General features: G+C 52.5%; 104 protein-coding genes, 2 tRNA genes and 3 pseudogenes (1 of these 109 running past the window's edge). 46 read left to right on the plus strand and 63 right to left on the minus strand.

Annotated features, from left to right (window positions below):
* Nucleotides 1-352 precede the first annotated feature (352 nt).
* The 4 genes from purT to KO508_RS10750 form a co-directional block, all read right to left on the minus strand.
* Nucleotides 353-1,528, minus strand: a complete 1,176-nt coding sequence (gene purT, locus KO508_RS10735) for a formate-dependent phosphoribosylglycinamide formyltransferase (protein ID WP_216008839.1) — start codon at nucleotides 1,526-1,528, stop codon at nucleotides 353-355.
* 72 nt (nucleotides 1,529-1,600) lie between these two features.
* Nucleotides 1,601-1,783: a DUF1289 domain-containing protein gene (locus KO508_RS10740; RefSeq protein ID WP_216008320.1), complete on the minus strand. Its 183-nt coding sequence runs from the start codon at nucleotides 1,781-1,783 to the stop codon at nucleotides 1,601-1,603.
* Between the two features lie 11 nt (nucleotides 1,784-1,794).
* Nucleotides 1,795-2,322, minus strand: coding sequence for a gamma carbonic anhydrase family protein (locus tag KO508_RS10745; protein ID WP_216008321.1), 528 nt, complete (start codon nucleotides 2,320-2,322; stop codon nucleotides 1,795-1,797).
* Between the two features lie 14 nt (nucleotides 2,323-2,336).
* The gene (locus KO508_RS10750; protein WP_216008322.1) at nucleotides 2,337-2,918 is read right to left on the minus strand and encodes an NUDIX hydrolase; all 582 of its coding nucleotides are present in this window, start codon (nucleotides 2,916-2,918) and stop codon (nucleotides 2,337-2,339) included.
* A 96-nt stretch (nucleotides 2,919-3,014) separates the two neighbouring features.
* Here KO508_RS10750 and KO508_RS10755 point away from each other — a divergent pair, with 96 nt between their 5' ends.
* Nucleotides 3,015-3,578, plus strand: a complete 564-nt coding sequence (locus KO508_RS10755; protein WP_216008323.1) for an NUDIX hydrolase — start codon at nucleotides 3,015-3,017, stop codon at nucleotides 3,576-3,578.
* Here KO508_RS10755 and KO508_RS10760 read toward each other — a convergent pair.
* Together KO508_RS10760 and purL are read right to left on the minus strand one after the other, a co-directional pair.
* Nucleotides 3,573-3,884 carry a Nif3-like dinuclear metal center hexameric protein gene (locus tag KO508_RS10760; protein WP_216008324.1) on the minus strand — a complete coding sequence of 104 codons (312 nt, stop codon included), beginning with the start codon at nucleotides 3,882-3,884 and terminating at the stop codon, nucleotides 3,573-3,575. The two genes, KO508_RS10755 and KO508_RS10760, sit on opposite strands and share 6 nt — an antisense overlap.
* Before the next feature lie 417 nt (nucleotides 3,885-4,301).
* Nucleotides 4,302-8,207, minus strand: a complete 3,906-nt coding sequence (purL, locus tag KO508_RS10765; RefSeq protein ID WP_216008325.1) for a phosphoribosylformylglycinamidine synthase — start codon at nucleotides 8,205-8,207, stop codon at nucleotides 4,302-4,304.
* A gap of 349 nt (nucleotides 8,208-8,556) precedes the next feature.
* On the opposite strand from purL, the gene mltF reads away from it, so the two are divergent.
* On the plus strand, nucleotides 8,557-10,014 hold the full coding sequence (gene mltF, locus KO508_RS10770; RefSeq protein ID WP_216008840.1) for a membrane-bound lytic murein transglycosylase MltF: 1,458 nt from the start codon (nucleotides 8,557-8,559) through the stop codon (nucleotides 10,012-10,014).
* Nucleotides 10,015-10,022: 8 nt separating this feature from the next.
* Here mltF and KO508_RS10775 read toward each other — a convergent pair whose 3' ends face one another.
* Nucleotides 10,023-10,508 carry a regulatory protein RecX gene (locus KO508_RS10775; RefSeq protein WP_216008326.1) on the minus strand — a complete coding sequence of 162 codons (486 nt, stop codon included), beginning with the start codon at nucleotides 10,506-10,508 and terminating at the stop codon, nucleotides 10,023-10,025.
* A 207-nt stretch (nucleotides 10,509-10,715) separates the two neighbouring features.
* Between KO508_RS10775 and KO508_RS10780 the strand changes: the two genes are divergently transcribed.
* Nucleotides 10,716-13,175 (plus strand): DUF349 domain-containing protein, encoded by a 2,460-nt coding sequence (locus KO508_RS10780; protein ID WP_216008327.1) that lies wholly within the window; start codon nucleotides 10,716-10,718, stop codon nucleotides 13,173-13,175.
* Between the two features lie 12 nt (nucleotides 13,176-13,187).
* On the opposite strand, the gene KO508_RS10785 is transcribed toward KO508_RS10780, so the two are convergent.
* A complete protein-coding gene (locus KO508_RS10785) occupies nucleotides 13,188-13,451 on the minus strand; it encodes a late competence development ComFB family protein (protein WP_216008328.1) in 264 nt (87 codons plus the stop codon).
* Between the two features lie 212 nt (nucleotides 13,452-13,663).
* Between KO508_RS10785 and KO508_RS10790 the strand changes: the two genes are divergently transcribed.
* From KO508_RS10790 to KO508_RS10805, 4 genes are all read left to right on the plus strand, one after another.
* Entirely contained in the window at nucleotides 13,664-14,872 is a 1,209-nt protein-coding gene (locus KO508_RS10790; RefSeq protein ID WP_216008329.1) for an acetyl-CoA C-acetyltransferase, read from the plus strand.
* Nucleotides 14,873-14,904: 32 nt separating this feature from the next.
* On the plus strand, nucleotides 14,905-17,055 hold the full coding sequence (locus KO508_RS10795; RefSeq protein WP_216008330.1) for a 3-hydroxyacyl-CoA dehydrogenase NAD-binding domain-containing protein: 2,151 nt from the start codon (nucleotides 14,905-14,907) through the stop codon (nucleotides 17,053-17,055).
* Nucleotides 17,056-17,333: 278 nt separating this feature from the next.
* Nucleotides 17,334-19,505 (plus strand): carboxy terminal-processing peptidase, encoded by a 2,172-nt coding sequence (locus tag KO508_RS10800; RefSeq protein WP_216008331.1) that lies wholly within the window; start codon nucleotides 17,334-17,336, stop codon nucleotides 19,503-19,505.
* A complete protein-coding gene (locus KO508_RS10805) occupies nucleotides 19,505-20,293 on the plus strand; it encodes a helix-turn-helix domain-containing protein (protein WP_252738067.1) in 789 nt (262 codons plus the stop codon). The genes KO508_RS10800 and KO508_RS10805 overlap by 1 nt, the downstream gene beginning before the upstream one ends.
* Here KO508_RS10805 and mtnA read toward each other — a convergent pair.
* Entirely contained in the window at nucleotides 20,282-21,385 is a 1,104-nt protein-coding gene (gene mtnA, locus KO508_RS10810; RefSeq protein ID WP_216008332.1) for an S-methyl-5-thioribose-1-phosphate isomerase, read from the minus strand. The two genes, KO508_RS10805 and mtnA, sit on opposite strands and share 12 nt — an antisense overlap.
* 138 nt (nucleotides 21,386-21,523) lie before the next feature.
* On the opposite strand from mtnA, the gene KO508_RS10815 reads away from it, so the two are divergent.
* The 8 genes from KO508_RS10815 to rdgC all read left to right on the plus strand — a co-directional run bounded on the left by KO508_RS10815 (nucleotide 21,524) and on the right by rdgC (nucleotide 27,288).
* Complete coding sequence (locus KO508_RS10815) at nucleotides 21,524-22,864, plus strand: TRZ/ATZ family hydrolase (RefSeq protein ID WP_216008333.1); 1,341 nt, start codon at nucleotides 21,524-21,526, stop codon at nucleotides 22,862-22,864.
* Between the two features lie 35 nt (nucleotides 22,865-22,899).
* Nucleotides 22,900-23,616 (plus strand): bifunctional 2-polyprenyl-6-hydroxyphenol methylase/3-demethylubiquinol 3-O-methyltransferase UbiG, encoded by a 717-nt coding sequence (gene ubiG, locus KO508_RS10820; protein WP_216008334.1) that lies wholly within the window; start codon nucleotides 22,900-22,902, stop codon nucleotides 23,614-23,616.
* Nucleotides 23,606-24,268, plus strand: coding sequence for an HAD family hydrolase (locus KO508_RS10825; protein ID WP_216008335.1), 663 nt, complete (start codon nucleotides 23,606-23,608; stop codon nucleotides 24,266-24,268). The genes ubiG and KO508_RS10825 overlap by 11 nt, the downstream gene beginning before the upstream one ends.
* A gap of 65 nt (nucleotides 24,269-24,333) precedes the next feature.
* Nucleotides 24,334-25,083: a YciK family oxidoreductase gene (locus KO508_RS10830; protein ID WP_216008336.1), complete on the plus strand. Its 750-nt coding sequence runs from the start codon at nucleotides 24,334-24,336 to the stop codon at nucleotides 25,081-25,083.
* Nucleotides 25,083-25,316: a glutaredoxin family protein gene (locus tag KO508_RS10835; RefSeq protein ID WP_216008337.1), complete on the plus strand. Its 234-nt coding sequence runs from the start codon at nucleotides 25,083-25,085 to the stop codon at nucleotides 25,314-25,316. Before KO508_RS10830 ends, KO508_RS10835 begins: the two co-directional genes overlap by 1 nt.
* A gap of 13 nt (nucleotides 25,317-25,329) precedes the next feature.
* The gene (gene yaaA / locus KO508_RS10840) at nucleotides 25,330-26,100 is read left to right on the plus strand and encodes a peroxide stress protein YaaA (protein WP_216008338.1); all 771 of its coding nucleotides are present in this window, start codon (nucleotides 25,330-25,332) and stop codon (nucleotides 26,098-26,100) included.
* A 41-nt stretch (nucleotides 26,101-26,141) separates the two neighbouring features.
* On the plus strand, nucleotides 26,142-26,342 hold the full coding sequence (locus KO508_RS10845; RefSeq protein WP_200365522.1) for a DUF2788 domain-containing protein: 201 nt from the start codon (nucleotides 26,142-26,144) through the stop codon (nucleotides 26,340-26,342).
* 19 nt (nucleotides 26,343-26,361) lie between these two features.
* Complete coding sequence (rdgC, locus tag KO508_RS10850) at nucleotides 26,362-27,288, plus strand: recombination-associated protein RdgC (protein WP_216008339.1); 927 nt, start codon at nucleotides 26,362-26,364, stop codon at nucleotides 27,286-27,288.
* Between the two features lie 44 nt (nucleotides 27,289-27,332).
* Here rdgC and KO508_RS10855 read toward each other — a convergent pair whose 3' ends face one another.
* Nucleotides 27,333-30,077 carry a bifunctional acetate--CoA ligase family protein/GNAT family N-acetyltransferase gene (locus KO508_RS10855; protein ID WP_216008340.1) on the minus strand — a complete coding sequence of 915 codons (2,745 nt, stop codon included), beginning with the start codon at nucleotides 30,075-30,077 and terminating at the stop codon, nucleotides 27,333-27,335.
* A 158-nt stretch (nucleotides 30,078-30,235) separates the two neighbouring features.
* Between KO508_RS10855 and KO508_RS10860 the strand changes: the two genes are divergently transcribed.
* Nucleotides 30,236-31,162 carry a histone deacetylase family protein gene (locus KO508_RS10860; RefSeq protein ID WP_216008341.1) on the plus strand — a complete coding sequence of 309 codons (927 nt, stop codon included), beginning with the start codon at nucleotides 30,236-30,238 and terminating at the stop codon, nucleotides 31,160-31,162.
* Nucleotides 31,163-31,194: 32 nt separating this feature from the next.
* On the opposite strand, the gene KO508_RS10865 is transcribed toward KO508_RS10860, so the two are convergent.
* Nucleotides 31,195-32,121, minus strand: coding sequence for a flagellar protein MotY (locus KO508_RS10865; protein WP_216008342.1), 927 nt, complete (start codon nucleotides 32,119-32,121; stop codon nucleotides 31,195-31,197).
* A 200-nt stretch (nucleotides 32,122-32,321) separates the two neighbouring features.
* Here KO508_RS10865 and pyrC point away from each other — a divergent pair, with 200 nt between their 5' ends.
* Both pyrC and rnt read left to right on the plus strand, forming a co-directional pair.
* Nucleotides 32,322-33,353: a dihydroorotase gene (gene pyrC / locus KO508_RS10870; protein WP_216008343.1), complete on the plus strand. Its 1,032-nt coding sequence runs from the start codon at nucleotides 32,322-32,324 to the stop codon at nucleotides 33,351-33,353.
* 41 nt (nucleotides 33,354-33,394) lie between these two features.
* Nucleotides 33,395-34,054 (plus strand): ribonuclease T, encoded by a 660-nt coding sequence (gene rnt / locus KO508_RS10875; protein WP_216008344.1) that lies wholly within the window; start codon nucleotides 33,395-33,397, stop codon nucleotides 34,052-34,054.
* A 70-nt stretch (nucleotides 34,055-34,124) separates the two neighbouring features.
* Here the strand turns inward: rnt and KO508_RS10880 are convergent, their stop codons facing one another.
* Nucleotides 34,125-36,110 (minus strand): SDR family oxidoreductase, encoded by a 1,986-nt coding sequence (locus KO508_RS10880; protein WP_216008345.1) that lies wholly within the window; start codon nucleotides 36,108-36,110, stop codon nucleotides 34,125-34,127.
* 373 nt (nucleotides 36,111-36,483) lie between these two features.
* Between KO508_RS10880 and KO508_RS10885 the strand changes: the two genes are divergently transcribed.
* A complete protein-coding gene (locus tag KO508_RS10885) occupies nucleotides 36,484-36,783 on the plus strand; it encodes a hypothetical protein (protein WP_216008346.1) in 300 nt (99 codons plus the stop codon).
* 58 nt (nucleotides 36,784-36,841) lie between these two features.
* Complete coding sequence (locus KO508_RS10890) at nucleotides 36,842-39,694, plus strand: insulinase family protein (RefSeq protein WP_216008347.1); 2,853 nt, start codon at nucleotides 36,842-36,844, stop codon at nucleotides 39,692-39,694.
* Here KO508_RS10890 and KO508_RS10895 read toward each other — a convergent pair.
* Both KO508_RS10895 and KO508_RS10900 read right to left on the minus strand, forming a co-directional pair.
* Complete coding sequence (locus tag KO508_RS10895; protein ID WP_216008348.1) at nucleotides 39,681-40,316, minus strand: TIGR04282 family arsenosugar biosynthesis glycosyltransferase; 636 nt, start codon at nucleotides 40,314-40,316, stop codon at nucleotides 39,681-39,683. The two genes, KO508_RS10890 and KO508_RS10895, sit on opposite strands and share 14 nt — an antisense overlap.
* A complete protein-coding gene (locus tag KO508_RS10900; protein WP_216008349.1) occupies nucleotides 40,303-41,022 on the minus strand; it encodes a TIGR04283 family arsenosugar biosynthesis glycosyltransferase in 720 nt (239 codons plus the stop codon). The genes KO508_RS10895 and KO508_RS10900 overlap by 14 nt, the downstream gene beginning before the upstream one ends.
* Nucleotides 41,023-41,108: 86 nt before the next feature.
* Here KO508_RS10900 and KO508_RS10905 point away from each other — a divergent pair.
* A tRNA-Arg gene (locus KO508_RS10905) sits at nucleotides 41,109-41,185 on the plus strand.
* A gap of 238 nt (nucleotides 41,186-41,423) precedes the next feature.
* Here KO508_RS10905 and KO508_RS10910 read toward each other — a convergent pair.
* Together KO508_RS10910 and KO508_RS10915 are read right to left on the minus strand one after the other, a co-directional pair.
* Nucleotides 41,424-43,394: a methyl-accepting chemotaxis protein gene (locus tag KO508_RS10910; RefSeq protein ID WP_216008350.1), complete on the minus strand. Its 1,971-nt coding sequence runs from the start codon at nucleotides 43,392-43,394 to the stop codon at nucleotides 41,424-41,426.
* Nucleotides 43,395-43,574: 180 nt separating this feature from the next.
* Nucleotides 43,575-44,465, minus strand: a complete 891-nt coding sequence (locus KO508_RS10915; protein WP_216008351.1) for a LysR family transcriptional regulator — start codon at nucleotides 44,463-44,465, stop codon at nucleotides 43,575-43,577.
* A 117-nt stretch (nucleotides 44,466-44,582) separates the two neighbouring features.
* On the opposite strand from KO508_RS10915, the gene KO508_RS10920 reads away from it, so the two are divergent.
* Entirely contained in the window at nucleotides 44,583-45,020 is a 438-nt protein-coding gene (locus tag KO508_RS10920; protein ID WP_216008352.1) for a DoxX family protein, read from the plus strand.
* Between the two features lie 15 nt (nucleotides 45,021-45,035).
* The gene (locus KO508_RS10925) at nucleotides 45,036-45,809 is read left to right on the plus strand and encodes a DODA-type extradiol aromatic ring-opening family dioxygenase (RefSeq protein WP_216008353.1); all 774 of its coding nucleotides are present in this window, start codon (nucleotides 45,036-45,038) and stop codon (nucleotides 45,807-45,809) included.
* 144 nt (nucleotides 45,810-45,953) lie between these two features.
* Here the strand turns inward: KO508_RS10925 and KO508_RS10930 are convergent, their stop codons facing one another.
* Nucleotides 45,954-46,901 (minus strand): helix-turn-helix transcriptional regulator, encoded by a 948-nt coding sequence (locus KO508_RS10930; RefSeq protein WP_216008354.1) that lies wholly within the window; start codon nucleotides 46,899-46,901, stop codon nucleotides 45,954-45,956.
* A 151-nt stretch (nucleotides 46,902-47,052) separates the two neighbouring features.
* On the opposite strand from KO508_RS10930, the gene KO508_RS10935 reads away from it, so the two are divergent.
* The gene (locus tag KO508_RS10935) at nucleotides 47,053-47,688 is read left to right on the plus strand and encodes a glutathione S-transferase family protein (RefSeq protein WP_216008355.1); all 636 of its coding nucleotides are present in this window, start codon (nucleotides 47,053-47,055) and stop codon (nucleotides 47,686-47,688) included.
* Between the two features lie 7 nt (nucleotides 47,689-47,695).
* On the opposite strand, the pseudogene KO508_RS10940 reads toward KO508_RS10935, so the two are convergent.
* Nucleotides 47,696-48,028, minus strand: a pseudogene (locus KO508_RS10940) (LysR substrate-binding domain-containing protein); the annotation flags it as partial.
* A 19-nt stretch (nucleotides 48,029-48,047) separates the two neighbouring features.
* Here KO508_RS10940 and KO508_RS18850 point away from each other — a divergent pair.
* A pseudogene (locus KO508_RS18850) lies at nucleotides 48,048-48,393 on the plus strand (DDE-type integrase/transposase/recombinase); the annotation flags it as partial.
* Nucleotides 48,394-48,400: 7 nt separating this feature from the next.
* Here the strand turns inward: KO508_RS18850 and KO508_RS10945 are convergent.
* Entirely contained in the window at nucleotides 48,401-49,456 is a 1,056-nt protein-coding gene (locus KO508_RS10945; protein ID WP_216008357.1) for an SDR family oxidoreductase, read from the minus strand.
* A gap of 81 nt (nucleotides 49,457-49,537) precedes the next feature.
* Here KO508_RS10945 and KO508_RS10950 point away from each other — a divergent pair, with 81 nt between their 5' ends.
* Entirely contained in the window at nucleotides 49,538-49,912 is a 375-nt protein-coding gene (locus tag KO508_RS10950; protein ID WP_216008358.1) for a MerR family transcriptional regulator, read from the plus strand.
* A gap of 143 nt (nucleotides 49,913-50,055) precedes the next feature.
* Entirely contained in the window at nucleotides 50,056-50,685 is a 630-nt protein-coding gene (locus KO508_RS10955) for a PEP-CTERM sorting domain-containing protein (RefSeq protein WP_216008359.1), read from the plus strand.
* Between the two features lie 155 nt (nucleotides 50,686-50,840).
* Here KO508_RS10955 and KO508_RS10960 read toward each other — a convergent pair whose 3' ends face one another.
* The 5 genes from KO508_RS10960 to KO508_RS10980 all read right to left on the minus strand — a co-directional run bounded on the left by KO508_RS10960 (nucleotide 50,841) and on the right by KO508_RS10980 (nucleotide 55,944).
* Nucleotides 50,841-51,587 (minus strand): ABC transporter permease, encoded by a 747-nt coding sequence (locus KO508_RS10960; RefSeq protein ID WP_216008360.1) that lies wholly within the window; start codon nucleotides 51,585-51,587, stop codon nucleotides 50,841-50,843.
* Nucleotides 51,587-52,534 (minus strand): ABC transporter ATP-binding protein, encoded by a 948-nt coding sequence (locus tag KO508_RS10965; protein WP_216008361.1) that lies wholly within the window; start codon nucleotides 52,532-52,534, stop codon nucleotides 51,587-51,589. The genes KO508_RS10960 and KO508_RS10965 overlap by 1 nt, the downstream gene beginning before the upstream one ends.
* The gene (locus tag KO508_RS10970; protein ID WP_216008362.1) at nucleotides 52,531-53,691 is read right to left on the minus strand and encodes an ABC transporter permease; all 1,161 of its coding nucleotides are present in this window, start codon (nucleotides 53,689-53,691) and stop codon (nucleotides 52,531-52,533) included. The genes KO508_RS10965 and KO508_RS10970 overlap by 4 nt, the downstream gene beginning before the upstream one ends.
* A gap of 3 nt (nucleotides 53,692-53,694) precedes the next feature.
* Nucleotides 53,695-54,567: a glycine betaine ABC transporter substrate-binding protein OsmF gene (osmF, locus tag KO508_RS10975; RefSeq protein WP_216008363.1), complete on the minus strand. Its 873-nt coding sequence runs from the start codon at nucleotides 54,565-54,567 to the stop codon at nucleotides 53,695-53,697.
* A 246-nt stretch (nucleotides 54,568-54,813) separates the two neighbouring features.
* Nucleotides 54,814-55,944, minus strand: coding sequence for an aminotransferase class V-fold PLP-dependent enzyme (locus KO508_RS10980; protein ID WP_216008364.1), 1,131 nt, complete (start codon nucleotides 55,942-55,944; stop codon nucleotides 54,814-54,816).
* 377 nt (nucleotides 55,945-56,321) lie between these two features.
* Here KO508_RS10980 and rnk point away from each other — a divergent pair, with 377 nt between their 5' ends.
* Nucleotides 56,322-56,705: a nucleoside diphosphate kinase regulator gene (rnk, locus tag KO508_RS10985; protein ID WP_216008365.1), complete on the plus strand. Its 384-nt coding sequence runs from the start codon at nucleotides 56,322-56,324 to the stop codon at nucleotides 56,703-56,705.
* Nucleotides 56,706-56,749: 44 nt separating this feature from the next.
* Here the strand turns inward: rnk and KO508_RS10990 are convergent, their stop codons facing one another.
* A complete protein-coding gene (locus KO508_RS10990) occupies nucleotides 56,750-58,372 on the minus strand; it encodes a methyl-accepting chemotaxis protein (protein WP_216008366.1) in 1,623 nt (540 codons plus the stop codon).
* Between the two features lie 226 nt (nucleotides 58,373-58,598).
* Between KO508_RS10990 and KO508_RS10995 the strand changes: the two genes are divergently transcribed.
* The gene (locus KO508_RS10995; RefSeq protein WP_216008367.1) at nucleotides 58,599-59,264 is read left to right on the plus strand and encodes a hypothetical protein; all 666 of its coding nucleotides are present in this window, start codon (nucleotides 58,599-58,601) and stop codon (nucleotides 59,262-59,264) included.
* Nucleotides 59,265-59,270: 6 nt separating this feature from the next.
* On the opposite strand, the gene KO508_RS11000 is transcribed toward KO508_RS10995, so the two are convergent.
* Nucleotides 59,271-59,891, minus strand: a complete 621-nt coding sequence (locus tag KO508_RS11000; protein WP_216008368.1) for an L-threonylcarbamoyladenylate synthase — start codon at nucleotides 59,889-59,891, stop codon at nucleotides 59,271-59,273.
* Nucleotides 59,892-59,933: 42 nt separating this feature from the next.
* Nucleotides 59,934-60,260 carry a BolA family protein gene (locus KO508_RS11005; RefSeq protein ID WP_216008369.1) on the minus strand — a complete coding sequence of 109 codons (327 nt, stop codon included), beginning with the start codon at nucleotides 60,258-60,260 and terminating at the stop codon, nucleotides 59,934-59,936.
* A 283-nt stretch (nucleotides 60,261-60,543) separates the two neighbouring features.
* On the opposite strand from KO508_RS11005, the gene KO508_RS11010 reads away from it, so the two are divergent.
* From KO508_RS11010 to KO508_RS11025, 4 genes are all read left to right on the plus strand, one after another.
* The gene (locus tag KO508_RS11010; protein ID WP_216008370.1) at nucleotides 60,544-62,706 is read left to right on the plus strand and encodes a DNA topoisomerase III; all 2,163 of its coding nucleotides are present in this window, start codon (nucleotides 60,544-60,546) and stop codon (nucleotides 62,704-62,706) included.
* A 116-nt stretch (nucleotides 62,707-62,822) separates the two neighbouring features.
* Nucleotides 62,823-63,527 carry a response regulator transcription factor gene (locus KO508_RS11015; protein WP_216008371.1) on the plus strand — a complete coding sequence of 235 codons (705 nt, stop codon included), beginning with the start codon at nucleotides 62,823-62,825 and terminating at the stop codon, nucleotides 63,525-63,527.
* Nucleotides 63,524-65,161, plus strand: coding sequence for a FecR family protein (locus tag KO508_RS11020; RefSeq protein WP_216008372.1), 1,638 nt, complete (start codon nucleotides 63,524-63,526; stop codon nucleotides 65,159-65,161). Before KO508_RS11015 ends, KO508_RS11020 begins: the two co-directional genes overlap by 4 nt.
* A 30-nt stretch (nucleotides 65,162-65,191) precedes the next feature.
* On the plus strand, nucleotides 65,192-67,759 hold the full coding sequence (locus KO508_RS11025; protein ID WP_216008373.1) for a CHASE2 domain-containing protein: 2,568 nt from the start codon (nucleotides 65,192-65,194) through the stop codon (nucleotides 67,757-67,759).
* Nucleotides 67,760-67,802: 43 nt separating this feature from the next.
* Here KO508_RS11025 and KO508_RS18855 read toward each other — a convergent pair whose 3' ends face one another.
* The 8 genes from KO508_RS18855 to KO508_RS11065 form a co-directional block, all read right to left on the minus strand.
* Complete coding sequence (locus KO508_RS18855) at nucleotides 67,803-68,192, minus strand: fibronectin type III domain-containing protein (protein ID WP_252738068.1); 390 nt, start codon at nucleotides 68,190-68,192, stop codon at nucleotides 67,803-67,805.
* 100 nt (nucleotides 68,193-68,292) lie between these two features.
* On the minus strand, nucleotides 68,293-69,135 hold the full coding sequence (locus tag KO508_RS11035) for a DUF7281 domain-containing protein (RefSeq protein WP_216008374.1): 843 nt from the start codon (nucleotides 69,133-69,135) through the stop codon (nucleotides 68,293-68,295).
* Entirely contained in the window at nucleotides 69,125-70,369 is a 1,245-nt protein-coding gene (locus KO508_RS11040) for a hypothetical protein (protein ID WP_216008375.1), read from the minus strand. The genes KO508_RS11035 and KO508_RS11040 overlap by 11 nt, the downstream gene beginning before the upstream one ends.
* Complete coding sequence (locus KO508_RS11045) at nucleotides 70,369-71,004, minus strand: condensin complex protein MksE (RefSeq protein ID WP_216008376.1); 636 nt, start codon at nucleotides 71,002-71,004, stop codon at nucleotides 70,369-70,371. The genes KO508_RS11040 and KO508_RS11045 overlap by 1 nt, the downstream gene beginning before the upstream one ends.
* Nucleotides 70,997-74,722, minus strand: coding sequence for an ATP-binding protein (locus tag KO508_RS11050; protein WP_216008377.1), 3,726 nt, complete (start codon nucleotides 74,720-74,722; stop codon nucleotides 70,997-70,999). Before KO508_RS11050 ends, KO508_RS11045 begins: the two co-directional genes overlap by 8 nt.
* Before the next feature lie 143 nt (nucleotides 74,723-74,865).
* Entirely contained in the window at nucleotides 74,866-75,465 is a 600-nt protein-coding gene (wrbA, locus tag KO508_RS11055) for an NAD(P)H:quinone oxidoreductase (RefSeq protein WP_216008378.1), read from the minus strand.
* Nucleotides 75,466-75,581: 116 nt separating this feature from the next.
* A complete protein-coding gene (locus tag KO508_RS11060; protein WP_216008379.1) occupies nucleotides 75,582-76,280 on the minus strand; it encodes a pirin family protein in 699 nt (232 codons plus the stop codon).
* A gap of 49 nt (nucleotides 76,281-76,329) precedes the next feature.
* Entirely contained in the window at nucleotides 76,330-77,289 is a 960-nt protein-coding gene (locus KO508_RS11065; protein WP_216008380.1) for a quinone oxidoreductase family protein, read from the minus strand.
* A gap of 195 nt (nucleotides 77,290-77,484) precedes the next feature.
* Here KO508_RS11065 and KO508_RS11070 point away from each other — a divergent pair, with 195 nt between their 5' ends.
* Nucleotides 77,485-78,384 carry a LysR family transcriptional regulator gene (locus KO508_RS11070; RefSeq protein ID WP_216008381.1) on the plus strand — a complete coding sequence of 300 codons (900 nt, stop codon included), beginning with the start codon at nucleotides 77,485-77,487 and terminating at the stop codon, nucleotides 78,382-78,384.
* A 13-nt stretch (nucleotides 78,385-78,397) separates the two neighbouring features.
* Here the strand turns inward: KO508_RS11070 and KO508_RS11075 are convergent, their stop codons facing one another.
* Nucleotides 78,398-78,646, minus strand: a complete 249-nt coding sequence (locus tag KO508_RS11075) for a hypothetical protein (protein ID WP_216008382.1) — start codon at nucleotides 78,644-78,646, stop codon at nucleotides 78,398-78,400.
* On the minus strand, nucleotides 78,647-78,859 hold the full coding sequence (locus KO508_RS11080) for a sterol desaturase family protein (protein WP_354668033.1): 213 nt from the start codon (nucleotides 78,857-78,859) through the stop codon (nucleotides 78,647-78,649).
* Between the two features lie 99 nt (nucleotides 78,860-78,958).
* On the opposite strand from KO508_RS11080, the pseudogene KO508_RS19070 reads away from it, so the two are divergent.
* Nucleotides 78,959-79,117, plus strand: a pseudogene (locus tag KO508_RS19070) (hypothetical protein); the annotation flags it as partial.
* Nucleotides 79,118-79,177: 60 nt separating this feature from the next.
* Here KO508_RS19070 and KO508_RS11085 read toward each other — a convergent pair.
* On the minus strand, nucleotides 79,178-80,182 hold the full coding sequence (locus tag KO508_RS11085) for a hypothetical protein (RefSeq protein WP_216008384.1): 1,005 nt from the start codon (nucleotides 80,180-80,182) through the stop codon (nucleotides 79,178-79,180).
* 264 nt (nucleotides 80,183-80,446) lie between these two features.
* Here KO508_RS11085 and KO508_RS11090 point away from each other — a divergent pair, with 264 nt between their 5' ends.
* The gene (locus tag KO508_RS11090; protein ID WP_216008385.1) at nucleotides 80,447-81,028 is read left to right on the plus strand and encodes a DUF2799 domain-containing protein; all 582 of its coding nucleotides are present in this window, start codon (nucleotides 80,447-80,449) and stop codon (nucleotides 81,026-81,028) included.
* A 205-nt stretch (nucleotides 81,029-81,233) separates the two neighbouring features.
* Entirely contained in the window at nucleotides 81,234-82,571 is a 1,338-nt protein-coding gene (locus KO508_RS11095) for a peptidoglycan DD-metalloendopeptidase family protein (protein WP_252738069.1), read from the plus strand.
* Between the two features lie 85 nt (nucleotides 82,572-82,656).
* Here the strand turns inward: KO508_RS11095 and KO508_RS11100 are convergent, their stop codons facing one another.
* Nucleotides 82,657-83,292, minus strand: coding sequence for a DUF1826 domain-containing protein (locus tag KO508_RS11100; protein WP_216008386.1), 636 nt, complete (start codon nucleotides 83,290-83,292; stop codon nucleotides 82,657-82,659).
* Between the two features lie 137 nt (nucleotides 83,293-83,429).
* On the opposite strand from KO508_RS11100, the gene zigA reads away from it, so the two are divergent.
* Both zigA and KO508_RS11110 read left to right on the plus strand, forming a co-directional pair.
* Entirely contained in the window at nucleotides 83,430-84,623 is a 1,194-nt protein-coding gene (gene zigA, locus KO508_RS11105) for a zinc metallochaperone GTPase ZigA (RefSeq protein ID WP_289851854.1), read from the plus strand.
* A 6-nt stretch (nucleotides 84,624-84,629) separates the two neighbouring features.
* Complete coding sequence (locus KO508_RS11110; protein ID WP_252738070.1) at nucleotides 84,630-85,037, plus strand: TraR/DksA C4-type zinc finger protein; 408 nt, start codon at nucleotides 84,630-84,632, stop codon at nucleotides 85,035-85,037.
* Nucleotides 85,038-85,049: 12 nt separating this feature from the next.
* Here the strand turns inward: KO508_RS11110 and hisI are convergent, their stop codons facing one another.
* Genes hisI through KO508_RS11145 form a run of 7 tightly spaced genes read right to left on the minus strand, consistent with a single transcriptional unit; the run spans nucleotide 85,050 to nucleotide 91,337 of the window.
* Nucleotides 85,050-85,565 carry a phosphoribosyl-AMP cyclohydrolase gene (gene hisI, locus KO508_RS11115; protein ID WP_216008389.1) on the minus strand — a complete coding sequence of 172 codons (516 nt, stop codon included), beginning with the start codon at nucleotides 85,563-85,565 and terminating at the stop codon, nucleotides 85,050-85,052.
* Nucleotides 85,566-85,594: 29 nt separating this feature from the next.
* Nucleotides 85,595-86,983 carry a dihydroorotase gene (locus KO508_RS11120; protein ID WP_252738071.1) on the minus strand — a complete coding sequence of 463 codons (1,389 nt, stop codon included), beginning with the start codon at nucleotides 86,981-86,983 and terminating at the stop codon, nucleotides 85,595-85,597.
* Complete coding sequence (locus KO508_RS11125; RefSeq protein ID WP_216008390.1) at nucleotides 86,984-87,544, minus strand: hypothetical protein; 561 nt, start codon at nucleotides 87,542-87,544, stop codon at nucleotides 86,984-86,986.
* A 23-nt stretch (nucleotides 87,545-87,567) separates the two neighbouring features.
* Entirely contained in the window at nucleotides 87,568-88,983 is a 1,416-nt protein-coding gene (gene cysS / locus KO508_RS11130) for a cysteine--tRNA ligase (RefSeq protein WP_216008391.1), read from the minus strand.
* Complete coding sequence (gene folE2 / locus KO508_RS11135; protein ID WP_216008392.1) at nucleotides 88,973-89,896, minus strand: GTP cyclohydrolase FolE2; 924 nt, start codon at nucleotides 89,894-89,896, stop codon at nucleotides 88,973-88,975. Before folE2 ends, cysS begins: the two co-directional genes overlap by 11 nt.
* Nucleotide 89,897: 1 nt before the next feature.
* Entirely contained in the window at nucleotides 89,898-90,320 is a 423-nt protein-coding gene (locus KO508_RS11140) for a Fur family transcriptional regulator (protein ID WP_216008393.1), read from the minus strand.
* Nucleotides 90,321-90,371: 51 nt separating this feature from the next.
* Entirely contained in the window at nucleotides 90,372-91,337 is a 966-nt protein-coding gene (locus KO508_RS11145) for a zinc ABC transporter substrate-binding protein (RefSeq protein ID WP_216008394.1), read from the minus strand.
* Nucleotides 91,338-91,435: 98 nt separating this feature from the next.
* On the opposite strand from KO508_RS11145, the gene KO508_RS11150 reads away from it, so the two are divergent.
* The 3 genes from KO508_RS11150 (at nucleotide 91,436) to KO508_RS11160 (ending at nucleotide 93,475) form a co-directional block, all read left to right on the plus strand.
* Nucleotides 91,436-92,230, plus strand: a complete 795-nt coding sequence (locus KO508_RS11150) for an ATP-binding cassette domain-containing protein (RefSeq protein WP_252738072.1) — start codon at nucleotides 91,436-91,438, stop codon at nucleotides 92,228-92,230.
* Nucleotides 92,230-93,054: a metal ABC transporter permease gene (locus KO508_RS11155; RefSeq protein ID WP_216008395.1), complete on the plus strand. Its 825-nt coding sequence runs from the start codon at nucleotides 92,230-92,232 to the stop codon at nucleotides 93,052-93,054. Before KO508_RS11150 ends, KO508_RS11155 begins: the two co-directional genes overlap by 1 nt.
* Nucleotides 93,055-93,142: 88 nt before the next feature.
* Entirely contained in the window at nucleotides 93,143-93,475 is a 333-nt protein-coding gene (locus tag KO508_RS11160) for a hypothetical protein (protein WP_216008396.1), read from the plus strand.
* A 42-nt stretch (nucleotides 93,476-93,517) separates the two neighbouring features.
* Here KO508_RS11160 and KO508_RS11165 read toward each other — a convergent pair whose 3' ends face one another.
* Nucleotides 93,518-95,665 carry an autotransporter domain-containing protein gene (locus tag KO508_RS11165; protein WP_216008397.1) on the minus strand — a complete coding sequence of 716 codons (2,148 nt, stop codon included), beginning with the start codon at nucleotides 95,663-95,665 and terminating at the stop codon, nucleotides 93,518-93,520.
* A gap of 385 nt (nucleotides 95,666-96,050) precedes the next feature.
* Here KO508_RS11165 and KO508_RS11170 point away from each other — a divergent pair, with 385 nt between their 5' ends.
* Nucleotides 96,051-96,209 carry a hypothetical protein gene (locus tag KO508_RS11170; protein ID WP_216008398.1) on the plus strand — a complete coding sequence of 53 codons (159 nt, stop codon included), beginning with the start codon at nucleotides 96,051-96,053 and terminating at the stop codon, nucleotides 96,207-96,209.
* A 140-nt stretch (nucleotides 96,210-96,349) separates the two neighbouring features.
* On the opposite strand, the gene KO508_RS11175 is transcribed toward KO508_RS11170, so the two are convergent.
* The 16 genes from KO508_RS11175 to rpsB all read right to left on the minus strand — a co-directional run bounded on the left by KO508_RS11175 (nucleotide 96,350) and on the right by rpsB (nucleotide 111,127).
* Nucleotides 96,350-96,426 (minus strand) — tRNA-Met (locus KO508_RS11175).
* Between the two features lie 67 nt (nucleotides 96,427-96,493).
* Nucleotides 96,494-97,183: a ribonuclease HII gene (rnhB, locus tag KO508_RS11180; protein WP_216008399.1), complete on the minus strand. Its 690-nt coding sequence runs from the start codon at nucleotides 97,181-97,183 to the stop codon at nucleotides 96,494-96,496.
* Nucleotides 97,184-98,365, minus strand: a complete 1,182-nt coding sequence (gene lpxB, locus KO508_RS11185; RefSeq protein WP_216008400.1) for a lipid-A-disaccharide synthase — start codon at nucleotides 98,363-98,365, stop codon at nucleotides 97,184-97,186.
* A 20-nt stretch (nucleotides 98,366-98,385) separates the two neighbouring features.
* Nucleotides 98,386-99,177: an acyl-ACP--UDP-N-acetylglucosamine O-acyltransferase gene (lpxA, locus tag KO508_RS11190; protein ID WP_216008401.1), complete on the minus strand. Its 792-nt coding sequence runs from the start codon at nucleotides 99,175-99,177 to the stop codon at nucleotides 98,386-98,388.
* A complete protein-coding gene (gene fabZ / locus KO508_RS11195) occupies nucleotides 99,177-99,614 on the minus strand; it encodes a 3-hydroxyacyl-ACP dehydratase FabZ (protein WP_216008402.1) in 438 nt (145 codons plus the stop codon). Before fabZ ends, lpxA begins: the two co-directional genes overlap by 1 nt.
* An 11-nt stretch (nucleotides 99,615-99,625) precedes the next feature.
* On the minus strand, nucleotides 99,626-100,651 hold the full coding sequence (lpxD, locus tag KO508_RS11200) for a UDP-3-O-(3-hydroxymyristoyl)glucosamine N-acyltransferase (RefSeq protein WP_216008403.1): 1,026 nt from the start codon (nucleotides 100,649-100,651) through the stop codon (nucleotides 99,626-99,628).
* Nucleotides 100,652-100,700: 49 nt separating this feature from the next.
* Nucleotides 100,701-101,195, minus strand: coding sequence for an OmpH family outer membrane protein (locus tag KO508_RS11205; RefSeq protein ID WP_216008404.1), 495 nt, complete (start codon nucleotides 101,193-101,195; stop codon nucleotides 100,701-100,703).
* Nucleotides 101,196-101,258: 63 nt separating this feature from the next.
* Nucleotides 101,259-103,577 carry an outer membrane protein assembly factor BamA gene (gene bamA / locus KO508_RS11210; RefSeq protein WP_216008405.1) on the minus strand — a complete coding sequence of 773 codons (2,319 nt, stop codon included), beginning with the start codon at nucleotides 103,575-103,577 and terminating at the stop codon, nucleotides 101,259-101,261.
* A gap of 44 nt (nucleotides 103,578-103,621) precedes the next feature.
* Nucleotides 103,622-104,971, minus strand: a complete 1,350-nt coding sequence (gene rseP, locus KO508_RS11215; protein ID WP_216008406.1) for an RIP metalloprotease RseP — start codon at nucleotides 104,969-104,971, stop codon at nucleotides 103,622-103,624.
* 47 nt (nucleotides 104,972-105,018) lie between these two features.
* Nucleotides 105,019-106,203 carry a 1-deoxy-D-xylulose-5-phosphate reductoisomerase gene (gene ispC, locus KO508_RS11220; protein ID WP_216008845.1) on the minus strand — a complete coding sequence of 395 codons (1,185 nt, stop codon included), beginning with the start codon at nucleotides 106,201-106,203 and terminating at the stop codon, nucleotides 105,019-105,021.
* Between the two features lie 2 nt (nucleotides 106,204-106,205).
* Nucleotides 106,206-107,045, minus strand: a complete 840-nt coding sequence (locus tag KO508_RS11225; RefSeq protein WP_216008407.1) for a phosphatidate cytidylyltransferase — start codon at nucleotides 107,043-107,045, stop codon at nucleotides 106,206-106,208.
* A 21-nt stretch (nucleotides 107,046-107,066) separates the two neighbouring features.
* A complete protein-coding gene (gene uppS, locus KO508_RS11230) occupies nucleotides 107,067-107,837 on the minus strand; it encodes a polyprenyl diphosphate synthase (RefSeq protein ID WP_216008408.1) in 771 nt (256 codons plus the stop codon).
* A 70-nt stretch (nucleotides 107,838-107,907) separates the two neighbouring features.
* On the minus strand, nucleotides 107,908-108,465 hold the full coding sequence (gene frr / locus KO508_RS11235; RefSeq protein WP_216008409.1) for a ribosome recycling factor: 558 nt from the start codon (nucleotides 108,463-108,465) through the stop codon (nucleotides 107,908-107,910).
* Nucleotides 108,466-108,507: 42 nt separating this feature from the next.
* Nucleotides 108,508-109,236 carry a UMP kinase gene (gene pyrH, locus KO508_RS11240; protein WP_200365636.1) on the minus strand — a complete coding sequence of 243 codons (729 nt, stop codon included), beginning with the start codon at nucleotides 109,234-109,236 and terminating at the stop codon, nucleotides 108,508-108,510.
* A gap of 181 nt (nucleotides 109,237-109,417) precedes the next feature.
* Nucleotides 109,418-110,287, minus strand: a complete 870-nt coding sequence (gene tsf / locus KO508_RS11245; protein WP_216008410.1) for a translation elongation factor Ts — start codon at nucleotides 110,285-110,287, stop codon at nucleotides 109,418-109,420.
* A gap of 93 nt (nucleotides 110,288-110,380) precedes the next feature.
* Complete coding sequence (rpsB, locus tag KO508_RS11250; protein WP_216008411.1) at nucleotides 110,381-111,127, minus strand: 30S ribosomal protein S2; 747 nt, start codon at nucleotides 111,125-111,127, stop codon at nucleotides 110,381-110,383.
* A 263-nt stretch (nucleotides 111,128-111,390) separates the two neighbouring features.
* On the opposite strand from rpsB, the gene map reads away from it, so the two are divergent.
* The 3 genes in view from map to dapC are tightly spaced (each overlapping or abutting the next) and all read left to right on the plus strand, a layout consistent with a single transcriptional unit that may run on beyond the window.
* Nucleotides 111,391-112,161: a type I methionyl aminopeptidase gene (map, locus tag KO508_RS11255; protein ID WP_200365642.1), complete on the plus strand. Its 771-nt coding sequence runs from the start codon at nucleotides 111,391-111,393 to the stop codon at nucleotides 112,159-112,161.
* On the plus strand, nucleotides 112,162-114,807 hold the full coding sequence (locus tag KO508_RS11260) for a [protein-PII] uridylyltransferase (RefSeq protein ID WP_216008412.1): 2,646 nt from the start codon (nucleotides 112,162-112,164) through the stop codon (nucleotides 114,805-114,807). It abuts the gene before it with no gap.
* On the plus strand, nucleotides 114,804-115,343 hold the 5' portion of the coding sequence (gene dapC, locus KO508_RS11265) for a succinyldiaminopimelate transaminase (protein WP_216008413.1). It continues 657 nt past the right edge of the window; 540 of the gene's 1,197 nt are visible here — the first part of the coding sequence; its start codon is at nucleotides 114,804-114,806; its stop codon lies off the right edge, out of view. Before KO508_RS11260 ends, dapC begins: the two co-directional genes overlap by 4 nt.

Consider the following 115,343-nt stretch of genomic DNA (forward strand, 5'->3'; position numbering starts at 1 on the left):
TGGTCAATTTGTTAAAGAGCGCTTGAGCCGTTGCTCAATCAAGGTGGCGTATTCTACATCGTCTCGCCGCCTTGTCAACCGTTTTTTTCGAGTCGTTTCAGAAGCTTCCCTTCCAAAACCACCGATACTTACCGGCTGCTTCATACTTGATTTCGAGGGGCGTATTCTACATCGAATCCCAACCCTGTCAACTGTTATTTCGAAGAATCTTAAAAGCTTTTTCTTCAATACTTTCAAACAGTTAACTCTCTCAAAACACTCCGCTGTTCCGGTGTGTCCCTCAAGCGAGATGCGCATTCTACAGAGCTGGCTGGAGGTGTCAACCATGTCACGAAATTATTTTAAAATTGATCTACAACTTAACCTCTATCGCTTCAGCGGCAACCACCGCTTTGGCTTTTGCTTCCTCAATTGTAGACCCTATAGCCAGAGCGACCCCCATTCTGCGACGACCTGAAAGCTCGGGCTTTCCAAACAGCCTTAGTTGTACACCCTTTTCAGACAACGCCTCATCCAACCCAGAGTAGGATATCTCTTTGGATTCCCCTTCCGACAGGATTGCTGCTGAAGCAGAGGGCCCGTACTGGCGAATCGACGGGATAGGCAAGCCAAGTATAGCTCGCGCATGGAGAGCAAACTCTGATAAGTCCTGCGACACCAATGTGACGAGTCCTGTGTCGTGAGGCCTAGGCGATACCTCCGAGAAGTAGACCTCATCCCCATGAATAAATAGTTCCACTCCATAAACTCCGTAACCGCCAAGGTTTTCGGTGACTTTCAAAGCCACTTCTTGAGATCGCTCCAGTGCCTTAGCGCTCATTGTTTGCGGCTGCCAAGATTCCCTATAGTCGCCGTCCTCCTGTCGGTGCCCTATGGGGTCGCAAAAGCTCACCCCCCCAGAATGCCTTACAGTAAGCAGGGTTATTTCATAATCAAATGTCACAAAACCTTCAACGATAATGCGACCCTTACCTGCGCGCCCCCCTGTTTGTGCATAATCCCAAGCAGCATCAATTTGGCTATTTTTAGTTACCGTACTCTGGCCCTTGCCAGATGAACTCATAACAGGCTTAACTACAACCGGCAGACCTATGGCAGATACCGCCTCTATAAAGTCTTCCTTTGTATCAACGAATCGATATGGGGATGTATTCAACCCCAACTCTTCTGCGGCAAGTCGACGGATGCCTTCTCTATTCATTGTGAGATTGGCAGCTCTTGCCGATGGGATTACGCTGTAGCCCTCGCACTCAAGTTTGAGTAGTTCGGCAGTCGCAATCGCTTCGATTTCCGGAACAATGAGGTCAGGCTTTTCAACATCGACAACATTACGTAGCGCTTCGCCATCCAACATATCGATTACATGGCTTCGGTGAGCTACCTGCATCGCGGGTGCATTCGGATAACGGTCTACTGCTATTACTTCCACCCCAAACCTTTGCAACTCGATTGCAACCTCTTTGCCAAGCTCCCCAGAGCCACACAACAACACTCTGTAGGCATTTGCTTTTAGCGGTGTACCCAGCATTACCTTACTAACATGGTTCAAAGCCAATCCTCCAGAGAACACATCAATCCGGTTAGATATCTTCGTGTTCAGTTAAAGACTTATTTTCCGCTCCCGTTCAGCGACTTTCAAAAGCACTGCTTTACGCTCACAGTTAGTCATTGAGGTCCAACGCAAAATTTCATCTCCGGTGCGCTGGCACCCGATACATATATCGCGCTCATCTAGAGCACATATGCTCACACAAGGCGAGCGGACCCTCTCTTTCCGTTCCATAAAGATTGAACTCAATCGCTCTTGGGCTTTAGGCCACTCACATAGCGGCTTGCATTGTGTACGTAATGGGCGGCACTGAGTTCGAGCATCTTCCTTTGCTGCTCTGTGAGCTCCCGCTTAACTTTGCCCGGCGCTCCAATTACTAGCGAGCCGTCAGGAACCACCATGCCCTCAGGGACAAGCGTGTTTGCGCCAATGAGGCAGTGTTTGCCAATTTTTGCACCATTCAAAACAACGGCGTTAATACCGATCAATGAATAATCCCCAACTTCACACCCATGGAGCATGGCCTTATGGCCAACAGTCACACCTCTACCCAAAGTCAACGGGTTTCCCGGGTCTGTATGCAAAACAGAGGCATCCTGAACATTCGTCTCCGGACCAATCGTGATCAGCTCATTGTCCCCCCGAATCACCACGTTGAACCAAATACTGCTCTTTTCGTGAAGGGCAACGCTGCCGATTACAGTTGCGTTGCTGGCAATAAATTGGCCATCGCCGTGCAGTTCCGGCGCACGGTCTTCGAGCTCATATAGCATTATAGTTTTCCTCATTAGGTTCGGGGCTCAAGCAAATCTATGCCTGTATCGTACACAGCATTCAAAAAGTCGACCAGAACCACTGCCGACAACCCCCATATCTGATAGCGCTCCCAGCGGTAACAAGGCACGTGAATGGTGTGGTTTTGAAAGTGCAATGCATCTGTGCGCTCGCGCCGGTCTTCGAGAAAAAACGAAAGAGGAACACGAAAAACACTTTCGATCTCGTCCGGGTTAGGATCTAAAGGGTGGCTCTTGGGAACAACACCAACATAAGGAGAAACGATAATTCCATAACGTGACATCACCTGACTCAAGGGTGCAATAATTTCCACTTGGTCAGGCGGCAGCCCGATTTCTTCATGGGTCTCGCGTAACGCTGTAGCAGCTAGGGATGAATCTTCCGGATCACGTTTCCCACCTGGGTAGGCAACCTGCCCTCGATGAGTGCTCAAGTTTTCAGAGCGTAACGTAAATATCATTTCGGGGTTATCGGGGTCATCTGTAATCGGAACGAGTATGCCCGCCTCCGGGTAGTCCAGATCGAGTTTCCGGGGTGCATAATCTGTTAAGCGCTGAACAAGTAAATCACGCAAATCAGAACTCCTGCGCAAATCTGGTGTTGGGTGAGACAGCGGCGATCAAGATCATTAAACTGAACGCTCTACCAATTTAAGTATACGGGGAAAAACATGAAGTACTGCAGCACATGCGGCCATCTGGTTAAACAAAGTATCCCTGAGGGCGACAACCGATACCGCTACGTGTGCGTTAGCTGCAGCACCATTCATTATCAGAACCCCAAAATTGTCGCAGGCACCGTGCCCGTTTGGGACGGAAAAATTCTGCTTTGCCGCCGGGCAATCGAACCTCGCTACGGTTACTGGACGCTGCCCGCCGGCTATATGGAGAATGCCGAAACGACAGTAGAAGCAGCAGAGCGTGAAACATTAGAGGAAGCCCTTGCCGAGGTCCATATTGATGGACTCTATTCCATTATTGATGTTCCCCATATAAATCAGGTTCACATGTTTTATCGGGCGACCCTCAAAAACGGGCATTTCGGCGCGGGCGAAGAGTCTTTGGAAAGCCAGCTGTTTGCTGTTGATGAGATTCCATGGGAAGACATTTCATTCCCGACCGTTCGCAAGACACTGGAACTGTTTCTGGAGGACCTAAAAAAAGACGCCTTTGGCGTTCACATAAGTGACATTCGGCATCCAATGACTGCCACTCGCACCAAAGACGATCTATAACACCTCAAGACGATAGACCTCATAAGCAGGCTCTTCATAAGGATGAGCCTGCTTGAGGGCGGCAAGCGCCTCTTTGATCAAGTGATCGCGGCAAACAAGCTCAACCTTGAACTCCCCCACAGTCTCCAGCGCCCCACTCGATCCCAAATACGGATTGCTTCCCTGAAGTGGGCGGAACTGACCCTGTCCGTAGCATTGCCACGCACAAGAATCGTAATCCCCAATACGCCCCGCTCCCGCTTCAAAGAGCGCCTGTTTGGTTTTCTCCAAGTGTGTTTCAGGTACGAAATAGCAAATTTTGTACATGATACCGGCCCATCTCAGGATATTTTTTGTACAGATTAATAGCTTAGCCACTTACCCACAGATTCTGTGGATAACTCTGGGGAAAGATTTGGGGAACACCGCTATAAACCCCGTATTTACTGCACTTAGGTTAAATTGGTGACAATTTCACCCGATTAATTTAAGTCATATATTTCAATGCGTTACAACTTTTCACTCAAAACTGCAGCCCTATCCACCGCATTGCGCACAGAATGCACAGAGCACCGCCCGCAATGTGCATAAAGATACTGAGTCAAGCGGTATTTTTCCAATATAGTGACTTTTTTAGCTTGAAAAACTATAAAACTACCGAATCCCATACACAAAAAAACCGACTCCAGAAAGTTACCCTAACGGGGCTTACTAAAGTCGGTTTTTTGAAGCTTCGTTCTCTATTTAACCGAACCAGCGCCTCGCGTTCCGGAACATGCGAACCCAGGAGCCATCTTCCTGCCAGTCAGTGGGCCTCCACGAGTGCTGAACCGCACGGAATACACGCTCAGGATGGGGCATCATAATTGTGATACGGCCGTCCCGGGTAGTAGCACCTGCGATACCATCTTGTGAACCATTGGGATTGTATGGATAGCGCATTGTTGCCTGGCCCCGGTTATCCACGAAGCGCAGCGCTACTCGCTCACTTTCCGCAAGATCTGCAGCGGATGCACTTCCTGAAAACTCTACTCTCCCCTCGCCATGAGCAACCGCGATTGGCATGCGTGAACCAGCCATCCCGTCCAGAAAGGCAGAAGGTGACTGCATCACTTCAACCATCGCCAGTCGCGCTTCAAACTGTTCGGACTGGTTACGAACAAAGCGAGGCCAGGCTTCACTGCCCGGGATCAGCTCGTGCAAATTGGAAAGCATCTGGCAGCCATTGCAAACACCGAGCGCGAGGGTATCCTGCCGATTAAAGAACGCCGCAAATTGATCACGGACGCGATCGTTGAACAGGATGGACTTTGCCCAGCCTTCGCCAGCACCCAAGACGTCTCCATACGAGAACCCACCACAAGCGACGAGACTGTTAAACGCCTCCAAGTTCGAGCGCCCCGAGAGAAGGTCGCTCATATGAACATCAACAGACTCAAAGCCAGCTCGATCAAATGCTGCGGCCATCTCAACCTGCCCGTTCACGCCCTGCTCTCGCAAAACGGCTACTTTGGGTCGAGCACCTTTGTTGATGTAAGGCGCAGCTATATCATCGTTTACATTGTACGTGAGCTCTACATGCAGCCCCGGGTCATCCGCATCCAAGAGATTATCAAACTCCTCCAGAGCGCAGTCCGCATTATCCCGCATCGACTGAATTCGGTAGCTTGTCTCAGACCACAGACGCTGCAGTTCTGTTCGCGAGTTATCAACAACCGCTGTGCCTTCAAACGTCAGGCGCAAACGGTCTTCATCATTCAATGTGCCAATGACATTAATATGATCGCCCAGACCGGCTGCAGAAAACTGCTGTAAAACGAAGTCAGTGTCTTCCCTGCGCACCTGAATAACGGCACCCAGCTCCTCATTGAACAACTCGCGGGCAAACTGGCTGGGGTCATCTGCTAATCCGTCCAGTTTTATATCTACACCGGTGCGGCCAGCAAAACACATCTCTGCAAGTGTCACAAACAAGCCGCCGTCAGAACGGTCGTGATAGGCGAGAAGCTTGCTGTCTGTGTTCAACCCCTGAATGACAGCAAAAAAGGCCTTGATGTCTTCTGGATCGTCGAGATCGGGCGCCACCGCCCCGACATGTCGATAGACTTGAGCCAATGCCGACCCACCGAGACGGTTTTGCCCTGCGGCCAGATCAATAAGAATCAGGTCGGTCTCACCCCCATCTTTTATCAATTGGGGCGTCAAAGTGCGCGAAACATCGGTGACCGGCGCAAAACCACTGACAATCAAAGAAAGTGGCGCAGTAACGCTTTTATGTTCGCCGTTATCCTCTTCCCAAACCGTCTTCATGGACATGGAGTCTTTACCAACGGGAATGGTGATTCCCAGCTCCGGACATAATTCCATACCAACGGCGCGAACTGTCTCGTAAAGGTTTTCGTCCTCCCCGGGGTGGCCAGCAGCTGACATCCAGTTCGCCGACAAACGAATATCCGAAAGCTTACCAATAGCAGCGGCCGCCATATTAGTAATAGCCTCACCTACCGCCATGCGGCCAGAAGCAGGGGCATCAATGGTTGCTATGGGCGTACGTTCGCCCATGGCCATAGCTTCGCCAGTCAGCACATCGAAGGAGCTTGCAGTAACCGCTACATCGCTAACAGGCACCTGCCAGGGGCCAACCATTTGATCTCGAGCAACCAGCCCGGTAATCGTACGGTCACCAATGGTTATCAGGAAATTCTTAGAGCCGACTGAAGGCAACCTCAACACTCTGCGTATCGCATCGTTCAGGTCGACTTGTGTAGAGTCAAATATCGGTTTGCTGAAAGATGTTCGCTTAATGCTGCGATGCATACGAGGCGGCTTACCGAACAGCACATCCATCGGCAGGTCAACCGGCTTGTCATTAAAATAAGAGTCGCTCAGCTCTAGGTGGTGGGCTTCCGTTGCTTCACCAATTACTGCGTATGGGCAGCGCTCCCGACGACACAGCGCGTCGAAAAGCTCCAGATTCTCAGGAGCCACCGCCATAACATAGCGCTCCTGCGACTCGTTGCACCAAATTTCCAACGGAGACATACCGGGCTCGTCGCTAGGAATATCCCGCAGTTCGAACTTTCCACCGCGACCGCCGTCTTTGACCAGTTCCGGCATAGCGTTAGATAGGCCCCCAGCGCCAACATCATGGATAAAGCACAAGGGGTTTTTCTCGCCCATCTGCCAGCAACGATCAATCACTTCCTGGCAGCGGCGCTCCATTTCAGGGTTATCACGCTGTACGGAGGCAAAGTCGAGATTCTCATTACTGGAGCCAGAATCCATGGATGATGCCGCGCTGCCACCTAGACCAATAAGCATGGACGGACCACCCAACACTATAAGCTTGGCGCCTACTGGTATCTCGCCTTTTTCCACATGCTCCGCGCGGATATTACCTAGTCCGCCAGCGATCATGATGGGTTTGTGGTAGCCACGCACTTCATCGCCTGCAGGACCTGCCACTTTTGCTTCGAATGTCCGGAAGTAGCCCGCTATGTTAGGACGGCCAAACTCGTTATTGAATGCAGCCCCGCCAATAGGGCCTTCAATCATGATATCCAGAGCGGATGCGATTCTGTCTGGCTTGCCGTAATTGATCTCCCATGGTTGGGGATCGTCTGGCAAATTAAGATTGGAGACGGTAAACCCTGTAAGCCCGGCTTTCGGTTTGGAGCCACGGCCCGTTGCACCTTCATCACGAATTTCACCACCAGAGCCGGTTGCCGAGCCTGCTGCTGGGGCAATAGCTGTCGGGTGGTTATGGGTTTCCACTTTCATAAGAATGTGGATGTCTTCTTGGTTATAGCTATAAACACCGGTCACCAGATCGGGGTAGAAACGGCCACCCCGGCTGCCCTGAATAACCGACGCATTATCTTTATAGGCAGACAGTACGCCTTCGCTGTTCATTTCGAAGGTGTTACGGATCATGGCAAAGAGGGATTTTTCCTGCCCTTCTCCATCAATGTCCCAAGAAGCATTGAATATTTTATGACGACAATGCTCGGAGTTTGCCTGCGCAAACATCATAAGCTCAACGTCGGTTGGGTCTCGCTCAAGACCAATAAATGATTTCACCAAATAATCAATTTCGTCATCTGCCAGCGCAAGCCCGAGGCGCTTATTTGCCTCCACCAGTGCTGATCGACCTCCGGCCAAAACTGAAATACGTTCCAGCGGACGCGGCTCTTCATGGCTGAACAATAGTTGAGCGCCCCCCATTTCATGGAAGACTTTTTGAGTCATGCGATCGTGAAGCAGAGCTGCTACCTTCTCGCGCTGGTCTAAGCCCAGCTTTTTGTTCGATTTAATATAAAAAGCCGTGCCACGTTCGATACGCTGGATCTGGCGCAAGCCGCAGTTACGAGCAATATCGGTTGCCTTACTGGACCAGGGAGACAAAGTTCCCGGGCGAGGTACAACGAGAAATAGCACGCCGTCCGGCTCTTCAACCGGTACGCTGGGGCCGTATGTAAGCAGCCTATCAAGGATGGCCTGCTCGGAATCAGAAAGCGTGCCCTCCAGATCTACGAAGTGCATGAATTCAGCATAAACATGCTCAACCTCGGGCACGATGGCCTGAATTCTGGCGTACAGTTTATGAGAGCGGAATGGCGAAAGCGCGGGAGCGCCGCGAAGTTCAAGCATGATATCAACCTGTATCGCGCGAAACGGGGAAGTCCGGGTGCATTCTGAGAAGGCGCATATGATACTTGAAAGCTTTGCCAGGATACAGCGCCTGAAAAGTTATTCCTCTAATGTGCATTTGACATTATTTTGCACGGTTTTTGATCAACTTTATTGACCGCTCTTCCCGCAGCAGGGATCATTAGGTTGTGGACATGGAGACCACACGCTAAAAGACACCGGATGCTGCCAATAAGCTTGTGCGCATCCCGATGACCCAGCGGTAACGGAGAACAGGGACTTGGCAAGAAACCTAACTGCACGTATTGCAGCGGCGGTAAATAAATCATTCCTCGCCTGCACGCTAACAATGATCCTGCTCAGCCTTAATGGGTGCAGCCAGCCCAGCACGCTGCAGGAGATTCGCAATGAGGGCGTACTGCACGTCATCACCCGGGTAGCACCTTCTATTTATTATGAAGGGCGCGGTGGGCCCACAGGTTACGACTATGAGTTGGCCAAACTCTTTGCTGAGGAGCTGGGTGTAAAGCTTCGCCTCAGAGTTGCCGATGACAATACCGAAGTGCTTTCCGTAATATCCAGAGACTTCGCGCACATCGGTATGGCGGGGTTGTCTGCACAACCCTTGTTCGACAATCAATACAAATCGCTTCCTACCGGCATTGAAGCCCAATCAATCGTTGTATACAACAGGGATGTCGAACGCCCCGAGTCTTTGTCAGATCTAGCCGGCGAGCGCCTCCACTTGGTGTCCGACAGCAATCATGAGTATCAACTGCAAGCTATTACGAACACGGCCTCCGGTGTTTCGTGGCAAGTGCACCCCGGACTGGATGCTGCAGGCATTTTGGCGCGCCTCGAAACTGGCGAACTATCCTACGCTGTAGTTTCTTCGAACGAACTTGAGCTTAACCACGTTTTTTTCCCTCAGGTTAAACAGGCCTTTGCGCTTGGCGATGCCATGCAACTGGCATGGCTGTTTCCCATCAATCAGGACGACTCGCTGGTGAACGCAGCAAAAGCGTTTATGGAAAAAATGCGGGAAAACGGCACCATCGCCCAGCTTGCTGAACGCTTTTACGGGCACTTGGATCACCTGAACTACGTGGGTGCGCGCACGTTCATGCACCACGTGGAAAACCGCCTTCCGAAATACGAAGGGCTGTTCAGAGAAAATGCTTCCGTTTTCAATATGGACTGGCGCTTACTTGCTGCCATTGGCTATCAAGAGTCGCACTGGCGACCCAATGCGGTTTCTCCGACAGGAGTCCGTGGGCTAATGATGCTCACACGGAACACGGCAAACTACATTGGTATCAATAACCGGCTGGACGCTGAAGAAAGCATTCAAGGCGGCGCAAAGTACTTCCGCATAGTGCACGAAAAAATCCCCGATCGCATCGCAGAGCCTGATCGCACCTGGTTCGCCTTAGCGTCTTATAACGTAGGCTTTGGGCATCTGGAGGATGCCCGCAGGCTTACCACGAGTGCCGGAAAAAATCCGGACCGGTGGATGGATGTGAAAGAGTTTTTACCTTTGCTCGCACAAAAAGAGTGGTATAAAAAAACCCGCTATGGCTACGCCCGCGGCCACGAGCCCGTTCTCTACGTTCAGAATATCCGCCGCTACTACGATGTACTCGCTCGAGTCATGAAGCCAACGGAGCGCGTAGCTGCTGCACCCTCTTCCTTCGTTGGGTTGGAGCAAAGCGCGGATGGACGCTCCAATATGGACAGTCCAGAGGAAGATGCGGAACACCGTGCTAGCCTGCCACCGGAACTCGGGATGGTCCCTCCGACACTTTAGAACCCAAGTTAGACTTCAGGATCGTCCGGCTTGCTCACTTCAAGCACCCGCTCCACTTGATTGCGGGTGAATCCCCTACGAGAAAAAAAACGGGCCTGACGCGCCTTTTCGTCCCACTCGTTACTCAAATCGGTTAAGCCAAACCTCTTTTCCCTCAACAAAAGTGCGTTCCGGACCCAATCGGCATCATCCAGCCCACCAACACAGTCCGGCAAAGAGTGAATACCACGCTGTTGTAACTCTGCAATAACTTTTAGCGGACCGTAACCCAAATCAATTCGTTGGCGTGAATAAACATCGGCAAAGCGATTGTCATTCAACCAGTCCTCATTTTCGTAATCATCCAGAACTCTGGAAATAACCGAGTCATCAAGCTGACGCTGTCTCAGCTTGAGTGTCAGCTCTTGGCGACTATGCTCGCGCCGGGCAAGCAGTCTAAGGGCCACCGAGCGTGCTTTGTATTCTTGATCCTCGCTATTTTCCTGTTTTGCCATTCAGCTCTTCCCGCAAACGCTCACAAAACGCTAGACTAGCCCCGATTTAACTCTGTCGGCGCAGATTCCAAACGCCGACACACAAATTTCCAACAGTAGTGACAATAGTGTCCGGCGCTCTGAGCTTGCATTGCAGAGAGCTGATGGCCGGTGCTGGCTTACTTTGCCCGACACCGCAGACTGGTTTCAATCCCTAAGGATATCTTCATGGCTGCATTTCTCCAGAAACTGTTCAGATCCCGTAAACCCTCCGCCTCGGATCGCAAGGCACAGGCTCGCATTCAGCCGCCGACAGAGCCGGTGGAAGATAAGCGCGCCCAATTAAGGGAAGATCAGTTGCAGGTGTTACAAGCCGGCCCAACTCAGAAGGTTGCGGCGAGCCTCGCCATTGAAGGTTTAACGGCAGACACACGGCTCAAGGCCGCCGGCTTGCTGCAAGACGCAGAACTGTTGCAGCAGGTACAAAAACAGGCAAAAAACCGCGACAAAAGCGTATACCAAGTAGTTCGGCAGAAATTACAGGTAATCCGGGATGAGCAGGCTCATAAGGAAGCCGTTTCAGCCACCCTTTCCGCACTGATCCGCAATGCCAAGGATCAAGCTAAGAGTGACGACACCAAGCTTTATGAGGCCCGTCTGGAGACACTTTTAAGCCAATGGGCAAAAGTGGAGCCTGAGGCAACACCAGACCAACTAAGCGAGTTTCTTGAGTCGGTTCACCTTTGCCGCGAGCGCTTATCCGACTTGAAAGCAGCTCAGGCGGCGGAAGAGCAGCAACGAGAACAACAACTTCAACGAGAGGAAACCTTAGCGTTGATTGCCCGAACACTGGATGACTTGCGAAGCCAGCCAGCAGAAGCACTTGCATCTTTGGCATCTCTGGATGCTCTTCAGAAAACCCAAGAAAACAGATGGTTAGAAGCAACGCGGGACACTCAGGTAGAAAGACAGCAGCAAAAAGCCTATGAAACATCGATGATGGCGTTGCGTAACTATATGAGTGCAGTGCGCCACATCAGTCAGGCAAAAGAGACACTTCAGGCACTCTCGGCTATTGCTGATGACGACGCAAGCCTGGAGGACCGCGACCAAGCCTCCACGATGATCAAAGAAATCAATTGGCCGGAGGGCTTCCCTGCTCCGGATCTACTGACGCCTCTGTACAAGCTGGCCAAAAAACCGAAAGCGCCGGTCAAAAAGAATGATGATCAAAAGCAGCAACAAGCTGCGACAGAGAACTTAAAAGCAACGCTAAACCAGCTTGAAGAGACTCTGGAAGCCAAACAGCTCAAGGAATCCCGTCACCTGCTGAAAACCGCCCAGCAGTATCTAAAAAATCTTGACCACCGCAACAGCAAGACTTTTCAGGCCCGAGTTCAGCTTCTCACAGGTCAACTAAGAGAACTGACGGACTGGCAAGGATTTGCGACCGAACCCAAGCAGATCGCCCTTTGTGAGCAGATGGAATATCTGGCAGAACAGTCCATGGAGCCGGAAGCAAAATCCGAGCGCATAAAGGAGCTCCAAAAAGAATGGCGAGAACTTGGTGGCTCGTCAGACCGCACTATGTGGGCACGCTTCAAACAAGCGTCGGATAAGGCCTATGAGCCCTGCAAAACCTACTTTAAGGCAAAGTCGGGCTTGAAGCAGGCAAATTTGGAAAAACGCAAAACAATTTGTGCCGAGCTGGAACATTTTGTTAGCGGAGCGGACTGGAGCACCATCGATTGGAAAGCTGTTGAGCATATTCTGCAAACCGCCCGTCAAGAGTGGAAATCTGCCTGGCCTGTGGAGTTTAGGGATAATCGGCAGGTACAGAAGCAGTTTGACGAGCTGCTTAAAAAGCTAGAAGCCCCTATTGATGATGAGCGCCGCAAAAACGAAGCATTGAAGTTGGCAATCGTTGAACAAGCGCAAGCGCTAATCTCTCACGAACCACTTCAGGAAGCCATGAGCAAGGCAAAATCCCTGCAAACAGACTGGAAGGCAATCGGCATTACCCGCCACAGGGAAGACCGAAAATTATGGCAAGCATTCCGCAAAGCTTGTGACGATATTTTTGCACGCCGAGATACCGAGCGCTCAGAACAACAACGCGCGACACAGGAAGCCGATACCGCTGCCGAGGCAATGCTTGAGCAGGCTATGAGCATGGATTCCAGTCAGGATGAACATGCTCTGGAACAAGCATTAACCTCATTACGCAGCCTTGACGCCATGCAAACATCTGCAGCAGTAACTGAGAAAATCCAAAAAGAAAAACAACGCTTGAATCAGGCGATTGCAGCACAAAGACTCAAAGCAGGTATTGCAGAGTGGCAAACGCTTGTATTGGCACGCGCTGGAGATGAAGCAGCTCCGGACACCCTACCAGCCAAGTGGCCTCAGTTCGCCGAAAGCTTGCCCGAACTTGACGATCAAGAAATCGTCATCCGTGCAGAAATTCTTGCAGGCATACCATCGCCAGAGGCTGAGCAGAAAAGGCGTATGGAAATACAGGTTCAGCGTCTAGCTGAAGGTATGGGTTCCTCCGAAAAAGCCTACAGTGCTTTAAAGAGTGTGGAGAGCCTAGTTGCTAGCTGGTGTCTCAAAGCACCCGACAAGGTCGCAGACCCTGCGCTGGCCGAGCGCTTGAATAAGGCGCTGGATGCGCTAATTACAAGCTAAACATTCAGCGCTCTACTCGCGCTGATGTTCTCTGACAAAATCCCTGGCGTTTTTTACAGCGCTCAGGGATTTGTCTCTCATGCCCTTGAGCTCCTCGTCTGCTAGATAAAACATCATGTCAACGGTGTGTCTGTAGTATCGTGGCGGCAGCCTGTTAAGCGCCACACACATAACGTCCGCCAGATAATCTGGCGTATCCTCCGGCTTTCTTGTTGCCTCTATTGCGTCTATCACCAAACGTTCGTAAAAATTCTCGACCGCATCTCTAAAAGACATGTAGCTGTGCCTCCGGAATCCAAGTGGGCGCACTTCAAAAGTCGGCGCCTTCTTCTATAAACAATAGAAGTTGAATCTCAGCCTGTCATGCCCACTGAGCAATTTTGTCAATCCGATTGGCAGGCGGCGTCATTACACACAATGGTGCTAAGGGGCTATGGTGACAAGCCTGATAAATAAAACACAAAGCAACAATCACCAAAGGAAAAGCAATGACCACCGAGGCGTATATCTTCGACGCGGTCCGCACGCCCAGAGGGCGCGGTAAAAAAGACGGCTCACTTCACAGCGTCAAACCCATTACATTACTGACGACTGTGCTCAATGCGCTACAGCAGAGAAATAACCTGGACACTGCTCAGGTAGACGATATAGTGCTTGGTTGCGTCTCCGCCGTTGGCGATCAAGGTGCCGACATTGCTAAAACAGCGGCACTTGCCGCAGATTGGGATGAAAAAGTAGCCGGCGTTACCCTCAACCGATTCTGCGCTTCCGGCCTTGAGGCCGTTAATCTGGCAGCCATGAAAGTCCGCTCTGGCTGGGAAGATTTGGTTGTTGCCGGTGGCGTCGAGTCTATGTCCCGCGTGCCTATGGGCTCGGATGGTGGAGCCTGGGCTATGGACCCGCATACCAACATGCATACCGGCTTCATGCCTCAGGGTATTGGCGCTGACCTTATTGCCACGCTTGAAGGGTTCAGCCGGGAAGATGTTGACGGATTCGCTGTAAAGTCCCAGCAAAAAGCCGCTAACGCTTGGAAGAACGGTTACTTCGCCAAGTCTATTGTTCCTGTTACCGATCAAAGTGGCGTTGTCATTCTCGACCGTGATGAGCATGTGCGCGGCGACACTACGATTGACTCCCTTGCGGGCCTCAAGCCTTCTTTCCAGATGATGGGAGAAATGGGCTTTAACAGCGTGGCTCGGGAAAAGTATCACTATGTTGAAACGATTAACCACGTACACCACGCTGGCAATTCCTCTGGCATGGTGGACGGTGCTACAGGCATTTTGATTGGCAGTGAGGCCAAAGGCAAAGCAATGGGCCTTAAGCCCCGCGCTCGCATCGTGGCCACTGCGGTTACGAGCACGGATCCAACCATTATGCTCACCGGCCCTGCGCCTGCCTCGCTAAAGGCATTGGAAAAAGCGGGCATGACGGTAGATCAGGTTGACCTATTTGAAGTAAACGAAGCCTTTGCCTCCGTGGTAATGCGCTTTCAAAAAGAACTCTCGATTCCTGATGAAAAAGTGAATGTTAACGGCGGTGCGATCGCCATGGGCCACCCCCTCGGCGCCACCGGCGCAATGATTCTCGGCACCCTGCTGGATGAACTGGAGCGCCGGGAACTGCGTTTTGGTCTGGCGACGCTTTGCGTCGGCGGCGGCATGGGCATTGCCACGATCATTGAGCGGGTCTGAGCCCCATACTTTTTCAAATAGGAGAACCGATTATGAGTGCCATCCGTTATGAACTGGGGTCAGATCAAATTCTGACCCTCACCATCGATATGCCGGGCCAGTCCGCAAACACAATGAACACGGCGTTTCGTGAAGCTCTTGATGAAACTGTCAGCAAGGTTCAGGGCGATCTGGAAAATATTCGCGGCATTATTGTTACCTCGGCCAAAAAAACATTTTTTGCCGGTGGCGACCTGAACGAAATTCATAAAGTCACCCGCGACGATGGCCAAGCCTTTGAGGACATGGTCAATAGCATGAAAGCTCATATGCGGGCACTAGAAACCTGCGGCAAGCCGGTAGTTGCAGCCATCAACGGCACGGCATTGGGGGGCGGATTTGAAATCGCCCTAGCCTGCCACCATCGCATCGTCCTGAACAACAACAGCCTTCAGTTGGGGCTTCCGGAAGTCACTCTTGGACTACTTCCAGGTGGCGGGGGTACTCAGCGCTTGCCCAGAATGATTGGCCTGGAGGCGGCGTTCCCGCTGCTGATGGAGGGCAAAAAGCTACGCCCTTCTGCCGCACTGAAGGCTGGCATCATTGACGAAATTGCAGACTCCCCTGAAGACATGATGGCCAAGGCACGGGCGTTTATCGATGCCAATCCCAAGTGCCAACAGCCATGGGACAAAAAAGGCTTCAAGCTTCCAGGTGGCGCTCCCCACCATCCTGCGATGGCACAAAAATTGGTAATTGCACCTGCAATGCTGAAGCAGAAGACCAAAGGCTGTTACCCAGCGCCCGAACGCATTATGGCGGCAGCAGTTGAAGGTGCTCAGGTGGACTTCGATAATGGCAGCCTGATTGAAACCCGCTACTTTGCAGAACTGGTTATTGGCCAGGTTGCCAAGAATATGACGGGCACCTTCTGGTTCCAGCTAAACGATATCAATGCGGGTGGAAGCCGCCCTGAAGGCGTGGAGAAAGAGACCTTTAAGAAAGTAGGGGTACTTGGCGCCGGAATGATGGGGGCAGGCATTGCCTATTCCACAGCTAACCGCGGTATCGAGGTTGTGCTTAAAGACGTTTCACTCGAAAGTGCCGAAAAAGGCAAAAGCTATTCGGAAACTCTGCTAGCGAAAAAAGTTAGCCGCCGCCACATGACCGAAGAAAAGAAGGCGGAAATTCTTAGCCGTATCAAGGCAACAGACTCTACTGCTGACTTAGAAGGCTGTGATCTGGTTATTGAAGCCGTATTCGAGGACAGCGAACTGAAAGCCAAGGTTACCGCCGAGGCTGAGCCCAAGTTGGTCAACAACGGCATTTTTGCCTCCAATACTTCAACCATTCCCATTACCCAGCTAGCAGAGGCCTCCGCCAAGCCCGAGAACTTTATCGGGCTGCACTTTTTCTCACCTGTAGACAAAATGATGCTGGTGGAAATCATTGTGGGCGAAAAAACCTCCGATGAAACATTGGCTCGGGCATTCGATTACGTTCAGCAGATTGGCAAGATTCCTGTAGTTGTTAACGATAGCCGAGGTTTTTTCACATCTCGCGTGTTCGGAACCTTTGTCAACGAAGGCATCACTATGCTGGGTGAAGGTGTTCACCCCTCCAGTATAGAGAATGCTGGCTTGTTAGCGGGCATGCCCGTCGGCCCGTTGACGATCTCCGATGAAGTCAGCATGACACTAATGCAGCACGTTCGCAGCCAGAGTAAAAAGGATGTGGAAGCAGCGGGAGGAACATGGAATCCGCACCCGGCCGAGGCAATCATCGACCAAATGGTTATTGAGCACGGGCGCAAAGGCAAAGCTGCCGGCGCCGGTTTCTACGAATACCCCACCAAGGGAAAAAAGTACCTGTGGCCTGAGCTTGAAACTCTCTTTGTGGACAATGAGAAAGCTCGCGATGTAAAGCTACAGGAACTGAAGGATCGGATTTTGTTCATTCAAGCCATTGAGACAGTTCGTTGCTTAGAGGAAGGCGTATTGCGCACTGTTGAAGACGCCAACATAGGCAGCATCTTTGGTATCGGGTACGCGCCCTGGACGGGTGGAGCGATACAGTTTGTTAACCAGTATGGAGTGAGAGCCTTTACTGAAAGGGCTCAGGAGCTCGCAAACATCTACGGCGAACGCTTTACCCCGCCCGCGCTGCTGCTTGCGCATGCGGAACAGGAAAAGCCCTTTACCTGAAGTGCCTGAAAGGCGGGGGGCCAAGCTCCCCGCCGTACATTCTTTTTCCCCTTCCCACACAGTCCCCCTTAAACTCTTAGTCTGTTTCGCTTGTTAATCCATTCAGATCTGTTTTCTTTTTAACGAGAAAACGGCAAGTTATGGACAGATTGTCACGAACCGATACGTCATGCCTATAGCAACGGGTGTAGCCCTTGCCTACAATAAATCTATCAGCCCACGGGTTAACCGAGTCCAGTTCTGTCTGGCGGGTACCCAGCATCGTCAGGTATGTTTTTATGACCATCGCGAAAAAATCATCTGTTCGTCACGTGCCGTACAAAGCTGGCAGGGTGGGTGTATGTAAAGCGCTTACCATCGCCCTGCTTCTGTCGGCACCTTTCGGAGCCCAAGCAAAAGCAGAAGAACCGGAGGTCTATACGCCGGTTGCGCCAACGATTGATCAGGCGCGAGCCAACATTCTTATTGCCCGGCAACTGCAGTTCACCCATTTTCGCGACTTGGGCATTAGTGACAAACTTTCAGGTGACGTGTTTGACTCTTATCTGGATTACCTAGATGGGCAGCGGGTCTATCTTACTGGAAGCGATGTTGAGGTACTGTCCAAAGTCAGAAACCGCCTAGGTTCGGCCCTTAAAACTGGCCAACTACAGCCGGGCTTTGATATCTACAACCTGATTCAGCAGCGTATTATAGAACGCCTACAATTCGCGCTGAACATTCTTGATGAGGGCATCGAAAATCTGGACTTCACCGCTAATGAAAGCATTTTGCTTGACCGCTCTGAAGCTGAGTGGGAGCCAGACAAAAAAGCGCTAGATGCCTTGTGGGTGAAACGCATCAAAAACGCTGTACTGGCTCAACGCCTCAACGGCAGCGATGACGAAGCGATTAAAGATACGCTTAAACGACGGTACGAGGGCCAGCTAAAGCGCGCTTATCAAGCCCGCAGCGAAGATGCGTTTCAGGCTTACATGAATGCATTTGCTGGCATGTGGGACCCGCATACTTCATATTTTTCACCGCGAACCTCTGAAAATTTCAACATTAATATGAGTCTCTCTCTTGAGGGCATAGGCGCGGTTCTGCAAGCGGACAACGAATATACAAAAGTTGTCCGTCTGGTTCCCGGGGGGCCTGCTTCCAAGCAAGGCCAGCTTAAACCGGCAGACAGAATCGTCTCGGTTGCACAGGAAGACGAGCAACCGGTTAACGTGATTGGGTGGCGCTTGGATGAAGTGGTCGATCTTATCCGCGGCCCCCGCAACTCCGTAGTTACACTTGAAGTTGTGCCAGCTAGCACAACCGACGAAACCCTAACCAAGTCCATTTCTATCAACCGGGATGAGGTTAAGCTGGAAGAACAAAGCGCTAGCAAAGACACGATTGAGTTTGACCGCGATAGCGAAAAATACACCGTTGGAGTAATCACCATTCCCACCTTCTACGCTGACTTCCGGGCTATGCAGGCTGGCGACCCAAACTACAAGAGCACAACCCGTGACGTGCGAAAATTGATCGGAGAGCTGCAACAAGATGGTGTAGATGGGCTAGTTATGGATTTGCGCAATAACGGCGGTGGTGCTTTGCACGAGGCCAATGACCTAGTCGGCTTATTTATCGACACTGGCCCCACCGTACAAATTCGCAACTCGAGTAACGAAGTTCAAGTTCTCAGTGACGACGATGCTTCAGTTGCCTACGACGGGCCTTTGGTGGTGCTCACCAACCGTATGAGCGCATCGGCCTCCGAGATATTTGCAGGTGCCATTCAGGATTACGGTCGCGGTCTGGTAGTCGGCTCGCAAACCTTCGGCAAAGGTACCGTACAGGCCGTTCGTCCCCTCAATCATGGCCAACTCAAGATTACCCAATCCAAGTTCTACCGAGTATCTGGTGGTTCAACCCAGCATAAAGGTGTGATTCCGGATATCGAGATCCCTACACGTATTGATAAAACCCGAATCGGCGAAGACGCGCTAGATCACGCCCTGCCTTGGGATCAAATTGATGCGGTTCCACATACCCGGTATTTTGACTTCAGTGGCATTATTGAGGAGCTCCGCCAACGCCATGACGACCGTTTTGCCAAGAGCCCGGATTTCAGGCTCCTTCAAAAGGAAATCGATTTCCTCAAAGATCAGCGCCAAAGGGATACGGTAAGCCTTAATCTGGACGAGCGCACTGTCCAGCAGGAACAGATCGAACGTACAAGACTGACCATTGCAAATGCTCGCAGAGAACTGCGGGGTGAAGAGCCTTTCGAGTCTCTCGATGAACTCGAAGACTGGCAAGATCAGCAAGCTGCCGATCTCGGGTCTGGAAATGAAGAGCTAGATTTTGTTATTCGCGAAGGCGGCGACATTATGGCGGATATGCTCGAGCTGGATAAACGCATGGCTTCCATCCTCACCCCGCAACAATTCGCAGCTCAGGCGGACGCGCTGTAATGAGCCAAAAGTCAGACAAGCCTGTAACCAACGAGCAGGAGCATCAGAACAAAGCTCGAGCTTTACAGGACATGCTGCTGGATGCCTTGCACGCTATGCGCTCGCAAGAAGAGGTGGACGTACTGCGCAAACCGACTGCATCGGAAAAAGCGCCAGACAGCATTATCGACCGTCTTGCCAGCCTTACAGGTTCAGCATTCCGATTCGGAGCGCGCGCCACCGATAAGTCTTTGCGCGTAGGTCGGGCTCTGATCAACTCTCAAGATCAGCTCCGCGCCATGCTTGCAGCTGGCCAATCGCTGAAAGATATCCGAGAAGTGGCCGGGCTTACGCTGTCAGAAATGAGCGAAGCCCTCGATCTCCGCGATAAGTCTGTACTTGAGGCCATCGAGAACGGCACAGCCACACTATCGTTTGAGTTGATCCTTCGCTTAACCGCCCTGATAGCAAGAAATGACCCTATCCCCTTTATTATGCGTACCACCCGAAACTATAACCCGGAGGTTTGGCAGATTCTCAACGATTGGGGTGTGGCTAGAGTTCCGTTACAGTTTGAGCGAGAACGGGAGTTTATCAACATTTTCCGCCGCCATGACTCGGCAAGAACCCTATCGGATGAAGGCTTTCGTAAGGTTCTAGATTTTACGCGGCAAAGCTTCGAGATGTCGCTGCACTTTGCAGAGGATCAAGAAAAGCAGGTTGCTGAGCTCCGCGAAAGCTTCGCAAGCCAGCAAGGTGCGTTTACAGAGAAAAGCACCGCTACTGGCAAAAAGCCATTATCCAAATAGGTTACGCATCCCGATTATATCCGGGTTTCGCACTACACCTTTTTCTGTAACGATCACATCAATCAAGCTCGCTGGCGTCACATCAAATACTGGATTGAACACCGACACCTCCTCTGGTGCCAGCGGTATGCCTCTTATCTCACGAACCTCAATGCCATCTCGCTCTTCAATAGGAATATCTGCACCAGACTGCAAATCCATATCCACGGTGGTGGAAGGCGCAACAACCATAAACCCAACTTTGTGGTGTCTTGCCAAAACAGCAAGGCTATAAGTGCCAATTTTGTTCGCCACATCGCCGTTGGCGGTAATCCGGTCGGCACCCACAATAATCCATCGAACCTCGCCCGCGGCAAGAATGGCTGCTGCAGCGCCATCGGCATTCAGCGTTACCGGAATACCATCACGCATCAACTCCCAAGCAGTAAGGCGGCTACCCTGGAGCCAAGGCCGGGTCTCATCTGCATACACCTGCTTCAGCAGGTTTTTCTCATGCAGCCGACGAATAACACCCAGCGCCGTACCATAGCCACCGGTTGCGAGCGCCCCTGTATTGCAGTGAGTCAGCACCGAAACTTGAGCAGCGCCCTCCGCGCCGGCGGAAAACCCCATCGCTTCAAGTGCGTAATCCGCCATGGTTAGGTTTGCCGCAAGATCCTCCTGATGAATGGCAACCGCTTCATTCTCCAATCGCGCCAGCGCTTCACTGGGTGTGCCGCAACCGACAAACACTCGCTCCATGCGCTGCAAGGCCCAGAACAAGTTAACGGCTGTCGGCCTCGACGCAGCCAAATCACGGATAGCCTCTTGTATTTGAGCGCGCCAGTCGCTCGCTGTTGCCTGCCGCGCAGCCAGAGCGACACCATAAGCCGCGCTGATACCAATGGCAGGGGCACCACGAACAACCATATCGCGAATGCACTGCGAAACGCCGGATGCGGTCGCCAGCGTTAGCCACTGTTCCTGAGCGGGAAGCAAACGTTGATCCAGTAATTCTAAGCTAGCACCAAGCCACCGTAGTGCTACGGTGCCAGTAGATTGCGTGCCAGAAGAAGGCGTGGGTGAAAACTGGGATTCTTTGGAATTATTCATCGTCTGGCTCCGCTTTCATAACGCTGAAAACGGCCAGTATAACGGTTATACTTCCGGGCTACATTTTATCGTCCGGCGGCCTCGTGCTCTGTTTATATGCTCTATAGCATTCGTCGCCGGCACCGCAAGGCAGGGTTAATGACGGCAGATACTATCACCGCAGCCGATATTCGCATCAATGCTCGCTGGCTGATTCCGATTGAACCATACGGGGTGGTGCTTGAGCATCAAGCCGTGATCATACAGGGTACCAAGATTGCTGCCGTTATACCTGTGGCGCAAGCAGATCGCGAGTTTCGTACCAGAAAGACTATTAACCTGCCCCACCATGTGGTTATGCCAGGATTGATCAACATGCATGGCCATGCGGCTATGTCACTGTTTCGCGGCATGGCAGACGACTTACCGCTAATGACCTGGTTAAACGATCATATCTGGCCTGCTGAAGGCCGCTTTGTGAGTGAACAATTCATTGCAGACGGCACGCAGCTCGCCATGGCCGAAATGCTGAGAACCGGCACGACTACTTTCTCAGACATGTATTTTTTCCCGGAAATTGTCGCCCAAATGGCACATGACACGGGCATGCGTGCGCAAGTTTGCTTTCCTTTGCTGGACTTCCCAACTGTGTGGGGTTCGGGGCCTGACGAATACCTGAGCAAGGGTGAGGCGCTAATCGATGAGTGGCGAGGCGATGATTACATTATGCCCGCGATTGGCCCGCATGCGCCCTACACTGTGTCGGATGGACCGCTAAGCAAGGCTATAGCGCTTTCCGAGAAAACCGGCGCGCGTATTCAGATCCATTTGCATGAAACCGCATTCGAAGTAGCAGAAGCTACAGAGAACGAAGGTAAACGCCCTATCGAAAGGCTTGCGGAACTTGGTGCTCTTAGTGACCGAACCCAATGCGTTCACATGACCCAACTTACCGATTCTGACATTGCACTTGTTGCGGGCACAGGCGCGCACATCGTTCACTGCCCGGAGTCCAACTTAAAGCTCGCTAGCGGCTTATGTCCTACCCACAAGTTAATGGAAAGCGGTGTTAACCTCACCATCGGAACAGACGGTGCCGCCAGCAACAATGATCTGGACCTGTTTGGTGAGACCCGCACGGCCGCAATGGTCGCGAAAGTGGTTGCCAATGATGCTGCCGCACTTTCAGCCCATCAGGCTTTGAATATGGCTACCCTTAATGGAGCCAAAGCTCTGGGGCGAGAACATGAGTTGGGATCGCTACTAGCCGGGAAACTCGCCGACATCATCGCCATTGACCTAAGTGATCCATTTATACAGCCAGTTTATGACCCAGCCTCCCATCTTGTTTATAGCAACCATGGGCGCGCTGTAAGCCATAGCTGGATTAACGGCGTACCTCAAGTACAGGATGGCAAGCTAACGCGTATAGATGTACCGGATCTAATGCTTCGTGTTGCAGGCTGGGCGGAAAAAATTCGCAAGCAACAGGCTGACTAACCGAGTTTCGACAGATTGACCAGGCAGAAGATAAGATGACAAACCAGAACGTTGACCGTAACGAAATTGCGAAGTTTGAAGCCCTTGCTAGCCGCTGGTGGGACCCCTCCAGCGAGTTCAAACCGCTACACGATATTAACCCCTTGCGCCTTAACTATATTGATGAGCGCGTATCGCTTGCCGGCAAACGAGTAGCAGACATTGGCTGTGGCGGCGGCCTGCTCTCCGAAGGCATGGCCCTGCGCGGCGCCCATGTAACCGGTATAGATATGGGGGAGGCGCCTTTGGCGGTGGCGCGGTTGCACGGTCTGGAAAGCGGAATCAAGGTGGACTACCGGCAAATCACCGTTGAAGAACTGGCACGGGACCCCGAGCACGCTGGCCAGTACGATGCCGTTACCTGTCTGGAGATGCTAGAGCATGTGCCCGACCCCGCCTCGGTTATCAAAGCATGCTCTACCCTACTCAAGCCGGGCGGGCACATGTTTGTATCAACCATTAATCGCAATCCGAAATCTTTTCTGTTTGCGATTGTAGGTGCCGAATACGTTCTAAACATGCTCCCCAAAGGCACCCACGAATGGAAGAAGTTCATCCGGCCATCTGAAATGTCAGACCACCTGCGCCATGCGGGACTGGACGTGCACGAACTCACAGGCATGACCTATAACCCCCTCACCCGCACCTACAAGATTGGCCGTGATGTAGACGTTAACTACCTAATGCACGCCCGGGATACTCGTGAAGACTGACCAACCTTCCACCATTCTGTTCGATCTGGATGGCACCTTAATTGATACAGCGCCGGACTTTATCCGCTGCCTAAATGAGATGCGTCAGCAGCACGGGCTTCCGGCGCTTCCGGCAGACCACATACGCAGGTCCGTTTCCAATGGTGCCCGGGCTATGGTGCGTGTGGGATTTGGGCTAGAGCCAGACCATCCGGATTATCTTAACAAGCACACAGCGTTTCTAGATTTGTATGAAGCGGGTGTTGCCGTTGAAACCCGGCTTTTTGAAGGTATGGACACACTGCTCCAATCGCTAGAGCAGCGGGGGATCCCCTGGGGAATTGTTACTAACAAACCGGTACGCTTTGCGGAGCCGCTGGTTCAGGCTCTTGGCTTGGCAGAGCGTTGCGCATCACTGGTGTGCCCAGACCATGTCACCGACCGTAAACCGCACCCGGAAGCCTTATTTCTCGCCTGTAAACAAATCGGTGTAGATCCAGAGCATGCGGTGTATGTGGGCGACCACGAACGTGACATCGAGGCCGGCCGTAATGCGCGCATGAGAACCATTGCGGTCCGCTACGGCTACATTGAAGAACCAGAAACCGTTGACCTATGGCAAGCAGACTTTATTGCCGACACCGTGAACCATCTCGCAAAGCTGTTACAATAGCGTGCTTCTGAAACGGACCATTTTGACAGACTTTGATAAGCCCCAGTCTGCTACGGAGACAGGTTATGCAAGATTACAAGGCACCCGCTGATCTGCTGAAAGACCGCATCATCATGGTGACCGGCGCGGGCAGCGGCATTGGCCGTACCGCCGCAAAAACCTATGCCGCCCATGGTGCCACAGTGATTCTTGTAGGCAGAACTGTGGGCAAGTTGGAAACGGTTTATGACGAGATCGAAGCTGCCGGGCACCCGAAACCTGCCATAGTGCCGATGAATTTCGAAGGCGCTGCGGTAAAGGATTACGAAGAATTGGCCATGACTCTCGAAGACAACTTCGGAAAACTCGACGGCCTACTGCACAACGCCGGTATTCTTGGCGACCGAAGCCCGGTGGAAATGTACGATCCGGAAACCTGGAACAAGGTCATGCAGGTAAACGCCACAGCGCCATTCTTGCTGAGCCGGGCGATGATCCCGCTGCTGCGCTTGTCCGACGCGGCCTCGGTTATCTTCACATCTTCTGGTGTTGGTCGACAGGCAAGAGCCTACTGGGGCGCCTATGCGGTTTCCAAGTTTGCGGTTGAAGGCCTGAGCCAGCTTCTGGCTGATGAACTGGACGATGAGCGACATAACATTCGGGTAAACAGCCTGAATCCAGGCGCCACCAGAACCAACATGCGAGCCCACGCCTACCCGGCAGAAAACCCGCAGCAAAACCCGGCGCCGGAAGAGTTGATGCCCATTTATCTCTACCTGATGGGTAAAGACAGTGAAGGCGTGAACGGCCAGAAATTGGATGCCCAGCCAAAGTAATGGAACTACTTTTTTACACGACATCCCAATGCCATCTGTGTGAACTGGCAGAAGCCCTGCTAGTGAGCACACCTATGCCCATGCCGATACCGGTGGACGTAGTGGACATCGCACAATCTGAAGAGCTTGTAGAGCGCTACGGCACACGAATCCCCGTTCTTCGCCGCAACGACACCGCGGAAGAACTCAACTGGCCATTTACCCGGGAACAGCTACTTACGTTTCTGCAATGAGGAATTATCTGACATGTTGATGGTTATCTCACCGGCTAAAACTCTCGATTACGAGAGCCCATTGGCAACGGAAACCTATACCCAGCCAGACTTTCTGGATGACGCCTGCGAACTGATTGACCAACTCAAAGAGCTGGAGCCCCATCAGGTCAGCAATCTGATGAGCGTCAGCGCCAAACTAGGCCAGTTGAATGCCGAGCGCTTTCAAAACTGGCACACGCCCTTCTCGCCCGAAAACGCCCGTCAGGCTGTGCTTGCGTTTAAAGGCGATGTTTACACTGGGCTAGACGCGGAAAGCTTCAGCGAACAAGACTTCAACTTTGCCCAAAAGCACCTGCGCATGCTGTCCGGGCTTTATGGCATTCTCAAACCTCTCGACCTGATGCAGCCATACCGTTTGGAGATGGGCACCAAATTCGAGAACAACCGGGGCAAAGATCTTTACGCATTTTGGGGTGACCGCCTCACGCAAGAGATAAACCGTTTACTAGAAAGCGACGACGAAGTGTTAGTTAATCTGGCTTCGAACGAATACTTCAAAAGTATTAAAAAGAAAGACCTTGAAGGGCAGCTAATTACTCCCCACTTCAAGGATTGGAAGAATGGCCAGTACAAGATAATCAGCTTTTACGCTAAGAAAGCCCGAGGCCTAATGTGTCGGTACGCCATCCTGAACCGTATTACCAATGTAAACGACCTCAAGGGATTCGACCTTGACGGTTACTATTTCAGCGAAGACCAATCCGATAAAAATAACTGGGTTTTCCTACGGGATGAGCATTAAACAGAAGAGACACCTAACCCAGAGTTAAATCGGAGTAAATCATGAATGAAGCAGTATTTTCCCAGATCGCCATGATGGTGCTTCTGACAGGTCTTATTGGTTGGATGGGTTTTATCGTTTGGGATTTGGCTAAGAAATCACAGGCCGGAAAGTTTGGTACCATCGCCCTGTTTACAGTGCTGGGGGCGGGTGTTTTCGGCTTTATCGTTAAAACAGTGCTCGTAGAAGTTATCCAAATATGAAAGACAAGGATCAAGCCTGATGTGGTTTCGCAACGCCCGCGTTTTCCGTTTTACCAAGCCGTTTGATATTTCTTCTGAAGCGCTGGAAGAAAAGCTCAGCGCCGATGCGTTCAAACCCTGTGGCCCACAAGAAACCGCTCGTCAAGGATGGGTTCCGCCACTGGGCAAACACGGTGAACTACTGGTTCATAGTGCCAATGGCTATCATCTGATTGCCTTGCGCAAAGAAGAGAAAATTCTACCCGGCCCAGTAATAAAAGATGCGGTTGAAGAAAAAGCCGAAGCCATAGAGCATGAACAAGGCCGCAAAGTTCGCCGCAAAGAAAAGGAAGAAATTAAAGAGCAGGTGATGCTTGAAATGCTGCCTCAGGCATTTTCCCGCAACCGTCGCAGCTTTGCGTATCTAGCGCCTAAAGACGGTATTCTAGTGGTTGATGCAGGCTCCGCAAAGCAGGCGGAGGATATGGCCTCAACGTTACGCAAAAGTCTGGGTTCTCTACCGGTGCGCCCTCCTGTACTGGAGCAATCGCCTATATTCACCTTTACCGGCTGGTTGAACGAATCCATTGACCTGCCAAATAGTGTGGTACTTGGGGATGAGTGTGAGCTAAAAGACCCGTCGGAAGATGGCGGCGTGGTCCGTTGTAAAGGGCTGGATTTGAAAGCGGATGAAATCCGCAATCACTTGGAAGCCGGGATGGAAGTAACCAAGCTTGCCTTAACCTGGGATGACAATGTGTCATTCGTTCTTGATGAAGAAATGGGCATTCGCCGACTGAAGTTTGGTGAAACACTTCAAGAGCAGCTCGACGACGTGGATGTGGACGACGCCGTTGCGAAGTTTGACGCAGCCTTCACACTCATGACGCTGGAACTGTCCAAACTGATTCCGGGCTTACTAGAGGCAATGGGCGGCGAAGACCGTTCGGCCATTGTTGAAGAGTAATACCTTTAGCCTATGGGTAACGCTGGGGCCTTTCTAAGAAGGCCTCAGTGGGCGCTTTTCCCTAACCGCTCTTTCTGCCAGTCATTTTCCGGCTCGTTCAGCACCAGCCGCAAATCCATAACCTCTTCCTCAACGTTGTATTTCACTTCAAACCCCATGTGCTCCGCCAACTGCAGCATCGGCCGGTTGTCTGCTAGCACATTCCCTACCATTTCTACCGTTCCACGGGCGCGGCAGTAATCAATCATCTTCTGCATTAGGGCAACACCAAGCCCCTCGCCCTTCATTTTATCGTGAACCATTACGGCAAACTCACACTGGAGGTTGTCTGCATCTGTCCAGGTTCGCACAGTGCCCAGAGTTTCATCCCCTTCCCCGTCTTCTCTTGGCGCGTTGGCGATGAAAACCATTTCTCGGTCGTAGTCGATCTGTACCATCTGAGCGACATCTTCCCGAGTGAAGTGTTTACGATACTGAAAAAACCGATAGCGAATGGATTCGGGTGACTGAAGCTCATGGAAGACCCGGTGGGAGGGCTCATCCTCGGCCAGAACCGGGCGGATAATCACCCTTCGACCGGATTTGGGCAACACCAACCATTCCTCAAGTTCTCTCGGGTAAGGCTGGATAATCGGCTGGCCTCGCGTTTCCGACAGGTTAATGGTCACGTTCACCGCTACAGCACCTTGTTCATTGAACAACAAGGGTGAAATCTCCAGCCCCTGAATTTCGGGTATATCAATAACAATCTGGGACAGGGTGACCAAGGTTTCTGCCACCGCGCGGATATCCGACTCCGGCTTCAAGCTGTGCTCACGAAGCAATTTAAACATATAGGTCCGACGCAGTAGCTCTCTTGCAAGGACCATGTTCAACGGCGGGAGTGCTATCTGGCGATCTGTCATTACATTGATATGGGCGCCAGACGCACCGCAAACCACCAAAGGCCCAAACTGGGCATCTCTGGTAATCCCTACACTGAATTCAATACCGCCAATGTGCTGATAGGAGCGCTGCATGGCAAACCCAAGAAAACCACTGTTCGGGAAGTGCTCCTGATACTCTTCCATCAGAAACTGGCAGGCATCAATAATCGCAGCCTCGCTGCTCAGCTTCTGAACCTTACCCTTGTAGCGGCGCTGGGCAACCGTCAAGGTAAAAAAAGGGTGACAGGCTTGCTCGTGCACAAGGGTTACGTCCACGGGGCGGCGCTCTATGGAAAAAGCTTCGAGAACTTCTTCTACGTCTTCGCAATAAATAGTCTCTATGGTATTGATACCATAATCGCAGATCACTTCCCGGGCTTCACGGCTCGACAAGTGCTTTCGGCCTGAGCGCAACGCATTCATTACCAATCGACGTGGTTTTGTGTAATCCGAGAAATGATCCGTAAACGACTCGGGGGTTTCCGTCAGCAAGCGCTGGATACGCTGGTGCCGAACATGCTGCATAAAAGCAACAACCGCTTTTTCCGGGTTAAAAAACGAAGGCACCCCGGCGCGATAAAACTCATCACGGGCTTCCATGACCGTACTCTGCCCCAGCCAGCAGGTGAAAATATTAAGTCGCGTGCCCTTTGCCGCTTGCACCACGGCATCAGCAATCTGCAAACTGTCTTCGGTCAAACTGGGCGCGTACATTACCAGCACGTTGGCCACTTCTGGATCTTTGGCCAGAATCTTGATGGCATTGCCATATAGCTCGGGAGACGCATCGTAGTTGAGGTCGATGGGGTTCTTGCGTGTCCAATATGATGGTAGAAGTTCCGCGAGAGACGTAATGCTAGACTCGGACAAATCTGCAAGCTCGCCTCCCAGATCCGCCAGCCGATCCACTGCTAAAACGCCCGGCCCCACGCCATTGGCTAAAATAGCAAGGGTCTCTCTGCGCAAAGGCCGCATACGGGTAAGTGTTTCCAGAGCGTCGAACATCTGCCCCAGACCATCAACCCGCAGCACACCGGCACGCTGGAGCATGGCGTCATATATGGGGTCGCTCCGCCTTATGCCATCCGGTAACTCATGGGGTAGCCACTCAGATTCTGGCACTCTGCCAGATTTAACGGCGATAACTGGTTTAGTTCTAGAGGCCACTCGCACGGCGGACATAAAGCGACGTGCATTTGGAATATGTTCAATGTGCAGGAGAATAGCTCGGGTTTGGGAGTCTTGGGCGAGGTAATCAATCAGATCGTCATGATCTATGTCCATGCCGTCGCCGAGGGTGAGAAAATAGGAAAAACCAACCCCCCGTGCAAAGGCCCAATCGATTACTGAACTGGCAATGGTGCCAGACTGGCCCACGAACGCTACGCGGCCGGGAAGCACCCCCATGTGCGCATAGGTGGCATTCAAGCTTCTGGCCGGGACCATCAAACCAATGGTGTTGGGACCCAGGACTCTAATGCCCGTTTCCTTCGCCGCATCTCTCACCGAGTACATCAAAGGCTGGCCGGTTTTACTGTGGGTACGGGACATGCCGCCGGTCATCACGATCGCTGTACGCACGCCCGCCTCACCCAAGCGCCGGATGGTTTTGGCAACTGTATCAGGTGGCGTACAGACAATGGCTAGGTCTGGCGTAAATTCCATTTTGGAAATATTCTTGACACAGGGTACGCCATGGACATTTTCGTAACCCCTCTGGTTAACCACCAGAAGCTTGCCCGGATAGCCGCCACTCATCAGGTTTCGCAACACCATACCGCCAAGGTTGCCCGTCCGCTCCGATGCTCCGACCAACGCAATGGAGTCAGGGTTAAATAGACTTTCCAGATACCGGGTGCTCACGCTGACTCTCCTTGGGACGTTGTTTTAGCTATCTTATGCATTGAACAACCAATGTGAAATGCCGATTACCACTATACGACCAAAGAAACTCGGCGCCATCAGATTTTCCCTGATAAGATTGAAGAAAATACAAGTATAGCCGGGACGTTTCGAGATTTATGACCACAGCATTTTTTTCTCACGATGACTGCATGAAACACGACATGGGGCCGGAGCATCCAGAAAGTCCCGCTCGTTTGGCGGCCATCATCAGCTATATAGCCGACACCGGTATTGCAGAAAAACTCGACTGGGTGCGCCCAGAAGAAATTACCCGCGACCAACTATTAAGCGTGCACCCAGAAAGCTACCTGCAACAGCTCGACATGATGCAGCCCACTAGAGGGCGGGTGTTCACCGATCCGGATACCGCCATGATGCCCGACACCCTACGCGCTGCAAGATTGTCTGCCGGCGCTAACATCCAAGCGGTGGATATGGTCATGAGCAGTCAAGTTACCAACGCCTTCATCTGCGCACGACCTCCAGGCCACCATGCCGAACGCACCAAATCGATGGGCTTTTGTTTTTATAACAACATAGCTCTTGCAGCCATGCGCGCGCTCAATTTTCATCATCTTGACCGAGTGGCCATTATTGATTTTGATGTGCATCAAGGGAACGGCACTGTGGATATTGTGAGCGGAGATGAACGCATCTTGATGTGTTCAACCTTCCAGCACCCTTTATTTCCATACTCCCATGTACACCGGCAAGCCGATAATATCGTGAACATTCCCATTGAAGCCGGATGCTCTTCCGCAGAATACCGCAAGCAGGTAGAAGCCGGATGGATAAAACGCCTGAACGCTTTTAAGCCTCAGGTAATTTTGATATCCGCCGGATTTGACGCCCACCGATTGGATCCGATGGCTGAAGTGAATCTGGAAACAGAGGATTACCGCTGGCTAACGGAGATGATGGCAGGCGTGGCGAATGAGCACAGCAACGACCGAATCATTTCCACTCTGGAAGGCGGCTATCATTTAAAAGCGCTTGCCGAAAGCGTGAATGCCCACTTGGAAGTGCTGAGTTCGGTTTACTGAGGTTTTGGGTTTAGAGCTCTCGCGCCCAAAACTTAACCCGAAGTAAAGCCACCGTAGCCGTTAGCCTGCTGCATTCCGGGGCGATCACTCTCACGCTGCAAACGGATGGTAGTTCGCCGGTTGTCGGCAGGACGTCTAGATACAGGGTACCGGTCGCCGTGGGCCCTTACGGTGATTAGATCTGAATCTATCCCACGGCTTTTCAGATAGTCGGCAACCACATTGGCTCGTTCCTCAGACAAGGCCCGGTTATCGATGCGGCTTCCAATTCTGTCGCTATGCCCGTCAACAAACACACGCTCCACCGTGGAATCCGCCATCAGGTAGGCCACAATGTTATCAAGCAACTCCATATCGGCTGCAGACAAGCGCTTGCTGCCACTGGCAAACGCCACTCTCGAACGACTTATCTGATCGATATTCACCGGCAATAAATTCGCAGCGCACGCGCGATAGCGCTGGTATTGGCCGTTGAAATTAACATTAGACACCTGCACCCGAACGGGGCTGCCGTCGTACCAAGAGGCGCGGGTAACGGTAGGGCGCATGCCCTCCAACAGGCTTTGTGCAAGAATCACTGACTGCCGGGCTTTCAGAGACACCTGTCGACGCCCATCCGATACATCAACCACACCCACAGACCTTGGAGCCACGCCTGGCCGCCATGCCGGTGCCTCAACAACTAGAGAACCTTGCCCAGGGCGCATCAAATTAAATTCGGACTCCAGGAAAAATGACAAATCCTCACCTGCCCTGTGCCGGAACACGGCTCGCCCGAAGCCCGGAACCTCATGCACCAATGAGCACTCGAAAACGGATTCAGCAATATACCACTGGCTATTTGTGATTCCGGCGCCATAGCTTCCCGCCCAGCTTGCACTGGGCAAAAAGAGGCCTAATGCCAGCGTCCCTAGTCGGTACCGCATTTGCTTAGTGAAAACCTGTGTCATAACAGTCATACCGTTGTTTCACGGATGTTTCGTGGTTTCCATGCTTAACGGCACAGACCCGGCGTTCTTTAATCAAACACGGGAAAAACAATCACCGGCACCTTCTGCTATAATCTGCCAAATTTTTAAGAGCCAAAGCACCTTCCAAAGTGAAGGCGCCTTCAACGCCTCTTATCCCAGTTATTAGAAAGTAATGCGGAATCCAGCCCATGAACGAACAACTTACCCTTGTGCGCCCCGACGACTGGCACCTCCACGTTCGTGACGGCGAAGTGTTAGAAGACGTCGTGCCCGCAACGGCGGCCTGTTTTGGACGCGCGATCATCATGCCTAATCTTGTCCCACCCGTAACTAACGCCGCTGAAGCCTCAGCGTACCGGGATCGAATCCTAGCAGCGGCCAAAGGCACGGGTTTCCGGCCCTTGATGGCACTCTATCTAACAGAATCTACAACCCGTCAGGACATTCTTGAGGCAAGCGCCGACGGTGTTGTGGCGGCTAAGCTTTACCCGGCAGGCGCTACCACTAACTCTGCATCGGGTGTGCAAGACATCCGCAATATCTATCCTGTACTTGAAACCATGGCAGAGTGCGGCATGCTGCTGCTTGTTCATGGCGAGGTGACCGATGCGGATATCGATATTTTTGACCGGGAGAAGGTCTTTCTCGAGCGAGTGCTTGCCCCCACACTGAAAGCCTTTCCCAGCCTTAAGGTTGTTCTTGAGCATATAACGACCGCTGATTCCGCAGAGTTTGTGCGGCATTATCAAGGCAACAACCTTGCTGCAACGCTTACCCCCCAGCACCTGATGTATAACCGCAACCACATGTTAGTCGGTGGTATACGCCCCCACTTGTATTGCCTACCGATCCTCAAACGTAATCGACATCAACAAGCGTTAAGGGATGCGGTTGCAAGTGGCGATAAGAGATTCTTTCTAGGGACGGACTCCGCACCTCACTCGAAAGACAAAAAAGAGGCGGCATGCGGCTGTGCAGGCTGCTATTCCGCATACGGCGCGATTGGCTTGTACGCAGATATATTCGAAGAGCTGGGAATTATTGACCAACTGGAAGCTTTCGCCAGTTTTAACGGTGCGGATTTCTATGGTCTTCCGCGAAATACCGATACCATTACGCTGGTGAGAGAACCCTGGACCATGCCGGACGAATTACCACTGGCCGGTGGTACCATTGTTCCACTAAAAGCTGGCGAAACCATTAACTGGCGCCAAGCGTAACTCACCCCGACTTATTGAAAACGGCCAAGACCGGAGCTTTAGTGACTGAAGAAAACCGACAATCGCACCCCATGTCCCGCAGATTTCGCGGCTTTTTACCCGTCGTTGTTGATGTAGAAACAGGCGGGTTTAATCCGGAACGTGATGCTCTGCTGGAAATAGCTGCGGTGATGCTCACCATGGACGAGGACGGTCGCTTACACCGCGCCGAAACGCATTTGCAACAGATTGACCCGTTCGAAGGCGCCAATCTTGAGCAATCCGCACTGGACTTCACGGGCATTGACCCGTGGAATCCGGAACGGGAGGCCGTTCCTGAGCGAGAAGGCCTTAGCGAGATCTTTCGCCCAATCCGCAAAGCGGTCAAAGCACACGATTGCAAACGTGCCGTGCTGGTGGGACACAACGCAACTTTCGACCACAATTTTGTATTTGCTGCGGCACAACGAGCAGAGATTAACCGCAACCCGTTTCACCCCTTCTCTACCTTCGATACAGCAACCCTTGCTGGTCTGGCCTACGGCCATACAGTGCTCGCACAAGCCTGCAAGTTGGCTGGCATTCCGTTCAGCAATAAAGAAGCTCATTCAGCAGCTTATGATGCGGAAAAAACAGCCGACTTGTTTTGCGGCATTGTTAATCGCTGGTTGGATTTGGGCGGATTTCCGCCACCTTTTATGGTGGACGAGAGCGACCAATAACCTCACTTAGTACCCACAAAAAAACCCGCTGTGCGGGTTTTTTTGTTTCATTGCTCTAACAGTACTTCGCTTACCAGTGGATGCCTCGCATCACTGCTGCGAATGCCACCTGCTCTGTAGACACCTTAGGCTTATCAGTAGGCTTGCCACCAGCAGCCTGAGCCGAGTCAGGGAACATGCGGTAGCCCGTGTTCATAACAATCTCGCCCACCTTCGGTGCCAGAGCGTGCAGCACCTGTGCTGTAATACCAAGACGCGTAGCAACGCGCTTGGGGCGATCAATGATTGAGTTAGTCACCAAGTCGGCGGCCTCTTCCGGCGAAAGAGTTGGCACGGAATCGTAGATCTTGGTGGGTGCAATCATCGGAGTTTTCACCAACGGCATATTGATGGTGGTAAAGGTTACGTTCCGATCCGACCACTCAGACGCAGCACACCGGCTAAACGCATCCAACGCCGATTTAGACGCCACATAGGCCGAGAACCGGGGCGCGTTGGTCAGTACACCAATGGATGAAATATTAACCACATGCCCACGCCGACGCTCCAACATAGAAGGCGCAAAGCCCATGATTAGGCGCACTGAACCGAAGTAGTTGAGCTGCATAGTGCGCTCAAAATCGTGGAAGCGATCAAAAGACAATGACAGTGAACGGCGGATTGAGCGGCCTGCATTATTCACCAACACGTCTACATGCCCGTGATTATCCAGAACGGTTTTCACAAACCGGTCGCAATCGTCCATATCGGAGAAGTCGCACTGATAGGCGTGCACATTACCGCCTCTTGCTTCCAAAGATGCACTCACCTCATCTAACGTTTCTTTTGTGCGAGCACCAATCACCAATATTGCGCCAGCGTCTGCAAGCTTTTCAGCCGTTGCCAGGCCAATACCAGAAGTAGCACCGGTTATTACACACACCTTGCCGCTAACTGTTCCCTTTAACGTGCGATCTTTGAACAGATCTGGGTCAAGATTGCGCTCCCAGAAATCCCAAATCACCGGCGCATAACGCTCAAGGCGGGGCACCTCAATACCCGTTCCTTTGAGCGCCCTCTCGGTTTCACGGGCATCAAAGCGCGTGGGGTAATTAATAAAGGACATCACGGAGCGTGGAATACCCAGATCATCGAGCACTGCACTGGTGATCTGCTTAACTGGTGGCAGGTTTTTCAAACTTTGACGGATAAATGGGGGAATAAACCCAAACATGCGGGAATCAATACGCATACCCATTTTGGGTGCATGACCCGCCTCGCAGAAAATATTGAGAATCTCGCCAACTTTATATGGGTCGGTATCCACAAGGTGGAAGCAATTTCCGTCTTCGCCTTCAAGGTGAGCAATGTGATCCATTGCATTCACCACAAAATCGACAGGAACAACGTTCAGCCGACCGCCTTCAACACCAATTGTCGGCACCCACTGAGGCAGAGTACGACGAATTTTCTGAATCAACTTGAAGAAATAGTAAGGACCGTCAATCTTGTCCATTTCTCCGGTTTCTGAATGGCCAATCACCATGCCCGGCCGATAGATACGGAAGGGCACCTTGCACTCTTCACGCACTACCTTCTCGGATTCGTGCTTGGTCATTAAGTACGGGTGATCCAGCTTCTCCGCTTCTTCAAACATGTCTTCGCGGAAAATACCCTTAAACAGACCTGCTGCAGCGATAGAAGAAACATGGTGGAAATGTTTTGCTTTCATGGCTGCAGCAGCATTCACTGCAGACCGGGTGCCTTCGATGTTCGTGGCCTGCTGCGCTTCTTCATCGACGCCCATGTCGTAGACAGCCGCGAGATGGAAAAAGTGGTCCACTTTTCCTGCCAAGGCTTTAAGGGTTTTGGCATCAATGCCCAGGTTCTTGCTCGTGAGGTCGCCAATAACAGCCTTTACACGAGACTCATCGACACCCCAGCTTTCTCTGAGCGCATCAAGCTTACCTTGAGACTGCTCTCTTACAAGCAGATGCACGGTACCGCCACGCGCCAGCAGTTTTTCCACTAGAAAACGACCAATAAAACCAGTACCACCGGTCAGGAAATAATTCATTGATAATCCACCCTGCTTGTTGCTCTATTGTTGTCTATCCATGCCGACCACCTTAGACCAAAGTCTTACGGCAACCCATAACGGACGGCATTGTACTTAATTGCAACCTTCATGTATCGGAATTAGTTAGAACTTTCGCCCTGCAACCCATTGTTTTTGTTAGAGCTATTACTCTAAAATCGTTTTGGGCGACTGTATTTTTACCCGACACAACGCAATTTAGACTAGCACAGTAATTCGCCCGTGCCTCACCTCAAATGTGAATTACGGCAAAGCAATGAAACAACCCGCCAGCAATGCGATAATCCGGAACTTGTAGCCTATTCAGGCGTCAAAACGTCCTCCAGTTCAAACGATACCCGGAAAACCTAGAATGCAGAAAGATAACCCGAACACTGATCGCTATATCACCATTGCCCGCGCCTGCTTGAAAGCTATCAACGACACAGCATCAGATTCCGGAAGCAGGGAACAGAAAATTCAAGCGGTTTATCAAGCCATAGACAGCGCCTTTCAATCTGAGTTTGCGGATTACCGCCAGTCTGTCGCTATTATGGCGTCTGTACTTGAGCGCATTGCCTCTGGCGAACTTGATGCTGAAAAAGCGGCAGATCTCGCCCGAAAAACCCTCGATCAACAGCCGAAAGAAACACGCAATTCAAAGGCGCACTGAGCATTAGCCAGTGTCGCACCTCAACTTTTCAGGCTCCCAAACGGATACGAGAGGCCCTATGTCTATAAGTTCGCCCAAGAACCTTGTTACACAGTTGCTAGCCACAAAAGTGTTTGCGCTACTGGTATTGTTCCTCGCCAGCACTTTTTCCGTGGCGGCACAGACTCCAGATAAGAGCCCGAACGACAACAACGAATACAGGTTCATAGAACTGAATAATGGCTTGCGCGCTATTCTCGTATCGGATAAAAGCGCGGACAAAGCTGCAGCTTCCATGAATGTGGCCGTTGGCAGTGGTGATGACCCGAAAGAGCGGGAAGGCATCTCGCACTTTCTGGAACACATGTTGTTTTTGGGCACTGAAAAGTATCCTGAGCCCGGAGAGTACCAGCAGTTCATCAAAAGCCACGGCGGCAGCCACAATGCCTTCACAGCGTTTCGAAACACTAACTACTTCTTTGATATTCAGGCTAACTATCTCGAAGCAGCACTGGACCGCTTTGCCCAGCAGTTTGCCGCACCACTGTTTACCGCCGAACTGGTAGACCGGGAACGTAATGCTGTTCATTCAGAGTTCAGTGCGAAACAAAAAGAGGATGGCCGTCGTTTTTATTCAGTCAAAAAAGCCACTAGCAACCCTGAACACGCGTTTCATCAGTTTGCTGTAGGCAACCTAACTACATTGGAAAATACCGAAGCGAATCCACTTCGGCCCGACCTGATCGAGTTCTGGAAAACCCATTATTCCGCCAACCTGATGACGCTAGCCGTTTATGGCCCCCAGACGCTGAACACACTTGAATCGATGGTACGCGCGCGTTTTGAGGCCATAGAGAACCGTAATCTAAAACCCAGGGTTCACAGCGCGAGCCTACTTGAAGACCATAAACTGCCTGCAAAGGTAACTGCTGAAGCCATCAAAGATGTTCGCAGTTTGTCACTGTCGTTTCCCATTCCATCCCAGAAGGAAAACTACCGCACGAAACCTGCCAGCTACCTAGCAAACCTGCTTGGTCATGAGGGGCCGGGAAGCCTATTCGATGTGCTCAAAAGAAACGGTTTGGCTGATAGCCTCTCTGCAGGCCTTGGAATGGATACCGGCGAAAACGCCACATTGGACATCAGCATTGCGCTCACCCCAGAGGGCCTCGACAGGCATGAGGAGATTCTGCCTCTGGTGTTCCAATACATCGGCATTATCCGTGAACAGGGCATCAGCCAACAGCGCTTTAAGGAAATGCAGCAGTTGGCGCAAATTGACTTTCGCTTTCGTGAGCAAAGTGAACCTATGCACGAGGCCATGCGGCTATCCAGCCAGCTTCAGGATTATCCCGCTGACGACATTCTCAGCGCGCCTTGGTTGATGGAGCGCTATGCGCCAGAACAGTACAAGGCCATTCTTTCCCGGTTAACGCCGGATAATCTAATGGCCTACTTACTGGCGCCACAGCCTGAACTGACAAACCCAGAATATACTCAATGGTATGAAACGCCCTGGCAACTTGAACCCTTGAACGCAGAGCTACTCCAAAACAATGCGTCCAGCGCATTGAGTGAAGCGCTTCGGCTTCCACTACCCAACCCGTTTGTGCCTGAAAACCTTGCTATGGTTTCAGGCAAAACCATGAGCAAACCCGAGCGTTTGGGCAACCAGGACGGCATTGCGATTTGGTTTGCCCGGGATACCCGTTTCAATACGCCCAAGGCCAACGTGTTCTTCAGCTTACGCACCCCAGCTGTCCAGGTTTCCGCCCGCAGCCACGTGCTCACACGTCTACTGGTGGACAACATCAACAACAACCTGAATGCCTGGGCTTATTCAGCCCGCCTAGCCGGGCTGGATTACAGCATTTATCCTCACCTGCGTGGCATCACCGTGCGTGTAGGCGGATACAGCGACAAACTCCACACGCTGATGAACCGTATTCTTATGCAGGTAGCAACGCCGGAGGTTAGCCAGCAGCGGTTTGATATTGCTCGGCAGAATCTTATAGACAGCCTGCAAAACAAAGCGAAAGATCGCCCAGTGGCTCAGACCTCGGAATTCATTCAGTCGGCCTTGTTGGAAGACACCTGGAGTACCGAAGAAAAGCTTCAAGCAGCCAAAGAAGTGACCTTCGAAGAGCTTATGTCTTTTGCGGATGCGTTACTTTCAGAAGTAGACCCGGTGCTGTTGGCCCACGGCAATATTACAGAAGCCTACGCCCTCAATCTTGCCCAACAAGTTGACGCAATCGTATTGGGCAAGAGTGAAATTGTAGAGGTTGAACGCAGCCGCATGCGGAAGCTACCAGCCAACGAGACGCTGGTATCCTTGGATGTAGAGCACCCGGATACCGGTTACACGCTCTACACCCAAGGTAAAGACACCGGCTTTGACGAACGCGCCCGCTTCCGCCTACTGGCCCAAATAATAAGTAGCCCGTTTTACGAAGAGATCAGAACCACCCGCCAGCTTGGCTACATTGTTTACGCCACACCGTTTGAAATGCTGGAGACTCCGGCACTGGGCTTTGTAGTGCAATCACCGACCGCAAGCCAGAACGACATTGACCAAGCGGTTCGAGAGTTCTCAGAAGGTTTTGATAAAACTCTCAGTACCCTAGACGAAAAACGGCTGAATCGTGAAAAACAGGCGGTAATCAGCAAAATTCTGGAGCAAGACCGCCAGTTGGGCGAGATATCAGGGCGCTACTGGCGCGAGATTGACCGTGGCTCTGATAACTTTGATTCCCGCGAGCAACTCGCAAAAGCTGTTAAAACCGTCAGCTTGGAAGAACTAAAAGCCACCTTTGAAAGCGCTGTGGTAAACAGAGATAGAGCTCTGCGCGTAGTAACCGGAGGCGATGGGTTGAGTGCGTATGAAGCTCGCGCTCTAACCCTTCAACAGCCCCCCGTTACTTCAAGGTAAGCTGAAAACGCGCCCAATCCTCCGGCTCATCCACATCCCAACGGGGCTCCAGCAAACCAACGCTGAGCCCCATTTTTTTGATTTGCTCGCAGGTTTGTTCCAGAGCGCTACCGGTACCCCATTCAACACCATCGAGCATATGCGGAACCACCCGGCGAGCGCCAATGAGCACATAACCACCGTCGTCTGACGGGCCCAACACCACATCATAGTCTTCCAGACAACCCACGGCCTGCCGAACATAGCCCGGATCAACGGAAGGGCAATCACTACCTACAATCAGCGCCAAACGGTGTGACGCCAACCCAACTGCAAGGGCATTGAACATGCGATCACCCAGATTCATACCTTGCTGAACCCGCTGCTCTACGCCTCGCTGTTCAATGGCCTGCACAACCTCTTGTGCAACTTCCGGAACGGGCTCTAATTCCCTGTCCCACCAGAATTGCACAGCAAAGCCAGAATCATCCAAGTTTTCCAGCACTGCAAACGTGAGTGCCACGTGCGCACGCAGAGCGCCTGAAACACCCAGAGCTGGGATAAGGCGGGTTTTCACCCGGCCTGCTTCCGGCCACTTAGCGAATTGCATCACCACTGCATCAGCGGACTTATTCTTTGCCATTGCGAACATCCGAACGGTAAGCGTGGACGAGATTTTCTGGCGAGTCACCGCGCCAATAGCGCCAGCGCAAACGCCACATTAAAAAGATGGTGCGCCAAGTGCCTCCCTGCTCCCAACGGCGGCTATCCGTTGTAACCGGTTCTCGAATACAAAAGGGGCGGGATATCAACCCGAGCCTGCGAGTAAATTCAATGTCTTCCATAATAGGCAAAGGCTCAAACCCACCCAAAGCCTCAAACACTTCTCTGCGCACAAACAGCGCTTGATCGCCCGTGCATATACCCGTTAACCGCGAACGCTGATTCATAAACCAAGCAATCACACGGAACATCACACCCCGACCGCTCAGGCGCACATCAAAACGCCCCCAAGCGTTGTCGCTGTGAACAAACTTACTCAGCTCGCTCAATGCACTTGAGGGAAGACGGGTATCCGCGTGTAAAAACAGCAGCAGGTTGCCTTTCACTGCTGGCCGGGCAACAGACGCGCCAGCATTCATCTGAACGGCCCTACCCTTCCCCGATTGAACCACCCGGTCCGCAAGAGGCTGCGCCAGTTTGGCCGTGCCATCGGTGCTTCCAGCATCCACAACGATAAGCTCATGGCCAGCAGTACGTAACGGCTGCAGCGCTTCAAGCGTTGCCACAATACTGGCTGACTCCATCCATACAGGCACGACAATACTTAGTGAAAAGAGTTCAGACAAACGCCACTCCCAAACAAACAGAAAACTCGGTAACACCTTGAGCCATAAGCTTCAGGCCGTTATCATACCGACCTTCTCAAAGAAGCGCCTTCGTAGCTCATCTGGATAGAGCGTCCCCCTCCTAAGGGGAAGGTAGCAGGTTCGAGTCCTGCCGAGGGCACCAGTTCCCCCTTCCGCACCAACCCACAAGCCACGACAAACCTCTGTTTTTAAACACACTTCCCCCCTCCTTATCGTTCCAAAACATTCCACCCCAACCTACACATCCTGAGGGTACGTTTGGGGTGCACACTGAAATGCACCCCGTTAAAGCAGATTTTATACCCCCAAAAAGAGTTTAAGCTCCGCCATGGCTCCCTGTGGGGTCATAGGGTTTGACATACCATCACGACCAGATACCCTTATTGCTTGCTAATATCCTGTAACCGCTGAGCCAACTCGGTTGAGACAGAGCTCATATTTTTTAGCTCGGTAGCATCCTGAGCATTTTGTTCCGATATGCCACGGATGCGCTCAGCCAGTTGGCTAATTTCGTCCGTGACATTGGCTTGTTGTTCCGATGCAGCGGCGATGCTGACGGTACGTTCTTTGATATTATCAAAGGCGGTAACGATCCCTTCAAAGCTCGCCTGAACCTGCTGAGCTCTTTTGAGGGATGCCTCAGAGAGATGGCGGCTAGATTCAATAACCTGAACACCCTGACGAGCAGCATCCTGAAGCTGGTGAATCATGCCATCGATTTCGTTCGCCGACTCCTGTGATTTTGCCGCCAATGAGCGAACCTCATCGGCGACTACGGCAAAGCCGCGCCCTTGCTCCCCGGCACGGGCAGCTTCAATGGCCGCGTTAAGCGCCAGCAGGTTGGTCTGTTCTGAGATGGTTTTTATCACGTCCAGTACCGATCCCACCTGTTGTGAATCGGCGGCCAGCTTATCGATTACCGATGAAGCTTTGCTGAGCGCTTCGGCCAGTTGGTTGATGGCCTCACTATTTTCACTAACGACACTGTGCCCGTCCTTAACCAGTTGAGAGGCTTCTTCTGCAGTGTCGGCGGCTGTATTGGTGTTATTTGCTACTTCTGATGCACTGGCAGACATTTGATTGATCGCAGAGGCCAGCGTCAGGTTTTCATTCATCTGGTCATTAGCCCGATCATTCAGGGTATTACTCAGTGCTTGAAGGTTGTCGGCGCCAGCTTTCACACTGTTTGCCTCTGCTGCAATGTGGTCAAGAGTAGCTTCCAGATGATCTCCGTACTCGTTAACAGCTTTTCGTAGAGCACCAACCTCATCGGCACGTGCGATGGTGAGTTTGCTGCCTCGCTGCCCTTCGCTGAGGCTGTTCACCTGATGGGTCGTTTCCTGAATGCTCCTCAAAAAACTGCGGCCCAGCAAAACAACCGCTGCCGCAAACAGCACTACCAGAGGCAGCAGTGTGAAGTAAAGGCCTGAACTGACCCGGTTCAGTGCTGACAGGGCGGTAGACTCCGGAAGAATCATTGCAACGGTCCACTTTTGTTCCTCCAGAGGTACCTGCACAAGTAGAGATCTGTCCCCATCAACAACACCCTCAGGCAGGTAGGTTTGCTGCGTAGTATTCAATGCTGTTTTTAACGGAGTCAGGTCTGAGTATTCGCCGACCGCATCATCCAGAGTTTTCATGTTGAGGTTTTTTGAACGTATATCGGGAAAAGAGACAATCCGTCCAGTTTGGTCGATGACCAGACTGTATCCACCGGTCACTTTGTTCTGACTCTCCAGTCGGTCGTTCAGACCAGCCAGCATCAAATCAATCGTCGCAACACCCCAGAACTGACCACCACGTCGGATTGATACGGTGCAGGTTACCATTGGCATGCCGGATACAGCATCTTGGTAGGCTTCAGACCAGACACACTTTCCAGAGGAGAGATTCCGGCCCGTCGTATACCAGCCTTCATTGTGATAGCCCGAGCCACCGGGGTCGTTGTAATCATCCAGTAACTCCAGCTCACCTTCAGTATTGCGGGCCCAGAACAACGAATCTCTATCTTTACCCAGTGTCAGCTTGCCCGGCTCTGGCCATATGCCGCCGCCGGCAATCAAAGCATTACCATAATGGTCAACAACTGGGGCCAACTCCTTGATAAACAGATCTTTCTCCAATGGCAGAGTTTCTGACAGAGCTGCCAGTGTGCTTGTCAGCACAGCCGCCTCTTGGAGGGTTGTTTCAATTTTGCTCTTGGTATTGTTTACCGTTTGGTTGGCACTGGCTATGGCCTGCGCCTCAAGCTCCGGATGGGCTATAAGAGTCATAACCAGATAGATTGTAATAAAAGCCGCCACAAGAAGGCTTACACCTAACAGCTGTATCTTTCGGTTCAGGGTTAACATAGGAGTCCTCAAGGCGATTACGTTGGCGCTGCTTACAATCAACAGTCTAGGCGGGCTACCAGTATTTTGAAAATATAAACTATCCGATAAGAATCGATATTATTCTTATATAACAACCCTTAAGGAGGTGCCCCCCCGGAGCTGAACGCAAGGCACTGCGCAAAAGCTCCGTCCCTGCCCCTACACTCCCACCGGAAGCGCCGACACGAGAAAGTCCACCAACGCCCTCACCTTAGGCGTAACAAACTTGCGGGTGGGATAGACCGCGTAAACGCCCAATACAACTGAGCAGTATTCCGGCATCAACTCGACCAGTCGACCGGCATCCAGATCGTCCTGCACAAGGAAGCTAGGCTGATGGATCACGCCTTGGTGTGCCACGGCCGCGGCACAGCAGGTTTCGCCGTTGTTGGCCTGCATCCAGGGGCGTACGCGCGTGCTCACTCGCCCGTCTGGAGTTTCAAAGTGCCAGTCGTTGCCGGTGGCCAGATTGCTGTAGGCAATGATCTTGTGATGGCTCAGGTCCTCGGGATGTTCTGGCGCACCGTGAACGCTGAGGTACTCAGGGGATGCACAAACAACAAGCCGCGTGGTGGTGAGGCGCCGGCTAACCAGGGTGGAATTTCTCAGGCTGGCGATGCGAATGGCCAAGTCGAAGCCTTCTTCAACGATATCCACAATGCGGTCGGACAAGTCGATGTTGAGCTCCACATCCGGGTATTTGCCATGGAACTGCCCCCACAGGGGCGCCAGATGGCGAATGCCGAAACTCACTGGGGCGTTGATACGCAACACACCTTTGGCGACGCCGCTGCGTGAGGTCAGTTCTGCCTCTGCCTCTTCCACCCCCGCCAGCAACTCACGACAACGCACGTAGAACACTTCCCCTTCCGCAGTTAGCGACAGTCGCCGGGTAGTGCGGTGCAGTAGTCGCACCCCAAGCCGGGATTCGAGTTCACCGATGTATCGGGATACAGCGGCTTTCGACATACCCATTGTCTCTGATGCGGCAACAAAGCTGTTTTCGTTCACCACGGCACAGAAGGTCTGCATCTCAAGCAATCGATCCATTTAATTGTTCCATTTATTGAAACAGTAAATTCGGCAAATGCATGTTTATCCCAAAATTCGATACTCGTAAAGTATCCCCATGCTCAAAGCACGCCTCACACACAAGGAAACCCGATCATGAACAACGCATTCGTCAACAAACTGCTCGACACCAACGCGGGCTGGGGCGCTCTTGCCCTGCGCATCCCTGTCGGCATTATCTTCGCCGCCCACGGCGCCCAGAAGCTGTTCGGCTGGTTCGGCGGCTACGGTCTTGAAGGCACCGGGCAATGGATGGACTCCATCGGCCTGAGCCCAGGTTACCACATGGCCCTTCTGGCTGGTGGCACCGAATTTCTGGGTGGCCTGACACTGATCATCGGCCTGCTGGTTCGCCCTGCCAGTGCAGCGCTGGCCTTTGCGATGTTAATTGCCATCGTCAGCGTGCATTTCCAAAACGGCCTGTTTATGAGCAACAACGGCTATGAATTCGCGCTGGTATTACTGGCGGCTTCTGTTTCGATGCTGTTCAGCTGCGCCGGGCGCGCTTCCGTTGATCGCTTGGTAAGGAAATAACAGGAGTAACACGCCATGACCAGCCTGTTTGTATCCCACGGCGCTCCCACCTTCGCACTTGAACCGGGTCTGGCAGGCCCAGCCCTCTCGCAGCTTGGAAAGGAACTGCCCCGACCGAACGCAGTACTGGTGGTGTCTCCACACTGGATGACGCCTGAGGTGCGGGTGGGTCTGGCGCAAACGCCGGGCACTATCCACGACTTCCGGGGCTTTGAACCCGCCTTGTACAAACTGGAATACCCTGCGCATGGTCATCCAATGCTCGCGAAGAGGGCGCTGTCGCTGCTGGATAAAGCCGGATGGCAGCCGATGGCGGACGTTCATCGCGGCTTGGACCACGGCGCCTGGGTGCCAATGACGTACCTCTATCCCGATGCCTCCGTGCCGGTGTTTCAGGTGTCACTGCCAGCAAACCTTGATAGTCACTCTGCGTACCAAATGGGCCAGATTCTGGCGCCACTGCAAGAGGAAGGTGTATTGGTCGTCGGCTCGGGCAGTCTGACTCATAACCTGTACGAAGTGCGCTGGAAAGACAACAGCGGTGCAGAGTATGCAAAGGCGTTTAGCCAGTGGATTCGTGAAGCCGTTCTGGAAAACGATCAGGCAAGCCTGATAAACGCCATGGCCCTCGCACCATATGCAAAGCGAGCGCACCCCACCAGTGAGCATTTCCTGCCCCTGCTGTTTGCATTGGGTGCCGCCGGCCCCAATGCGCGGGGCTCAGTTATTGAAGGCGGCATTGAGCACGGCGTACTGTCGATGGATTCTTTTATATTTCAGAAGGGATAGAAGGCTGTATCAGGATTCCGGCACTCACAGGCGGAGGATATCGGCCCGTTCAAATTGAGTGACCTCGTGGTCCTGCCGGGCCAACAGGATGGTGGAGGCGAGCCCGGCGTTATCCTAGCCGTGGTGGCGAACCTTGCGGCGCACTCATTCACAACAGGCAAGCAACCGCGTGGCGTGCGCCCGCAAGGCATCTTTCAAGCCATCGGGCTTCAGAACAGTAAACTGGAACGGGAGGTGCATCACACGCCAGGCAAACCACTCGAGACTGTCGGTTTGTGTCGTAAACAGCAGGCCATCATCGCACTGTTCGAACCCCTCCGCACAAAAACCAAATACTGCTGCGGCAGACTCATGGTTCGTATGCAGCACCAGAGCAACCTCGTGGGTTCCGCTCCAGGACATGAAGCTCTCGCTCAGGAAATCCGCCGCGTCAAAACCCGATGGTCGCTGGAAGGTTGGCGTTAAGAGGCGAACATTACTGATTCGATCCAGCCGGAACGACCGCATGGCCTGCCTGAGATGACAAAAGCCTGTGAGATACCAGCGACCCTGTCGAAACACTAGCCCATACGGATCAACGCTGCGGTCAATCCCGCCCTGCTTCGGGGAATGGTAGGTAAACCCGACCGAACGCATCGCTTCAGTGGCTACGGTCAGCGTTTGCAAGGCACGGTCGTCCAGACTGGGCTCGCCACGGGGCAGGATTACCCGGGTAGTCTCGCTAACACCGCGTACCCGCTTTTTCAGGTTGGCCGGCATCACCCGTTCCAGTTTCGCCTGCACACTGGCAATCGCTGGCGCCGCGTCCGTCAGCCCAAGTTGCCGTGCCGCCAGCAAACCCAGCGACACCGCCAACGTTTCTTCCTCTGTGAACATCATCGGCGGTAATTTGAAGCCGGCGACCAACCGGTAGCCCCCATAGCGCCCTTGCTCCGTCATGACCGGAATACCCAGGTCTTCGAGAACGGTGATGTAGCGCCGGATCGTCCGGCGATCCACGCCCAACCGTTCAGCTAGCTCGGCACCGCCGATTTGGCCATGGGTCTGCAACAACTCCAGCACGGTTAATACGCGGGTAGTGGGACCAGACATTGTCGCCTTCCTCTTAGCAGTCTTTTCCGATGGGTGACATTAAATATGCATAGTCCCATTTATTTAGGACAGATATTCGCCTATTTGCACATTAATCTGCCCCCGCAGTATCCAAAACCACTATAAACACTGGCTTGAAAAGGAGATCAACATGTCAGAACTCACGTTTTACTCTCACCCCATGTCACGCGGTCGCGTTGTTCGCTGGATGCTTGAAGAGGTTGGAGTTTCGTACGCGGTAGAGACGATGAATTTCGGTCGGGATATGAAAGCCCCAGAATATCTGGCCATCAACCCCATGGGCAAGGTGCCAGCCATCAAACACGGCAATACCGTGGTGACCGAAGTGGCGGCCATCTGCGCCTATCTGGCGGACCAGTTTCCGGACAAGGGTCTGGCGCCAAGGCCACAATCCCTAGAACGCGGGCCCTATTACCGCTGGATGTTTTTCATCGCTGGTCCCTTCGAGATGGCCACCAGTGCCTTGGCCTACGGCTGGAAAATCGATAGCAGTAACGCCCAGTCCGTCGGCTGCGGCCTTATGGAGGACAGCATCAATACTCTAGAGAAAGAGCTAGGCCAGAGACCCTATATCTGTGGTGATCAGTTTACCGCTGCGGATGTACTGGTCAGCAGCTACCTCCGCTGGGCAATGGTGCAGAAGAATATTCCGCCGAACGACGTCTTTCAGGACTACATCAATCGCACCGAAGGTCGGCCTGCAGCGAAACGTGCTAATGAATTGGATAATGCTCTGGCTGAGACGATAAAGGCGGTCGAAACCTGAGGTTCAGTCAGACTGAGGCAGCCGGCGATAGCGAACACAATCCGCCGGGTACATTCCGTACCCAATCGCGGATGGCCAGTATCGTCGGATTCTGCTGGCGGCTTTCCGGGTACACCAAGTAGAAGGGTTTGCCTTCCAGTTCTGGGCCGAACGGCTGCATCAGGCACCCTTCGGCCAACTCATCCACAATCAACGTCCGGCTCATCAACGCTACGCCCTGACCACCCACGGCGGTGGAGATGGCGTGGGTTTCGTCCGAAACCACCAACCCGGCACTGACATCCAGCCCATCTATTCCCGTCTGTTTCTGCCAACCAATCCAATCTATCGGGTCGGCTATGGTCTGGTGAACAGGACGCCGGTTTGGTCGAAGCCAAGAAGAGCATAAACTCAAGGCATATAAGAGGCTATAAAGCGCCGAGGATGATAGCCGGAAGACCGTCAATTCTGGCCCCAAAAAAACTCCAACGTGCATTCACCGTGAGTCGAGCCGATAAAGCCGGGGTAGCCGACATCACCTCCATTCGTACCTGACAAGGCTGGCTGTATCTCGCGGTGGTGGTCGATCTGTTCTCCCGCCGTGTGGCGGGTGGGTCCATGAAACAAACGCTGCACCGGAGCATCGTAGTGGATGCACTGCTGATGGCTATCTGGCATCAACGCCCGAAGGACAAGGTATTGATTCACTCGGATCAAGGCAACCGACAAACCCTCAGGCTCTGCGCTTGTCAAGTGCACTTTGTTGATACCACCGAGCGCTCGCCTCAATAGCCAAACCTATCTCGGGCCGGAGTAGCTCCTGATGCTCAAGAAACTGATCCGTAATGGAGGTATCGAAGCGCTTTGTTTGAATGAAATTCAACGCTTCGGGATAGGTATTCATAAGTTTAGGGATTCCGGGAATAGACAACAGCGCTCGCAGCACGGGTATGGGAACATATCGACGTGGCGGCTTAACGCCTATCGAACCACCAACCAACGCTAGCATTTGCTGAAGTGTCGGTGTATCCGAGTCCAAGCACAACAATCGCTCCGGCACATTCTTCGCGATCGCGGCTGCGGTGATCAAAGCCACCAGATGATCCACAGTGGTAAGCGGTAGCCAATGCTCACTCGTACCTGGAACCAGTGCAAGGCGCCCTCGGGACAAGTTGTCGATTAGTTGGAATAGCGGTTGTGCAGCATCCAACTCGCCGGTATGGCTGTGGCCTGCAACTGTCGCGGGCTGAACTTCCACCATATCAAGCGCTGTTTTTGCTGCAAATGATCGAACCTTCAACGCGGCTTCTAGCTTGCTAGCTTCATAGGCACCAGCATGCCGGTACACCTTCCGCCAGTTCGTCCTCTCTGGTTGGGCAGGGTTAATGCCCAATTGATTCAAATGCTGCAAATTTTCAAGCATAAACCCGCTAATGAATACCAGTCGGCAACCAAGCTCCCTAGCCAGTTCTGCAATGGCCAGACTACCTTCTACGTTTGTTGTGTAGGCGCTTTCATACTCAAGCTGCCAGGCAAAGCGAGCACCAAGATGAATGATGGCATCCACTTCAGCTAATGATTCAGTAATGCCTAACTTGGGCTTCGCCAAATCTCCAGATATCGCTTTTATTAACGTTCCTCTTCCGCCTAGGCTATATACGCTTGCCTGAAGGTTTGGGAGTTCATGAGGCCGGCGCATCAGCGCAACAACGGTATGGTGTTGAGCGGTCAAGTGAGCGCACAGATGACGGCCAATAAAGCCTGTCGCACCAGTGATTAACAGATTCATAGTAAGTTCCATTTGGTTGAGTTCGCGACAACTCTAAGGTATAGAGTGAACTCTAAGGTCAATAGTCAGGACGACTTATTTATGAAAATATCCGAGCTTGAGCAGCGCACCGGCGTTAACCGTCATACGTTGCGTTACTACGAAAAACAGGGCTTGTTGCTGGAGGTAAGCCGGCAAGGCAACAACTACAGAGACTACCCAGAGCAGGCAGTTAAAAGGGTCAACATGGTGCGACAACTGAAAGATCTGGGATTCTCTCTCAGGGAGATCTTTGATGTGCTCGACGCGCTTAGAAAAGACACTATGGATTGTGCACAAGGCGCTGTGTTGATGGCACAGAAACGTGCCGTTGTAGACGCAAAAATTGCAGAATTGGAAGCCCTCAGGCTACTGCTAACCGAAGAGCAGCAGCAACTGGAACGCAGTGCCAAGGAGCGAGACTTACAACATAAATAAATATGTCGGGTAACTTTACACTCCACTCCTATAAGCCGCGACCAGAATCCCCAGGACATTGAAATAAAAAGACAAAAAATTATTGGCACGTATATTGCTTAAATTTAAGCATTCTAGCAAAAAACCCAGTGAAGGAAAATTTCATGTCTTTACGCAACCGCATAGCCGCTTTCAGTGCTTTAAGCCTATCGCTTGCCATTGCAACCCCTGTCAGCGCCAATCTTATTCAGAATGGCAGTTTTGAAGATGACGTTATCTCAGGAAATAGCTGGCAATCGTTCTCTGACATAGCCGGATGGGAAGCCAATGCCAATAATGAACGATTCGAAATATGGAACAACTACAACGGCGTAACCGCCTCCGAGGGCAACCAATTCGCCGAACTGAATGCCCATCCTGGCTCAGGTACTGCGTTCAGCATCTTTCAGGAGTTTGCGACCGTTGCCAACCAGTCTTACGACATTAGCTTTGCCTACCGGGCACGGGCTAACAACCAAGAAGAGTTCTCTTTCGATGTCATTTCCGGCACAAACTCCTTGGACTGGCTGCTAGACGACCACACAACAAATGGTTGGAGCATATTTTCGAGTTCTTTCGTAGCTGCAGACACAACAACCAAAATCTCGTTTACCACTGTGAATCCTTTGACTGGCACTGTTGGCAATTTTCTGGATAACGTAAGTGTGACCGCAACAGTGCCTGAGCCGGGCACCCTTGGCTTACTTGGCGCTGGCCTACTCGGCTTGATGGCTGCCCGTCGCCGTCGCGCTTAATTACAAGACCTGAAATACATTTCGAAAAAAGGCAGCATTCGCTGTCTTTTTTCGTATCAAAGCGGTATCGAAAGCACCTGCTGGAGTGCCCATCAATACGACTCACTGACTGAAACATTTGGGGACTATGGCTATGGCCTCGTCGCCAGCCTGCCCTAGGCTTTGTGAGCCCTTGCAGAAAATACCCTAGCCCAAGCCCGCTCCAACGCTTCAAACAAACTATCAGTCGCCAGTGCCAGAAAGCCGATTAGAATGGCGCCTTGCAGTACGTAGGCAGTATTGCCGTTAACCAATCCCGCAATCACCGGGTCGCCAAGTGTGCGGGCGCCGATGGTGGACCCAATCGCTGCAGTGGCAATGTTGATAGTAACGGACGTACGTATCCCCGCCAGTATCACTCGCCCAGCCAGAGGAAGCTCTACCTTAAACAAAACTTGCACTGAGGACATGCCCATCCCTTTAGCGGAATCGAGCACCGCTGGGTTAATGCCACCTAGCCCTGCCAGAGTATTCCTTAGTATCGGCAGTAAGCCATAGAGTACCAATGCAAACAGCGTAGGCTTCTCACCAAAACCCATGGCAGGCACTGCCAGAGCCAAAACCGCCACCGGTGGCACGGTTTGACCAATTGAGGCTATTTGGCTGACCAACGGCATAAAGTCGCGGCCTGCAGGACGTGTCACGAAGATACCTGCAGATACTGCAACCAAGGTGCCCATGGTGGCAGACGCCAACACAAGCCAAATGTGGCTCTGCAGCAAGGTGTAAAAGCTATCTCTGGTATAAATCAGATTGTCTGTGCCACCTTCCACCCATGAAAATAGTGGCGCCATTGCGGGGAGCAAGGCTGTTAGAGCGCACAAAGATGCGATCCAGATAACCGGTGTGAGCCACAAGCGCATCAGGCGCCCACCTTCAGCAGTTGCTCTCGGTTTACTATGCCCACCTCTGCCCCTGACGCATCGAGAACCGGGAGTTTTTCTGTGTTGTTCCAGAGCATCAGGGATAATGCAATGCGTAGGCTGTCTGACTCGTTCAGGCTATCTGTAACGGGTTCGGGGTGTCGGGGCTCAGGATGCCGTTCCATCAGGCCGCTTACGGTGCGCAAAGCCAGAAGCTTCAACCCACGATCGCCCTTCCCGATCAGGTTCTCCACAAAGGCGGATGCCGGCCGCCGAAGGATTGCCTCTGGCGTATCGTGTTGAATAATCCTCCCTTGGTCCATCACCGCAATACGTGAAGCCAGCTTCAGCGCCTCATCAATATCGTGGGTTACAAACACAGTGGTTTTATTCAGCTGCCGCTGGATTCGCAGCATTTCCTGCTGCAGACTTTCCCGGGTGATAGCATCCAGTGCACCAAATGGCTCGTCCATCAAAAGAATATTCGGATCGCCCGCCAGTGCCCGCGCCACGCCCACCCGTTGGGCCTGACCACCGGAAAGCTGATGAGGGTATTTTCTAGCGTCGGTTTCCGGGTCCAGCCCCAAAAGGGCCAAGAGTTCGGTTACCCGCTCATCACGCTTTTGAGCAGGCCACTTAAGAAGCGTTGGCACCACGCCGATATTACGAGCGACCGTCCAATGGGGGAACAACCCGGTGCTTTGTATGGCGTAGCCCATATTCAACCGCAGCGCCTCTGGGTCCGCTTTGTTGATATCCTCGCCATCCACAAGAATTTGGCCGCTGGTGCGAGGCAAAAGGCGATTGATCATCCGGAGCGTAGTGGACTTTCCGCAGCCCGAACTGCCCACAAGCACGCAGACCTCACCGGTTTCGATGGTCAGGTCGATATTATCAACAGCCACGGCTTCACCGAACCGTCGAGTGACGCCTTTCAGCTCAATCACCTTGGTGTCTCCTGAAATTTCAATGCTGACAAGATGGCATCCGCCGCCAATGCCAAACAGACGGTGGGCAAGGCACCAAGAAGCACTAGATCCATAGCGGCTTGGCCCAACCCCTGAAAAATAAACGTGCCAAAGCCCCCAGCGCCAATCAACGCAGCGACAGCGGTTAGTCCGATCGCTTGAATAGTAGTAATTCGTACGCCTTCAATAATGACCGGCAACGCGACAGGAAGCTTCACTTGCAGAAAAACCTGTCGCTCGCTCATCCCCATACCCCGGCCAGCATCCACTACAGCCTCGGGTACTTCCATCAGGGCAACGTAGGTGTTGCGCACCATTGGCAACAGGCTATAGGCAATCAACGCCAATAAAGCAGGCGCCCAACCAATGCCTCGTATTCCCAAGGCCTGCAGAGCGGGAAAGGCTGCCGACAATGCCCCCAAAGGCGCAATCAACAGCCCAAAAAGCGCCAGGCTGGGAATGGTTTGCATAAAACTAACCAGCCCCAGCAGGGGCCGACGCAGCCGCTCTCGCCTCACCATGGCCAACGCCAAGCCAAAAGCCAGTACCGCGCTAATGGCAACAGCGCCTAATGACAGAGACAAATGTACGGTTAGAGCTTGTGAGAATTGGTCTGCCCGGTTGGCGTATTCGCGGATCAGCGATAGGCTGGAAAGCCCTTCACGTGCGGCGCAAAGCCACCAACCGGCAGCTACCAACAGCACTACTGATAACTGAACGCGGCGAGAAGCTTTCAGTTGGCTCAAGGTTTCTAAGAGCATTAGAGCGAGAAAAAAAGCCAAACACCAAAACCCGGCACCTATGCCGATTCGAGCGTAAGCGGAATCCGCTGGTAGCTTGCGCAGCGCAAACACTTCAAGCAGCAGCGGTAAGCTCATGAGTGCAGCCGTCAGCAAAAACGACAGCACCCAAAAACGATTGCGGATAGGTTTTGTTGCGAGCACAACCACAACCAATAGCAGGGACGAAACGGTGCCAGCCCCGAACCAGCCTGTGGCATCAAACAGGCCGTAGCCCGTGCCAGCCACAATGCGATTAGGCTGTACCACACCAAGGTTCAGCAGCCACACTAAAACGAACGCAGCAAGTGCCAATACGGGTATTACACGGTTCGGTAGCCCAGTCGATGAAGGCACTGATTAGTCCAGACTAAGGCTTTCCAGATAGTCCTTCGCCACCGCTGCTGCAGGAGCGCCTTCAACGGCTACTTTTGCATTCAGTTCTTGCAGTGTTTCCAGATCAAGCGATTCAAACACCGGCTTTAATAGCGGGCGTATGTTGGGGTAGTCCTTTAATACGCTGGCTCTGATTATGGGTGTTGGCTGATAAACCGGCTGCACGCCTTTGGTGTCGTGCATCACTTTCAGGCCCAAAGCGTTGAGGCCTCCGTCGGTGCCATAAGCCATAGCGCCATTTACGTCATTGGAGTTAATGGCCGCTGCCCTTAGGGTCGCTGCGGTATTACCACCGGAGAGAATCAAAAGCTGATCAGACGTGAGCTCAAACCCGTAAGCCTTCTGGAACGCAGGCAAGGCACTGGCTGACTCAACAAACTCCGCGCTTGCGGCAAACTTAAACGGCTTGCCAGCGTTGATATAGTCCGCCAAATCTTCCAGTGTTTTTAGGTTATTCTTCTGCGCCAAATCACCGCGCACACTCATGGCCCAGGTATTGTTGGCATTCGCAGGCGTTAGCCAAACGATGTCTTCAGCAGTACGGTCAAGCTCCGCCGCCATGTCGTATGCTTTTTCAGCATCCTTCCAAACCGGGCTATCTGCCTTGTCATAAAAGAATGCAGCATTGCCGGTATACTCAGGGTACAAGTCAATTTCACCTGCTTTAATTGCGCTGCGCACTATGCTGGTGCTACCAAGCTGTAACCGGTTTTCTACCGGAATACCCCCACTCTCCAGACGCTGAAGAATCATCTGGCCGAGCACGCCACCCTCCGTGTCGATCTTCGAGGAAACGACCACCGAGTCTTGTGCTGACACGGCACTTGTTAGACACATCAATGAAACAGCAAAACACCGTCTCAAAGATTGCGCAATTCCACGATGTGCTCCATTCGATGCCTGAGTTTCATATTCAAGCCCTACACGACATGTTCTTGTATTTGGGAGGGTCACAGGTATGCCTCTCTTGGTCATTGGACTGCTTTAGGCAGCCCAGAGTTCAATGAGTTTAATGGGATGAGTATATCTTACGACAAGAAACCCGAATGGCTCTCGCACGCAGACCCCATTACAGATTTTTCCTCAACCTTGGATCGCCGCAAAAGCTACCCTCAGATTCTCAACTGTTCTGTCCAGATTATTCAGTTTTTCCAAACCAAACAGCCCCATGCGGAAGGTTCGGAAGTCCTCCGATTCACCACACATCAGAGGCACACCTGCGGCTACTTGCAAGCCCTGCTCACGGAATAAACTGGTGTTATGAATGTTAATATCGTCGGTGTGTAAAACCACAACACTGGGCGATTCGAAACCTGCTGCGGCAACACTTCGGAAGCCAGCACTGTAAAAAAGCTCACGCACCTGTCTGCCAAGTTCTTCCTGCCGCTTATAAAGCAGGTCTGGACCAACTTTTACCGTTTCGAGCATAGCATCACGAAGAACAACCAGCGTGTCGGTAGGCATGGTTGCGTGGTAGGCGTGATTGCCAGACTCATAAGCTTGCATGATTTGAGACCATTTGCGCAGGTCTGCCGCAAAACTGGTGCTGGTTGTTTCATTCATGCGTGCAATGGCGCGCTCGCTCAGTGTGATCAGCGCAGCACAGGGTGAGGCGCTCCAACCTTTCTGCGGCGCCGTGATCAGCACATCCACACCACAGGCTGTGGTATCAACCCAAAGAGCACCGGAAGCAACACAATCCAGCACAAACAAACCGTTGACGTCTTTTACTGCATCGCCAATAGTTTTTAGGTAATCGTCTGGCAGCACAATCCCGGAAGCCGTCTCCACATGTGGAACAAACACAACGCCTGGCTTTTCCGCTCTGATGCGCTCCGCAACCTGCTCCGCGGGCACCGGGGTGTACGCCGCTTTTGCGGTGTTATCTGAAGCCTGCGCTTGGAGAACGGTGACACTATCGGTGATTCGCCCTGCTTCAAGTATTTGTGTCCAGCGATAGCTGAACCAGCCATTGCGAACAATGAGACACCGCTCGCCGTTGGCGAACTGACGAGCTACAGCCTCCATTCCAAAACTGCCACCCCCGGGCACTATTACGGAGCCCTTGGCGTTGTATACCTGCCGGAGCGTTGATGAAATATCCCGCATTACTTGCTGAAACGGTGCAGACATGTGGTTTAGCGAGCGGTCGTTAAACACGACCGAGTATTCCAGCAACCCGTCTGGGTCAACAGAAGGAAACAATTTGGACATGGTTAAGAAATTCCTTGCCTAATACGGTTTATGGATAAAGTTCTAATGATGCCAGTCTAACAAATCTGGCGTTATGCGCTTTATTTCTTACGTTTTCCATAAGCCCACTTGTGGAACCCGACAAAAGCTTATAAATTGACCAGAGCGGCCAAGTTGCCGCTTTTCCTTTTTGTTTATCCAGACAACGCACTAGGTGAACCTGTGAGAACGCTTTTCTCAGAGATCATTCCTTTCTACCATTTAAGTGCCCGCCGTCAGGCAGGCACTGCCGGTGTGTTGCCCGCATTCCTCTTTTCTCGCTGAATCCGCTTTTACGTGCCGGGTTCGGCGCCTGAACCCTTGAGTTTCGAATAACTATTTATATTTTGGAGATTACTATGGCAGATATGCCGGAAGTTTTGGTTGCTGAAGAAGACTTTAACCGTTTGACTACCTTGATTGAAAAACAGGGTGATTCGGATGTAGCAGACGGGCTAGATGATGAACTGAGCCGCGCCACACTAGTGCCACTGGCAGAGATGCCAGCTCACGTAGTGACTATGAACTCAAAGGTTCGCTTTATGAATGAAGACAGCGGCCAAGAACAAGAGTTGACGCTGGTCTATCCCCATGAGGTGGGCACGGGAGAAGGTAAGATTTCTATTTTGGCCCCTGCGGGCTCAGCTTTGCTTGGTCTTGCGGTAGGCGACTCTATCGAGTGGCCAATCCGTGGCCGCAACAACATCCATCTCAAGATCATTGAAGTTACCCGAGAGGGCTAACCCTCGGATAAGGCTTGCCGGAGCCGCCCCAAAAGGGCGCCCGGCTAGCGATTCTTTTCGGCCAAGCGAAACTGCTCGATGGTTTCCCTGAGTGTTTCCGCCATCACCAACAAATCCCCCGCTATATTCGCCGTTTCCTGAGCATCTGTTGATGCCTGCTCTGCCGAACGGCTGATTTCAATTACATTCTGATTGATGGCTTCCGACACATCACTTTGCTCATTCGCCGCGCTTTCCATTTCCAAATTGAGCGATGCAATCTCGCGAACTGCAGAAGCAATGTCCTGCAACTCGGATTCTACTTTCAAAATAGCGTCGACTTGTTGCCCAGCCATATCTGACGCATGGCTCATAGTTGCTACACAGTCCACCACTTCACTTTTAAGGTCGTTAATGGTTTTCCGGATTTCCTCTGTGGACACCTGTGTACGCGATGCCAAAGCACGAACCTCGTCTGCTACAACCGAGAAACCACGCCCCTGCTCCCCCGCTCTGGCGGCCTCGATAGCGGCATTCAACGCCAGCAGGTTGGTTTGTTCGGCAATATTGGAAATCTCTTCCAACATGCTCGCCATCTGACCTGTACGCTGATTGAGATCTTCAATTCTTTTAGCGCCACCCTGAACCTCTGTATTCAATGCCTCAATACCCTCAACGGCTGCGCGTGCAAGCTGCTCGCCACTGTTGGCAGACTCAGCCGTTTCGGACGACTTGCGGGTTGTGTGAATAGCGTTTTCGCGCACCTGCACAGCCGATGCGGCCATTTCTGTCGTGGCGCTGGCAACCTGATCGGTGTTGTCTTTCTGAGCCATAACTTCACGGCCGGTGGTGTCAGCTTTTGCAGCGATACTGCGCGCTGCCTGCTCAACCTGTGCAGCGTTATCCATAACCGTATGCATGCTCTCACGGATTTTCGCCATCATGCGATTAAACGCCAAAGAAACGGAGCCGATTTCATCATTGCGGGCGACATCCAGTTCAATGGTGAGATCGGAATTTTTGGAAATTTCATCCATACTCCGCTGAAGCCGGCGCAAACGGGAGAAAACCAGACGATTCAAAACCAACCCGGTCAGGAAAAACACCGCAACAAAGATAGCTATTTGAATTCCGCCACTGGCCAATAATTGCTGGTGCAGGGCGTCATCGCTTTCAGCAAGCGAATAGTCCACACGTATTGCACCGAGCACATCGCCGTCTTGGGCCTGATGGCAACCCAAGCAATTTACGCCTTGATAGTCTTCCCGGGCGATAACTGGGTCAATCAGCGTGTAAACGCGCCCATCCTCGTTATTTGAGTAACGCTCAATTCGCTGGCCCGCCAAGGCTTTTCTGTCATCAGAATCACGCGTCTTCTCTGCTGCGGTGCCACTGCCAAACATGCGATTCAGCTGATCGCTTCGGATCACCCTCACATCTAGCACGTCCGCCGGAGCCATTACTTTGTCCCGGAGTACATCACGGTTGCCGATGGTGCCAGTAACCATCATGGTATTCAGGCCGTCAAAATAAGACTTGGCAAGGCCATCCACGTACTTATGACTAAATTCCTCCATGTGATCACGCTGAGCACTAGCGCTGAATAGCACTGTAAACACAAGAACAAGTGAAAACGCGGCTGCCAAAGCCGCGAGCAGCAGAAAACGAATGGAATATTGTTTTTTCATAGCGACCTGATCAAAAGAACAATGAACGCCAGCTCAACCCGGCAATTTAGAGCATCCTAGGTGGTTGACGGCAAAACGACGTTTAACTTTATAGATATGCGTCAAATATTTACTGATTTAGATCAGAAACCGGGATTATCATCGACTGGCCCGGAATGTGCTTCCGTTAGATCATAGACGATAATTTTCTGGCGCGCTTCTGCGAGCCGGTGGAGGAATACACGCTATGTCATTGCTGACATCTCTTATACAGGCAAGCACCCGTTTCCAGCAGAGCTTGGAGAAGCGCCCGGCGGTAAATGATGCCGAGGGCCAGAAAGCTAAAGGCATGGGCAGTGCAGACCTGCTTCAACCCGCAGGCCCGGGGGATGACCGTTTTACGCCATCAGGCGCATCGCTAGGTGATGCCAGCAGGCTGAAATCACAGAAACTGCCTCTGGCAGATTACAAGCAAACAGTAGGGCAGGATCTTGCCTTCATACGGGAAACGCTGCGGCACAAACTTGCCGAGTACAACCTAAACCCCAACTCGGCAATAAGTGTCAACAAAAACGAAAATGGTAAGATTGAGGTGGGCGGGATTCTGGCGGAAGAAACCCGCACTCGAATCGAGAACGACTTGAACGTAAACAAGAGCTTCGAGGATGCCTTCAGCCGCCTGAGCGTTAACGAACCTACGCTGCACTTCATGGACAACGCCCTAAAGCTCAACCAGGCCTATGGGGTAAATAACTCGCTGCTCGATACACTGGTCAGTGAAAACCAACAGTTCAACGGCCTGCAGGATCTCGTTCACCGCTACGACACCCTACGCCGTTCTGCCCCAACAGACCAGTTTGAAGTTGCTGCAAACCGAGACAGCTACGCCTTCAACCTGAATACCCGAGCCTGAGCAAACTCACTCAAAGGGGGTTGGATCACCCTTGCCCACCCGGGTAACTTCCGGCAAATCGCCGGTAAAGTTCACCACCGTGGTTGGCTCCATGCCACAAAATCCACCGTCAATAATCAGATCAAGCTCATGCTGCAGCGTATCCCGGATGTCATAGGGATCCGTCATCGGGTCTGACTCCCCCGGTAATATCAGCGTGCTACTCATAATAGGCTCACCGAGTTCGCCCAAAAGGTCGCGAACTATCGCATTATCAGGAACCCGCACACCAATCGTGCGCCGTTTCGGGTTCAGCAAACGCCTTGGCACTTCGCTCGTTGCATCCAAAATAAAGGTATACGGCCCCGGCGTGAAGGTTTTCAGTAGCCGGTACTGAGTGTTATCTACCTTGGCATAAATGCCGATATCCGAGAGGTCCCGACACACTAGTGTGAAGTTATGCTTATCGTCCAGCCTTCGAATGCGCTTTATCTTGTCTGCAGCCGGCTTCTCTCCCAAGTGGCACCCAAGTGCATACCCGGAGTCAGTGGGGTACACAATCACACCGCCACCACGAAGAATCTCAACCGCCTGCTTGATCAACCGCTTTTGAGGATTTTCCGGATGAATCTGAAAAAACTGGCTCATAATAGCCCTCCGCTTTGTTTTTTAACCACCTGAAGCCGCATATTAAGCATCAACCTTGGAACCGCCCATACAATTCGGCGAAGAAGGCGCAACTTGCCCAGACGCCTCCCATTCATCTGGAGAGTATAGATGCAACGCCAACGCATGCACGCCACCAGCCATCTCCAGCTCATCAGAAAGCACCTTGTAAATAGCTTGATGCCGCCTAACCTTCATCTGCCCTGCAAACTCTGGTGACACCATGGTCACCTTAAAATGCGTCTCGGAGTTAGGCGGCACACTGTGCTTATGGCTCTCGTTCTCTACCTGAAGAATGCTGGCGCTAAACGCCTTATTCAGCTTGGTTTCAATTTCGTTCTGTATTTTCATAACCGGTTAACTCCTAAATTTCGGTCAGTATCTTTAAACGTCGATACCTCGGAGCCAGAAGCGGCTGTGGGCGTTGGCTTCCCAAAAGTGTGTGTTGCCAAGAATGGCAACACCAAGCCCCCACGGACGGGTTCACGGCGTCTTTTGGGAAGCCCTCGCCCACAGCCGCGACCTCCAAACAAAACAGTCTACTACAGAACAAGCAGCCCCCGAACCTTGACACCCAACACCCAAACCGCCACATTCCCCACCACCCCAAAACCAGACTCAACCGTATCCAAACATGCTCCTCTATATTGCCGAAAAACCCAGCCTCGGCAGAGCCATTGCCGCAGCCCTCCCCGGCCCCTACCAAAAAGGTCAGGGCTGGATCCGTTGTGGCCAAGGCAGCGAAGCGGCCACCGTAAGCTGGTGTATTGGCCACCTGTTAGAACCAGCCGAACCCGCCAGCTACAACCCAGCATGGAAAACATGGCGCCAGCACGACCTACCCATGTATCCGGACAAATGGCAACTAACGCCTAAAGACAGCGTACGCCAACAGCTGAACGCCTTGGAGTCCTTAATCCGGAAGGCAACGACCATCGTCCATGCAGGCGATCCAGACCGGGAAGGCCAATTGCTAGTGGACGAAGTCATACGTTACTTCGGAACCCGGGCGCCGGTAAAACGTATACTTATTAACGACTTGACGCCTTCAGCAGTTGCCAAAGCCATACAACAGCCCAGAGATAACCAGGAATTCAGGCGCCTGTCCCACTCGGCTCTGGCCCGGCAACGTGCCGACTGGCTTTATGGCATCAACCTGACCCGCTTCTACACGTTGAACTACCAGCAGCAAGGGCAAAAAGGCGTCTACTCCGTGGGGCGAGTGCAAACCCCCGTACTAGGATTGGTGGTTGAGCGCGATAACACCATAGAAAATTTTGAGCCCAAACCCTACTTCCGCATTGAAGCCCGCTTCAAAGCACAGGAAGAAGAAGCCGACCAACAAGCGTTCACGGCTCGGTGGCTGCCGGATGAACAGTTCCAGGACTATCTGGACGAAGAAAACCGCTTGCTAGACCGCGCCACCGCCGAGCACATTGCCGCCAGTATTCATAGCCGACCCGGTTCAATCGTCGAATCCCGCTTTCGCGACCGACCAGAAGCACCGCCTTTGCCCTTATCTCTGTCGGCTCTGCAAATTGAAGCGGGTCGCTTGTTTCGCATGGGCGCCAAAGACGTACTCGACACAGCTCAGAATCTTTACGAACGCCACCAACTAATCACCTACCCCCGTTCCGATTGTCGATACCTGCCAGAAGGCCACTTTGCCCAGTGCAAGCAGGTTGTGGGCGCGATTGCACGAGTCGCACCAGACCTTTCAAACGCCTGTAGCAACGCAGACTTGAGCCGCAGAACCGCGGCTTGGAACGACAAAAACGTTGATGCTCACCATGCTATTATTCCAACCAGTCGAACGGCATCGAACGGAAAGCTCAGTGACGCCGAGCAGAAAATATATGGTCTGATAAGCCGTTACTACCTCATGCAGTTTTTTTCAGATGCCATACACCGAGAAGGCCGACTAACCGTGCAAGTTACACAACACCGGTTTCGAGCCACAGAAACTGCGGTACTCACGCCAGGTTGGAAAGCACTGGAATTAAAACTCCGTGAAAGCAGTAGACAGACAGAGAAGCCACCGCTGCCACGTTTGGATAAGGGCGAGCCAGTATTCTGCGAAGACAGCAGCGTAAATGAGCGTAAAACTCAACCGCCCCAGCACTTCACTGATGCAACGTTGCTTTCGGCAATGACCAACATCGCCCGTTTTGTAACTGACCCCGAGCTTAGAAAAACCCTACGTGAGACCGATGGCTTAGGTACGGAGGCGACCCGCGCGAGCATTATCGACACGTTGTTCAAGCGCGACTATTTGTTCCGTGACAGTAAACATATTCGCGCGACCGACAAAGGAAAAACCCTGATCGCTGTGCTTCCGGACTCAGTTAGCAAGCCAGACAGAACGGCGGTTTGGGAGGCGACTCTTGAGAGCATTCGCAGAGGTGAAGACGATCCCCGTAAATTTCTGGAAACATTAAAAACAGAAATAAGGGTGTTCATTGGCCCCAATGGTGAAGCGCGGGCGTCAGAGCCAGAAAGCAAGGCACCAAACTGCCCCAAGTGCCGCGCGCTAATGACCGAAAGAGATGGCAAATTCGGTCGGTTTTTCGCCTGCACTAGATACCCGGATTGCCGAGGAACCCGGCCGATTGACGACGCAGCACCGGAAGATGGTACCGGCGAAAAACCGGTGCCCTGCCCGCATTGTTTTTCACCTCTAGTACGCAGAAAAGGTAAGAAAGGCTGGTTCTGGGGCTGCAGTAATTTTCCTTCCTGCCGACAAACCTTAGATGACAACAACGGAAAACCTGAAGTTCGCTTACGCAAGGCTACATAACAACACTGACTATAGCAGAGCAATTTGTGATAATTACCTGATATGGCAGGTTATCCTGTATCGCTCACAGCGAAACCGAATCGCAACGAGTCATCATCTAATCCGGGAGAGGCACAATGCGCATTGCTCTGCTTGAAGACCAACAGGAACAGGCGCAGCACATTCAGTCTATTTTGTCTGAGCGTGGGCACGACTGCGACAGTTTTCCTACAGGTCAGAGCTTTATCAGCGCCGCACTGCACCGCAGTTACGACCTGATGATTCTTGACTGGCAGATCCCTGATATGACCGGTATTGATGTGCTAAAAAGCGTAAGAGCACAGATTAACTGGCCTATCCCCGTGGTTTTCCTCACTCAGCGCGACAGCGAAGCCGATATTGTTGAGGCATTGGACGCAGGCGCAGACGACTTTATCGCAAAGCCCGCCCGTGCTGCAGAACTAGTGGCACGCATAAACGCTCTGGCACGCCGTGCTAATCCGGATAACGAAAAAGCAGTCCTTATATATGGGCCTTTTGAAGTCAATACACAGCAAAGAACCATCACCCTGCATGGTGAAGCTCTCTCGCTAACCGACAAAGACTTCGATTTAACGCTCTTCCTATTTCAGAACCAAGGCCGGTTACTCACACGTGATGTCCTTCTGGAGCGCGTATGGGGAATGGCAAAAGACATCAATACCCGAACCGTCGACACCCATATGAGCCGCTTGCGGCGTCGATTGGGCCTAAACCCGGAAAATGGCTTCCGTATCAAGACAATCTACCAACGCGGCTATCGCCTTGAAGCCATGAAAGCCGAGGCCACAGTTACAGAATGAAGCAAACATCTTTGTCCTCATTTACGAAAGCCTTCCTAATGCTGACACTGTTAGCATTAGGTATGCCCGTAGGTGCAGAGCTTTCCATTACCCGCGGCTCAGCCAAAACCTTCGCAAGCGCCTCTCGCGAAGCGGTGCCTGAATGGATTTATACTCTGAAGCGTGGCGAGAGCTTTGCGGAAGTGGCCAGTGATCTTCTAGTTAATAAGCACAGCCCAACTCAGCTCCTGCGATATAACGCTATCGGCAACGCATCCATTCTTGGGGAAGGCGACCGGATTCGCATCCCATTATCCTGGCTAAAACGACAGCCCAATCCTGCTCGCGTCACCTCGGTTTCTGGTAATGTTCAATTAATATCCGGTATTGATGGCCGGAAACGAGTTTTGACAGAAGATGCGCTTATAAGAGTTGGTGACGAGGTGCTCTCAGCCGCTGGAGCCGCGACTATCACTCTGGCTGACGGGTCGGAAGTGCGCTTGTCTCCAAATTCCAGATTGATCTTCAATCGACTGACCCAGTACGGCAAGTCCGGCATGGTCGATACACGGCTAAGGCTCTACCGCGGAGAGGTACACACCCGTGTAAGGCCAGTGATTGAAGGAGGGGCCCGTTTTGAGATCGAGACCCCGTCTGCAGTGGCTGCTGTGCGAGGTACCGCTTTCTCACTACAAGCCGGGCCAGAGGGCACGCACCTGCAAGTCACCGAAGGCGTTGTCGATTTCGGTTCTCCAAAGCAAATCCATCGTATTCCCGCAGGTTACAGCGCGACTGTTGCCAGCAATAACGGGAACAAACTTAGCATTCGCAAAATGCCCCCGGCACCCGCACTAACCCCCCTCCCACCGGTGCTTTCGCAACTGCCCGCCGAGCTAACTTGGAAATCAAGCCCGGCAAGCACCTATCGCTTGGATATTTTTGAGACAGAAAGTGGCCGCTGGATTGAAAGCCGCGAAGTCAGCGGTAATCGCTTTGACATCAGCCGTTTGGATAACGGCCAGTATGAAATTCATTTGGCCGCGTTCGATCAACAAGGCATGACAGGAATGCCCGGCATACTGCCCATACAAGTGGATCTACAGGCACGAACCGCCAAACTTCTAGCCCCGGAAGACGGTGACAGTGTAAATGATGATATGCCGGAATTCCGCTGGGAACTCAAGGGTGAGAACGAAGTAGCGCGAGTAGAAGTTGCTGAAGATGAAGCCTTCAGGAACTTGGTTGCAACCAGCGAGTGGGCGCCAGGAACCACCGCTCTACCCTCACGCCCCCTAAGCCCCGGCCAGTACTATTGGCGCGTTGTAACAGAGGCAGGCGGAAACTCGGTGGCAACTACTCAGCCCAGAAAACTGGTTGTAAATGGCACGCTCCCGCCGGTGCGCATTATCAGTATTAACTATATAGACAGTCAGGTTCGGGTGTTCTGGGAGAAAGTTGATACCGCCGCGAATTACCGCATGCAACTATCCGAAGACCCTAGTTTCAACGATATTATTAAGGAAGCTACGCTGCCAGATACAACAGCGGCCTTGCGTCTTATTCCCGGAAGGCGGTATTTTGTGCGCCTGAAAGTGCTTTCCGATGGCCCATTGGAAAGCCGCTGGGGCCCAGGGAGGGAGCTGTATCTAGAATAGTATCGAACAATTGACGCACAAGTAGGACTCATGAACCGGGATTGGTTGCCAATAAAAACGACCCCATGGACACTCGGTCTTGCACTTTTGTTCCTATCCTTGCTCGCCGAAACAACAGACTTGCCGCAGCGAATTGATTACTGGCTTCTGGATTCTGCCCTACTAGCCAACCCCACTGTTACCTCTCCGAACATCGCCATTGTGGCTATTGATGATCTCAGTCTGGCCCGTCAGGGCCGCTGGCCATGGCCTCGCGAAACTCATGCGAACTTGATACATAAGCTGCATCAAGCTGGCGCAAAAACCATTGTGTTCGATGTTCTATTTACCGAACCCTCTACGGATGACACCAAGCTCGCAAGTGCTATGCAGGCTCACGGGGACGTAGTGCTGCCAATTCATCTGGCACCCTCAAACCCGCGCTTGCAGCTAAGCGAGCAGCTACCTCCCGGCAACTTGATATCAGCAGCGTCACGCCTGGGCCACGCACACGTTGAGCTGGATCATGATGGTATTGCCCGAGGGCTCTACCTATTTAATGGCATGGGACGCCAATTATGGCCTAGTCTCGCACTTGCGGCCTCAGGCGCCAGCCCCCGAGAACCCGATACACAAGGGTTACCGGCATTTATAAATGTACGAGACGATTACCGGATTGTTCCGCTTGCAGGCAGGGCGGGCACATTATCCACCCACTCCTACAGCGATGTGCTTAGCGCGGCCATGTCGCCAGATGCCTTTCACGGAAAAACGGTCTTTGTTGGCGCCACGGCAGCCGGATTGGGAGACATTTTGCCAACGCCCTTTTCTGGCCTCAGCCAGCCCATGTCTGGTGTGGAGTTCCACGCCAATACATTTTCAGCTATTCAACAGCTGCGCCTAATCAGCCCAGCCCCTAAATGGACAGGCGTAGCCCTCGCCCTGATCACACTTGTAGCCCTGGCTACCTTGTTACCCCGAGTGCGCCCAGCGCGCACGCTCTTGGCATGCATCACCGTTGGCGCCGCCATTCTAAGTCTGTATTTAGTATTGTTGCATACAGTCAACATATGGCTTCCTGTGGCTAACGCTTTGATCATACCTTTAGTCGCCTTCCCTGTTGCCAGCGGTATGCGCTTAGCGATGACCAACCACTTTCTGAACCGCCAGCTGGACGGACTGGTTCGCACCCCCAGAGTAGCGCTCCCCGAACCAGCAAAGCACCCAGCGAGCCAACTCCTTGAACACTTCCAAGCACTGTTTCAGCCGCAAGGCTGGCTGCTGACGGAAGCTCACGACATTATATCGAGCCGAAACCTGAACCTGAAAGATGTCCCCACCAACTTGGAGGCGGGGTTGTGGCATCACAGCGGCAACCAAAGCTGGATTCGGCTCGACCGTGGCAATGTTTGCTACACCTTGGGGCTTATCTTACCCAACAATTTGAACCTAGAGGCAATACAACGCTACTTGCGGCGCCTTAAGCTCTCAAGCACAGAAACCTTCGAAAAAAGGCTTAGCCCCAGCGAAAATATTTCAGCTCGTATTGAACGGGTTAAAGTAGCTACACAGCGCTTAAACCACATGCAGGAATTTATCCGGCGCAGTTTCGAGCGCATGCCGGATGGCATCATCGTAACCGATGAACTCGGCATCATACGGTTCGCCAACGGCCACATTGAAGAGTGGTTTGGCGAGCCCATGCCCAGCCTTAGCGGGCTTCCCCTAACCCGGCTTTTAGAAGGTCACGACCCACGCGAGACACCACCCTGGTATGAGACCGTTTCTGAAACGCTCACGATGCTGCAAAGCCGCACAGTGGATCTAAAAATACGGGATAAGGATTTTCTCATCCATTTTGCACCCTTCGCCCTCCCCGATAGCGTGCAATACGGCATCATTGCCAATATTTCGGATATATCCGAGCTTAGAGAACAGCAACGCCAGCACCGAGAGGCGATTGACTTTATTTCACACGATGTACGCTCACCGCTGGTGTCTCAACTGGCACTGATTGAGCAACTAAAACGCGATCCCACTCACATTGACCGAAGCCAATTGGAGCAACTTGGGCGATTAGCAAGACGAAGCTACCATCTAGCTGAAGAATTCGTGCAACTGGCCCGTGCAGAACAGCTAACCGAGACCCGTTTTTATGAATGCGAGTTTTTGTCCATTGTTGAAAATGCCCGGGACAGCGTGAGTGAGCAGGCCGTAGAGAAACAGATCGCACTACAACTGCAAGGCACAGAGGATTTGTGGTTGAGGGGAAATGCCGAACTACTCGAAAGAGCCGTTATCAACCTGCTCACCAACGCCGTACAGTACAGCCCGGCCGGTTCAGCGGTGAGTATTCAAGTATTTCGTGCGGGACACCAGGCTTGCCTGACCATTGTCGACGACGGTGCAGGGATTGACCCGGAAGAGCTGCCTTATCTATTTGACCGGTATCGGCGCCAAAAAAGCAGTGAGCTGGCGGGCGTTCATGGAACCGGGCTGGGGCTTTCGTTCGTGAAAACAGTCGTTGAGAAGCATCGAGGCGAGATATACGTTGTCTCCCGCCCGGGAGAAGGGGCATCATTCACGCTTAAGCTTCCGATTGCCGAACCCCTGCCCTAGCCCATAGCGGCAACAGTAACCAATCGGCAGGTACCAAAGCTCCCTAGAATTCAATTTCTTTGCTAACCATTTCGGACGGCGCGCTAAGCAAACCGCCGCTATCTTGAACCAGAATCGTAAAGTACCAAACCCCGGCATCCAAATCGCGCACTACATACACCATGTGCGCGTCTTTCTGAGCATCCGCAATAATAATCTCCTTATCCAAAGCACCGGCATTTGTACCATAACGAATGATGTACTTGTCCAGCTCGGCCATCCTTATGCCTTCGCCGTTCACACGGCTTCTTGGCGCACTCCAGCTCAGCATTGCCGCTGTTTGACTATCAAGGCCTGAATAGGTGGGATCAGAAGAGCCGCCGCAGCCCGTAAGCAATATTCCCAGAGCAATTGGAGCAATCCATGCATTTGACAGTTTAATAACGAGCTCCATAGCATGATTCCACCAACCCATTGTCGCAACTATTGAATTGTACAAAATGCGAACAGGGATCGATATAAAATTAGTGAAAACCAGAAAATCCGGTTCGTTTTTAGGCAATGGTCAATTCCATTAGTCGCACGTTCCGCCGCACCAAATGCTCCTGCATCACCGCCAACTCATGGCGCGCCATATGTTCGGCAATGGCTAGAAGCTCCCCGGTGGCCCGGTCTTTCAGTCTTTTCAGAGCTACGGATTGACTGCGGTGCACTTTCGGTTGGTTAAATGGCGTGTGCCTATCAAGTTCTCTCCAGTCCGCGGGGACGAGCGTGCAGCCCTTACCTTGATCGAGAGCGAGCGACTGCCCAGCTGGATCATAATCGAAAAACCAAGCCAATTTATCCGCAGGATGATTTATGGCCAGTTCAGTAACCCCACGAACGTTTTCCCGGTGCCCCCGGTACAGAATGATTGAGTTCGTGAACTGAACCGGAAGCTTGAAGTCCGCCCAGTAGGGCATCAAACCACCGTTTTCGATGATGACCAGATTTTGAGTTTGAAGACAGTCTGTGTCCAAACACTCAGAGCGCACACTGAGCACACTGCCCCGAGGTGTTGAGACACTCTCACCGCTCACCCTTAAATGTGTAGCTCCGGCAGTCGCCAACACAAGCAGTTCGCCGAAGACTGAATCCGGGCTGAGCTTTTCACTGGCATTGTGGCTGGCCATTGCCATGCGGCCGCCCGAGAGGGAGTCATATTGCGGGTCTAGACCATGTTCAGCTTTGGCGTATTCTCTCAGCCGCTGCCGCTCTTCCGGGGTGAAGTGAATCTCCTTGCCAACAACCTGCCCAACGCCCGTCTCTACGCATATCTGGTCCCAGACTTTGCCGCGCCGCACGGTCGCTTTCCCAGCCCTTAACAAGCGCTCAATCGCGCTGACTTCAGCACGCATTGCTGTGCCGTAAGGTGAGATCGGAAACCATCACATTGTCTGGATAGATGCGGTGTGGCACCCGATGATAGATCACCTCAATATACTGTTGGTCGCCATCAGACAAGGATTCAATTTCGGACACAATGGCCTGTAGCCAATCGGCTTTATCTATCTCCAGTCCCGTGCTGGCCAGAGCTTCTGAGGCGAGAATGCTCCGTTCGCCAAGAGCACCGTCAACCACCTGCTGAATCAGCCCTTCAATAGCCTCTTCTACCGGGTCTTCTTCCTCGACTTCTGTCTCACCATCAACGTCAAAGTTAACCGTGGCCATACCTTCCGGAACAGACTTATCTTCTATCTCTATAGGGATTGTCCGCGCCTTTGCGGCGATTTCTATCAGCTCCAGATCGTCAGCTGAATCGTAAATATCGCCGAAGCCCTTTATTTGAAACGGCTCCACCGTATTCAGATACTCCGGAACATGCCTCAAGTCCAGATGATCTATTGAGGGTTCAAATCCTCGGTTGTTAATAAAGTGCGCTTCGAAGGCACCCACCATTCGACTCAGCCGTTGATCCTCACGCATGCGCACCAGCATTTTCCGCAGCTGGTTAAGGGCGTAGGAGAGGTTCTTCTGTGAAGATTCCAAGGTGGCCGGCAAATGCCGCAATAACAGTCGCTTCAAGAAGGCATCGGAACCCGCCTGCTCCGCCAGCTCACGAATACGAAAGCTCTCAAACAAGGTAATGAGGCGACCCGCGCGCTCGATAACCCGCTCGTTTTCACGAATGCGCAATTGCAGATCTGTGATGTAGGCGAAGCCGGTATTGATGTAGGTGGCGAAGGCCTCGGTGGCGTTCCGGATATCCTCAATGACATCCGCGAGGCATTCCTTGATCTCTCCTTCCAGCCGGTCAATATCAGTCAGAGCCGACCGCTTTTTTGCTTCTTTGTATTCCAGAAACAAGTCACTGAGTTGCTGCCAAAGAATATCCACTTGGGCACTGGCGTATCGGCGCCGCTCCGATTCGGTGATGTGATCCAGAAACTGGACCAGCACCTTCTTCAGTTGCAGATCTTCGTTATCACCAATCCGCCATACCAGGCGGTGATGCTCAAGGGTTTCGATCAGGCCAAGGTTGTCATCGGAATCCGGCACTCGGTTGCCGTTTCGTAGGTGCGCCTCCAGAATGGCTTCGCCATACTTGGCCAGCGCACGAAGCGTTCCATGGGCATCATGAGCGCGGGCCATCAGTGCAGCCTCATTTGCTCGGAGTCGGTGTCGTCAGAGCCCTGAATGCCTTCGTGGGTCTGTATGAATGTCATGGCATCGTACAGCCAGCTCCAACGGCCAGTGGCTCTGAAAAGGCTGCCGCTGGTGCCTACAGCCTTCAAGTAGCCCATCTTTTCCAGGCTGGAAAGCACTGCACGAATCTGGCCGGCAGAATCTGCACGCTTGGTGTGAAACACCTTTTTCTCCGCCAGCGATCTCAGTTTCGATTCCAAAGAAGGCGCTGCCGCAATACGGTCGAGTATGGCGCCTTCAGATAACTTGTCGCCAGGTAAAATTGGGCGGTCGTTTGCTTCCAACATCATCACAAGCCGCAGAAACTGCACGAAGGCTTCAAGGTTGTTGGCAACGTCCCGGAACTGATGACGAATCGCATCCTTGGTATCGGTGTCGGAGGTGTCCAGATAGGCGCAAACGAAGGCATCGCGAGCACTGGTCTGACGAAGCGTTCGGTTTATCTGAGCCAGGAATCGATTCACAGAGTCCTGATTGGCGGGCATAAGCAGGTAGTTGTACAGCTCATCATCACTGACCTCACAGATAACCCGCTCCTGCAGCAACGCCGTTACGGTTCGCTCGAATAACGGACTACTCATGCCTTGTTACCTCGTCTGTTACTTTTTCATTCTGGCTCACGCTGGAGAACAGCTCCGCGTGTTTTCCTTCAATCCCGGAGGATTCGTAGGTATGAATCCGTCCCTGTTTGAGGGAGATCTTGTTCTCAAAGAACTTCCTCAAGCTTCTGTCGAGCTTAGGGCAGGCAGAAATCATCGTCAGATTGTTGGCTTCCAGCATATCCGCAAGATGAGAGATGTTATTAGGGCTGAGCGTACCCAACTCGTCAATGGGCCAGGTAATGCGCGTATTCAAATCTGGGCACAGATAACGAGTGAGCCCCATGAACACCGTCATTATCGCCAGATAGGTCAGGCCGGTTGAGCTAGCCGACAGGAAGTCCGCATCGGTGCGGATGACCACCTGGCGATCGTTTTCTTTCATTTCCAGGCGCATGTCGATCATCGACTCGACACTGTCTTTTACCTTGGCATCACTGAGCGTGTCAGTAACCAGCTTAAAGCGCCGAAGAATCGCATCACTGGGCAAAGAGCGCCGGTTCATTTGAATCCAGTTTTGCCATTGGTCCACAAACTCTTTCAACGGCTGCCAGGTTTCGTCCTCGTAGATTCTGGGTTCGAGCACAACCTGTATATCGCTCAGGCTTTCAATGTGCTGGTCGGTATTAATCTTTTGTTTCAAAAGATTGGAAACCGCCTTCACCTCACGAGCCATAACTTCCAGGCTATCGAAATACTTCTCCAGGCTGCCAGCCTCAGACACAAACTGATCAATCAGTGCATCCCGGAGCTGAGGTATATCGGTATCCAATAACTCTCGCAGATCCGGAACCCGCGCCAGCTTGAAGCTCTCCTCATGGTCCAGCACCTCGCCCGCAATCTGTCCGCGCCGATAGGCTGATAGCTTCTGCCACGCTTGCTGGATTTGGGTGTTGTCGTATCGGTTCAGGATTGCGGTGGCCTGATCGAACGTGCCCACCACCTCTCTGCGCAGCTGCTCCAGCTTTTGGTAAGCACCCTGAAGCTCTTGGGTAAGATCGGCTATATTACCCGGGAAGCCTTCGGAGAAGGTATTGCTCTGGAAATGCTTGAGCACAGCCTCTGCCGCTTCCGTTTGATCGCGACGTTTTTTGATTGCTGCTTGATGCTCAGCAATAGACACCTTCAGCTTGTTGTCCTGCTCTTTCCATGAGCGCTCTGCTTGCTCTCGGGTACGGGCGGCAGCCTCACATTTGGCTTTGGCTTGATTGGCTTGCTCGGTAAGCGCTTCAACCTTGCACCACTCCTGCTCGCGCCATTTGCGATAGCCGCGAACAAGGTCTTCAGACGCCACAATGGTTTCGACAGTGTCTTTGAGCTTGTTTAACGCCTCTCGTGCCTTTTGAACTTCCTTCGGATCAATGCCTTCTTCAGACAGACGCTGATCGTATATCTGGCGTTTGCTCTTGAGCCGGGCTTTGTGGTCGGATTCCGCGGAAGCGATCAGCTCGCTTTGGTGATCTATGCTGGTTTGCAGTTCGCACTCTTTCTCTGCCCAATGAGCGCGCATATCCAGAACTTGTTGCTGGAACCCGGATTCAACCTCCCGCACGCCCTCGCCTGTTTGTTCGTCAAAGGCCTGAAGCTTGCTCTGGACGGCCTCAAGCTCTTTAGTGACCTTTGCGATCCGAGCGGCCTGCGCCTCTTTAACACGTTGGCGCACGTTAGCTAATTTGTTCTGCGCGTTATCGCGAGCACGCTTGAACAGCGAGAACTCGGTTTCCAGTCGATCGGCAGCGGCGGCACGTTCCTTGTAGGTCTCATGCCTGCGCTGAGCCTCTCGCTCGGTTTCCGCCCGTTGTTTGAACGCAGCCTGGCGTTCTGCATCTATACTCCGGCTGCTTTCTTGTAGGGCTTCTTCGGAGGCAGCAAAATCCGGAATGGGCAAGGCATCCAATGCAAGCTGCCAACCCATAACAGCCGCGCTATTTGCATCATGATCGCGGGTTGGCGCTAGATCTTTTCTGTGCAGCAGACCGGGATTGACGACCTTTGCCAGGTGGTTGCCCCACGCCGGGTCTTGGGCCCGTAGCTGTGACAACCAGGTACCGTCTTCAGGGGCAATCTGCCGCTGCAGTTCGTTAAACCTGTTTTCCAGCGTCTGGATTTTGTCATCCATGTGCTGAACCTGATCCTGCGCAACTTTCCAGTCCCGGTCTGCCTGGTCTCTTTTGCGCCCAGCTTCTAACCGATTTTCATGGGCCAGAGACACCTGCTCCGATGCTTCTTCAGCAGCCTGCTCCGCAATCGCGATTTCCTGCTGCTCCGTTTCCGTTTGCCCCGGATTTTCCCGCAGTGCTAACAGACGGGCCTGCTCACTCGTCAGTTCCGAGCGCTCCTCCGAACGGCCACCCTTGTACTCAGATACCGCCGTAACCTGACTTGTTTTGATGGAATTCAGCTTCAGATCATAGGAATGCTTTGCTGAGGTGAGCGCGTCAGTGGCTTCCCTCAGCCGCTGCTGGCGTTGGGTCTGCTGCTTTTCATGCTCGCGCTGAATGCTCTGTTTCTCTAGCTCATACTCGCCTTCAATGGCAGAGGCTTTACCCGTAAGACTGTCGTAGTCTGCTTGCGCTGTAGCCAAGCGCTGCCGGTAGTCGGCGAGATTATCGAAACTCTGGGCCAGCTCTGAGAGCCCATCCTCTTCATATCTGTCGTTCTGCTTGTGCAGGGCGGCTACTTGCCCGTCCAGGGATTCAAACTCGGCATTGCGATCCGTTACCTCTCGGGCCAGTTGGCGATCGCTATCTTCAAACTCCGCTCTTCGATTGCTTCTATCCGCTTCAAGCCGCTCTTTCTGCTCCCCCAGTTCACTGACCTTCTCCCGGGCCTCATCAACAGACGCGTGCAGGTTGGCTACGGACTTATCCGCCTGTTCAAGAATCGCCCTGCGCTCTGCATCCTTTCTCAAGCATTCACGGATCTTTTCTTCTTCGCCTGCAAACGCAGAAAGGCTCTGTATATCCGCGATCAGATCTTTGCGATCAATGGCGCGAGGCTTGGCGTGCTGATGGATATTCTCAAACTGGGTTTCGCAGATCATGGTTTTGAAGCTGCTAAGCAGCCGGTGCTTGTTCAACACCACATGGGTCAGGCGGTCAATGTTGGTCATCTGGGTGTCGCTGTCACCCAGGCCAAACTCAGCCGCCAGAGCCCGGAGCGCTCGGGCATCCGCAGGAAGCCGTTTCAACAGCTTTTGATTGCGCTGAATGATGGCCCGGTAATTGGTAATCGTATCTATAATTTTTGAAACAGTAGTGCCGCGTTTACGAAGCGCTGCGAACACATCATCTGCAATGGCCCCGGCCTGAAGCAACTCTTTCACTTCTAGTGCAAAAAAGGTTTCTTCAGCGGACCCGGCCACAAACCGGTAACAGGGCTTTCCCTGTGCATGGCGGTACATCACCGCACAGTGCAACCCCGTGCTTCGCCGGTACTCAAAAATGATCAGGCTTTGGAAACTGGGCAGATAATAGTCCAGAAAAGACAGTTTGCCCGATGCTTTGGTAACGATGCGCTCCGGTTCTTCACCGAAAAACGCCGGAACAAGAGCCAAAACAGAGGTTTTACCAGCCCCGTTGACACCACCCAGATGGGTTCGTTCACGGCAGTCGATTTTGATGGTTCGCCCCTTCACTTGTTTGAAGGAGTGATGAAGGATGATGCTTTCCAATCCGTAGCTTACAGTCTCGCCAGACAAACTGATTTCCCCGTAACGGCAGGTCGTTCTTGATACCCGCAGTATACAGGGAATAGTTTCCGGACAAAGCTATGGAACTAGCTCAAACATCGCTCAGAGCCGCTGGTCATAACTTGTCTACCTAATGGCTCTGAAAAGGTGGATTAGCCTTTAAGCTTGGCTGCGATTTTTGCTACATGCTCACCTTGATGGCGGGCAATACTCAACTCACGCTCATCTGGCTGGCGTGAGCCATCGCCACCGGCAATTGTGGATGCGCCATACGGCGTGCCGCCACCCACTTGTGAAACATCAAACAACGCTGGCGTGGTGTAGCCGATTGGAACGATAACCATGCCATGGTGTGCCAAGGTGGTCCAGGTCGACGTGATCGTCATTTCCTGACCACCACCGGTGCCTGTTGAAGTGAACACACTCGCTACCTTGCCTGCCAGAGCACCTTTAGCCCAAAGGCCGCCGGTTTGGTCAAAGAAGGTGCGCACCTGACCGGCCATGTTGCCGAAACGGGTCGGTGTACCAACAATAATGGCGTCGTAGTCGCCCAGTTCGATGGGTGAAGCAACAGGTGCCGCTTGATCAACCTTGCCGCCAGCACCTTTGAAAGCTTCAGCATCCATGGTTTCGGGTATACGCTTCAGGGCTACTTCCACACCCGCCACGCTGCGGGCGCCTTTAGCTACTTCGTTTGCCATGGTTTCGATATGGCCGTACATGGAGTAGTAAAGAACCAGAATCTTCGTCATTTATATATCCTTCTTCTGTTTTGGTTTATACATGTGCATATTTTCAGGAGAGAGGCGGGCAACACTCTCACTCAATGTAGTAGTGCAGCCCGCCTCCAACAAACCGGAAAGACTTCTCAGGCCACATCTACCAGCACGATTTCGCTGTCTTCCAGCCCACTTACCTTGAGCAATCGCTCATCGCTGATCGCAACGCCATCGCCCGCAGAAGCAACTACTCCGTTTACATCTATCTTGCCGGTCGCAGGCACCAAGTAGACTTTGCGCCCAGTGGCAATACGGTATTCAGTGCTCTTACCTGCCTCAATCGTTGCCGCCACCATGCGTGCATCCGTTCGTATAGGCAAAGCATCGTCATCGCCGGGAATACCGCTGGCGAGAGTAACGAATGATCCACTGCGTTCACCCTTGGGAAACGGCTTAGTGCCCCAGGTGGGCGGCAGGCCCGCTTCGTTAGGCATGATCCAGATCTGGAAGATCTGCGTGGTTTCATCTTCTTCATTCATCTCGCTGTGGGCAATACCTGTTCCCGCGCTCATCACCTGCACATCACCGGCCTCGGTACGGCCTTTGTTGCCAAGGCTGTCTTGGTGCGTTATGGCTCCCTTGCGGACATAGGTAATGATTTCCATGTCGCGGTGCGGGTGGCGTGGAAAGCCAGAGCGCGGAGCGATAGTGTCGTCATTCCATACTCTGAGATTTCCCCAGTGCATGCGATTCGGGTCGTAATATTCTGCGAATGAAAAGTGGTGGCGAGTATCCAACCAACCGTGATGGGCACCGCCGAGTTCACTGTGGGATCTAAGTTCAATCATTGTGTGACCTTCTGTTTCGTGTAAATCATGACGGTAAAATCATGGTGCTTTAAGGGATTAAAACGATCTTTTCAGACCCACCCTTATGTACCTTGTTGTACGCCGCAATAGCTTCCGAGAGCGGCACCTCGGTAAAGTTGTCAGGAATAGGCAGGTCGCCATCAAACGCTGCACTGATTCGCTCAAACATCTTTGCGCAATCTTCCAAGCTGTATAGCAGCGAGTTAACCCCGATGACCGAGCCGCCACGGCGGTATAGGTCAAGAATGGGCATGCTAGTCAGCCCGTCTGCCGGTGCAGCAATAACCGCTATGCGCCCAAAGGGGCCGAGCGCCTTCACCGCAGTTGGCAGCCAGTGGCCAGTGGTATCGAAAATGACCTCCGGCGACTGCCCCTGAAAGCGAGTTTGTGCCTGCTCCGGCAGCTTCTCGGCCTCTGGTAGTTGGAAAGCATTAATACCCTGCGCCTCCAACTCCTGCGCAACCTCGGCACGGCGAACACCCAGTACAACATTGGCACCTCTGGTTTTCGCCAGCGCCTGCGCTGCCTTGGCTACGGCTCCAGCGCCGATGATCAAAAATCGGGTACCCTCCGCAACTTGGCTCCGCTCCAAGGCATCCCAAGCTGTAATGTACGGAACTCCAAACGTGGCTGCCTGAGCAAAGGTGAGCGATTCCGGTTTGGGCGCCACGGCATTCGCGGGTATAACCACATACTGCGCATGACAGCCATCTTGAGTGAAACTAAAGCCTTTACCTGTACCGCCCCAGACTGCCTTGCCTATAAGCTCCGCAGGCCCGTCTGCAACAACACCGGCGAAATCCCTACCGGGAATACGCGGCGTTGTGGTGTAGGGAAAAAGCCCCTGTACGTTTTTCAAATCGCTGGGGTTCAGGCCTGCAGCCCGAACCTCCACCAAAACCTCGCCAACACCCGGCACAGGCTTGGGTATATCGTTTATTTGCAGCGAATCGAGTGAGCCGGTTGCTGAAAACTGTAAGGCTTGCATAATCGCCCTCGATAATTAGGTTTAGAGTTTCACTTTATCCGTTACTGCGAAGCGTCACCGGTTGATACCACCGAAGCGCTCCAAATGATGGAACCACTCTACTATCGCCCAATCGCAAGAATAAGCGGGCTATTGTTGAGTTACTATCAACGCAGCGTTGATAATCGATGAAAACCTCAGGACCAGGATGAACCTATGGACCGCCTCGATGCCATGCGCGCCTTTGTTACTGTGGTGAGTGAAGGCGCGTTTACCCGCGCCGCAGACAAGCTAGACATGTCCCCACAGTTGGTCAGCAAGTACGTTTCCCAGCTCGAAGAACATTTGGGTGTGCGCTTGCTCAACCGCACCACTCGGCAGATACATCTGACTGAGGCAGGAGCCAGCTATCACCTGCGGGCACAACAGGTGCTTCACGACATTGAAGATATGGAATGCCAAATTGGCGACCTGCAATCTGAAGCTCGCGGCCTGCTAAGAATCAGCGCGCCTGTGTCCTTCGTAATTCGCCACATGGCCCCCATGTTGAGCGAGTATCAGAAAGCTCACCCCGGGGTGGGCATCGACTTGCAATTGAATGACCGCAAAGTAGATGTGGTTGAAGAGGGGTTCGATGTAGTGCTTCGCATCGGCCACCTGAAAAGCTCCTCACTGATCGCCAAGCGGGTTGCCCCGATTAGAATGGCGGTATGCGCTTCACCGGACTACTTGAAGCAAAATGGCACCCCCAAACATCTCGAAGATCTTCAGGGCCACCGTTACCTGCGTTATAGCTACATAGAGCTGGATTCCAGCCAACCTCTACACCGATGGTTGCTAAACAATGGTCAGAACGACAGAGCCGGTATTACCAGCAACAATGGGGATGTCCTGATGGAAGCAGCTATCAGTGGAGCGGGAATCGCCTTGCTGCCCACGTTTATTTCAGGCCCGGCCATTAAAGAGGGAAAGCTCAAAGTTATCCTACAGGAGTACGAACCCGAGCCCATGGGGCTCTATGCGGTGTACGCACACCGGCAGCTTCTGGCCAGCAAGGTTCGGAGTTTTGTTGATTTTATTGATGGGTATTTTGGCGATCCACCCTACTGGGATTGAGCTCCGCCTTGCTCTATTGCTCAATCTCAGCGGCGGTTAGCCCACGGTTCTTGGCCTTCAGGTAGCTTAAGCAGACTGGAACATTAGTTTTTCCCATGTATCTATGGAGATAAGGCAAAAACCCTGCGTTGTTGCCTTTAAACTTGGCGTGGTGGAAGTCGTGATACACCGACCCCTGATACACAGGAAGCAGGTGTACCGGGTTCCATGGAATGTCATAACCGATATGGCCATCGGCACCTTCAATCTGCCGAATAATCACTCACAGCCATAATACATAAATGTGCGCGCCCAATAGAATCGGCCCTATCAAGGTGACCGCAGCGGTCAAGGTGTACTCCAGCCAGTGCATGCAATTCCCGATGACACCGCAGGTGTGGCGTACTCGGTGGTGCACGCTATGCACGTTCCGGAACAGCCACTTGTTCTCATGCATGTACCTGTGCACCCAGTAATACAAGAAGTTATCCAGCAGTGAGCTTCAACACCCGGCAACAATCCCGCCATGCTAATGGCGAGCGTGGCCATGGAAAACTGCCAAAACCAAGGGTCGTTATAGGATGCTCGCTTACACCACGCACAGGATTATCTGCAGCATTTGAACTTGAGTATATTACAGATCAGCCAGCTACTCGGGTTTAGAGAACAAAGCTCGTTTAACCACTTCTTTCTAAAGGGCTGTGGTTTATCGTCTAAAAAGTGGCAGGAGAAAAGTAAGGCCTTAAAAAACTAGCGCCCCCATAGCGAGGGCGCGGCAAGTGCATGACAATAAAGGCATTTAGGACTTCTGGCGTTACTCAGGCGTTTGCGTATCTTTTCCCGCAGTCGCCTCTGCCGTTTTCACTGGCGCATCATGTTTGCCGACCCACTGGCTCGCTTTTACTTTCAGTTCCTCAAACTTGTCGGAAACCGAATCCAACTTCTGTTCCCACTCTGGGTTCGGTTGCTGGCCTTCCGTTGCTTTAAAAAATACCTGCATCAAAGCCGTCATCCCAAATGGCTCAATCACCGCCTGCTTAATACCCCAAGCGAATACCAAAGCAATTGCAAAGGTCAGCGGCCCGGCAGTACCGGGGAATAACGCCACCAGCCCGGCGACCGGAGCAAGGATAATCAAGAAAACGATGAAGGTTAAAAACCAGATAATCAGCGCTAGAAAGGCCGCATTCTTTAGAAAAACTTGATAATTCTGGGCGTAAAGAATCAGCGCGCTGCGGCTAGAAGCCCAAGGATTGTCGGACTGGGTACGTATGTTGTAAGCGAGAATCACTTCATCCAAATAAGTTAGTGACAACCGAATCACGGTATTCAGAAACTTCGCAACCGCTTCAATACCGGGGATCGGCAGAATTGCGGCTAAGGTGAAGAAAGCCCGGTTGAATGATTTGAGAACACCCTTGATTAGCTGGTCCACGCCAAACAGCACAGAGGATTCAGCAAAACGCTCTTTGACCACGGCTTGCGCATGATCAATTTGTCCACGACCTTCTGGAATCTCCCCACCGTCCATCACCTCCACCAATACAGCGATATGCCCGGCTTTGACCATATACAGGAGATACTCGCGCAGGAAATACATGATGCCACTGGCGATACCAAACCCAATAAGGCCGCCATAGGTGCCACCAACGGCTGAATCCCCGAACACGGCCCCCGCACCATAGCCAACCCCGGCACCAGCACCGGTGATAATTACATACCCTAAAGTTATGCCAAAATAGATCAAAAATCGAAAAATCAAAAATGGCGCCGTGCGCCGGAGCAGCCCAATAATAGTCCCTACTTCAAAATCCTTCATGATTGTCGCCTATCGTTCCCAGATGAGTGGATTCTATTACTTATAAACTCTTAATCTAGTAGCCGCGATCATCCCGTCAAGCCCTTGCCAGAACTCGTCGTCGGCCTCCCCCTCAATTTACTCGTTCCGCAACAGTGCGCACCTCTTCTTGGGACGCCTTTGGCTGTTATTCTGCCCCTGCAAAAGATAGAGTCATACTGTTACCAACAAGACAGCGCCACTACTAGGCACGACAATGCAAGCCAGATAGGGAGATCACAGTAGATGCAGAAAGTTAGCACGTGCTTCAAAAAAACTCCCCTACATTGTATCACGCGGGCTGCGCTCGTTGGATTGCTCTTTGCCGGGTTTTCTGGCTGTGCAACACTCTCGGAAGGCGAGTGTAAAACTGCTGACTGGCAAGAAATCGGCCGCAAAGACGGATCTAAAGGTTACACCCGCGCCCGCTTGCACAAGCACTACGAAGCATGCGCAGAGTACAAGGTTGAGCCGCAGGCAGACCGCTACTACGCCGGCAGGGACGCAGGCCTAAAACAATACTGCACGCCACGCAAAGGGTTTGATGAAGGGCGCGAAGGCAATCGCTACCGTGGCGTATGCCCACCAGACTTAGAACGGGGCTTTCTGGCTGAGTTTAGCAAAGGCGAGATGATTCACGAGATTGATACGAATATAGAGACCGTCGAACGAGACATCTCGCGTAAGGAGCAACTCCTTAGCGATGACGATACATCGTCTAAGGAACGGCTCGAAATAAACCGGGAGCTGCGAGAACTTTACGACAAACTGCGCGAGCTGAATCGCGATTTGTTTCGGTTGGAGAGATTGTACTTGTTGGACCTTTGAGTGGTCACTTCGATCACTCTCACCCTCAGACGCAGCTAGCTCCGATTAAAACGATCTTTCGCTCCCGACCGTCATGTTATAACATATCACTCAAAAGCGAAGCGCAACCGGGTTGCGGTGATGGAGCCTGTAGTACACTGTTGGCTTGGCACATAGCCCACGTTCGATCCACGCCTTGTATGAACAGTCAGGAGTACTACCCAGAATGAGACTGCCGCTTGATTTAACACTAAGCCAAAAATGTCTTCTGGGTGCTGTAGTGGTAGTTGTATTCGTTGCCAGCTTGCTGCCAATGAAAACGTCGCCCGCATTGACACAGAAGCCTTTGGCTGAGAAGGACAGTTCTGAGCCACGCTTGTTGGAGCAGTATGCCAAGGACAATTTTTCGAGTACGAGCAAGGAGTGGTCTGAAGAGTCACTATACAGTGGCGTACGAGTAAGGCACGTCCAGCCCGGAGACACCCTGAGTGAGATTTTTCAGGCCAGCGAAGTGCCTTCGGCCGACTTATCCCGAATCATGGAAGCAGATGCTGAGTACCTGTCTCTGGAAACACTGAAGCCGGGGAGCGAACTTTCGTTCTTATACGGTTCCGATGGTGAGTTTTCGGGGCTGGCGCTCCGGCTGGACGCGGCCCGAAAAATAGCTTACATGAAACTGCCGGATGGAAGATTTGAGTACCAGAAGCTTGAAAAGGATACTCATTGGGTCTCGGAAGTCCTCAGGGGCAGGATTGACGGAAGCCTTTATGCTTCAGCTTTACGTTCGGGGTTGACCAGAGCTCAGGTTCTGTTGATAGACCAGTTGTTGGGGAGCAAGCTGGATTTTCGACGCGACTTGCGAGCCGGTGATACATTTACAGTAATGGTTGGTCATGAGATGACTGACAGCCATGGCACAGGCAATACCCGGCTCGAAGCTGTGTCACTCGCACGCGGCTCCCGAACCCTCTCTGCGTTCCTGTTCGATGATGGTAACTACTATAACGAGAAGGGTGAGAGCGTGACACCGGCTTTCCTGCGCTGGCCCACCCAAAAACCTTTCCGTGTGAGCTCTGCCTTCAATCAAAACCGCTTACATCCGATCACCGGGCGCCGGTCTCCCCATAACGGTGTAGATCTTGCCACCCCGACAGGTACACCAATAGTCAGCACGGGCGACGGCACGGTGCGAAGGATTGGCAACCATCCCTATGCCGGGAAGTATATCGACATTGATCACGGTGGCGCTCACGCAACGCGGTACCTCCATCTGCACAAGGTTCTGGTCAAGAAAGGCGCGCAAGTACAAAGAGGTCAGAAAATTGCCCTGTCTGGCAATACCGGGCGCAGCACTGGCCCTCACCTTCATTTCGAGCTTCACATCAACGGTCGCCCCGTAGACCCCCTGACCGCTGACATCCCCACAGCAGCTTCCGTACCCAGGGGTGCTATAGCGCGCTTCAAAGAACAGCTCAGCGAGCAACTGGCTATTATGAAGTATGCCGCCAGTCGGTCGGAACTGTTCACGGCCGACACACCATCATCCCTGAAGCCGAAGAGCTGAATATCCATCGGAAACCGTTCGCGCTCACGTCTCCGGAGCTACCCGGAGTATAAAGCTAGTCACTTCATGCTGGTATTTTTCAAAATCAGGAAAGCCAATCCAGGCCCAATATAAGCCGGGGGCTGGTGCCCGGTTCTGGGGAACGATGGACAAGCCCCCGGCCCTCATTGCCTATCCACGACTCCCCCTTGAGAAGAGACACAGCACCGGTTGGCATAATCTGGATATCCGTGGCGCTGACTGTCTGATCGGGAAGTGGTCCGGGCGACGCTCCCCGTTTTACTTGATTCTCAGCTAACCACTCGGTACCCCTTCCCGCATAGGTCACCAGCAAGCGCACTGGCACCCGGTCGGTGTGAAACCGGGGACACATGGTGTCCGGGAGCACGTGTAACCGGACGCCAATAGCGGCAGGCTTGAACAGACAGCCAAACATCTCAACAACCTCATTTACATCTGCCAGCCAGGGTATAGCGCCCGGCAGTGCCTGAGCCCAGGTAGGCAGGATCTGGTCAACACTATCCCCCAGCTCTATGCCCACAAAACGTTCGAAAACGCCGGCTTCTTTTGAAAATTGATGAGCAAAGCTGACGCTTTCACTGGAGAGCGGGCGCTCCCACACGGCCAGGTTAACTTCATCTCTGAATATTTCAGTCAGGCACTCGGGTATACCGCCGTGCACCGCTATCGGTAGGGAAAGGCCCGTGTTTTCTCCAGACATCGTTGAGTGCTCCTGAGGCTCACGTCTCGCAAAATGCGTATCACTTTTCAGCAACAAATGTTATGTTATAACATATCTACTGTAAAGCAATGTGCAAACACTGAACCTAACTACCAAGGAGATTGTGCATGGATCATCTGGATACCCGCCTTCCCGTCACCGTACTGTCCGGATTTTTAGGCGCAGGTAAAACGACGGTACTGAACCATATCCTTAATAATCGGGAGGGAACACGGGTTGCTGTGATCGTCAATGACATGAGCGAAGTCAATATTGATGCCGCTCAGGTTCAACAGGAAGTCACCTTGAACCGGTCGGAAGAAAAGCTCGTTGAAATGAGTAATGGCTGTATCTGCTGCACCCTGAGAGAAGATTTGTTGATCGAAGTGCGCAAACTTGCTGCAGAAGGTCGTTTCGACTGTCTGGTCATCGAATCTACCGGGATCTCTGAGCCTCTGCCGGTAGCAGAAACCTTTACTTTTGCTGATGAAGACGGTGTAAGCCTGTCTGATATTGCCAGGCTCGACACCATGGTTACTGTGGTGGACGCAGTTAATTTCCTGAAGGATTTTGATGAAGCCCAATCGTTACATGAAACTGGAGAAAGTCTGGGCGAGGAAGATGAGCGCAGCGTGGCGGACCTGCTTGTTGATCAGATTGAATTCAGCGATATCCTGCTGATCAGCAAAACGGACCTGGTCTCCCAAAGCGACCTGGACAGACTCAAGGGCGTGCTTCGCAGCCTCAATTCAGAAGCGGAAATATACCCCATAGAGAAAGGCGCCGTACCACTTGAGAAGGTGCTGAATACCCACAGATTCAGTTTTGAGCGTGCTCAGCAGGCACCAGGATGGTTAAAAGAAATGCGCGGCGAACACATTCCGGAAACGGAGGAGTACGGCATTTCCAGCTTTGTGTACCGCGCCCGTCGCCCCTTTCATCCTGAAAAGTTCTATGAGTTCCTGCACCAACCGGTTTCCGGTGGCAAACTTATACGTTCCAAGGGTTATTTCTGGCTTGCCACCCGTCCGGAGTTCGCCGGGCACTGGAGCCAAGCGGGAGGCATAGCTCGGCACGGGTTCGCCGGAATGTTCTGGAAGGCCGTGCCAGAGAACTCTTGGCCTGCAGATCCGGAGTATCGCCAGTCGATCATGGAAACCTGGGTAGAACCGTTCGGCGATATGCGTCAGGAGCTGGTCTTCATTGGCCAGAATCTGGATCAGGCCGCCATTTCCCGTCAGCTGGATGAGTGTCTTCTGGATGAAGAGCAGCTTCTCGCCGGTAAATCGTTCTGGCAAACACTGAATGATCCCTTTCCGGCTTGGGAGTAAATGGGAATGGGTATAACGAAAGATGAACTGTTGCAGGCTTCTGCTAACGATTACATGAACGAAGCGCAACTCGATTATTTCCGGCGGGTGCTCGAAAAGCTGCGCATCGAGACCATGAGTAGTATTGAAGATGCCAAACAGCAACTCGCCTGCCCGCCCGAAATGAATGATGAAGCAGACCGCGCCTCCTATGAGGAAGAGTCGCGGCTGGCGCTTCGCATTGTCGACAGGGAGCGCCGCCTTCTGCCAAAAATCGATGCTGCAATGAAACGTATTTCCAGCGGCGACTATGGATACTGTCTGGAATCAGGCGAACCTATCGGGATCGCCCGGTTGCTACTTCGGCCTACTGCAGAGCTATGTGCCGAGGTAAAAATACTGAACGAACGTAGAGAGCAAAACTATCGGCACTGAGTATTGGCAGGCTTACAGTATGGTCGGGTTTGGCGCATCGCCATACACTTCAACTGGATCAAACTGTTTGTCATGCTCAACAAACATCAGGGCGTCACTGTTTGCTCTCTCTGCCGCAATCGGTACCTTTCGGTAAAAGCACGAACGGTACCCCACGTGGCAGCTGGCGCCTGACCCCGAGACTTTTACCCTGAGCCAGATTGCGTCCTGATCGTCATCCACACGCATTTCGACAACCTCCTGAACCAATCCGCTGGTAGCACCTTTATGCCAGATAACCTCACGACTGCGGCTCCAGTAGTGAGCTTCCCCTGTGATAATGGTTTTCTCGAGGGCTTCCTTGTTCATGTAACCCAGCATGAGCACCTCGCCACTGCCTGCATCACTGGTTATGCAGGCAACTAGGCCGTCCGAACCAAATTTTGGTGCAAATTCGTGTCCTTCTTCCACTTGCTCAATGGATGTTCTCGGAGCAAAACCTACCGGGTACCGGGCGGCATTTTGCGGGCTGGAAGGTTGTTTTTTCATGGGATTTTTCTCTCTGATGATATGTAGATTCAAAAAACGGCAGGTGTTTCCAGAAAACGGATGGGGTGCCCTGGGGGTGCGCCCACCAATGCTTCATCGCGCACCACCACCCGGCCACGAACGACCGTATGGATTGGCCAGCCAGTGACCGGCTTGCCATCATATGGGGTCCAGCCACTTCGGCTTGCGATCCACTCGTTGTTGATGGTTCGCCGGGCGGCCAGGTCTACCAGTGTCAGGTCGGCGTCGTACCCCACGGCAATACGCCCTTTACCCTGAATCCCGAAAATGCGGGCAGGGCCAGCACTGGACAGGTCAACCAGCCTTTGCAGGCTTAGACGTCCTGCATGCACGTGGTCGAGCATTACCGGTAATAATGTTTGCACGCCAGTCATTCCGCTCGGTGATTGGGGATAGGGTTTGGATTTTTCTTCCAGTGTATGCGGGGCATGATCGCTGCCGATTACGTCCACTACACCGGTTTGGATCGCGTGCCACAAGGCATCCTGGTGACGCGGTTCCCGAACCGGTGGATTCATCTGTGCCAGGCTGCCCAGACGCTGGTAGCACTCCGGTGCCGCCATGGTCAGATGGTGGGGTGTCACTTCCACAGTTACTCGTTGCTTATGCTGAGCCAGGTACTGCATTTCCTCGGCGGTTGATATATGAAGAATGTGCAGTCGGCGGCCTGTCTCACCGGCTATGGCAACGATGCGTCGAGTGGCACTGAGCGCGCTTTCTACATCGCGCCAATCGGAGTGGTGGCAAATGTTACCGCTGTCATCAACGATAGATTTGCGCTCACGTAGTCGGGCTTCATCCTCGGCGTGCACGGCCATGCGCCTGTTACCGTGATGCAGAATGCTGCGTAGTACTGCTTCATCGTCTGCAAGCAGGTCACCGAATGAACTACCCATGAAGACTTTCACGCCGGCACATCCGGGCAGGTTTTCCAGTGTTTGTAATTGTTTGGCGTTGACACCGGAGCCGCCAATGTAGAAGGCATAATCACACCAGGCACGATCTTTGGCGGCATCAAGTTTGGACTGAAGGTCTTCACGCCAGAGTGTCAGAGGGTTGGTGTTGGGCATTTCGAAAACGCCCGTTACACCGCCCAACACAGCGCCACGGGTACCGGCCTCGAGGTCTTCCTTGTGGGTCAGACCGGGCTCACGGAAATGCACCTGGCTATCAATGACCCCGGGCAACACATGCAGGCCTTGGGCATCCAAACAGGTGTCTGCCGTCCATCGGCCTTGCAGGGCCCCCATTGCAATGATTCGGCCGTCAGAGCATGCAATGTCAACCAGCTCTGCTCCGTTCGGTGTCATTACCGTGCCGCCTTGCACCAAAAGATCTGCATGGCGTATGGGTGAGTCTTCGTTATGGGTTATATCGCAGTTGTCCGGCATGGTCATTCAGAATTCGTTCTGGATGTGTTTGTAGCCGCGGACCAGATCGTTGTTGGTCCGGGCCACATCTTCAGAAAACTCGCTGGCATCGGCCGACACTTGCGGTAAAGACGCAAGGTCGGTTTCCGCGCCAATGCGTTCGGTAGACTGGACGTAAAATCCTGGAGGCAAATGGCAGCCATCGACTACAGCGTTGTAGCGCACAACGCAGCCGTCTTCGATAACGCAGTTGAAAAGAACGCTGTTGAATCCGATGAACACGCCGTTGCCGACTGTGCATGGACCGTGCACGATGGCGCGGTGTGCAATGGAGGTGCGCTGGCCAATGGTGACTTTTGCCCCAGATTTCGAGTGAATAACCACGCCATCCTGAATGTTGGAATGGGCACCGATGATGATCGGTTCTATGTGGTTGTCGGCATCCATCTCATCCGCCCGTATGACCGCATAAGGGCCGATAAATACATTCTCCTCCACAATCACCAGCCCGCAGAGGATAGCGGTTGGATCGACAAAAGCGGTGGGGTGAATCTGCGGTAAGTCGCCGCGGGGGTTTTTACGAATCATCCGGAGTTTTCCTTATGGGGTAGCTACGGTATGGCTTTGTGCCAACGTGGACCTTGCTCGGTGTCCTCAATGACCACACCGGCCAACTCCAATTCTTCTCTCAGGGCATCTGCACGGACGAAGTCACGCTGATGGCGGGCCTCTTGTCGCTGGTGGACCAGAGCTTCAATACACTCGAGCGATATTTCGTCAACTTCGGCTTTGGCAGCCTTTCCGCGCAGTTCACTTAATACCAGCTGGGCAGGTTTCTGCAGTAAGCCGAGTAAACCGGCAGAAGCACGGAATTTCTGTGCCAGCTCGAGGGCCAGCTCGGCTGTGCTGGCTCGATCCACAAGGCGACAGAGTTCGTGCAGCCTTGTCAGCGCCAGAGGTACGTTAAGATCATCTCTGAGGGCGCTCATCACCTCGTCGTCCGGCTCGGTGTCAGACCAGTCCGTAAACGTTTCGCCTTCGGCCCTTACCAGAGTTGCGTACCAGCGCGTTAATGTTTCAACCGACTGTGTCTGACGCCTCTCGTTCCAGTCGAGCGGGTGGCGGTAATGCGTGGACAGCAGGGCCAGCCTTATGGCTTCGCCCGGAGTCTGGGCGAGCAGGTCTCTTACCAACAGCACCTTGCCTCTGGACTTGGACATCTTTTGCCCGTCCACGGTTATAAAGGAATTGTGAATCCAAGTCCGGCAGTAACGGGTTCCATTGGCGCAGGTTCCCTGGGCGATTTCGTTCTCGTGATGAGGGAAAATCAGGTCCTGTCCGCCGCCATGGATATCGATCGTTGTGCCGAGGTGTTTGCCGATCATCGCGGAGCACTCCACGTGCCATCCCGGTCTTCCGTAACCCCAGGGGCTTGCCCAACCGGCCTGATTTCCACTCGACGGCTTCCAGAGAACGAAATCCAGAGGGCTCCGCTTATAAGGTGCAACCTCCACCCGTGCACCAGCCAGCATATCCTCCGGCTTGCGTTTGGATAGAGCGCCGTAGGCGGAATACGATGGCACATGGAAGAGCACATGTCCCGAGGCTTCATAGGCATGACCTCGTATAATCAGCGTCTGAATCAGTTCTATGATGTCAGGGATGTGACCGGTAACACGGGGCTCAAGGTCGGGGGGAGCAACACCTAGCGCTTCGAGGTCTTCGTGATAAGCCTCAATATAGCGATTCGTGATGGTATCAATACCAACGCCTTCGGCAACGGCTGCTGCGTTAATCTTGTCGTCCACATCCGTGAAATTACGGGCGTAGAGTACGCAGCGGTAGTCGTGGCGCAGCAATCGAGCCAGTACATCGAAAACCACGGCCGGGCGGGCGTTGCCGATATGGGCATAGTTGTAGACCGTTGGTCCACAAACATACATGGTTACGCGCCCGGGTAACTCTGTGGTTAAGGGTTCTTTACGACTCTCAAGGGTGTTGTAAAGTTGGATAACGCTAGCGCCCATCAGATAACCCCATGAAACCTTCGCTGGCAGACGCTACAGCGTCATGAGGATGCAAGCTTTCCTGATGCCGGACGTGAGTACTGAGGTTTTCGTACCCAGTGGAAAGGGCGTTCTGGATTCGCCTTGCTGCGTCCTCTACATACATCAAATTTTGGCCGTTCAGCCGTGCGAACGCTTGCTCATCCGCTCGCTTGACTGCGGTCTGGACTGGTGTTGCCAGAACTTCCTCTATCAGATTAACGATCGTCATTAGTCCGAAATCCCTGGCGGTGCCGGGAACATCAACGCTAACGCAGGCGATGCTACGCTGGCTGTGAGGTGTCGCAAGCGTGGCGTTCTTCTCCAGCCAGGCGACAACGTCTTCCTTCGCAAGTTCGGTACTTTCTGCGAACTGTTCCCTGAAGCCATTAGCCACCAGTTGTCTAGATAATGCAGCAGAGCATGGGCAGGTGGAGGAATACTCCACCTCAACGGATGCGTTAAGGGAGAAGGTGCCCTGATACAGTTTTGCCTCAAGCTGAACCGGGTAGGCCTTCCAGCCAGAAAGTTCCGGCGAGCGAAGTGCCGGACGTCTGGCCAGAAGACTGAACGTCAGCATCACTCTGGCGCCATTGGTGTAACAGTCATGATGACTCTCAACCATGCGCTCCAGTAGTGTTCTCAGGTGCTCTGGTGCCATTGCGTCCTGCTGGGACATTTCATTCAGCATTCGGTAAAGGCGGGACATGTGAATGCCTTTTACCCTCACAGAAGGCAGGTTGACCTGAGCATCCACAACCATATGGACTGGCCCCGGACAGCCGGGTTCCGGCAGGTTGATCGGTAGATCAATTTGGCTCATCCCGACCCATTCCAATGGGACACTGATTTGAGAGGCTTCGTTGCTGGCAACGTCCGGCAGGTCTGTACTCATGCTAACCCTGTTTCAGTTTGGTGTAAGTGGGGCTTTCTTTGGCTTCGTGCGAGTGATCGGAGCACATAGAACATGCGCCATGAAACTCAACAACGGTGCGCTCCACCTTAAAATTCAATTGGGCGAGGCATTCATGCAATTGTTTGATTTCCTGTGCCTCAACCACCTCATGGATATGGCCGCAGTGATCACAAATCGCGAAGGCACTGGGGGTGGACTGGCTTTCGGCCGAAACAGCGATGTAGGCGTTCAGGCTCTCGAGCTTTCTGGCCAGCCCAAGGTCTACGAGTCGTTCCAACGCCCGATAGACCTGAGTTGCGCCACGGAAGCCAGTTTTTTTCAGGATGGCATACGCACCGAGCGACGCATCCGCTTTTAATAGCACATCAAAGACTCTGCGCTGGTTTGGGGTCAGGCTGGTCATATGAGTCGGTGCCCGCAAAATTTGATTAAATAATAGGCTACCTGAAGCCCTTCACGGTTGAGGCCGACATTGTTCCAGACTGGCCATTAACCTCTTCAGCATTTCCGTGTAATGATCAGTGCCGACTTTGATATCCGCTCCCAATGGGTCCATAACACCGATTGTATTGACACTGGACCCTTCGAAGACGGTATCAATCAGGCCTGGGTTGTATTGCGGTTCAGTGAAGGCACAGGTCACCCCAAGTTCTGATACCAGTGCCTGAATTTCGCGAATCCGCGCAGGGCTCGGGTCGGAGGCATCAGACAGCGCAATGGCTCCTGCTGCAGGTAAGTCGAAACGACGCTCAAAGTATTGATAGGCATCATGGAAAACAATGAACCGGATACCGCTGAGGCGGTCTGCACGCTCGCTGAGTGAGCCTGTCAACTCCTCTAGAGAACCCTGAAAGGCTTGAGCATTTTTCTGATAAATTTCTGCATTCGATGGATCCGTGCTGGAAAGTACTTGTGCAATTTCGCCGGCCCACACTTTCGCATTCATTGGGTCCAACCAGGCGTGGGGATCATATTCGCCATGATGATGTTCTTCGTGACCATCGTTATGTTCTTCGTGTTCTTCGTTGTGACCGTCCTCATCACCGTGGGCGTGAGATTCGAATGTTGCACCTTCCCTGAACGGGTGGCCTATCGTCGCCGACAAATCCAGCATTTCAACCTTATGCGCTGAACTCGCCAGATTCTCCAGCGGGTTCTCCAGCCATGGAGTTAGGTCCTCGCTTATCCAGAAAACAACCTCTGCCTGAGATAGAGCCTCTGCTTCAGACGGTCTGAGGGAGTAACTGTGTGGAGATGCTCCCGACTGAACCAACAAATCTGGATGGCCAACGCCGCTCATTACCTGGGCGACGATGGAGTGCAAAGGTGCGATATCAGCCACAACGTTGGGAGCGGCCGCCCAGCTATACATGGGCAAAAGGCAAAACGTTAGACCTGTTAAAAGTGCCGGTCGGACCATCGGGATTCTCCTGAAAAGCTTAAGACTCGTAGTGAGATGATATGGGTGACGCCAAGATGTGTTATGTTATAACATATCTCTTGATTTGAGAACCCGTTATGCATGAGGCCGTCAAACCGGCCCGCACTTTTGTGTTGAACGCTGCTTTGAAGGATGCCGAAATGTTGATTCAAGCCCGCAATCTGTCAGTCCGAATTGGCAAGGTACCGATTCTGAATGGCATTGATCTCCATGCAGAGCGCGGTGAAATCCTTACGGTTATTGGCCCCAACGGGTCTGGCAAATCGACCCTGCTGAGAACACTCATTGGTGCTTTGAAGCCTTCTGGGGGCCAGATAATCAGATCGCCCGGACTATCCATCGGCTACGTGCCTCAGCGATTACATGTCGACGAAACCTTGCCCATGACGGTTAAGCGGTTTTTGCAATTACCGCACCGAGTATCATCCGCTGCAATGCAGGCGGCCATGGATAATGCTGGCGTGCCTGGCCTGCTGGGCCAACAATTAATATCCTTGTCTGGCGGCCAATTGCAAAGGGTCCTGCTGGCACGGGCCCTATTGGATAAGCCCGGTCTTCTGCTACTCGACGAACCAACCCAGGGGCTAGACCGCCGGGGCACGGCCGAGTTTTATCGGCACATCGACACCACCAGAAAGGCACTGAATTGCGCTGTCATCATGGTTAGCCATGACCTTCAGGTGGTGATGCGCCAGTCCGAGCGGGTGATCTGTCTCAACGGCCACATTTGTTGTGAGGGTAAACCCGAGGTGGTCAGCAATTCCGCAGAGTACCGTAACCTGTTCGGATTTGAAGACGACGAAGACACACTGGCGGTTTATAGCCATCGGGGCCATAACCAAGCCCCCGACGCTCTGCAGGAGGCCGTGTGATGCTGGATGACTTCCTGGTCAGGGCGGCTCTGGCAGGGGTTGGTGTATCACTGGCTGCAGCACCTCTGGGATGCTTTATTGTCTGGCGGCGAATGGCCTATTTCGGTGACGCCACTGCCCATGCTGCCATGCTTGGCGTTGCATTATCGTTGACGCTATCAACGCCAATCTTTGCCGGCGTGTTACTGATATCCCTGCTGATGGCGGTAACCGTCTCAACACTAAGCGGTCGCGGCTATGCCATGGATACGCTCCTCGGCGTTATGGCTCATTCAGCACTGGCTGTGGGTCTGGTGGCGGTCTCGTTTCTGTCGGGCGTTCGCATTGACCTTATGGCTTATCTTTTCGGAGATATTCTGGCCGTGGGCAAGACCGATCTGGCAATTATCTGGGGTGGCGCACTGCTGGTTCTGGTGATGGTGGGTTATCGCTGGTCCGCACTGTTGTTATCCACCCTGAACCCGGATCTGGCCATGGCCAGTGGTATTTCACCGCGCCGGGAACAGCTGGTGCTTACCATTGCCCTTGCGATAGTTGTCGCGGTTGCAATTAAAGTGGTCGGGGTTCTTCTCATTGCTGCCATGCTGATCATTCCTGCGGCATCAGCTCGCAGATTCAGCCGCACGCCAGAAGTCATGGCACTGATGGCCGCCATTATTGGTGCCTGCGCAAACGTGGCGGGACTTAGCTTCTCCTACCACTTCGACTCGCCGACTGGTCCAACCATTGTATGCGTTGTTGCCGTACTATTTATCGCTCTTAATACCATCCAGCTCATTAGCCAGCGATTAAGTGCAAGGCTCACCAGTATCAGGCAGGATTAGCTAATTTAGGTATGGGGTAAGCGAGCGGGAAATCGAAAATGAGCAGAGATGTAAGTCGTACTCAGGACTCCGCGGTCTCAATAACTAAGTGCAACACCCTCTAATCGAGTATCGTGTTGCCGTAGAAAAACACTATCATCACCTCAGCACCCTAAGCCGAGAACTGCGTCGACGCACAGTAAAAGGTCAGCCTTACGACGCTGAAGCTGCGGGACTTGCAGCGCGTTTAGCCCGCTCACGGTGTCGGCCACGGCGCAAATTGGTTGAGGGCACCGACTTGCATGGGGTCCTTAGCGACGACGATACATCGTCTAAGGAACGGATCGAACTGCACCGGGCGCTGCGGGAACTCTACGACAAGCTACGTGAACTGAATCGTGATTTGTTTCGGTTAAAGCGGCTTTACTTGCTCGATCTTTGATTAAACTCTACAAACTCCCGGCAAAGTCGAGTGGCCGCGCCCCTAAAACTCCATGCGAAGACCCAGAGCGTAGGAGCTAAAATCATAGCGGTCCTGTAACAACAGTCGTTCATAGCGAATAAAAGCTGATTGCCCGCCACCGAAAACTGCGGTTAATGAGGTGCCTAAGCTCATATATTCAGTGTCTGACTCATCGGCACTAATACTGAAATTTCCGGCGGTGGCCGCATTCGCAAAGTTGTTACTGATATTATATTTTTTATTGTTTTCTTTAACATATTCCAAATCAATGCTGGGGATTATAACCCCGCGGTTCCAACTGAAGGTATGGTTAATCCGCGCACCCATAGCGCTAGTAAAGCTGTTAGTATTTTGTTCTTTTACGGTAAGCGCCATGCTGCCTCCGGTTTCAGTATACCCCTCAATATCCAGATCAGAGTATTGTAGGCGGCCGTAGACAGTGCTCTGCCAGCTCTGGTAGTTAAACTCATAACCAACACTGGTAGCTGCCGTTAATTGTCGGCTCTTGGTATCTGAAGCCAAATCCTGTTGAACCATTGCCACATCAACACGACGGTTGATGTCCATATCACCCTCTGTCCACATAGCGAAGCCGTCTACGTAGAGGTTGTCGACTGGGTAGTAGTTGCCAAACGATATCAGGGAAATAGACTGGGCATCCTGATGCCCTTGCATAGAGGTAAAGTCCGTATCGGATTTACTAACCCCGGCGGCAGCGCCCAGCACGACGGTATCGCTAAAACGGTAATCAAGACCAAACGTCAGGCCGTAGCCGTCTTGATCATAGCTTGGCCGGGTGCTCGTATCTTTGCTTTTCCCTATACTAATATTACCATTGACGAATGCACCCCAAGGGCTTACCAGCTCACCATCGCCAGCTGCGCCGCCGCGCAAATTACCTTGCAGGGCCTGAGCCAAAGGCGTGCTTTCCCCCATGATGGCCAGATTTAAATCATCAATGCTAAGTTGATTACGTTGGTCGCGAATTTCTCGCAAACGCGAACTAATATTGCTGGTTTGTAGCTGTAGCATCTGCCGCATAATTCGTGATTGCAGCTTAGTGTGACGCCCCGAGACCTGCTGTATCAGTTGCTTTTGCTGATCTGGGGACATGCTTGCGATTTCGCCACAAGGCAGAACTTCGTAGTCTTGCCCGCAAGCATCAATAACAACAGCGAAGACGCGGGCCTCTTCCTCTGTGAGGTTACTGGGCATCTCAAGCTCATCCTGCCCCGACTCCTCGCTAACATTCACCGTGACGACTGCCTCAGAGAAGCCGTTTTCTCCCCTCAAGGTATAAGTGAAGGTATCGGTTCCGATAAAATCGGTGGGAGGCGTATAGCTAATAGATGACTCGCTTTGGATAGCAACCACCCCGCCCTCTGCCGCCTCACTGATACTATCAACGACCTCGACAACCCCATTTACGCCGGCAAGTTGGTCATTCTCTCGAACATTCAACGTGACCGTGTCTGCGTTTTTCTGGATATCGAATGTATCGTCGACGGCTTCAAAACTGACGGGCGCTTCACCAACATTCACTGTGACGGATGCTACGGAGGTGTCATTCCCTCTCGTTAAGGTATAGGTAAATGAATCGGTGCCAGAAAAATTGGCCGGTGGAGTGTAATAGATAGAAGGACGGTCTTCGAAAGTGAGGATCGCCACGGCTCCACCATTGGAGGTGGTCGCGTTGTCGATCGATAGGACTGGTGAAGGAATAATATCATGCACAGGTTGATCATTTAACCGCACATCCAACGGCGTAGCGTCCGCATTTTCAGGCACATCGAACGTATCATCTATAGCCTGAAAGTTAGCGTTAGTATTCTCTACCGCAATGAAGACGAAAGCTTCAGAAGTGCTGGTGCTGTCGGTGATCGTGTAGCGGATTTCTGCAACTCCAGAATACCCCGGATTCGGCTCAAACGTTGGTCCATTGGGGGATATATTAATGTCCCCCTGACCTTTTATAAGTTCAAAACTTGCACTAGTGAAGCCGTTAAAACCACTGTCAAAGGTATCATTGTCACTCGGGTAAAAGAAAAGCGTAGTGCTACTCTGCATATTGATAGAATAAAAATCATTAACGGCTGTGGCCGAAAAAGCGAAGGGACTAGTTAAAAACAGCAACAGCGCGCCAATAACAATTTTTATTGGATTTTCCATAATCACACCGAAAGAAAATAGGTGAGCCTAAGTATAGAGCAGAACATAAACTTTGCGTAACTTTAGCGCCGCATGAACGTGTTGTAATGCCCCCAGAAAATAATTGGAAACCTGAGTAGAGATTTTTACAACGATCGCAAAGATCGAAAAGCGAACATTCAGATTCGCCCTTCCTCTCGACTAAAAGGTCAATCTTTCGTTCACAACCAAGATGGGGTTATTCTTAAGCAAGCAAAGGTATATTAAAATGGATGTTTCATCGTTATGCATAAGGCTTTTCAGCCCCCCACAAGCATTGATCCCGAATGTAGTGGTCAACTCATCACTGGGCACAATGCCCTATACTTGGACTAATGCAGCTGCCAGGAAGGCAAGAGGAGTCTGTATGAAAAGCGTGGTACTGATGTTTGTTGGTGGCTTGGTGGGAGGCCTGATTGGGCCGGTGATGGCATTGGCCGGTGGAGTAACCGGTTGCCTGATCGGTAGAGCCCTGACGCACCCGGCAGCTGCGAAACCGAATGAAAAAACGTCAGCTTGCCGTTAAGCCGAGCGCGCGCCGGACGATGCAAAGGTCCAAGCTTTTAGATTTCAGGAACCATTTGGGCACATTTTGGGCACAGAGAAATCTCGAACGCCAGAAACGAAAAAAGGCAAACCAGTAAGTTACTGATTTGCCTTTAAATATGGTAGCGGGGGCAGGATTCGAACCTACGACCTTCGGGTTATGAGCCCGACGAGCTACCAGACTGCTCCACCCCGCATCAAACTGGTTGTTGCCGGGCCACCCCGATCAACGTGCGCGTATATTAAGGATTCCGGAGTGCGTTGTCAATCACTGTTTTCAAAGAGGTCGGTTGGATAGTGGAGGTTATCTACCGCTGGGGCTACTGACTCTTTGAAAAAACCCACCCGCTCCAGCGCTTCCTGTACCGGCCGAAACGACTTCCTATGCTCTGGCGTTACGCCCAATCGGAATAGCGCTTCCATGTGTACAGGTGTGGGATAGCCTTTGTGTTTGGCAAGGCCATAACCCGGGTACTTATCTTCCATCGCCACCATCTCCCGGTCCCGGGTCACTTTGGCGAGGATGGACGCAGCGCTGATGGCTTCTACTCGGCTATCGCCCTTTATTACGGGTTCTGAGGGCCAATGCCACTCCGGGCATTTATTGCCGTCCACCAGTACGTATTCGGGAGCAACACTCAGGCCAGCGACGGCACGCTCCATTGCAATCATCGTGGCCTGATAGATGTTAATCTGATCAATCTCGTGGGCTTCACAGCGGCCTAAACACCAGGCAGTCGCATGCTCAGTAATTTCGTCGTACAGCGCATTGCGTTTTTTTTCTGTGAGTTTTTTCGAGTCCGCCAGCCCTGCAATGGGTCGATCAGGATTGAGAATTACCGCAGCGGTAACAACCGCACCGATGAGCGGACCTCGCCCTACTTCATCGACGCCAGCCAGAAGTCGGCCCTGATAGGCACATTCAAACGGCGGCAATACGAGTGCGCGGGCCACTCAGTGCGTTCGCTCTTCAAGTAGCATGGAAATGGCTCGGGCGGCTTTTTCATCGGCATCCTGCCTCAAGGTATGATGAAGCTCCGTGAAGGCGTGTATCAGCCTACCCCGCTCTTTTTGATCTTCCATACGTTCCAGCACCGCTGCGCCAAGTGATTCTGGCGTCGCGTCATCCTGCAACAGCTCGGGAACCAGAGACTGCTTCGCCAGCAGATTGGGCAAGGAAACGTGAGGCACTTTCACTAACCGAGAAAGCAGTGCCCAGCTGACGTTGCTCAAGCGATAACCCACAACCATGGGCTTTTTCAGCAACATCGCTTCAAGGGTCGCGGTTCCCGATGCCAACAGAACAACATCGGAAGCGGCCATCACTTCTCGGGATCGGCCTCTTACAATCGTAACCTGCAATTTTACATCCAGTGCTTCGATAAGATCGCGAACCTGCTGTTCCCGTTCGCGATTAACACAAGGTATAACCAACTGCATATCCGACCGCTTGGTTTGTATCCAGCGCGCAGCTTCCAAAAACAGTGTCCCAAGCCGCTCAACCTCACCGGCTCTGCTACCGGGCAATATCGCCAGCAGAGGTGCGCTCTCATCAAGCCCAAGCTCTTCACGGGCTCTACCGGTCTCGGGAACCAGAGGGATGCGGTCTGCAAGAGGGTGCCCCACAAAGGCAACTGGCACTTGATGCTTCTCATAAAACTGGGCTTCAAAAGGCAACAAGGTGAGCATCAAGTCCACGGACTTGGCGATTTTGAAGATGCGCTTTTGGCGCCATGCCCAAACGGAGGGGCTCACATAATGAACAGAAGGAATGCCTGCTTCGCGGCAGCGCCGCTCAATGGCCAGAGTAAAGTCTGGGGAATCAATGCCTATAACTACATCCGGGGGAGTGGCAAAGAAATAGCTCAGGAGGCGAGCACGGATACGAAAGAGCTCTCGAATACGTCCAAGAACTTCCACCAGTCCCATAACGGAAAGACGTTCCATGGGAACCAGAGAGTGGAAGCCTTCCGCGATCATCTCGTCGCCGCCGATACCAACAAAACGCGCGTTTGGATAGCGCTTGCGAAGTGAACGAATCAGGCCGGCGCCCAGAATGTCCCCAGACGCCTCACCGGCAATGATTCCAACAGTAGTTCTGCGCTCACTTACAACCGCAGCTTGGAGATGCTCCATCCAACAAGGCTCCTGCTCGCTCAGCGAATAATTCCGCGATGAGCTCCGCGCAGAGAGTCAATCAACACGCACACTTCGGGCGTGTCAGAGTATTCCTCTTCCAGCTTTTCGACGGCCTGCTCAGTTGTCAGGCCATGACGGTAAATGACCTTATAAGCCCGGCGCAGGGTCATCAACACCTCTTTGTCGAATCCACGACGCTTGAGGCCTTCGACGTTCATGCCGTGAGGCTCTGCAGACTGCCCCGCCGCCATAACATAAGCGGGAATATCCTTTAGTACGATACTGCCGCCAGCAGCCATACTGTGCGGGCCTATATGGCAGAACTGGTGAACCATAGTGCCACCGCCAAGAATGGCGTGGTCGCCGACCGTCACGTGGCCCGCGAGTGTCGCACAGTTTGCAAGAATTGTGTCGTTGCCAATCACGCAGTCGTGGGCCACATGCACATAGGCCATAAGCAGGTTATTACTGCCTATGCGGGTTTCACCCTGATCCTGAACTGTGCCACGGTGAATGGTGCAATTTTCGCGAATCGTGTTGTTATCGCCGATGATAAGCGTGGTTGGCTCCCCGGCGTATTTTTTGTCTTGGCACTCTTCACCAACGCTGCAAAACTGAAAGATACGATTATTACGGCCAATAACCGTTGGGCCTTTCACAACCACATGGGAAAGAATCTCTGTGCCTTCGCCAATTTCAACGTTCGGGCCAATGTAGCTCCAAGGGCCAACCGTTACGTTATCCGCAAGTTTAGCTGATGGGTCTACAATCGCTTGAGGATGGACACCCGACCAATCATTCGTCGCCATTAAACTTCTCTCTCAGCGGTCAGTATCTCTGCCACACAAACAATCTCACCATCGACCAGTGCGCGACAATCGAATTTCCAGATACCGCGTCTTTCCGAGATAATTACCGACTCCATACAGAGCCGATCCCCGGGTAACACAGGGCGCTTAAATCGCGCCTTACTGGTCCCAGCCAAATATTGTACCAGCCCGTCAGAAGGTTTCCGCCCCACTGTCACAAAACCGAGAATGCCAGAAAGCTGCGCCATGGCTTCAATAATCAGTACACCCGGCATAATCGGATTATCGGGAAAATGGCCGGTAAAAAACGACTCGTTAAAGGAAACGTTTTTGTAGCCTTTGATTGACTTGGACTTTTCAATTTCGGTAACCCGATCCACCAATAAAAACGGATAACGGTGCGGCAGGTGTTCCATTATTTCATCAATATACATCATTGTGATCGGCCTCAGCCCTCTGTTTTCTTTTCCAGCTCTTTAACACGCCGTGCCAGAGCATCCAGCTGACGGAAACGTACAGCGTTTTTGCGCCATTGCCGATTCGTATCTGCACTGGTTCCGGAGGAATAGACCCCTGACTCCCGAATATCTCCGGAAACCAGTGTCATGCCGGTAAGGTGCACCTGATTTGCAATTTCCAGATGGCCAGCGACTCCAGAAGCTCCACCAAACACACAGTGGCTGCCAATCTTTGTACTGCCTGCAATGCCAACCATTGCAGCCATGGCACAATGGTCACCAATGCGGACGTTATGGGCGATCTGAATCAGGTTATCCAGTTTAACGCCATTACCTATAACCGTGTCATCCAGAGCGCCACGGTCAATCGTTGTGTTTGCACCGACCTCCACGTCATCACCGAGAATCACACGGCCAAGTTGGGCAATTCTGTGCCAGTGGCCTTTTTCATTCGCAAAGCCGAAACCATCAGAACCAATCACGGCGCCACTTAGAATATGGCAGCGCTGCCCCACCACCACATCATGGGCGAGTGTAACTCTAGGCCTTATAATGGAGCCGGAACCAATACTGGTGCGAGCACCAATCACACTGCCCGCACCGACAACAACCTGCTCTCCAATAACCACACCCGCCTCAATAACGGCGTTAGGCCCTATACTAGCACTGGTAGCCACGGTCGCGCCGGGATCAACCACAGCTGAAGGGTGAACTCCCTGAGGCGCAACGGGCGTCGGGTCAAACCAGTGACTCAATTGAGCATAGCCTAGGTAAGGATTCTCGAGTAACAGGACGTTGGTCGGACAGTTACCCGCGGCGGCAGGCGATAAAATGACCGCTGCCGCTTGAGTATCTGTCAAATGCTTTGCATAGGCGGGGTTTGCCAGAAAGCTGAGCTGACCCGAGCCAGCAGCCTGAAGCGTTGCAAGGCCAGACACCATAACGTCCGGATCGCCACGAAGCTCTGCGCCCAACGCTTTTGCAATTTCTCCAAGCCGGTAAGACTTTACTGTCATCACGCGCTCCACAACACGCTAGCGAGCCCAAGGGCTCTCCGGCAAGAATTTAACGGTTAAGCTTTTCCAAAAGCTGTGGTGTTAGGTTCATATCCGGCTTCACATAGACAACCGCTTCGCTCGGAAGAATCAGGTCAAGATCGTTTTCTTCCAGCAATTCTTTAACGGCCGCATCCACTTCCGGGCGAGCCTCTTCCAGAAACGCCTGCTTGCGCTGATTAACCGTAGTATCGAGACGTTGCTTGAGGAAGTTGAACTCTTTTACTTTCTCTTGAAACTCACCAGCGAGCTTGTTGCGCTCGCTATCGTTCATCATGGCGCCGTCTTTTTCCAGACGCTCTTTCAAACTACGTGCCGCTTCTTGAGCTTCGCGAACTTTCTGCTCATCACCTGCAAAATCTTTCTGCATGTTTTCGCTAAACGACTTGGCATCATTCGACGAAAACAAGGCTTGGCGAAGATCTACAACACCAATGCGGCTCTCTGCGGCGACGGGCAACGCCAGCGCCATGGCTGCGACAAACATCAATAAGCTTCTGAACATGTTGGGGCTCCTATGTATCGTTCGTTTCTATTTCTCGTGGTGTTTAATCTGAATGCCGAGGAATCAGAATGTCTGGCCGAGCGAGAACTGGAATACCTGAGTATCGTCCCCAGGCTTGTCGTTCAGCGGTTTGGCAAGGCTGAATGCCAGCGGACCTACGGCCGTAATCCACTGGAACCCGACACCTGCAGAAAGCCGTAGTTCCTCGGGTTCAGGTTCGAATCCGCGATCCGGATCAAACACTTGCCCTGCATCTATAAAGAATGCAGTGCGCATGGAGCGACTGTCACCGGCAAACGGCGTCGGGAAAATCAGCTCCAGAGAACCTTCTGTCAAGAGGTTACCACCAAACGGATCCGGATCCGAAGAATCGTTGGGGGCGTTGGTAGCGCGCTGCCCCAACGAGTTGGCCCGATAGCCGCGAACCGAGCCATAGCCTCCAGCATAAAAGTGCTCGTAAAACGGCATAAATGACCGATCGCCATAACCGTTGCCGTAGCCTACTTCTGTTCTTGTGCGTACAACCCAGCGATTGTTATCTGTAATCGGGAAGTAGAAGTCAGTTTTATGGGTGGCCTTATAAAACGTAAGATCACTACCCGGCACAGCCACGTCAACAGACAGTGAATGACTATAACCTTCCGTTGGCAAAACACCCCGATTCAGTGTGCTACGGCGCCAACTCCCGAACAGGAAGTAGTTATTGAAGGAGTCGCCTTCTTCGTCGATAAAATCCGTAACTTCCTGCGAGGTAAACACGCCGCCTTTGAGTTTCGAAAGCGTATAACCTAACCCAAAGTTCAACCTCGTGATGTTATCAGTCGGATAACCAAAGGTGACACGGCCGCCATACTCGTCGAGCAGGTAGGACGAAATATCCTCTTGCTCAAAATCCGTCTCTCTGGCAAATACACTGAAACCGCGGCTCACTCCGTCGACAGTATAGTAAGGATCCATATAAGAAATATTGGCGCTTTTGACCGAGTCACTGGCATTTACGCCAAAAGATACCCGCTTGCCCGTACCGAAAAAGTTATTTTCAGATACGTTCGCACCAAGAATAATGCCGGAATCCTGAGAGAAGCCTACAGATGCCGAAAGGCTTCCTGTCGGCTGCTCCTCAATTGAGTAATTCACATCTACAAGGTCATCGGTTCCGGGCACAGGGACCGTGTCCACATTCACGGCCTTAAAAAACCCGAGCCGCTCTAGGCGGGTTTTGGAAAACTCTATGCGGTCCGACGACGCAATACCGCCTTCCATTTGGGTCATTTCCTGACGCAGGACATCGTCTCGGGTGGATACGTTACCGTCAAAATTAATTCGGCGAACATAGGCCCGCTTGCCGGGCTCAAGATAAAACGTGACAGCAGCTGTGTTATTCGGCCCTGGTTCGGGTACGGCGTTTACGTTGGCAAAGGCATAACCCTCTTTACCTAGCCGGAAGGCCAGTGTTTCCGAAATCGCCGTCATGCGGGCACGGGAGAACACATCACCCGCATCCACCGGGATTAGCTCCCGCAACTCATCTTCATCAACGATGAGATTGCCGCGCAACTTTATCTCTGAAATCGTGTATTGCGGCCCTTCGTTTAATGCAACCGCAATAAAGACCTGTTGTTTATCCGGCGAGATAGAAACCTGACTGGATTCTACGTTGAAGTCTAGATAACCACGGTCGAGATAAAACGAACGCAGGGTTTCGAGATCACCACTCAAGCGTTCCCGCGCATATTTGTCTGAGTTAGTGAGAGAATTCCACCAACTGCTAGTACGCAACTCAAACAGGTCGCGTAGCGATTCGTCACTAAACTCCCGGTTACCAACCAAGTTGATATGCTGGATAGCAGCAACAGTACCTTCGTTTATGTCTAGGCGAATGGCCACGCGGTTTCGCGGCAGCACTTCAGCTGTTGCTTTGACTCGGGCGTTATAGCGCCCTTGCCCGATGTACGAGCGCAAGATCTCCAACTCTAACCGTTCCAGAGTTGCTCGACGGAACACCTGACCTTCCTGAAGCCCGGCGCCACCCAACGCATCCATGAGCATGTCGGTTTCAATATTCTTGTTGCCTTCAATATCGATTGAAGTAATCGAAGGCCGTTCCCGCACGGTGAGAATCAAGATGCCAGCGTCGCGGCTAGCTTCTATGTCGGTAAACAATCCTGTCCGGAACAGTGATTTAATCGCATCGGCCAGTTCGGCTTCGTCCATCTGCTCGCCAATGTTAACGGGAAAAGCAGAAAACACGGTACCCGCAGAAACACGCTGCAAGCCTTCTACTTCAATGTCTGCAACCGTAAATTCATCTGCAAATGCTGGCGTCATGCCGGTTGCGGCAACAACGAGGCCAACGGCTAAACCTAGAAGAGAACGTCTCATTCAATTATTTCGCCTGATTAATGCGCGTAAGGAGCCCGCAATTCTCACAACCGCATCAGGTCGTTGTAAAGAGCAAACACCATTAATGTAAGAATCATTGCCATACCAATTCGTAACCCAAGCTCCTGAACGGCATCTGATACCGGTTTTTTGCGGATGGCTTCGATGGTGTAATAAACAATATGACCACCATCCAGCACAGGAACGGGTAACAGGTTCAGGATGCCCAAACTGACGCTTAGGTAAGCCAGAAAACGAACAAAATCTTCAAATCCGGAACTAACACTGGCTTCAGCTACACGGGCAATTGTAATTGGGCCGCTGAGGTTACTGGGTGAAAGCAGCCCTGTAACCATTTTTTTGATGGCGACAAGTGTGAGGCGGGTATCAGCCCAGGTTTCATCCAGCGCAATGGGGATCGCCGCCAAGGGACCGTAGCGAACGTCCCGCATGGCATTATCTGGCCATGTGACCGGCTGAACGCCAACACCTACAAATCCGATTGTCTCGCCATTGTCTTGCACTTTTTCCGCTGGCGTAATTCGAACAGATCGTTCGGCTCCAGCACGCTCGATGGTAAGATCAAGCGATTGTTCTGGTGCGTTGCGAACAAAATCAACCAACTCAAACCAATTGCCCACTGGCTCACCACTGACCGCAATTACTCGATCCCCTGCTTGAAGACCTGCGGCCTGGGCGCGACCACCGTCAGCAATCTGGCCAAGTACGGCAGGTACGTCTGGTCGCCAGGGCGTAACGCCAAACTCACCGAGTGGATTCGGTGTTTCATCGCTCAGACTCCAGCCGCCAAGCTCGCCACTCAATGTTCCGTGCGCACCTGAACTGGACACATCCAAGGTTATCAAACCCTGCTCACCGGCACGCTCAAGAATGCGCATGTTTACATCGCGCCACGAGCTCACTCGGTGACCATCAACTGCATGGATTTCCATGCCTTCTTGCAAGCCGGTATTGCTGGCGACACTGTCCACTGCTACATCGCCTACAATCGGCGCAACATGGGTAACACCCACAACGCTAAGCAACCAGTAGGCAAAAATAGCAAACAGGAAGTTGGCTATCGGGCCTGCGGCTGCAATGGCGATCCGCTGAGACGGCGGTTTTGAGGTAAAGGCCTGATCTCTGAGGTCTTCGGGTACGGGCCCCTCTCGCTCGTCCAACATTTTAACGTAGCCACCCAATGGGATAGCGGCTATTGCAAACTCAGTTCCGTGGCGGTCGTACCAAGAGAACAAGGGTTTACCGAAGCCCACGGAAAAGCGCAGCACTTTCACGCCACAGCGGCGCGCGACCCAAAAATGGCCGTACTCATGCAGGGTCACGAGTATCCCCAAAGTAAGCGCGAGAGCAAGTACGGTTTGAATAATCTGCATAACATTCCCGGTGTAAACGCCAATCTGGCGAAAATCTCTAAATTATTTCAGACAGTTAACAGGCCAATCTGTTCCCGAGCCCGCTGCCGCGCTTCTGAGTTCTTCGCAAAGATGGTATCAAAGCTGTCTGCTGGCACCACGGGGGTTGCAGCGAGTGTTCGCTCAATGACTACCGGAATGTCCGTAAACGCAAGATTCCCCTTAAGAAACTCACCCACCGCGACCTCATTTGCAGCGTTAAGCACTGCGGGCGCGGTCCCACCCAACTGAAAGGCCTCTGCCGCTAGGCGCAGGCAGGGGAATCGCAACAAATCCGGCCGTTCAAAATGAAACCGCCCGATTGAAAAAAGGTCCAAGGGAGCAACACCTGCATCAATACGCTCGGGCCAGGCCAAACCGTTGGCGATGGGCGTTCGCATATCAGGGCTGCCGAGCTGTGCCAACACCGAACCATCGGCATACTCTACCATGGAGTGAATAATGCTCTCTGGGTGTACGTGAACTTCGATGCTTTCTGGCGTGGTGTTGAACAACCAGCAGGCTTCAATCAGCTCAAGCCCTTTATTCATCAGAGTGGCCGAGTCCACAGAAATTTTCTGACCCATCGACCAATTCGGATGGGCGCAGGCCTGCGCTGGCGTAACCGACCTTAAATCTTCCGCACTGTGCTGTCGGAATGGACCTCCGGACGCTGTAAGAAGAATTCGGGTAATGCCCGCGCCTTCAGGGTCGCGTATTTTATCTGCTGGCAAGCACTGGAAGATGGCATTGTGCTCAGAATCTATAGGCAGCAACTCTGCTCCAGAGGCAGATACCGCATCCATAAAAAGCTGGCCGGACATAACCAGCGCTTCTTTGTTGGCCAACAACACCCGCTTACTAGCGCGCACAGCGGCCAGTGTGGGAGCAAGCCCCGCCGCTCCAACTATCGCCGCCATGACGGTACAGGCACTCGGGGCGGAAGCTGCCTCACAAAGCCCCGCTTCGCCACTCAAAACAGATATATCCGGTAGGTCTGAAAGCAATTCAGTCAATCGTTTTGCGGCTGCTGCATCGGCCATAACTGCAACTTTCGGATGAAATTCACGGCACAGCGTTGCAAGCTCTTCGGCACGGGTACTGGCGGTTAGAGCGTAAACAGAAAATCGATCAGGGTGGCGGCGGACAACATCCAAAGTGGAGAGCCCGATCGAACCAGTAGCCCCCAGCACCGTGATAGAGCGGCTCTCCATATTCACAAAGGCCCAACCGCGAGCCAACCCAATAATGTGATTATGAGCGCGAACACTGGAATAGCCGCCGTTAGGCTGTCGATCCGGTCCATGATGCCACCATGCCCGGGCAGCAGTCCGCTGCTGTCTTTAATGCCTCTAAAGCGTTTGAGCATGCTTTCAAGCAGGTCGCCAAGTACCGACACGAAGCCTGTCACTAGGGTAGCGACAACCAGCAAAATGGTTTCCATAGCGCTTGCAGAGGCAAACAAACTTACAATCAACGCAAAAACCGCTACCGCAATCAACCCGCCGTAGACTCCCGCCCACGACTTTCCGGGGCTGACTCTAGGCGCTAGCTTGGCTTTGCCGAATGCCCTACCGGAGAAATAAGCACCAATATCTGCAACCCAGACCACGCAAAACACATACAAAATCAGCAGCAGATTGTTGTCTGTGGTACCGAACTGAAAGCCGCCGGTTCGTAGGTGGTTTAGCCCCACCCACGCGGGCACCAAAACCAATACTCCCATGAACGCTCGCACAGGCGCACTACCCCAGCGCTCGGAACCTGCGGGATAACTGCGCACCAACAAAAAACAGCCCCCCCACCAGATAAGTGCAAGCCAAAGCACGGGTACAACAGATACGTTAAGAAGACTATAGAGAATGAGTGCGATAGCAGCAGCATAGGCAACCCGCCCCGACTGCTGCTCAAAGCCAGACATATTCGCCCACTCCCAAGACCCTAACGTAATTATCGCAGCGGTAAATAACGCAAAACCCATTGGTGGTAGAAAGAAGATGCCACCGATAGCAATGGGCGCGAGAATAAGAGCTGTGATGATTCGGGTTTTTAGCACAATAGAGGTCGCTGTAATTCGTTATTGTTGTACGGGCTTGGCAGCAATTTGATCGTCTGTTTGACCAAAGCGCCGCTGGCGTCCTGCGTAGGCCTGCAGCGCTTTACGCATTTCATCCTCTTTGAATTCAGGCCAGAACACGGGCGAAAAATACAGTTCGGTGTAGGCCAGATGCCAAAGCATGAAGTTGCTAATCCGTTGCTCACCTGCGGTTCGGATCATTAAATCCGGCATTGGGAGGTCACCAATGCTCAGGTGTTGCTGAATAAGATCATCGGTAATGTCGGAGGGTGCAACCTCGCCGCTCTTCACCATTTCAGCAACCTGCCGGGTCGCTTGGGTGATATCCCAGTGGCCGCCATAGTTTGCAGCAATGACCAGTGTCATTCTGGTGTTGTGCTTTGTAAGGGCCTCGGCCTTAGCCATGTGTTCTTGCAAGGTAGCGTTAAACGCGGAGCGGTCACCAATAATGCGAAGGCGGATATCATTGCGGTGCAGCTTTCTAACTTCTCGCTCCAAAGCAAAAAGAAACAGCTTCATGAGAGCCGACACTTCGTCCTTGGGTCGCCGCCAGTTTTCGCTTGAGAAGGCGAACAGCGTGAGCACCTCCACACCTTCTCGGGCACAGGTCTCAACAACCGCCTTTACAGCATCAACACCGGCTTTATGCCCCGCCACCCCTTTTAACCGGCGTTCTTTCGCCCATCGGTTATTACCATCCATGATAATGGCCACATGCCGGGGCCGGTTATCAGCCGACACCGGAATTTCTGCGGATACTGTTCCCGTCATGAAATCCCCTGTACGGCCTGCAGAAATCCACTGCAAGCCGTATGTTTCTATTGCAAGTGAACCGAGGCGATCAAACCGCCATTAGGTCCTCTTCTTTTGCCTTGAGCATCTTCTCGACTTCGGCGATGTAGCGGTCTGTCAGCTTCTGGATTTCGTCTTCACCTCTGCGCTCATCATCTTCCGAAATGTCCTTTTCCTTCAGCAGTTCTTTCATCATGCTGTTGGCATCACGGCGCGCATTCCGCACAGAAACACGAGCATTTTCGGCATCCGCTTTGGCTTGCTTAACCATTTCCTTACGGGTCTCTTGGGTCAGCATAGGCATTGGAATGCGGATAAGATCGCCGCTAGTTGCCGGGTTGAGCCCTAGATCGGAAGCCATAATAGCCTTTTCGATAACAGGTACTAGGTTCTTTTCCCAAGGCGATACGGCCAAAGTACGGTTATCTTCCACGTTTACGCTGGCAACTTGCTTCAGCGGCGTCTCTTGACCGTAATAGTTAACCATCACGCTGTCCAAAATAGACGGGTGGGCACGGCCGGTTCGGATTTTATTGAATGCCGAGGTCAGAGCCTCCAAGCTCTTCTTCATTTTCTTTTCGGCTTCAGTTTTTATATCGTCAATCACGTAATCATCCTCAATTCGTTCGACGGGCAACCACTGCGCCCATTATTCAATCAGTGTACCTTCTTTCTCACCGGTCACGATGCGCGTTAGAGCGCCCGCACGGTTCATATCAAATACTCGCAGCGGCATGCCGTGATCCCGCGCCAAACAGATTGCTGTAAGGTCCATCACACCGAGCTTTTTATCCAGCACTTCATCGTACGTCAGCTTGTCATACTTTTCGGCGGTCGGGTCGAGATAAGGGTCCGCAGAATAGACACCATCAACCTTAGTTGCCTTGAGTACGGCATCTGCTTCAATTTCAATACCACGTAGGCAGGCTGCAGAATCGGTAGTAAAAAACGGGTTGCCGGTGCCTGCGCAAAATATAACCACATCACCATCTTTCAAATCGCGAACTGCGCGCCGGCGATCATAATGCTCAACAATACCACTCATGGGGATGGCAGACATTACCCGGGTGCGAATGTTCGATCGCTCGAGAGCATCGCGCATGGCTAAACCGTTCATAACGGTTGCCAACATGCCCATATGATCACCGGTTACTCTGTCCATTCCTGCTTGACTCAGCGATGCACCCCGGAACAAATTGCCACCGCCAATCACCAAACCCACTTGAATACCGATTCCGATAAGTGCGCCGATTTCAAGGGCCATACGGTCAAGAACTTTGGGATCAATACCGAAATCGTGTTCGCCCATCAGGGCTTCGCCACTGAGCTTGAGCAAAACCCGATTGTATCTTGGCTGGTTTTTAGGTGATGTCGGCATACTGATCCCCTTTCGTGTGTTGGCTGCTATCCGGCGTGATACGCGTTGCAGGCTTGTATCTGACATATCCCTTAAAAAAAGGGGCATCTCAGATACAAGCCCGCCACGAGAGCCGGAAAAACCGGCCAACGTGGCAGACTAGAATAGCGCTGTAACTCGGTGTCAAAGCGCCTAAAAGGGATTAGGCCTTGCCTTCGCTGGCTGCAGCAGCAACCTCGGCGGCAAAGTCCACTTCCTCTCTCTCAATGCCTTCGCCTACTTCCAGACGAACGAAACCAACCAGCTCACCACCAGCCGCTTTGATAAGCTGGCCAACAGTCTGCTCTGGGTTCTTTACGAAAGGCTGCTCAACAAGGCTGTTTTCCTTGAGGAACTTCTGAATACGACCGCCCATCATTTTTTCAACGATTTCGGCAGGCTTGCCTTCCATATCCGGCTGGGCTTTGATTACTTCTTTCTCTTTTTCCAGCTCTTCAGCAGGCATATCTTCTGGCTTGGCAACCCGTGGGTTAACCGCAGCAGCGTGCATGGCGATATCGCGGGCAAGCTCAGCGTCGCCAGCTGTCAAAGCCACAACCGAAGCAATTTTGTTGGTGCTGTGAACGTAGCCACCTACAACCGGGCCTTTGACGGAAACCAGACGGCGAACAGTGATGTTCTCACCAATCTTCTGAACCAGAGCTTCGCGCTTGGCCTCCAGATCACCTTCCATCAGCTTGGCAACGTCGGTTTCGTCTTTTTCGAACGCAACGCTCAATACGTCGTTGGCAAAGCTCAGGAAGTTGTCATCGCGAGCAACAAAATCTGTCTCGGAGTTTACTTCCAAAACGTAAGCAACAGTGTTGTCGTCGGAGATTTTGATCAGCGACACACCTTCAGCGGCGGTACGGCCAGCTTTTTTGGCGGCTTTGAGGCCAGAAGACTTGCGCAGCTCTTCGATTGCCGCGTCTACACTGCCTTCAGATTCAACCAGAGCCTTTTTGCACTCCATCATGCCAAGGCCAGTGCGCTCACGCAGCTCTTTGACCATTGCAGCGGTAATTGCAGCCATGTTCAGTCCTCTTAACTTTTCCGAATTCGGTAGGGAGGCATACCCGGCAGTTCACCCGGGCATGCCTTACATCTCATCAGTGACGCGGATGCATCACTCAGCAGCTGGAGCGGCACCTGCAGATTCTTCTGCAACTTCTACAAACTCGTCAGCGCCACCGGCTTGCGCTGATTCCAAGCAGGTATCAGCAACAGCTTTTACGTAAATCTGGATCGCACGAATAGCGTCATCGTTACCGGGGATAACGAAATCAACGCCGTCTGGGTTGCTGTTGGTATCAACAACACCGATAACGGGGATACCCAGCTTGTTGGCTTCTTTAATCGCAATACGTTCGTGGTCTACGTCGATAACGAACAAGGCATCAGGCAGGCCGCCCATATCCTTGATACCACCGATAGAACGCTCAAGCTTGTCCATTTCACGGGTGCGCTCGAGGGCTTCTTTCTTGGTCAGCTTGTCGAAAGTACCGTCTTTACTCTGGGCTTCCAGATCACGGTAGCGACGGATGGACTGACGAATGGTCTTGTAGTTGGTCAGCATGCCACCAAGCCAGCGGTGATTAACGAAAGGCTGGCTGGAACGCTCTGCTTCTTCCTTGATGACCTTGGCTGCGGCGCGCTTGGTGCCGACAAACAGGATCTTATTCTTGCTTTCTGTCAGCTTCTGAACGAAATCTAGAGCTTCGTTCATAGCAGGAACAGTCTGCTCAAGGTTGATGATATGAATCTTGTTACGGGCGCCGAAGATGAACTTCGACATTTTCGGGTTCCAGTAGCGAGTCTGGTGACCGAAGTGAGCACCTGCCTTGAGCAGGTCACGCATATTTACCTGAGCCATGATATTACCTTAGTTTAGCTTCGGGTTAGTCCTCCACGCATCCAATTACCCCAACCAGGCATCCCTTACACTTCTTAAAGCGGGAGCAGGCACCCTGGGGCAACGTGCTGACACGTGTGTGAATTTGCCGGATTTGTTTCCGGCGGGCGCGTTTATACCATAAATCGGTGACCTCACGCCATTAATTTTGCATCGAGCCTTCCTTGTACCCTGAGCGCGGGACCCTTAAAATGCTCGTTTGACACAAATCAATGGGAAGCTCAATGCAAGTATCGATCAAGACTCCGGAAGAAATTGAAAAGATGCGTGTGGCCGGTCGCTTGGCGGCTGACGTTCTCGAGATGATAGGGGAACATGTCAAACCTGGTGTTTCCACCGAAGAGCTCAATCAGATATGCCACAACTATATTGTTAACGAGAGGGATGCCATCCCGGCCCCACTCAACTATAAAGGCTTCCCGAAATCTGTTTGCATATCCGTTAACCACGTCATCTGCCACGGCATACCTTCAGAGAAAAAGATCCTTAAAGATGGTGACATCGTCAATATAGATGTGACTGTAATCAAGGATGAATACCACGGCGATACCAGCAAGATGTGGATTGTCGGCAAGCCCAAGCCGGGAACAGAGAGGCTGATCAAAATTACCCAGGAATGCCTATATAAAGGCATTGAACTGGTCAAGCCCGGCACACGCCTGGGTGATATTGGCCACGTGATACAGCAGCACGCTGAAAAACATCGTTATTCCGTGGTGCGTGACTACTGCGGGCACGGCATCGGCAAGGTGTTTCATGAAGAGCCACAGGTTATGCACTACGGCAAGCCAGGCACCGGAATGGAACTTCAGGAAGGCATGACCTTTACGATCGAGCCGATGATCAACCAAGGCAAGTACCAAACCAAACTGCTCCCGGATCAGTGGACCGTCGTCACCAAAGATCACAAGCTTTCAGCACAGTGGGAGCACACAATTCTTGTCACAGCTGATGGCTATGAAGTGCTGACCAAGCGATCGGAAGAGTCCTTCTAAGTGGACCGTCAGGAACTGGAAGCCAGGATCAGCGGTGACACCTCCCCTGTTATGGCTGCCAGAGAGTTGCTGAAACAGCGCTACGATGCAGATGCCGAGGCCTTTCGACAAGGCGCCGATGTGAGGGCTCTGGTTCATTCCAGAGCTGATACTGTCGACACAGCACTAAGACTGATCTGGAACCGGTACCCATTCTCCAGCTCTCCCGATATCGCGTTGATCGCCGTTGGCGGATATGGCCGAGGTGAGCTTCACCCCCACTCTGACATTGACCTGCTGATTCTGACCCGCGACGGTATCGAGCCCGACTGGCAGGAAGATCTTGGCGCTTTCGTTACCCTGCTGTGGGACCTAAAACTCGACATTGGCCACAGCGTCCGCAGCATTGAAGAAAGCAAAGCAGCGGCACGAGATGACATATCGACACTGACCAACCTTCTGGAAACCCGCACGATTGCCGGCCCGGATGAGCTACGCGAAGAGCTCAGTGAACAAGCCTACTCAGACAACATCATCACCGACCGCGACTACTTTATAGCCAAGCGTAAAGAGCAAGAGCTTCGCCACAAAAAATACAGCGACACCGAGTACAACCTGGAGCCCAATGTAAAAAGCTCCCCGGGTGCCTTGCGAGACATACAGACCATTGGATGGATTACCAAACGGCACTTCGGCCTACAAAGCATTGCCGACCTTACCCGCTTCAGCATCCTCACCGACGAGGAACACCAGATTCTGGTTCATGGCGAAACCCTGTTGTGGAAGCTGCGCTACGGGCTACAGCTGATTGCAAATCGCAACGAAAACCGGCTGCTGTTCGATCATCAACGTGCGCTGGCGCAAATGCTGGGTTACAAAGACGAAGGCAAGCGGCTCGATGTAGAGCTCATGATGCAATCGTACTATCGGGCTGTATTGGCGCTTGCCGAGCTGGCTGACGTTATTCTTCAATTCTACGATGAGGCAATACTCGGCACCGGCTCAGAGGACAACATACAGCCCATCAACAAGCGCTTCCAGATTCGCAACAGTTATATAGAAGCGGTAAACAATCAGGTGTTTGCCTACTCGCCCTACGCGATTATGGAAATTTTTGTACTGATGGCGCAGCACCCTGAAATAAAGGGAATCCGAGCGACCACTATTCGTTCTTTGCGGGCACACAGACACCTGATTGACGACGCTTTTCGGGCTGACTTGGCTGTAACATCCCTTTTCATGGAGCTGTTGAAAACACCCCACGGGCTGGATACAACCCTCTCTGCCATGAAAAAGTACAACGTGCTGGGCCGCTACCTGCCCGAATTCGGCCAGATTATTGGCCAGATGCAGCACGATCTTTTCCATATCTATACCGTTGACGCGCATACCATGCGGGTTGTTCGCAACATGGTTCGAATGAGTGGCCCGGAGGCTCGTGACGACTATCCGCTAGCCGCCCGGTTAATCCATGGCCTACCTAAGCGAGAACTACTTTATATTGCGGGCCTATACCACGACATCGCCAAGGGCCGTGGCGGAGACCATTCAGAGCTTGGCGCCGTAGATGCCGAATCCTTCTGTGAGCGCCACCACTTAGGTGAGCGCGACACCCAACTGGTTTCTTGGCTGATAGAAAACCACCTTCTGATGTCGATGACGGCGCAGCGCAAAGATATTTCCGACCCGGACATTATTCGCTCCTTTGCTCGCGCAGTGCCCAGCCAGGCGCATTTGGATTATTTGTACATCCTCACGGTATGCGATATTAGCGCCACCAATCCAAAACTCTGGAACACCTGGCGCGCATCCCTTCTGCGTCAACTGTATCTAGAAGCCAAGAGAGCCCTAAGACAAGGCACTGAAATTCCTGTAGATAGACAGGAATGGGTACGCGCGACCCAGTCTGAGGCAAGGGATATTCTCCACGCCCAAAACATCACCGACGAGCAGATAGATGCTATCTGGGATACTGTCGATGAGGACTACTTCCTACAGGACTCCACGGTTGATATTGCTTGGCAAACAGCCGCAATCATTAATCATGGCGACACGCCAGGGCCACTGGTGCTTATTCGGGATACTCACGGCGGCCCCACCGATGGTTTCTCCCAGATCATTATTTACATGGAAGACCGGGCCACCCTGTTTGCAGCAACAACAGCCGTGCTGGAGCAACTCAACCTGAACATTGTTGATGCCCGCATTAGCTCGAATGATAGCCCCTTCACCATCAGCTCCTATGTGGTTCTGGACGAGCAGGGCCAACCACTGGGAGTGGACCCAGCCCGCAAAGAGCGTGTGCGCAGACGCCTGATCGAAGAGTTGGATGATCCGGAGGATTATCCCGACATCATTCACCGCCGTACACCACGGCAACTCAGGCACTTTTCGTTTCCTACAGAGGTGGTATTTTCCAATGACACTGTCAACGACCGGACAGTCATTGAAGTGATAACACCTGACCGCCCCGGTCTTCTGGCGTGGGTCGGACAAGTTTTCCTACACCACCATATACGCCTGAGCAACGCTAAAATCGCAACGCTGGGTGAACGGGTGGAAGACGTGTTCTTTGTGACCGACGAACACGGGGAACCGATCAGCGATCCTGCAGTATGTCAGGCGCTGCAACAAGACTTATGCAAAACGCTGGATGACATTCAATGAATCCGAACCTTAACAAGCTTCACCCCTATCCGTTTGAAAAATTGGCAAAGCTCAAAGCTGGCATATCGGTACCGGCCAACCTGTCATCTATTTCCCTCGGCATTGGTGAGCCCAAGCACCCTTCTCCTGAATTTGTGAAGCAAGTGATTGCCGATAATCTGGACCGGCTGGCGAATTACCCGACAACCAGGGGCACGAATGAGCTCAGAGAGGCCATTGGTGAATGGGCTACCCGTCGATTCCACCTGCAACCAGGATCCCTGAGCCCGGATCACAACATAGTGCCGGTGAATGGAACCCGGGAAGCGATATTTTCTCTGGTACAGGCCGTGGTCGATGCAAGTAAGCAGCCAACGGTTGTGAGCCCGAATCCGTTCTATCAGGTATATGAAGGGGCGGCATTCCTTGCCGGCGCGACACCCGTTTACCTGCCTTGCGATGGGTCCAACGGTTTTATTCCCGATTTCGAAGCCGTACCAGAAGCGGTATGGGGAGACTGCCAAGTGCTGTTCCTGTGCTCTCCAGGCAATCCCAGC

Source organism: Marinobacter salexigens, assembly GCF_018860765.1.
GTDB lineage: Bacteria > Pseudomonadota > Gammaproteobacteria > Pseudomonadales > Oleiphilaceae > Marinobacter > Marinobacter salexigens_A.

Excerpts from the sequence above, each read along its gene's own strand:
- purT (WP_216008839.1), bottom strand. The coding sequence starts at position 1,528 with ATGCTGGGTACACCGCTAAAAGCAAATGCCTACAGAGTGTTGTTGTGT.
- KO508_RS10740 (WP_216008320.1), bottom strand. The coding sequence starts at position 1,783 with ATGGAACGGAAAGAGAGGGTCCGCTCGCCTTGTGTGAGCATATGTGCT.
- KO508_RS10745 (WP_216008321.1), bottom strand. The coding sequence starts at position 2,322 with ATGCTATATGAGCTCGAAGACCGTGCGCCGGAACTGCACGGCGATGGC.
- KO508_RS10755 (WP_216008323.1), top strand. The coding sequence starts at position 3,015 with ATGAAGTACTGCAGCACATGCGGCCATCTGGTTAAACAAAGTATCCCT.
- KO508_RS10760 (WP_216008324.1), bottom strand. The coding sequence starts at position 3,884 with ATGTACAAAATTTGCTATTTCGTACCTGAAACACACTTGGAGAAAACC.
- purL (WP_216008325.1), bottom strand. The coding sequence starts at position 8,207 with ATGCTTGAACTTCGCGGCGCTCCCGCGCTTTCGCCATTCCGCTCTCAT.
- mltF (WP_216008840.1), top strand. The coding sequence starts at position 8,557 with ATGATCCTGCTCAGCCTTAATGGGTGCAGCCAGCCCAGCACGCTGCAG.
- KO508_RS10775 (WP_216008326.1), bottom strand. The coding sequence starts at position 10,508 with ATGGCAAAACAGGAAAATAGCGAGGATCAAGAATACAAAGCACGCTCG.
- KO508_RS10780 (WP_216008327.1), top strand. The coding sequence starts at position 10,716 with ATGGCTGCATTTCTCCAGAAACTGTTCAGATCCCGTAAACCCTCCGCC.
- KO508_RS10785 (WP_216008328.1), bottom strand. The coding sequence starts at position 13,451 with ATGTCTTTTAGAGATGCGGTCGAGAATTTTTACGAACGTTTGGTGATA.
- KO508_RS10790 (WP_216008329.1), top strand. The coding sequence starts at position 13,664 with ATGACCACCGAGGCGTATATCTTCGACGCGGTCCGCACGCCCAGAGGG.
- KO508_RS10795 (WP_216008330.1), top strand. The coding sequence starts at position 14,905 with ATGAGTGCCATCCGTTATGAACTGGGGTCAGATCAAATTCTGACCCTC.
- KO508_RS10800 (WP_216008331.1), top strand. The coding sequence starts at position 17,334 with ATGACCATCGCGAAAAAATCATCTGTTCGTCACGTGCCGTACAAAGCT.
- KO508_RS10805 (WP_252738067.1), top strand. The coding sequence starts at position 19,505 with ATGAGCCAAAAGTCAGACAAGCCTGTAACCAACGAGCAGGAGCATCAG.
- mtnA (WP_216008332.1), bottom strand. The coding sequence starts at position 21,385 with ATGAATAATTCCAAAGAATCCCAGTTTTCACCCACGCCTTCTTCTGGC.
- KO508_RS10815 (WP_216008333.1), top strand. The coding sequence starts at position 21,524 with ATGACGGCAGATACTATCACCGCAGCCGATATTCGCATCAATGCTCGC.
- ubiG (WP_216008334.1), top strand. The coding sequence starts at position 22,900 with ATGACAAACCAGAACGTTGACCGTAACGAAATTGCGAAGTTTGAAGCC.
- KO508_RS10830 (WP_216008336.1), top strand. The coding sequence starts at position 24,334 with ATGCAAGATTACAAGGCACCCGCTGATCTGCTGAAAGACCGCATCATC.
- KO508_RS10835 (WP_216008337.1), top strand. The coding sequence starts at position 25,083 with ATGGAACTACTTTTTTACACGACATCCCAATGCCATCTGTGTGAACTG.
- yaaA (WP_216008338.1), top strand. The coding sequence starts at position 25,330 with ATGTTGATGGTTATCTCACCGGCTAAAACTCTCGATTACGAGAGCCCA.
- KO508_RS10845 (WP_200365522.1), top strand. The coding sequence starts at position 26,142 with ATGAATGAAGCAGTATTTTCCCAGATCGCCATGATGGTGCTTCTGACA.
- rdgC (WP_216008339.1), top strand. The coding sequence starts at position 26,362 with ATGTGGTTTCGCAACGCCCGCGTTTTCCGTTTTACCAAGCCGTTTGAT.
- KO508_RS10860 (WP_216008341.1), top strand. The coding sequence starts at position 30,236 with ATGACCACAGCATTTTTTTCTCACGATGACTGCATGAAACACGACATG.
- KO508_RS10865 (WP_216008342.1), bottom strand. The coding sequence starts at position 32,121 with ATGACTGTTATGACACAGGTTTTCACTAAGCAAATGCGGTACCGACTA.
- pyrC (WP_216008343.1), top strand. The coding sequence starts at position 32,322 with ATGAACGAACAACTTACCCTTGTGCGCCCCGACGACTGGCACCTCCAC.
- KO508_RS10880 (WP_216008345.1), bottom strand. The coding sequence starts at position 36,110 with ATGAATTATTTCCTGACCGGTGGTACTGGTTTTATTGGTCGTTTTCTA.
- KO508_RS10885 (WP_216008346.1), top strand. The coding sequence starts at position 36,484 with ATGCAGAAAGATAACCCGAACACTGATCGCTATATCACCATTGCCCGC.
- KO508_RS10890 (WP_216008347.1), top strand. The coding sequence starts at position 36,842 with ATGTCTATAAGTTCGCCCAAGAACCTTGTTACACAGTTGCTAGCCACA.
- KO508_RS10895 (WP_216008348.1), bottom strand. The coding sequence starts at position 40,316 with ATGGCAAAGAATAAGTCCGCTGATGCAGTGGTGATGCAATTCGCTAAG.
- KO508_RS10910 (WP_216008350.1), bottom strand. The coding sequence starts at position 43,394 with ATGTTAACCCTGAACCGAAAGATACAGCTGTTAGGTGTAAGCCTTCTT.
- KO508_RS10915 (WP_216008351.1), bottom strand. The coding sequence starts at position 44,465 with ATGGATCGATTGCTTGAGATGCAGACCTTCTGTGCCGTGGTGAACGAA.
- KO508_RS10920 (WP_216008352.1), top strand. The coding sequence starts at position 44,583 with ATGAACAACGCATTCGTCAACAAACTGCTCGACACCAACGCGGGCTGG.
- KO508_RS10925 (WP_216008353.1), top strand. The coding sequence starts at position 45,036 with ATGACCAGCCTGTTTGTATCCCACGGCGCTCCCACCTTCGCACTTGAA.
- KO508_RS10930 (WP_216008354.1), bottom strand. The coding sequence starts at position 46,901 with ATGTCTGGTCCCACTACCCGCGTATTAACCGTGCTGGAGTTGTTGCAG.
- KO508_RS10935 (WP_216008355.1), top strand. The coding sequence starts at position 47,053 with ATGTCAGAACTCACGTTTTACTCTCACCCCATGTCACGCGGTCGCGTT.
- KO508_RS10945 (WP_216008357.1), bottom strand. The coding sequence starts at position 49,456 with ATGAATCTGTTAATCACTGGTGCGACAGGCTTTATTGGCCGTCATCTG.
- KO508_RS10950 (WP_216008358.1), top strand. The coding sequence starts at position 49,538 with ATGAAAATATCCGAGCTTGAGCAGCGCACCGGCGTTAACCGTCATACG.
- KO508_RS10955 (WP_216008359.1), top strand. The coding sequence starts at position 50,056 with ATGTCTTTACGCAACCGCATAGCCGCTTTCAGTGCTTTAAGCCTATCG.
- KO508_RS10960 (WP_216008360.1), bottom strand. The coding sequence starts at position 51,587 with ATGCGCTTGTGGCTCACACCGGTTATCTGGATCGCATCTTTGTGCGCT.
- osmF (WP_216008363.1), bottom strand. The coding sequence starts at position 54,567 with ATGTGTCTAACAAGTGCCGTGTCAGCACAAGACTCGGTGGTCGTTTCC.
- KO508_RS10980 (WP_216008364.1), bottom strand. The coding sequence starts at position 55,944 with ATGTCCAAATTGTTTCCTTCTGTTGACCCAGACGGGTTGCTGGAATAC.
- rnk (WP_216008365.1), top strand. The coding sequence starts at position 56,322 with ATGGCAGATATGCCGGAAGTTTTGGTTGCTGAAGAAGACTTTAACCGT.
- KO508_RS10990 (WP_216008366.1), bottom strand. The coding sequence starts at position 58,372 with ATGAAAAAACAATATTCCATTCGTTTTCTGCTGCTCGCGGCTTTGGCA.
- KO508_RS10995 (WP_216008367.1), top strand. The coding sequence starts at position 58,599 with ATGTCATTGCTGACATCTCTTATACAGGCAAGCACCCGTTTCCAGCAG.
- KO508_RS11000 (WP_216008368.1), bottom strand. The coding sequence starts at position 59,891 with ATGAGCCAGTTTTTTCAGATTCATCCGGAAAATCCTCAAAAGCGGTTG.
- KO508_RS11005 (WP_216008369.1), bottom strand. The coding sequence starts at position 60,260 with ATGAAAATACAGAACGAAATTGAAACCAAGCTGAATAAGGCGTTTAGC.
- KO508_RS11010 (WP_216008370.1), top strand. The coding sequence starts at position 60,544 with ATGCTCCTCTATATTGCCGAAAAACCCAGCCTCGGCAGAGCCATTGCC.
- KO508_RS11015 (WP_216008371.1), top strand. The coding sequence starts at position 62,823 with ATGCGCATTGCTCTGCTTGAAGACCAACAGGAACAGGCGCAGCACATT.
- KO508_RS11020 (WP_216008372.1), top strand. The coding sequence starts at position 63,524 with ATGAAGCAAACATCTTTGTCCTCATTTACGAAAGCCTTCCTAATGCTG.
- KO508_RS11025 (WP_216008373.1), top strand. The coding sequence starts at position 65,192 with ATGAACCGGGATTGGTTGCCAATAAAAACGACCCCATGGACACTCGGT.
- KO508_RS18855 (WP_252738068.1), bottom strand. The coding sequence starts at position 68,192 with ATGGAGCTCGTTATTAAACTGTCAAATGCATGGATTGCTCCAATTGCT.
- KO508_RS11035 (WP_216008374.1), bottom strand. The coding sequence starts at position 69,135 with ATGCGTGCTGAAGTCAGCGCGATTGAGCGCTTGTTAAGGGCTGGGAAA.
- KO508_RS11040 (WP_216008375.1), bottom strand. The coding sequence starts at position 70,369 with ATGGCCCGCGCTCATGATGCCCATGGAACGCTTCGTGCGCTGGCCAAG.
- KO508_RS11045 (WP_216008376.1), bottom strand. The coding sequence starts at position 71,004 with ATGAGTAGTCCGTTATTCGAGCGAACCGTAACGGCGTTGCTGCAGGAG.
- wrbA (WP_216008378.1), bottom strand. The coding sequence starts at position 75,465 with ATGACGAAGATTCTGGTTCTTTACTACTCCATGTACGGCCATATCGAA.
- KO508_RS11060 (WP_216008379.1), bottom strand. The coding sequence starts at position 76,280 with ATGATTGAACTTAGATCCCACAGTGAACTCGGCGGTGCCCATCACGGT.
- KO508_RS11065 (WP_216008380.1), bottom strand. The coding sequence starts at position 77,289 with ATGCAAGCCTTACAGTTTTCAGCAACCGGCTCACTCGATTCGCTGCAA.
- KO508_RS11070 (WP_216008381.1), top strand. The coding sequence starts at position 77,485 with ATGGACCGCCTCGATGCCATGCGCGCCTTTGTTACTGTGGTGAGTGAA.
- KO508_RS11085 (WP_216008384.1), bottom strand. The coding sequence starts at position 80,182 with ATGAAGGATTTTGAAGTAGGGACTATTATTGGGCTGCTCCGGCGCACG.
- KO508_RS11090 (WP_216008385.1), top strand. The coding sequence starts at position 80,447 with ATGCAGAAAGTTAGCACGTGCTTCAAAAAAACTCCCCTACATTGTATC.
- KO508_RS11095 (WP_252738069.1), top strand. The coding sequence starts at position 81,234 with ATGAGACTGCCGCTTGATTTAACACTAAGCCAAAAATGTCTTCTGGGT.
- KO508_RS11100 (WP_216008386.1), bottom strand. The coding sequence starts at position 83,292 with ATGTCTGGAGAAAACACGGGCCTTTCCCTACCGATAGCGGTGCACGGC.
- KO508_RS11110 (WP_252738070.1), top strand. The coding sequence starts at position 84,630 with ATGGGTATAACGAAAGATGAACTGTTGCAGGCTTCTGCTAACGATTAC.
- hisI (WP_216008389.1), bottom strand. The coding sequence starts at position 85,565 with ATGAAAAAACAACCTTCCAGCCCGCAAAATGCCGCCCGGTACCCGGTA.
- KO508_RS11120 (WP_252738071.1), bottom strand. The coding sequence starts at position 86,983 with ATGACCATGCCGGACAACTGCGATATAACCCATAACGAAGACTCACCC.
- KO508_RS11125 (WP_216008390.1), bottom strand. The coding sequence starts at position 87,544 with ATGATTCGTAAAAACCCCCGCGGCGACTTACCGCAGATTCACCCCACC.
- cysS (WP_216008391.1), bottom strand. The coding sequence starts at position 88,983 with ATGGGCGCTAGCGTTATCCAACTTTACAACACCCTTGAGAGTCGTAAA.
- folE2 (WP_216008392.1), bottom strand. The coding sequence starts at position 89,896 with ATGAGTACAGACCTGCCGGACGTTGCCAGCAACGAAGCCTCTCAAATC.
- KO508_RS11140 (WP_216008393.1), bottom strand. The coding sequence starts at position 90,320 with ATGACCAGCCTGACCCCAAACCAGCGCAGAGTCTTTGATGTGCTATTA.
- KO508_RS11145 (WP_216008394.1), bottom strand. The coding sequence starts at position 91,337 with ATGGTCCGACCGGCACTTTTAACAGGTCTAACGTTTTGCCTTTTGCCC.
- KO508_RS11150 (WP_252738072.1), top strand. The coding sequence starts at position 91,436 with ATGCATGAGGCCGTCAAACCGGCCCGCACTTTTGTGTTGAACGCTGCT.
- KO508_RS11155 (WP_216008395.1), top strand. The coding sequence starts at position 92,230 with ATGCTGGATGACTTCCTGGTCAGGGCGGCTCTGGCAGGGGTTGGTGTA.
- KO508_RS11165 (WP_216008397.1), bottom strand. The coding sequence starts at position 95,665 with ATGGAAAATCCAATAAAAATTGTTATTGGCGCGCTGTTGCTGTTTTTA.
- KO508_RS11170 (WP_216008398.1), top strand. The coding sequence starts at position 96,051 with ATGAAAAGCGTGGTACTGATGTTTGTTGGTGGCTTGGTGGGAGGCCTG.
- lpxB (WP_216008400.1), bottom strand. The coding sequence starts at position 98,365 with ATGGAGCATCTCCAAGCTGCGGTTGTAAGTGAGCGCAGAACTACTGTT.
- lpxA (WP_216008401.1), bottom strand. The coding sequence starts at position 99,177 with ATGGCGACGAATGATTGGTCGGGTGTCCATCCTCAAGCGATTGTAGAC.
- fabZ (WP_216008402.1), bottom strand. The coding sequence starts at position 99,614 with ATGATGTATATTGATGAAATAATGGAACACCTGCCGCACCGTTATCCG.
- lpxD (WP_216008403.1), bottom strand. The coding sequence starts at position 100,651 with ATGACAGTAAAGTCTTACCGGCTTGGAGAAATTGCAAAAGCGTTGGGC.
- KO508_RS11205 (WP_216008404.1), bottom strand. The coding sequence starts at position 101,195 with ATGTTCAGAAGCTTATTGATGTTTGTCGCAGCCATGGCGCTGGCGTTG.
- bamA (WP_216008405.1), bottom strand. The coding sequence starts at position 103,577 with ATGAGACGTTCTCTTCTAGGTTTAGCCGTTGGCCTCGTTGTTGCCGCA.
- rseP (WP_216008406.1), bottom strand. The coding sequence starts at position 104,971 with ATGCAGATTATTCAAACCGTACTTGCTCTCGCGCTTACTTTGGGGATA.
- ispC (WP_216008845.1), bottom strand. The coding sequence starts at position 106,203 with ATGGAGAGCCGCTCTATCACGGTGCTGGGGGCTACTGGTTCGATCGGG.
- uppS (WP_216008408.1), bottom strand. The coding sequence starts at position 107,837 with ATGACGGGAACAGTATCCGCAGAAATTCCGGTGTCGGCTGATAACCGG.
- pyrH (WP_200365636.1), bottom strand. The coding sequence starts at position 109,236 with ATGCCGACATCACCTAAAAACCAGCCAAGATACAATCGGGTTTTGCTC.
- tsf (WP_216008410.1), bottom strand. The coding sequence starts at position 110,287 with ATGGCTGCAATTACCGCTGCAATGGTCAAAGAGCTGCGTGAGCGCACT.
- rpsB (WP_216008411.1), bottom strand. The coding sequence starts at position 111,127 with ATGGCTCAGGTAAATATGCGTGACCTGCTCAAGGCAGGTGCTCACTTC.
- map (WP_200365642.1), top strand. The coding sequence starts at position 111,391 with ATGCAAGTATCGATCAAGACTCCGGAAGAAATTGAAAAGATGCGTGTG.